This window comes from Catellatospora bangladeshensis (genome assembly GCF_016862575.1).
GTDB classification, from domain to species: Bacteria; Actinomycetota; Actinomycetes; order Mycobacteriales; family Micromonosporaceae; genus Catellatospora; species Catellatospora bangladeshensis.
In genome coordinates, this window is sequence record NZ_BONF01000008.1 from 341724 (window position 1) to 456034 (window position 114311).

At 72.3% G+C, this 114311-nt stretch carries 104 protein-coding genes and 1 pseudogene (2 of these 105 cut by a window edge); 52 read left to right on the plus strand and 53 right to left on the minus strand.

Features of this window, described 5'->3' with window-relative positions; genetic code table 11:
* The 3 genes from Cba03nite_RS06595 to Cba03nite_RS06605 all read left to right on the plus strand — a co-directional run.
* On the plus strand, positions 1-1847 hold the 3' portion of the coding sequence (locus Cba03nite_RS06595) for a fumarate reductase/succinate dehydrogenase flavoprotein subunit (RefSeq protein WP_203743044.1). The gene continues 40 nt to the left of window position 1, outside the view; the window shows 1847 of its 1887 coding nt (coding positions 41-1887); its start codon lies beyond the left edge, outside the window; its stop codon occupies positions 1845-1847.
* Entirely contained in the window at positions 1844-2839 is a 996-nt protein-coding gene (locus tag Cba03nite_RS06600) for a succinate dehydrogenase/fumarate reductase iron-sulfur subunit (RefSeq protein ID WP_203743046.1), read from the plus strand. Before Cba03nite_RS06595 ends, Cba03nite_RS06600 begins: the two co-directional genes overlap by 4 nt.
* Positions 2840-3054: 215 nt before the next feature.
* Positions 3055-3891 (plus strand): type IV toxin-antitoxin system AbiEi family antitoxin, encoded by an 837-nt coding sequence (locus Cba03nite_RS06605; protein ID WP_203743048.1) that lies wholly within the window; start codon positions 3055-3057, stop codon positions 3889-3891.
* A gap of 109 nt (positions 3892-4000) precedes the next feature.
* Here Cba03nite_RS06605 and Cba03nite_RS06610 read toward each other — a convergent pair whose 3' ends face one another.
* Positions 4001-4405, minus strand: coding sequence for a (deoxy)nucleoside triphosphate pyrophosphohydrolase (locus Cba03nite_RS06610; protein WP_239125512.1), 405 nt, complete (start codon positions 4403-4405; stop codon positions 4001-4003).
* A gap of 217 nt (positions 4406-4622) precedes the next feature.
* Here Cba03nite_RS06610 and Cba03nite_RS06615 point away from each other — a divergent pair, with 217 nt between their 5' ends.
* From Cba03nite_RS06615 to Cba03nite_RS06625, 3 genes are all read left to right on the plus strand, one after another.
* A complete protein-coding gene (locus Cba03nite_RS06615; RefSeq protein ID WP_203743050.1) occupies positions 4623-4928 on the plus strand; it encodes a 4a-hydroxytetrahydrobiopterin dehydratase in 306 nt (101 codons plus the stop codon).
* A 77-nt stretch (positions 4929-5005) separates the two neighbouring features.
* A complete protein-coding gene (locus tag Cba03nite_RS06620; protein ID WP_203743052.1) occupies positions 5006-5488 on the plus strand; it encodes a hypothetical protein in 483 nt (160 codons plus the stop codon).
* Between the two features lie 25 nt (positions 5489-5513).
* A complete protein-coding gene (locus tag Cba03nite_RS06625; RefSeq protein WP_203743054.1) occupies positions 5514-5972 on the plus strand; it encodes a GNAT family N-acetyltransferase in 459 nt (152 codons plus the stop codon).
* Between the two features lie 2 nt (positions 5973-5974).
* Here the strand turns inward: Cba03nite_RS06625 and Cba03nite_RS06630 are convergent, their stop codons facing one another.
* Entirely contained in the window at positions 5975-6229 is a 255-nt protein-coding gene (locus Cba03nite_RS06630) for a hypothetical protein (RefSeq protein ID WP_203743056.1), read from the minus strand.
* 49 nt (positions 6230-6278) lie between these two features.
* Positions 6279-6875 carry a GNAT family N-acetyltransferase gene (locus tag Cba03nite_RS06635; RefSeq protein ID WP_203743058.1) on the minus strand — a complete coding sequence of 199 codons (597 nt, stop codon included), beginning with the start codon at positions 6873-6875 and terminating at the stop codon, positions 6279-6281.
* A gap of 167 nt (positions 6876-7042) precedes the next feature.
* On the opposite strand from Cba03nite_RS06635, the gene Cba03nite_RS06640 reads away from it, so the two are divergent.
* Positions 7043-7417 (plus strand): YciI family protein, encoded by a 375-nt coding sequence (locus Cba03nite_RS06640; RefSeq protein WP_203743060.1) that lies wholly within the window; start codon positions 7043-7045, stop codon positions 7415-7417.
* A 105-nt stretch (positions 7418-7522) separates the two neighbouring features.
* Here the strand turns inward: Cba03nite_RS06640 and ychF are convergent, their stop codons facing one another.
* Positions 7523-8608 (minus strand): redox-regulated ATPase YchF, encoded by a 1086-nt coding sequence (gene ychF, locus Cba03nite_RS06645; protein WP_203743062.1) that lies wholly within the window; start codon positions 8606-8608, stop codon positions 7523-7525.
* A gap of 214 nt (positions 8609-8822) precedes the next feature.
* Between ychF and Cba03nite_RS06650 the strand changes: the two genes are divergently transcribed.
* The 6 genes from Cba03nite_RS06650 to Cba03nite_RS06675 all read left to right on the plus strand — a co-directional run bounded on the left by Cba03nite_RS06650 (position 8823) and on the right by Cba03nite_RS06675 (position 15153).
* Positions 8823-10382, plus strand: a complete 1560-nt coding sequence (locus tag Cba03nite_RS06650) for a DNA-3-methyladenine glycosylase 2 family protein (RefSeq protein WP_239125513.1) — start codon at positions 8823-8825, stop codon at positions 10380-10382.
* Positions 10379-10831 (plus strand): methylated-DNA--[protein]-cysteine S-methyltransferase, encoded by a 453-nt coding sequence (locus Cba03nite_RS06655; protein WP_203743066.1) that lies wholly within the window; start codon positions 10379-10381, stop codon positions 10829-10831. Before Cba03nite_RS06650 ends, Cba03nite_RS06655 begins: the two co-directional genes overlap by 4 nt.
* Before the next feature lie 254 nt (positions 10832-11085).
* Entirely contained in the window at positions 11086-11658 is a 573-nt protein-coding gene (locus Cba03nite_RS40210; protein WP_203743068.1) for a winged helix-turn-helix domain-containing protein, read from the plus strand.
* 26 nt (positions 11659-11684) lie between these two features.
* Positions 11685-13130 (plus strand): S10 family peptidase, encoded by a 1446-nt coding sequence (locus Cba03nite_RS06665; protein WP_203743070.1) that lies wholly within the window; start codon positions 11685-11687, stop codon positions 13128-13130.
* 45 nt (positions 13131-13175) lie between these two features.
* Positions 13176-14324: a DNA recombination protein RmuC gene (locus tag Cba03nite_RS06670; protein WP_203743323.1), complete on the plus strand. Its 1149-nt coding sequence runs from the start codon at positions 13176-13178 to the stop codon at positions 14322-14324.
* A 139-nt stretch (positions 14325-14463) separates the two neighbouring features.
* Positions 14464-15153, plus strand: coding sequence for a hypothetical protein (locus Cba03nite_RS06675; RefSeq protein ID WP_203743072.1), 690 nt, complete (start codon positions 14464-14466; stop codon positions 15151-15153).
* Between the two features lie 75 nt (positions 15154-15228).
* Here the strand turns inward: Cba03nite_RS06675 and Cba03nite_RS06680 are convergent, their stop codons facing one another.
* Positions 15229-16215: a 4-hydroxy-3-methylbut-2-enyl diphosphate reductase gene (locus Cba03nite_RS06680; protein ID WP_373315734.1), complete on the minus strand. Its 987-nt coding sequence runs from the start codon at positions 16213-16215 to the stop codon at positions 15229-15231.
* 10 nt (positions 16216-16225) lie between these two features.
* Here Cba03nite_RS06680 and xseA point away from each other — a divergent pair, with 10 nt between their 5' ends.
* A complete protein-coding gene (xseA, locus tag Cba03nite_RS06685) occupies positions 16226-17443 on the plus strand; it encodes an exodeoxyribonuclease VII large subunit (protein ID WP_239125514.1) in 1218 nt (405 codons plus the stop codon).
* Positions 17444-17445: 2 nt separating this feature from the next.
* Complete coding sequence (locus Cba03nite_RS06690) at positions 17446-17643, plus strand: exodeoxyribonuclease VII small subunit (protein WP_203743076.1); 198 nt, start codon at positions 17446-17448, stop codon at positions 17641-17643.
* Positions 17644-17784: 141 nt separating this feature from the next.
* Here the strand turns inward: Cba03nite_RS06690 and Cba03nite_RS06695 are convergent, their stop codons facing one another.
* Entirely contained in the window at positions 17785-18705 is a 921-nt protein-coding gene (locus tag Cba03nite_RS06695; RefSeq protein ID WP_239125515.1) for a DMT family transporter, read from the minus strand.
* Between the two features lie 190 nt (positions 18706-18895).
* On the minus strand, positions 18896-19894 hold the full coding sequence (gene glpX, locus Cba03nite_RS06700) for a class II fructose-bisphosphatase (protein ID WP_203743078.1): 999 nt from the start codon (positions 19892-19894) through the stop codon (positions 18896-18898).
* 139 nt (positions 19895-20033) lie between these two features.
* On the opposite strand from glpX, the gene Cba03nite_RS06705 reads away from it, so the two are divergent.
* Together Cba03nite_RS06705 and Cba03nite_RS06710 are read left to right on the plus strand one after the other, a co-directional pair.
* The gene (locus tag Cba03nite_RS06705) at positions 20034-20558 is read left to right on the plus strand and encodes a DUF4245 family protein (protein ID WP_203743080.1); all 525 of its coding nucleotides are present in this window, start codon (positions 20034-20036) and stop codon (positions 20556-20558) included.
* A gap of 282 nt (positions 20559-20840) precedes the next feature.
* Positions 20841-21797 (plus strand): hypothetical protein, encoded by a 957-nt coding sequence (locus Cba03nite_RS06710; RefSeq protein WP_203743082.1) that lies wholly within the window; start codon positions 20841-20843, stop codon positions 21795-21797.
* Between the two features lie 45 nt (positions 21798-21842).
* On the opposite strand, the gene Cba03nite_RS06715 is transcribed toward Cba03nite_RS06710, so the two are convergent.
* Positions 21843-22760: an NAD-dependent epimerase/dehydratase family protein gene (locus Cba03nite_RS06715; protein ID WP_203743084.1), complete on the minus strand. Its 918-nt coding sequence runs from the start codon at positions 22758-22760 to the stop codon at positions 21843-21845.
* A gap of 121 nt (positions 22761-22881) precedes the next feature.
* Between Cba03nite_RS06715 and Cba03nite_RS06720 the strand changes: the two genes are divergently transcribed.
* Together Cba03nite_RS06720 and Cba03nite_RS06725 are read left to right on the plus strand one after the other, a co-directional pair.
* Positions 22882-23583, plus strand: coding sequence for a TetR/AcrR family transcriptional regulator (locus Cba03nite_RS06720; RefSeq protein ID WP_203743086.1), 702 nt, complete (start codon positions 22882-22884; stop codon positions 23581-23583).
* Positions 23584-23629: 46 nt separating this feature from the next.
* Complete coding sequence (locus Cba03nite_RS06725; protein ID WP_203743088.1) at positions 23630-24553, plus strand: carbohydrate kinase family protein; 924 nt, start codon at positions 23630-23632, stop codon at positions 24551-24553.
* 139 nt (positions 24554-24692) lie between these two features.
* Here the strand turns inward: Cba03nite_RS06725 and Cba03nite_RS06730 are convergent, their stop codons facing one another.
* From Cba03nite_RS06730 to Cba03nite_RS06740, 3 genes are read right to left on the minus strand one after another with little or no spacing between them, the layout of a single operon-like run.
* Positions 24693-25652 (minus strand): NAD(P)/FAD-dependent oxidoreductase, encoded by a 960-nt coding sequence (locus Cba03nite_RS06730; protein ID WP_203743090.1) that lies wholly within the window; start codon positions 25650-25652, stop codon positions 24693-24695.
* A 9-nt stretch (positions 25653-25661) separates the two neighbouring features.
* Positions 25662-26456, minus strand: a complete 795-nt coding sequence (locus Cba03nite_RS06735) for a serine protease (RefSeq protein ID WP_203743092.1) — start codon at positions 26454-26456, stop codon at positions 25662-25664.
* A gap of 58 nt (positions 26457-26514) precedes the next feature.
* Positions 26515-26997 (minus strand): DUF4188 domain-containing protein, encoded by a 483-nt coding sequence (locus tag Cba03nite_RS06740; protein ID WP_203743094.1) that lies wholly within the window; start codon positions 26995-26997, stop codon positions 26515-26517.
* 65 nt (positions 26998-27062) lie between these two features.
* Between Cba03nite_RS06740 and Cba03nite_RS06745 the strand changes: the two genes are divergently transcribed.
* Complete coding sequence (locus Cba03nite_RS06745) at positions 27063-27689, plus strand: MerR family transcriptional regulator (RefSeq protein ID WP_203743096.1); 627 nt, start codon at positions 27063-27065, stop codon at positions 27687-27689.
* A 6-nt stretch (positions 27690-27695) separates the two neighbouring features.
* Here Cba03nite_RS06745 and Cba03nite_RS06750 read toward each other — a convergent pair whose 3' ends face one another.
* The 6 genes from Cba03nite_RS06750 to Cba03nite_RS06775 form a co-directional block, all read right to left on the minus strand.
* On the minus strand, positions 27696-28355 hold the full coding sequence (locus tag Cba03nite_RS06750) for an aggregation-promoting factor C-terminal-like domain-containing protein (protein ID WP_346110935.1): 660 nt from the start codon (positions 28353-28355) through the stop codon (positions 27696-27698).
* Positions 28356-28635: 280 nt separating this feature from the next.
* Positions 28636-29928 carry an RNA 5'-3' helicase PhoH2 gene (gene phoH2 / locus Cba03nite_RS06755; protein ID WP_203743097.1) on the minus strand — a complete coding sequence of 431 codons (1293 nt, stop codon included), beginning with the start codon at positions 29926-29928 and terminating at the stop codon, positions 28636-28638.
* Between the two features lie 121 nt (positions 29929-30049).
* A complete protein-coding gene (locus Cba03nite_RS39555) occupies positions 30050-30718 on the minus strand; it encodes an aggregation-promoting factor C-terminal-like domain-containing protein (RefSeq protein ID WP_239125516.1) in 669 nt (222 codons plus the stop codon).
* 177 nt (positions 30719-30895) lie between these two features.
* Positions 30896-31666: an isoprenyl transferase gene (locus Cba03nite_RS06765; protein ID WP_203743099.1), complete on the minus strand. Its 771-nt coding sequence runs from the start codon at positions 31664-31666 to the stop codon at positions 30896-30898.
* A 29-nt stretch (positions 31667-31695) separates the two neighbouring features.
* Complete coding sequence (locus tag Cba03nite_RS06770; protein WP_203743101.1) at positions 31696-32151, minus strand: RrF2 family transcriptional regulator; 456 nt, start codon at positions 32149-32151, stop codon at positions 31696-31698.
* 155 nt (positions 32152-32306) lie between these two features.
* Complete coding sequence (locus Cba03nite_RS06775) at positions 32307-34142, minus strand: phosphoenolpyruvate carboxykinase (GTP) (RefSeq protein ID WP_203743103.1); 1836 nt, start codon at positions 34140-34142, stop codon at positions 32307-32309.
* A gap of 477 nt (positions 34143-34619) precedes the next feature.
* On the opposite strand from Cba03nite_RS06775, the gene Cba03nite_RS06780 reads away from it, so the two are divergent.
* From Cba03nite_RS06780 to Cba03nite_RS06790, 3 genes are all read left to right on the plus strand, one after another.
* On the plus strand, positions 34620-37463 hold the full coding sequence (locus Cba03nite_RS06780) for a sigma-70 family RNA polymerase sigma factor (RefSeq protein ID WP_239125517.1): 2844 nt from the start codon (positions 34620-34622) through the stop codon (positions 37461-37463).
* Between the two features lie 9 nt (positions 37464-37472).
* Entirely contained in the window at positions 37473-37985 is a 513-nt protein-coding gene (locus Cba03nite_RS06785; RefSeq protein WP_239125518.1) for a GtrA family protein, read from the plus strand.
* A gap of 62 nt (positions 37986-38047) precedes the next feature.
* A complete protein-coding gene (locus Cba03nite_RS06790) occupies positions 38048-38788 on the plus strand; it encodes a GtrA family protein (RefSeq protein ID WP_239125519.1) in 741 nt (246 codons plus the stop codon).
* A 3-nt stretch (positions 38789-38791) separates the two neighbouring features.
* Here the strand turns inward: Cba03nite_RS06790 and Cba03nite_RS06795 are convergent, their stop codons facing one another.
* The 3 genes from Cba03nite_RS06795 to Cba03nite_RS06805 all read right to left on the minus strand — a co-directional run bounded on the left by Cba03nite_RS06795 (position 38792) and on the right by Cba03nite_RS06805 (position 40785).
* Positions 38792-39340 carry a PH domain-containing protein gene (locus tag Cba03nite_RS06795; protein WP_203743107.1) on the minus strand — a complete coding sequence of 183 codons (549 nt, stop codon included), beginning with the start codon at positions 39338-39340 and terminating at the stop codon, positions 38792-38794.
* Between the two features lie 257 nt (positions 39341-39597).
* On the minus strand, positions 39598-40392 hold the full coding sequence (locus Cba03nite_RS06800) for a biotin--[acetyl-CoA-carboxylase] ligase (RefSeq protein ID WP_203743109.1): 795 nt from the start codon (positions 40390-40392) through the stop codon (positions 39598-39600).
* Between the two features lie 147 nt (positions 40393-40539).
* Complete coding sequence (locus Cba03nite_RS06805; protein ID WP_203743111.1) at positions 40540-40785, minus strand: hypothetical protein; 246 nt, start codon at positions 40783-40785, stop codon at positions 40540-40542.
* A 631-nt stretch (positions 40786-41416) separates the two neighbouring features.
* On the opposite strand from Cba03nite_RS06805, the gene Cba03nite_RS06810 reads away from it, so the two are divergent.
* The 8 genes from Cba03nite_RS06810 to Cba03nite_RS06845 all read left to right on the plus strand — a co-directional run bounded on the left by Cba03nite_RS06810 (position 41417) and on the right by Cba03nite_RS06845 (position 48687).
* Complete coding sequence (locus Cba03nite_RS06810) at positions 41417-42982, plus strand: acyl-CoA carboxylase subunit beta (protein ID WP_203743113.1); 1566 nt, start codon at positions 41417-41419, stop codon at positions 42980-42982.
* 81 nt (positions 42983-43063) lie between these two features.
* The gene (locus Cba03nite_RS06815; RefSeq protein WP_203743115.1) at positions 43064-44026 is read left to right on the plus strand and encodes an NYN domain-containing protein; all 963 of its coding nucleotides are present in this window, start codon (positions 43064-43066) and stop codon (positions 44024-44026) included.
* 16 nt (positions 44027-44042) lie between these two features.
* Positions 44043-44228 carry an acyl-CoA carboxylase subunit epsilon gene (locus Cba03nite_RS06820; protein ID WP_203743338.1) on the plus strand — a complete coding sequence of 62 codons (186 nt, stop codon included), beginning with the start codon at positions 44043-44045 and terminating at the stop codon, positions 44226-44228.
* 136 nt (positions 44229-44364) lie between these two features.
* Positions 44365-44925 (plus strand): hypothetical protein, encoded by a 561-nt coding sequence (locus Cba03nite_RS06825; RefSeq protein ID WP_203743117.1) that lies wholly within the window; start codon positions 44365-44367, stop codon positions 44923-44925.
* Entirely contained in the window at positions 44925-46205 is a 1281-nt protein-coding gene (locus Cba03nite_RS40215; RefSeq protein WP_203743119.1) for a hypothetical protein, read from the plus strand. The genes Cba03nite_RS06825 and Cba03nite_RS40215 overlap by 1 nt, the downstream gene beginning before the upstream one ends.
* On the plus strand, positions 46202-47365 hold the full coding sequence (locus tag Cba03nite_RS06835; RefSeq protein WP_203743121.1) for a S8 family serine peptidase: 1164 nt from the start codon (positions 46202-46204) through the stop codon (positions 47363-47365). Before Cba03nite_RS40215 ends, Cba03nite_RS06835 begins: the two co-directional genes overlap by 4 nt.
* 10 nt (positions 47366-47375) lie before the next feature.
* On the plus strand, positions 47376-47999 hold the full coding sequence (locus Cba03nite_RS06840; RefSeq protein ID WP_203743123.1) for a Maf family protein: 624 nt from the start codon (positions 47376-47378) through the stop codon (positions 47997-47999).
* 28 nt (positions 48000-48027) lie between these two features.
* On the plus strand, positions 48028-48687 hold the full coding sequence (locus Cba03nite_RS06845; RefSeq protein ID WP_203743125.1) for an O-methyltransferase: 660 nt from the start codon (positions 48028-48030) through the stop codon (positions 48685-48687).
* Positions 48688-48802: 115 nt separating this feature from the next.
* Here Cba03nite_RS06845 and Cba03nite_RS06850 read toward each other — a convergent pair whose 3' ends face one another.
* The 4 genes from Cba03nite_RS06850 to Cba03nite_RS06865 all read right to left on the minus strand — a co-directional run bounded on the left by Cba03nite_RS06850 (position 48803) and on the right by Cba03nite_RS06865 (position 52501).
* Positions 48803-50047: an MFS transporter gene (locus Cba03nite_RS06850; RefSeq protein ID WP_203743127.1), complete on the minus strand. Its 1245-nt coding sequence runs from the start codon at positions 50045-50047 to the stop codon at positions 48803-48805.
* Between the two features lie 51 nt (positions 50048-50098).
* Positions 50099-50860: an ABC transporter permease gene (locus tag Cba03nite_RS06855; protein ID WP_203743129.1), complete on the minus strand. Its 762-nt coding sequence runs from the start codon at positions 50858-50860 to the stop codon at positions 50099-50101.
* Between the two features lie 3 nt (positions 50861-50863).
* Positions 50864-51817 (minus strand): ATP-binding cassette domain-containing protein, encoded by a 954-nt coding sequence (locus tag Cba03nite_RS06860; protein WP_203743340.1) that lies wholly within the window; start codon positions 51815-51817, stop codon positions 50864-50866.
* A 69-nt stretch (positions 51818-51886) separates the two neighbouring features.
* Positions 51887-52501 carry a PadR family transcriptional regulator gene (locus Cba03nite_RS06865; RefSeq protein WP_239125520.1) on the minus strand — a complete coding sequence of 205 codons (615 nt, stop codon included), beginning with the start codon at positions 52499-52501 and terminating at the stop codon, positions 51887-51889.
* Between the two features lie 170 nt (positions 52502-52671).
* Here Cba03nite_RS06865 and Cba03nite_RS06870 point away from each other — a divergent pair, with 170 nt between their 5' ends.
* The gene (locus Cba03nite_RS06870; protein WP_203743345.1) at positions 52672-54423 is read left to right on the plus strand and encodes an acetyl/propionyl/methylcrotonyl-CoA carboxylase subunit alpha; all 1752 of its coding nucleotides are present in this window, start codon (positions 52672-52674) and stop codon (positions 54421-54423) included.
* Positions 54424-54514: 91 nt separating this feature from the next.
* Here Cba03nite_RS06870 and Cba03nite_RS06875 read toward each other — a convergent pair whose 3' ends face one another.
* From Cba03nite_RS06875 to Cba03nite_RS06895, 5 genes are all read right to left on the minus strand, one after another.
* Positions 54515-55954, minus strand: a complete 1440-nt coding sequence (locus Cba03nite_RS06875) for a GuaB1 family IMP dehydrogenase-related protein (protein ID WP_203743131.1) — start codon at positions 55952-55954, stop codon at positions 54515-54517.
* A 151-nt stretch (positions 55955-56105) separates the two neighbouring features.
* The gene (locus Cba03nite_RS06880) at positions 56106-56969 is read right to left on the minus strand and encodes a transglutaminase family protein (protein WP_203743133.1); all 864 of its coding nucleotides are present in this window, start codon (positions 56967-56969) and stop codon (positions 56106-56108) included.
* Between the two features lie 10 nt (positions 56970-56979).
* Positions 56980-57933, minus strand: coding sequence for an alpha-E domain-containing protein (locus Cba03nite_RS06885; RefSeq protein WP_203743135.1), 954 nt, complete (start codon positions 57931-57933; stop codon positions 56980-56982).
* Positions 57927-59522 (minus strand): circularly permuted type 2 ATP-grasp protein, encoded by a 1596-nt coding sequence (locus Cba03nite_RS06890; protein ID WP_203743137.1) that lies wholly within the window; start codon positions 59520-59522, stop codon positions 57927-57929. Before Cba03nite_RS06890 ends, Cba03nite_RS06885 begins: the two co-directional genes overlap by 7 nt.
* Before the next feature lie 92 nt (positions 59523-59614).
* Positions 59615-61018, minus strand: a complete 1404-nt coding sequence (locus Cba03nite_RS06895) for an NAD(P)H-quinone dehydrogenase (RefSeq protein WP_203743139.1) — start codon at positions 61016-61018, stop codon at positions 59615-59617.
* 146 nt (positions 61019-61164) lie between these two features.
* Between Cba03nite_RS06895 and Cba03nite_RS06900 the strand changes: the two genes are divergently transcribed.
* Positions 61165-61620 carry a gamma-glutamylcyclotransferase family protein gene (locus Cba03nite_RS06900; protein ID WP_203743141.1) on the plus strand — a complete coding sequence of 152 codons (456 nt, stop codon included), beginning with the start codon at positions 61165-61167 and terminating at the stop codon, positions 61618-61620.
* Here Cba03nite_RS06900 and Cba03nite_RS06905 read toward each other — a convergent pair.
* Together Cba03nite_RS06905 and Cba03nite_RS06910 are read right to left on the minus strand one after the other, a co-directional pair.
* Positions 61617-62543 (minus strand): GNAT family N-acetyltransferase, encoded by a 927-nt coding sequence (locus Cba03nite_RS06905; protein WP_239125521.1) that lies wholly within the window; start codon positions 62541-62543, stop codon positions 61617-61619. The genes Cba03nite_RS06900 and Cba03nite_RS06905 overlap by 4 nt on opposite strands.
* A 57-nt stretch (positions 62544-62600) precedes the next feature.
* Positions 62601-63323, minus strand: a complete 723-nt coding sequence (locus Cba03nite_RS06910; RefSeq protein WP_203743349.1) for an SCO6745 family protein — start codon at positions 63321-63323, stop codon at positions 62601-62603.
* 127 nt (positions 63324-63450) lie between these two features.
* Here Cba03nite_RS06910 and Cba03nite_RS06915 point away from each other — a divergent pair, with 127 nt between their 5' ends.
* A complete protein-coding gene (locus Cba03nite_RS06915; RefSeq protein ID WP_203743143.1) occupies positions 63451-64023 on the plus strand; it encodes a 3'-5' exonuclease family protein in 573 nt (190 codons plus the stop codon).
* Here Cba03nite_RS06915 and Cba03nite_RS06920 read toward each other — a convergent pair.
* The gene (locus Cba03nite_RS06920; protein WP_203743145.1) at positions 64020-64658 is read right to left on the minus strand and encodes an MBL fold metallo-hydrolase; all 639 of its coding nucleotides are present in this window, start codon (positions 64656-64658) and stop codon (positions 64020-64022) included. The genes Cba03nite_RS06915 and Cba03nite_RS06920 overlap by 4 nt on opposite strands.
* Positions 64659-64741: 83 nt before the next feature.
* Here Cba03nite_RS06920 and Cba03nite_RS06925 point away from each other — a divergent pair, with 83 nt between their 5' ends.
* Positions 64742-65710 (plus strand): DUF4349 domain-containing protein, encoded by a 969-nt coding sequence (locus Cba03nite_RS06925; RefSeq protein ID WP_203743147.1) that lies wholly within the window; start codon positions 64742-64744, stop codon positions 65708-65710.
* Between the two features lie 80 nt (positions 65711-65790).
* Here the strand turns inward: Cba03nite_RS06925 and Cba03nite_RS06930 are convergent, their stop codons facing one another.
* Both Cba03nite_RS06930 and Cba03nite_RS06935 read right to left on the minus strand, forming a co-directional pair.
* Complete coding sequence (locus Cba03nite_RS06930; protein WP_203743149.1) at positions 65791-67056, minus strand: amidohydrolase; 1266 nt, start codon at positions 67054-67056, stop codon at positions 65791-65793.
* A 335-nt stretch (positions 67057-67391) separates the two neighbouring features.
* Positions 67392-68957, minus strand: coding sequence for an acyl-CoA mutase large subunit family protein (locus tag Cba03nite_RS06935; RefSeq protein WP_203743151.1), 1566 nt, complete (start codon positions 68955-68957; stop codon positions 67392-67394).
* Between the two features lie 196 nt (positions 68958-69153).
* Here Cba03nite_RS06935 and Cba03nite_RS06940 point away from each other — a divergent pair, with 196 nt between their 5' ends.
* The gene (locus tag Cba03nite_RS06940; protein ID WP_203743153.1) at positions 69154-70968 is read left to right on the plus strand and encodes a serine/threonine-protein kinase; all 1815 of its coding nucleotides are present in this window, start codon (positions 69154-69156) and stop codon (positions 70966-70968) included.
* A gap of 45 nt (positions 70969-71013) precedes the next feature.
* Positions 71014-72693 carry a phospho-sugar mutase gene (locus tag Cba03nite_RS06945; RefSeq protein ID WP_203743155.1) on the plus strand — a complete coding sequence of 560 codons (1680 nt, stop codon included), beginning with the start codon at positions 71014-71016 and terminating at the stop codon, positions 72691-72693.
* 64 nt (positions 72694-72757) lie between these two features.
* Here Cba03nite_RS06945 and Cba03nite_RS06950 read toward each other — a convergent pair whose 3' ends face one another.
* The gene (locus tag Cba03nite_RS06950) at positions 72758-74662 is read right to left on the minus strand and encodes a hypothetical protein (RefSeq protein ID WP_203743157.1); all 1905 of its coding nucleotides are present in this window, start codon (positions 74660-74662) and stop codon (positions 72758-72760) included.
* Positions 74663-74767: 105 nt separating this feature from the next.
* Between Cba03nite_RS06950 and Cba03nite_RS06955 the strand changes: the two genes are divergently transcribed.
* A complete protein-coding gene (locus Cba03nite_RS06955; protein WP_203743159.1) occupies positions 74768-75499 on the plus strand; it encodes a class I SAM-dependent methyltransferase in 732 nt (243 codons plus the stop codon).
* 183 nt (positions 75500-75682) lie between these two features.
* Here the strand turns inward: Cba03nite_RS06955 and upp are convergent, their stop codons facing one another.
* Together upp and Cba03nite_RS06965 are read right to left on the minus strand one after the other, a co-directional pair.
* A complete protein-coding gene (gene upp, locus Cba03nite_RS06960) occupies positions 75683-76315 on the minus strand; it encodes a uracil phosphoribosyltransferase (protein ID WP_203743161.1) in 633 nt (210 codons plus the stop codon).
* A 9-nt stretch (positions 76316-76324) separates the two neighbouring features.
* Positions 76325-77572: a glycosyltransferase gene (locus tag Cba03nite_RS06965; RefSeq protein WP_239125532.1), complete on the minus strand. Its 1248-nt coding sequence runs from the start codon at positions 77570-77572 to the stop codon at positions 76325-76327.
* A 315-nt stretch (positions 77573-77887) separates the two neighbouring features.
* On the opposite strand from Cba03nite_RS06965, the gene deoC reads away from it, so the two are divergent.
* From deoC to Cba03nite_RS07020, 11 genes are all read left to right on the plus strand, one after another.
* On the plus strand, positions 77888-78835 hold the full coding sequence (gene deoC, locus Cba03nite_RS06970; protein ID WP_203743165.1) for a deoxyribose-phosphate aldolase: 948 nt from the start codon (positions 77888-77890) through the stop codon (positions 78833-78835).
* Between the two features lie 2 nt (positions 78836-78837).
* Positions 78838-80268, plus strand: coding sequence for an aldehyde dehydrogenase family protein (locus Cba03nite_RS06975; RefSeq protein WP_203743167.1), 1431 nt, complete (start codon positions 78838-78840; stop codon positions 80266-80268).
* A complete protein-coding gene (locus Cba03nite_RS06980) occupies positions 80258-81139 on the plus strand; it encodes an aldehyde dehydrogenase family protein (RefSeq protein WP_203743169.1) in 882 nt (293 codons plus the stop codon). Before Cba03nite_RS06975 ends, Cba03nite_RS06980 begins: the two co-directional genes overlap by 11 nt.
* 98 nt (positions 81140-81237) lie before the next feature.
* The gene (locus tag Cba03nite_RS06985; RefSeq protein ID WP_203743170.1) at positions 81238-82479 is read left to right on the plus strand and encodes a hypothetical protein; all 1242 of its coding nucleotides are present in this window, start codon (positions 81238-81240) and stop codon (positions 82477-82479) included.
* Positions 82480-82564: 85 nt separating this feature from the next.
* Entirely contained in the window at positions 82565-83551 is a 987-nt protein-coding gene (locus Cba03nite_RS06990; protein WP_203743173.1) for an acyl-CoA dehydrogenase family protein, read from the plus strand.
* Between the two features lie 98 nt (positions 83552-83649).
* Positions 83650-85116: a SigE family RNA polymerase sigma factor gene (locus tag Cba03nite_RS40485; protein ID WP_308442747.1), complete on the plus strand. Its 1467-nt coding sequence runs from the start codon at positions 83650-83652 to the stop codon at positions 85114-85116.
* 18 nt (positions 85117-85134) lie between these two features.
* Positions 85135-86793: a thiol reductant ABC exporter subunit CydD gene (gene cydD / locus Cba03nite_RS07000; protein ID WP_203743175.1), complete on the plus strand. Its 1659-nt coding sequence runs from the start codon at positions 85135-85137 to the stop codon at positions 86791-86793.
* A 118-nt stretch (positions 86794-86911) separates the two neighbouring features.
* Positions 86912-88678 (plus strand): thiol reductant ABC exporter subunit CydC, encoded by a 1767-nt coding sequence (gene cydC, locus Cba03nite_RS07005; RefSeq protein ID WP_203743177.1) that lies wholly within the window; start codon positions 86912-86914, stop codon positions 88676-88678.
* A gap of 71 nt (positions 88679-88749) precedes the next feature.
* Positions 88750-89574: a SatS C-terminal domain-containing protein gene (locus Cba03nite_RS07010; protein WP_203743180.1), complete on the plus strand. Its 825-nt coding sequence runs from the start codon at positions 88750-88752 to the stop codon at positions 89572-89574.
* A 58-nt stretch (positions 89575-89632) separates the two neighbouring features.
* On the plus strand, positions 89633-92272 hold the full coding sequence (locus Cba03nite_RS07015) for a transposase (protein WP_203743182.1): 2640 nt from the start codon (positions 89633-89635) through the stop codon (positions 92270-92272).
* Positions 92273-92451: 179 nt separating this feature from the next.
* Positions 92452-93603 (plus strand): ABC transporter substrate-binding protein, encoded by a 1152-nt coding sequence (locus Cba03nite_RS07020; protein WP_203743184.1) that lies wholly within the window; start codon positions 92452-92454, stop codon positions 93601-93603.
* Positions 93604-93849: 246 nt separating this feature from the next.
* Here Cba03nite_RS07020 and Cba03nite_RS07025 read toward each other — a convergent pair whose 3' ends face one another.
* The 4 genes from Cba03nite_RS07025 to Cba03nite_RS07040 are packed head-to-tail and all read right to left on the minus strand — an operon-like array spanning position 93850 to position 98614.
* The gene (locus Cba03nite_RS07025) at positions 93850-94446 is read right to left on the minus strand and encodes a GTP-binding protein (protein ID WP_203743186.1); all 597 of its coding nucleotides are present in this window, start codon (positions 94444-94446) and stop codon (positions 93850-93852) included.
* A gap of 1 nt (position 94447) precedes the next feature.
* On the minus strand, positions 94448-94825 hold the full coding sequence (locus Cba03nite_RS07030; RefSeq protein ID WP_203743188.1) for a DUF742 domain-containing protein: 378 nt from the start codon (positions 94823-94825) through the stop codon (positions 94448-94450).
* A gap of 58 nt (positions 94826-94883) precedes the next feature.
* The gene (locus tag Cba03nite_RS07035) at positions 94884-95288 is read right to left on the minus strand and encodes a roadblock/LC7 domain-containing protein (protein ID WP_203743190.1); all 405 of its coding nucleotides are present in this window, start codon (positions 95286-95288) and stop codon (positions 94884-94886) included.
* The gene (locus Cba03nite_RS07040; protein ID WP_203743192.1) at positions 95285-98614 is read right to left on the minus strand and encodes a sensor histidine kinase; all 3330 of its coding nucleotides are present in this window, start codon (positions 98612-98614) and stop codon (positions 95285-95287) included. Before Cba03nite_RS07040 ends, Cba03nite_RS07035 begins: the two co-directional genes overlap by 4 nt.
* A 183-nt stretch (positions 98615-98797) precedes the next feature.
* On the opposite strand from Cba03nite_RS07040, the gene Cba03nite_RS07045 reads away from it, so the two are divergent.
* Positions 98798-99460 (plus strand): uridine kinase family protein, encoded by a 663-nt coding sequence (locus Cba03nite_RS07045; RefSeq protein ID WP_203743351.1) that lies wholly within the window; start codon positions 98798-98800, stop codon positions 99458-99460.
* Here Cba03nite_RS07045 and Cba03nite_RS07050 read toward each other — a convergent pair.
* Positions 99432-100499 (minus strand): adenosine deaminase, encoded by a 1068-nt coding sequence (locus tag Cba03nite_RS07050; RefSeq protein ID WP_239125523.1) that lies wholly within the window; start codon positions 100497-100499, stop codon positions 99432-99434. The two genes, Cba03nite_RS07045 and Cba03nite_RS07050, sit on opposite strands and share 29 nt — an antisense overlap.
* Before the next feature lie 34 nt (positions 100500-100533).
* Here Cba03nite_RS07050 and Cba03nite_RS07055 point away from each other — a divergent pair, with 34 nt between their 5' ends.
* Positions 100534-101388: a putative RNA methyltransferase gene (locus Cba03nite_RS07055; RefSeq protein WP_203743196.1), complete on the plus strand. Its 855-nt coding sequence runs from the start codon at positions 100534-100536 to the stop codon at positions 101386-101388.
* Between the two features lie 12 nt (positions 101389-101400).
* On the opposite strand, the gene Cba03nite_RS07060 is transcribed toward Cba03nite_RS07055, so the two are convergent.
* The 7 genes and pseudogenes from Cba03nite_RS07060 to Cba03nite_RS07090 form a co-directional block, all read right to left on the minus strand.
* Positions 101401-102078 (minus strand): DUF4272 domain-containing protein, encoded by a 678-nt coding sequence (locus tag Cba03nite_RS07060; protein ID WP_203743198.1) that lies wholly within the window; start codon positions 102076-102078, stop codon positions 101401-101403.
* A 5-nt stretch (positions 102079-102083) separates the two neighbouring features.
* Complete coding sequence (locus Cba03nite_RS07065) at positions 102084-103361, minus strand: thymidine phosphorylase (RefSeq protein ID WP_203743200.1); 1278 nt, start codon at positions 103359-103361, stop codon at positions 102084-102086.
* Between the two features lie 61 nt (positions 103362-103422).
* Positions 103423-103818, minus strand: a pseudogene (locus Cba03nite_RS07070) (cytidine deaminase); the annotation flags it as partial.
* Positions 103819-103912: 94 nt separating this feature from the next.
* A complete protein-coding gene (locus Cba03nite_RS07075) occupies positions 103913-105190 on the minus strand; it encodes an ABC transporter permease (RefSeq protein WP_203743204.1) in 1278 nt (425 codons plus the stop codon).
* Positions 105187-106581 carry an ABC transporter permease gene (locus Cba03nite_RS07080; protein ID WP_203743206.1) on the minus strand — a complete coding sequence of 465 codons (1395 nt, stop codon included), beginning with the start codon at positions 106579-106581 and terminating at the stop codon, positions 105187-105189. The genes Cba03nite_RS07075 and Cba03nite_RS07080 overlap by 4 nt, the downstream gene beginning before the upstream one ends.
* Entirely contained in the window at positions 106578-108182 is a 1605-nt protein-coding gene (locus Cba03nite_RS07085) for an ABC transporter ATP-binding protein (protein ID WP_203743353.1), read from the minus strand. The genes Cba03nite_RS07080 and Cba03nite_RS07085 overlap by 4 nt, the downstream gene beginning before the upstream one ends.
* Before the next feature lie 196 nt (positions 108183-108378).
* Positions 108379-109440 carry a BMP family lipoprotein gene (locus Cba03nite_RS07090; RefSeq protein WP_203743355.1) on the minus strand — a complete coding sequence of 354 codons (1062 nt, stop codon included), beginning with the start codon at positions 109438-109440 and terminating at the stop codon, positions 108379-108381.
* 302 nt (positions 109441-109742) lie between these two features.
* On the opposite strand from Cba03nite_RS07090, the gene Cba03nite_RS07095 reads away from it, so the two are divergent.
* Positions 109743-110090 carry a hypothetical protein gene (locus tag Cba03nite_RS07095; protein WP_203743208.1) on the plus strand — a complete coding sequence of 116 codons (348 nt, stop codon included), beginning with the start codon at positions 109743-109745 and terminating at the stop codon, positions 110088-110090.
* Positions 110091-110232: 142 nt separating this feature from the next.
* Here Cba03nite_RS07095 and Cba03nite_RS07100 read toward each other — a convergent pair whose 3' ends face one another.
* The 4 genes from Cba03nite_RS07100 to Cba03nite_RS07115 all read right to left on the minus strand — a co-directional run.
* Positions 110233-111081, minus strand: a complete 849-nt coding sequence (locus Cba03nite_RS07100) for a hypothetical protein (protein WP_203743210.1) — start codon at positions 111079-111081, stop codon at positions 110233-110235.
* A gap of 130 nt (positions 111082-111211) precedes the next feature.
* Positions 111212-112948 (minus strand): glycoside hydrolase family 13 protein, encoded by a 1737-nt coding sequence (locus Cba03nite_RS07105; RefSeq protein WP_308442748.1) that lies wholly within the window; start codon positions 112946-112948, stop codon positions 111212-111214.
* A 265-nt stretch (positions 112949-113213) separates the two neighbouring features.
* On the minus strand, positions 113214-114059 hold the full coding sequence (locus Cba03nite_RS07110; RefSeq protein WP_239125524.1) for a sugar ABC transporter permease: 846 nt from the start codon (positions 114057-114059) through the stop codon (positions 113214-113216).
* A protein-coding gene (locus Cba03nite_RS07115) for an ABC transporter permease subunit (protein WP_203743215.1) crosses the window boundary here: on the minus strand, positions 114056-114311 show its 3' end. It continues 1385 nt past the right edge of the window; the window shows 256 of its 1641 coding nt (coding positions 1386-1641); its start codon lies off the right edge, out of view — the gene reads right to left on this strand; it ends in the stop codon at positions 114056-114058. Before Cba03nite_RS07115 ends, Cba03nite_RS07110 begins: the two co-directional genes overlap by 4 nt.

Genomic DNA, 114311 nt, shown 5'->3' on the forward strand with positions numbered 1-114311 from the left:
TCGGCGCCGGCGGCGCGGGTCTGCGCGCCGCGATCGAGGCGCGGCTGGCCGGCAAGAAGGTCGCCATCATCTCGAAGTCGCTGTTCGGCAAGGCGCACACGGTCATGGCCGAGGGCGGCGCGGCCGCCGCCATGGGCAACGTGAACTCGAACGACAACTGGATGGTCCACTTCCGCGACACCATGCGCGGTGGCAAGTTCCTGAACAACTACCGGATGGCCGAGCTGCACGCCAAGGAGGCGCCGGACCGGATCTGGGAGCTGGAGACCTACGGCGCCCTGTTCGACCGGACCAAGGACGGCAAGATCTCGCAGCGCAACTTCGGCGGCCACGAGTACCCGCGCCTGGCCCACGTCGGCGACCGCACCGGCCTGGAGCTGATCCGCACCCTGCAGCAGAAGATCGTCTCGCTGCAGCAGGAGGACAAGGCCAAGTACGGCGACTACCAGGCCCGCCTGCGCGTCTTCGCCGAGTGCACCATCACCGAGCTGCTGCTCGACTCGTCCACCGGCGAGAAGCGGATCGCGGGCGCCTTCGGCTACTACCGCGAGTCCGGCGAGTTCGTGCTGTTCGAGGCCCCCGCGGTGGTGCTCGCGACGGGCGGCGTGGGCCGCTCGTACAAGGTCACCTCGAACTCGTGGGAGTACACCGGCGACGGTCACGCGCTGGCGCTGCGCGCCGGGGCGAAGCTGATCAACATGGAGTTCCTGCAGTTCCACCCGACCGGCATGGTGTGGCCGCCGTCGGTGCGGGGCATCCTGGTCACCGAGTCGGTCCGCGGCGACGGCGGCGTCCTCAAGAACACCGAGGGCAAGCGGTTCATGTTCGACTACGTCCCCGACGTCTTCCGCAAGCAGTACGCGGAGACGCCCGAGGAGGGCGACCGCTGGTACACCGACCCCGACAACAACCGGCGCCCCCCGGAGCTGCTGCCCCGCGACGAGGTGGCCCGCGCCATCAACTCCGAGGTCAAGGCCGGTCGCGGCACCAAGGCCGGCGGCGTCTACCTGGACATCGCCTCGCGCCGCCCCGCCGCGGAGATCCTCAAGAAGCTGCCCTCCATGTACCACCAGTTCAAGGAGCTGGCGGACGTGGACATCACCTCGCAGCCGATGGAGGTCGGCCCGACCTGCCACTACGTCATGGGCGGCGTCGAGGTCGACCCCGACTCGGCGGCCACGCCGGGCGTGCTCGGCCTCTACGCGGCCGGCGAGGTCTCCGGCGGCATGCACGGCTCCAACCGCCTCGGCGGCAACTCCCTGTCCGACCTGCTGGTCTTCGGCAAGCGCGCGGGCGAGTACGCCGCCGCGTACACCGACGGGCTGGGCAAGCGGCCCAAGGTGGACGACACCCAGGTCGCCGCGGCGGTCGAGGAGGCGCTCACCCCGCTGGCCCGCGACGGCGGCGAGAACCCGTACACCCTGCAGAGCGACCTGCAGGACGTGATGGGCACCCTGGTCGGCATCATCCGCCGCAAGGGCGAGCTGGAGGAGTCGCTGAACCGCCTCGCCGAGCTGCGCGAGCGCATCCGCAAGGTCGGCGCGGCCGGCGGCCGCCGCTACAACCCGGGCTGGCACCTGGCCCTGGACCTGCGCAACATGCTCGTCGTCTCCGAGTGCACCGCCAAGGCGGCGCTGGAGCGCGAGGAGTCGCGCGGCGGCCACACCCGCGAGGACTTCCCGAAGATGAGCTCGAAGTGGCGCCAGGTCAACCTGATCTGCTCGCTCACCCCCGACGGCGACGTGGACCTGACCCACCAGCCGATCCCGACGATGACCCCCGACCTGCTCGCCCTGTTCGAGAAGTCCGAGCTGGCCAAGTACATGACGGAAGAGGAGCTGTCGTGACCCTGCGTCAATTCAAGGTCTGGCGGGGCGACGGGTCCGGCGGCCAGCTGAACGACTACCAGGTCGAGGTCAACGAGGGTGAGGTCGTGCTCGACGTCATCCACCGGCTGCAGGCCACCCAGGAACCCGACCTGGCCTGCCGCTGGAACTGCAAGGCGGGCAAGTGCGGCTCATGCTCGATGGAGATCAACGGCATGCCCCGGCTGGGGTGCATGACCCGGATGTCGACCTTCGAGGACGACGAGACCATCACGGTCACCCCGCTGCGCACCTTCCCGGTCATCCGCGACCTGGTCACCGACGTGTCCTTCAACTACCAGAAGGCCGTCGAGATGCCGGCGTTCGCGCCCCCGCCGGGCGTCGAGCCGGGCGAGTACCGGATGCAGCAGGTCGACGTCGACCGCTCGCAGGAGTTCCGCAAGTGCATCGAGTGCTTCCTGTGCCAGAACACCTGCCACGTGGTCCGCGACCACGAGGAGAACAAGCCGCCCTTCTCCGGGCCGCGCCTGTTCATCCGCGCCGCCGAGCTGGACATGCACCCGCTGGACGCCCGGCACGACCGCAAGGAGATCGCCCAGCAGTCCCAGGGCCTCGGCTACTGCAACATCACCAAGTGCTGCACCGAGGTCTGCCCCGAGCACATCAAGATCACCGACAACGCCATCATCCCCATGAAGGAACGGGTCGTGGATCGCCGCTATGATCCGCTCGTGGTATTCGGACGCAAGATTCTCCGCCGTGACCAGCTGGCCACCACCGTGCCGGCCGGCCCGACCGTGCACGCCGGCCCCGTCACCGTGGCCGACGACAAGGCCCCCGTCGACTTCGGCCGCGAGACCCGCGCCCCCCAGGGCCCCGAGGTCAACGCCCAGGGACACGTGAACCTCAACGAAATGCTCTCCGACCGCTCCGCGGCCGCGAGCCCCTTCGGCGACAACATCACGTTCCCCGTAGACCCCAAGTCCCTCAACTACTACCACCCCGACCGCTGACCCCTCTTGTTGCGCCGATCTTGCGCGAACTGTGGGTACGACACGCATAAACCGGTCATATCCCTAACACTTCGCGCAAGATCAACGCGATCTTGAGCCGACCCCATAGCACAGGGGCGGCTTGATCAGGGGGTTGTGCACAAGGGTGGGGTTGTCCACAGGAGAGGGTGCGGTGCGGGTGGAGCTTTGCTCCATCGGCCCGCACCCTCTCCCTCATGTCTGTTCCCGCCACGTTCCGGCAGCTCAGCGCTGAGGGCATCTCGGTTCAGAACCTGCGGACGGCGCACCGCCGCGGTGACCTGCGGCGACCCTGGCGCGGCGTCTACGCGCTCGACACCGACGAGATCAGCCGGGTGCAGGCGCTGTTCACGCTGCTGCCGGCGGAGGCCAGGCTGTCCGGGCCCACCGCGGCGACCTGGTACGGCTTCGGCGTCTCGCCCTCCCCGCTGATCCACGTCACGATCCCGCAGGGGTACGCCCACCCCAGGCTGACCGGCGTCCGGGCGGGCGAGTCCGTGCTCCCGCTCCCGGAGCCGATCTGGCTGCACGGCGTCCCGCTGCTACCGCCCGAGCGGGTAGCGGTGACCCTGACCCGCACGGTGCGCCGCATCGACGCCCTGCCCATCCTCGACGCCGCATTGCGCGCCGACGCGGTCTCCCTCGATCTGCTGGCCGCCGAACTCGTCACGCACGGCGGCCTGCGCGGCGTGTGCCAGGCCCGCGAGCTGGTGCCCCTGGCCGACGGCCGCGCCGAGTGCCGCCAGGAGAGCCAGCTCAGGCTGGTCATCATCGACGGCGGCCTGCCCCGCCCCGAGCCACAGCTCGAAGTCGGCCGCTTCCGCCTCGACCTCGGCTACGAGGAACTCAAGGTCGGCGCCGAATACGACGGCCAGACCCACCTGACCCACGACCGCCTCCGCCACGACCGCTACCGCGGCAACTGGCTCGCCGCCCAGGGCTGGCGCATGCGCCACTTCACCGACCGCGACCTCTACGCCCACCCCACCCGCATCCTCACCACCCTGCGCCCCCTCCTCACCCCCTGGCGCTAGCCCGAAGATCACGACGATCTTGCGCGAAGTGTTAGGGATATGACCGTTTTATGCGTGTCATACCCACACTTCACGCAAGATCGGCGCGGGAGAGAGGGTGGGGGGGTGGTTAGGGGAGGTATTTGGGGAGGGCGGCGACTATGGGGGCGTCGGCGGGGAGCCAGGGGACGGTGTGGAGTTCGTCGGCGGCGAGCCAGCGGAGCTGGGCGTGTTCGATGAGCTGGGGGACGCCCTTGATGAGGGTTGCGGTGTAGACCTTGAGGACGGCGCGGCCGTGGCCGAGGAGGACGTCGTCGCCTACGCGCTCGCCGACTTCGACGAGGACACCCAGCTCCTCCTCGCACTCTCGGACCAGCGCGTCGTGCTCCGTCTCGCCCGGCTCCACCTTTCCGCCAGGAAACTCCCACCGTCCGGCCACCTCGGCCGGTTCGGAACGCTCACAGGCCAGCACGCGCCCGTCGGAGATGATGGCAGCACCGACGATGATTCGGATCTCGGAGGAGAAGTTAGGCACGGCGGACAGCGTGCCAGACAAACGGCCGTCATGGTGAACGCGGTGTCACCGGACGAGTCCGCGCTGCACACACCGTCCCGTGAAGTGCAGGAAGTCGGTTTTGTGCGCGTGGACACGCGCCGAGATTGCAGGCAGGATAGGTCTCACCGAAGTGTCGGCGCGGACAAGATTCGGCCACAAGCCGGTATCAGCCGCCTGGGAGGTATCGGAGGTGCGGATGGGCGCGGTCTGGAGACGGGGCCAGCGACGCGACTACATCAGCGACGCACTTTCGCAGCTCAAGGGCTGGGTCCACGAGGGCGACTGCCTGAAGCGCACCCTTCCCCTGGACGACACCCAGCACGCGGTGATGACCGAGCGCATCTCGGTCGCCGCGGACACCTTCGGGATCCGCCCCCACATCCGCCGCCTCGACGGCCGCACCCAGATCCAGCTCTGCGCCGGGGACAACGGCGCCCTCACCGACGCCGAGATCGGCATGGCCGCCCGCGTCGAAGCCGCCTACCGGTCCCTCAGCGAGTGAACCGTCCCCCGCCGGCAGGGTAGCGGAAGCCGGCGCCGTAGCTCACCATGATCCGGTCATCCCCGACCGGAGGTTCCATGAGCGCGCTCCGCTCCCCGCACACCATGCCCGGCCGGGTCGCCCGGCACACGGCCGCCCTGGTCCTGCTCGGGCTGCCGCTGCTCGTGCTGGTCCGCAGCGGCTACCCGGAGACCCCGTGGTGGCTCGCCACGGCGGCGGTCGTGAGCGTGGCGCAGGTCGCGGCACTGTTCGCGATCGACCTCGAGGAGCGTGCCCTCGCTCGCCGACAGGCGCGGATCACCGGTGTCCCGGTCGCGCCGGACGAACAGCCGCAGGGCATCTACGGGCTGCCGCGGCCGTGGCGCATCGCCTCCGAGATCATCACCGTCCTACTCTGGTGCCCCGCCGTCGCGCTGTGCCTAGCCTGGAGCGACACGTTTCCCGGCACGCCGTCCTGGGTCGTCATGCTCGCGCCCGCCACCGTGCTGGGGTACGCGGGCCGCGCCGCCGACGCGGGCCTGGTCGCGCTCGCCGGGCGGCTCGGGGCCGACCGGCGCTGACCGGAGGCGCGTACCATCCTCATCCATGATCAACGTGGTGATCCGGCCCGTGACCGCCCTTGACGAGCCCCGCTGGCGCGAGCTGTGGGACGCCTACACCCGTTTCTACGAGCGCGAACCTGTCGAGGAGATCACCCGGCACACCTGGGCGCGGATCATGGACGAGCACGCGCCGGTGTACGCGATCGTCGCGGAGAGCGGCGGGGAGGTCGTCGGCATCGCCAACTACCTGCTGCACGAGAGCACGTCCGCCCTCGCCCCGGTCTGCTACCTGCAGGACCTCTTCGTAGACCCGGCGGCGCGTACCCGGGGCGTCGGCGGCCTGCTGATCGACCGGCTGTGGGAGCTGACCCGCGCCAACGGCTGGTCCCGGCTCTACTGGCAGACCCGGGAGAACAACTACCGGGCCCGCGCCCTGTACGACCGCTACACCCCGCACAGCGGCTTCCTGCGCTACGTCCTGAGCAACCCGGACGCCGCCTGATCTCACTCCTCGGTCTCGGTGACCTCGACGAAGTGGCTGTTGCGCCACATCTCGTGGCGGCGCAGCAGCACCGCGACCGCGTGGACCGCGAAGTTGATCACGCCGAGGACGAGCAGCACGTTGGCGAGCACCGAGTAGAACGCGGACTCGGTGGACTGGGGATCGTCGAGGGCGAGAGCCGTGCAGAACAGCCCCGCGGCCGTGAGCAGGATCGCGGGGACCAGGAACCTGAGGGTCTGCGCCGGGTGGTGGCTCACGTCGTCTCTTCTCGCCGAGGGGCTTCGCAGCCTATGACATCGCCGCTCGTCAGTGACGGCCCGCGACGTCGCTCCTGATGCGGGCATGCAGGTGCATGTCGTGGCGGCCGTCGGCGTGTACGGCGTCGCTGCGCTTGGTGCCCTCCAGGACGAACCCCGCCTTGACGGCGACCCGGCAGGAGGCGTGGTTGCGGGTCGAGTGGTCCAGGTGCAGCCGGTGGAACCGGGCCTCGGCCAGCGCCCATACGCTCAGCGCGTTCAGCGCCCGGGAGGCCACCCCGGCACCGCGCGCGGCGGGGAGCACCCAGTACGCGCAGCCCGCGACGCCGTCGTCCAGGTTCACGCTGCCCAGCGCGAGGCGGCCGAGCACTTCGCCGCCGCCACGGGTCACCGCCCAGCTCGCCCCGGTCTCCTGCGCCCACGCCTGGCGGTACTGCGCGAACCAGTCGAGGACCTGCTGCTGCGACGACGGCTGGCGGGTGTGCCACTGCCGGATGGCCGGATCCTGGTACGCGGCCAGGAAGACCGGCGCGTCGGCCGCCTCCCACGGGCGCAGGAGCAGGTCACCCGGCGCGGCCAGCATCGGCTGGGGACCGGCGGAGAGAACACCGGCGGAGATCGCGGGAGGCGTCGTGATCGCGCGCATGCCTGATCCTCTCCCGGCCCCGCGATGCACCGTCACCCGGCCGCGGGCCGCTCGTGTACGGCGCGCCTTCAATAAATCTTCGGGTATAGCGTCGGATCTCAGGCGAGCCGTTCGTAGCAGAGGTGAACGGCGGCCGGAGGAAGCCGCCCGGACCAGGGAGTCACGTGATGACGCGATACTTGATCTCGTTCAATGACGGCGCGATGGACCACATCCCCGCCGAGGAGATGGCCGACGTGGGCAAGGCCTCGCACGCGGTGGTCCAGGAGGCCGTGAACGCCGGGGTGTGGGTGTACGGCGCGGGGCTGGAACGGCAGCGGGCGAGCATCGTGGCCACGGACGGGATGGTCACCGACGGCCCCTACCCGGAGACCAAGGAGGTCGTCGGCGGGTTCTCCGTGGTCGAGGTGGCCACCCGCGAAGAAGCGCTGGAGTGGGCCGCCAAGATGGCCGTCGCCTGCCGCTGCGCGCAGGAGGTCCGGGAGCTGCTGCCCGACCCCGAGACAGACGAGATGCTCCGCCAGGCCGACCGGCGCGGTTGACCTTCCAGGGGAAACGGGGGCCGGCTGGATCCGGTGACCGGGCATTGAAGTAAAGCCCGGTCACCGGATCCAGCCGGATCGCGCGAGAAGCGCTGTCTTCGGTGCTCAGACGTTGAAGCGGAACTCCACCACGTCGCCGTCGGCCATGACGTACTCCTTGCCCTCCATGCGGACCCGCCCGGCGGCCTTCGCCGCCGCCATGGAGCCCGCCGCGACGAGGTCGTCGTACGCCACGATCTCGGCCTTGATGAAGCCGCGCTGGAAGTCGCTGTGGATGACACCGGCGGCCTCGGGGGCGGTCGCGCCGACCGGGATGGTCCAGGCGCGCGCCTCCTTCGGGCCCGCGGTGAGGTAGGTCTGCAGGCCGAGGGTGCCGAAGCCGACCCGGATCAGCTGGTTGAGGCCGGGCTCGGACTGGCCGATGGCCTCCAGCATCTCGGCCGCCTCCTCGGGCGACAGGTCGATCAGCTCGGACTCGATCTTCGCGTCCATGAACACGGCCTCGGCCGGGGCGACCAGCGCGCGCAGCTCGTTCAGGAACTCCTCGTTGCCCAGCTCGGCCTCGTCGACGTTGAAGACGTACAGGAACGGCTTCGCGGTCATCAGGTGCAGCTCGCGCAGCTCGGCGAGGTCGATGCCGGCCTTGGCGGCGCCGGCGAACAGGGTGGTGCCGCTGTCGAGCAGGTCACGGGCGGCCTTCGCGGCGGCGAGGATGCCTGCGCGGTCCTTGCGGAGCTTGGCCTCCTTCTCCAGCCGGGGCAGCGCCTTCTCGACGGTCTGCAGGTCGGCGAGCATCAGCTCGGTGTTGATGGTCTCGATGTCGTCCTTCGGCGAGACCTTGCCGTCGACGTGCACCACGTTCGGGTCGCTGAAGGCGCGGACGACCTGGCAGATCGCATCGACGTCGCGAATGTTGGCGAGGAACGCGTTGCCCTTGCCCTGCCCCTTCGAGGCGCCCTTGACCAGGCCCGCGATGTCGGTGAAGCTCACCGGCGCGGGCAGGATGCGCTGCGAGCTGAAGATCTCGGCGAGCTTGTCCAGCCGCGCGTCGGGCAGCCCCACCACGCCCACGTTGGGCTCGATCGTGGCGAACGGGTAGTTCGCCGCGAGCACGTTGTTGCGGGTCAACGCGTTGAACAGGGTGCTCTTGCCGACGTTGGGCAGGCCGACGATCCCGATGCTGAGGCTCACGACAGAACAGCTTACGTCCCACCCCGTCTATCCCCACCCCTTGCCCGCCCCGCGCGTGACCAGCCCCTCAAGATCACGTCGATCTTGCGCGAAGTGTTGCCCTTTTGCCCGGTTAGCGCGTGTCGTACCCACAGCTCACGCAAGATCGGCGCGGGAGAGGGGTGAGGTCCGATTTCCGCTAGCGGTGGGGGTGGGGGCGGGGGAGGGTGGGGGGGTGGATAGGTATTACCGGGCGGTGAGCAGTCGGGACTCGCGGTTTGACGGGGTGTTTTGGACCGGGGTTACGTCGACGGGGATTTACTGTCGGCCGTCGTGTCCGGCGAAGACGCCGAAGGTGGAGAACTGCCGGTTCTTTCCGAGTGCGGCGGCGGCGGCGCGGAGCGGGTTCCGGGCGTGCAAGCGGTGTGCGCCGGATGCGGTGCCGGGGTCGGCGCAGTGGGACAGCCGGGCCGATGTGACGGCGCGGGCGGTGCGGCTGATCGGGGACGGAGTGGTGGATCGGGGCGGGGTGCCGGAGCTGGCGTCGCGGCTCGGGTACACCGAGCGGCATCTGCATCGGCTGCTGACCGAGGAGCTGGGGGCGGGGCCGCTGGCGCTGGCCCGGACCCAGCGGGCGCAGACGGCCAAGACGCTGATCGGCAAGACGGGGCTGAGCCTGTCGGAGATCGCGTTCGCGGCGGGGTTCGGCAGCATCCGGCAGTTCAACGACACTTTCCGCGAGGTGTACGGGTGTGCGCCGTCGGCGCTGCGGCGCGAGGACGCGCCGGTGGACGGCACGGTGTCGCTCAAGCTGAGCTACCGGGCGCCGCTGCACGCGGCATCGCTGTTCGGGTTCCTCGCCATGCGCACGATCGCGGGGGTCGACGACTTCCGGGACGGGCGCTACACGCGGGCGCTGCGGCTGCCGCACGGCCCGGCGACGGCCACCCTGTGGCCCGAGGACGGGCACGTGGCGGCGCTGCTGCACCTGAGCGACGTGCGCGATCTGACCCCGGCGGTGGCGCGCTGCCGGCGGCTGCTGGACCTGGACGCCGACCCGGCGGCGGTCGACGCGGTGCTGGGCGCCGATCCCGCGCTGAGCGCGGCGGTCACCGCCGAGCCGGGGGTACGCCTGCCCCGCAGCGTGGACGGGTTCGAGATGGCCGTCCGCGCCGTGGTCGGCCAGCAGATCAGCGTCTCCGGCGCCCGCACCGTCCTCGCCCGCCTCTGCGCCGCCGCAGCCGCCCTCGACGACGCCGAGCTCGGGCGGCCCGCACCAACCCGGCACCCCGCCACCGGCCTGGACGACCGTCCAGGAACCCGCACGGCCGCCGAACGGAGCGGCAGTTTCGGGGAAACTGCGGGAATGTCAGCCCGCCTGGCTGCAGTTTCCCCGAAACTGCAGCCGGGTCAGGGCACGATGCCCGGGTTCCCGACGCCGGAGCAGGTGCTGGCGCTGCCGGATGAGGTGTTCGCGATGCCGGGGGCGCGGCGGCGGACGGTGCGGGCGCTGGCCGAGGCGGTGCGGGACGGGCTGCGGCTGGACGCGGGCAGCGACCGGGCCGCGACCCGGGAGGCGCTGCTGGCGCTGCCGGGAGTGGGCCCCTGGACCGCCGACTACGTGGCGCTGCGGGCGCTCGGCGACCCGGACGTCCTGCTGACCACCGACCTGGGCACCCGGCGCGGCGCGAAGGCGCTGGGCCTGCCCGACGACCCCGCGGCGCTCGCCCGGCATGCCGAACGCTGGCGGCCGTGGCGCTCGTACGCACAGATCCGACTCTGGAGAGCAGCATGATCACGATAGAGACTCCCGCCGGTCCGTTCACCATGACCGGCGACGGCGCCGCCGTCACCGCCGCGGTCTTCGGCACCGAGCTGCCCGAGGGCTGGGCCGCCCCGGGCGAGGTGCCGGAGAAGGCGGTGGACGCGGTGCGCGCCTACTTCGGCGGCGATCTGGCGGCGCTGGACGCCGTCCCGGTCGCGCAGCACGGCACGGCGTACCTGGAGCAGTGCTGGGACATGCTGCGCACGCTGGACGGGCCGATCACGTACACCCGGCTGGCCGAGCTGACCGGGCGCCCGGCGGCGGTCCGCGCGGCGGCGCAGGGCTGCGCCCGCAACCAGGTCGCGCTGATCGTGCCGTGCCACCGGGTGCTGCGTACCGACGGCTCGCTCGGCGGCTATCGCTGGGGACTGGACGTGAAGCGCTGGCTGCTCGCCCACGAGGCCGCCCACCGCGCCTGAGCGCCACCCGGTTCGCAAAGCTCCCACCAGGCTGTACTCACGGCATGGTGGGAGCTTTCCGCACGAAGTGGCGGCGCGTCGTCGACCGGGTCGAGGGGATTTAATTTCCTACTAGACCGATAGGAGTTGAGGAGTTAAGCTGGCCGGGTATTGCTGAGTCGCTCGTGGAGGGTCACGTGCAGCGCACATTCCGATGTCGCCGGTCGCTCGCACCGCAGCCCACCCGCGATCCCGCAACGACCAGGAGTTTCGACATGACGACGACCCTGCTGCCCGAGTCCGCGTACACCGACGCGGCACTCCCCACCCTGCTCGGCCAGTCCCCCGCCGCCCACATCCCGGACGGCGCGGACGAGCCGCTCACCGTCACGCTCACCCTCAAGCTGACCGGCCCGGACGCGGCGAGCGCCGCCACCCGGCTGGTGCACGCGCTGGCCGACGCCGAGCCGCTGCGTGACACGATCTGGGACGGCGAGATCGCCACCCCGGCACCCGCGCCCGCCGCCGTGGCGACGGTGACCCCGGTGGTCATCGACACGGTCAGCCGCACCGTCGACGTCGACGGCGCTCCGGTGCGCTTCACCCGCCGCGAGTTCGAGCTGCTGTTCTTCCTGGTCCGGCACACCGGGGCGGCGTTCACCCGGCTGCAGCTGATGCGGGCGGTGTGGGGGCACGAGTTCAGCGGCGAGCGCACCGTCGACGTGCACGTGCGCCGGGTGCGGGCCAAGCTCGGCGAGCACGGCGCGGCGCTGTCGACCGTGCACGGCTTCGGCTACCGGCTGGAGACCGGGAGCAGCATCGGCCTGCGCCGGGGAGCGGCGGCCTAGCCGCCTGCGCAGTAGGGTCTGTCGCCATGGCAGACGAGCAGAGCAAGAACGGTGCGGCGACCCCCGACACCGAGCCGGCCGACGACCTCAGCGTCACCCATCACCAGGTCGCCGGCCTGCGCTACACCGCCACCGCGGGCCGGATCGTGCTGCGCGGGGAGTCGCACACCGAGGACGCGTTCGACGGGCACAAGGCCAAGGCCGAGATGTTCGTCGTCGCGTACACGCTGGACGGGGCCGACCCGGGGACGCGGCCGGTGACGTTCGCCTTCAACGGCGGCCCCGGGTCGTCCAGCGTATGGCTGCACCTGGGCCTGCTCGGCCCGCGCCGGGTGGTGATGGGCGACGCGGGGGCGCTCACCGGCCCGCCGTACGGGCTGACCGACAACACCGAGACCCTGTTGCAGCACTCCGACCTGGTCTTCATCGACCCGGTGTCGACCGGCTACTCCCGGGCGGTCAAGGGCGGCAAGAGCAAGGACTACCACGGCTTCACCGGCGACGTGGAGAGCGTCGGCGAGCTGATCCGGCTGTGGACCTCCCGGCACGGGCGCTGGACCTCGCCGAAGTTCCTGTGCGGCGAGTCCTACGGCACGCTGCGCGCCGCGGCGCTGGCCCACCACCTGCAGGACCGGCACGGCATGTGGCTCAACGGCCTGATGCTGGTCTCCAGCGTGCTCAACATCGGCACCCTGGAGTTCCACCCCCACCTGGACCTGGCGTACCCGCTGTTCCTGCCCACCTACGCGGCCATCGCGCACTACCACGGCCTGCACGGCGACCGCCCGCTGCCCGAGGTGCTGGCCGAGGCGGAGGAGTTCGCCGAGCGCGACTACCCCTGGGCGCTGGACCGGGGCGCCCGGCTGAGCGGGGAGCAGCGTGCCGACACCGTCTCCCGCCTGGCCCGGCTCACCGGCCTGAGCGAGGACTACGTGGACCGGGTGGATCTGCGCCCGGAGCACGTGCGCTACTTCACCGAGCTGCTGCGCTCGCGGCGGCGCACGGTCGGGCGGCTGGACGGGCGGTTCACCGGCTGGGACGCCGACTACGGCCGGGAGCACTGGACCAGCGACCCGTCCTTCGACGCGATCATGGGCCCGTACACCGCGGCGATCAACCACTACCTGCGCGGCGAGCTGGGCTTCCACAACGACCTGCCGTACCGGGCGATCAGCAGCGACGTGCACCCGTGGTCGTTCAAGGAGTTCGAGGGGCAGCACATCAACGTGGCTGACAAGCTGGCCGCCGCGATGCGCGCCAACCCGCACCTGCGGGTGCAGGTGGCCTGCGGCTACCACGACGGCGCGACGCCGTACTACGCCTCGGAGCACACGTTCGCGCACCTGGAGATCCCCGCCGAGCTGCGCGGCAACGTCGAGTTCAAGTACTACGAGGCCGGGCACATGATGTACGTGCACGAGCCCAGCCGGCTGGCCCAGTCGCAGCACCTGGCGGACTTCGTCACGGCTTGACATCGGGCGTGGTGTCGCCACGGCACGGGTGATCGCGGATGGCACATTGGAGCCGTGGAGACTCTCGCGATCGTGGTCGTGTGCCTTCTCGCGGGCGGTGGGCTGGGCTGGCTCGCCGCCCGCGCGAGCACCGCGACCGAGACGGCCCGGCTGCAGGCGACCCTCGACGCCACCCAGGCCGGGGAGGCGCGGCTGGAGCAGGCGATGCGCGCGCTGTCGTTCGAGGCGACCGCGCAGTCGCAGGAGGCCGTGGCCCGCGCCGTGGCCCCGCTGCACGACACGCTGCGGCGCTACGAGCAGCGCGTCAACGAGATGGAGCACGATCGCGTCGACGCGTACGCCCAGCTGCGCGAGCAGGTGCGCGCCTCGGCCGAGGTGTCGGCGTCGCTGCGGATGGAGACGAGCCAGCTCGTCGCGGCGCTGCGCACCTCGCACGTGCGCGGCCGGTGGGGCGAGCACCAGCTGCGCCGCATCGTCGAGGCGGCCGGGATGCTGCGCCACTGCGACTTCGACGAGCAGGTCACCGCGCTGCGCGACGTGAGCGCCGACATCGCCGTGGTGCGCCCCGACCTGGTGGTCCGCCTGCACGGCGGGCGCAGCGTGGTGGTGGACGCGAAGGTGCCGCTCGACGCGTACCTGACCGCGCTGGAGTCCCGCGACGAGCGCCAGCGCGACACGTACCTCGACGCGCACGCGCGTGCTCTGAAGTCGCACGTGGACATCCTGGCCGGGCGGGCGTACTGGCAGGCGTTCGAGGCGACGCCAGAGTTCGTGGTGCTGTTCGTGCCCGCCGACCCGTTCCTGGACGCCGCGCTGCAGCGCGATCCGGCGCTGCTGGAGCACGCGTTCGCCCGCAACGTGGTGCTGGCCACCCCGTCGACGCTGGTGGCGCTGCTGCGTACGGTCGCCTACACCTGGCGCCAGGAGGCCCTGTCCCGCAACGCCCTGCAGATCCACGAACTCGCCAAGCAGCTATACGCCCGCCTGGGCACGGTCAGCGGCCACCTCACCAAGCTCGGCTCGTCATTGAGCGGGTCGGTCACGGCCTACAACGCCGCCATCGGCTCCCTCGAACAGCGCGTCCTGGTCACCGCCCGCCGCATGACCGAACTCGGCGTCACCGGCGACGACCTCCCCGAGCAGAAGCCCCTCGACATAGCCCCCCGCCAGCCCCAAGCCCCCGAACTCCTCTGAAAGGAAGGGCACCTTCTTAACGCTATGCGTAGATGAAGGTGCCCTTCTTAACGCTCGCGGGTTCGGCCGGACAGGCGATCTGCGGAAAAGCGGTGCGGCCTAGGCTCCAGGAGTCGCCCGAGCCCGATGTGGAGAGCCGATGAGCGAGACCGGCCCGGTCGCCCGCCCGCGCCACCTGTACCGCAACCTGGTCCTGTGGTCCGCCGTCGCCGCGGTCGCCAGTGTGCTGCTGGGCGGGGTGCTGATGCGGACCTCGGACGGCGATCCGGCGACCGTCCCGGCGGCGGCCGCGCCGAGCGCCGGCCCCGGCGAGGCGGATCTGTCCGCCGCGGCGCAGCTCGCCGCCATCCCGAGCCCCGGCGCGAGCACCCTGCCCAGCCCGGCAGCCTCGGCGGCGCCGAAGCCGAGCGCGAAGCCGTCGCCCCCGCCGCCGCGCAGCCCCGCTCCGGCGCCGAAACCAGCCTGTACGCCCTTCGGCACCGTCTCGGCGAACGTGCCCAAGGCCGACGGCTCTTTCACCTTCCGGGTGAGCGGGATGGAGGAGAAGCCCGTGAAGTGGTGCCCGGGGCAGCGGCGGCGAGTGCTCTGGGCCAGCTACGTCTACCAGGCGGACGGTTCGTCGAAGCTGTTCGCCTCGAAGGTGGGCTATCTGACCCAGGCGCAGCCGACGCTCGACATGAAGCTGGTCACGGACCAGCCGGACTGCAGGGTGTCGTGGTACATCGTGGCCACCGACGCGGCCATCCCGAAGACGGTCCCGCCCGGCGGCCGCGCGTTCCACCGCGCGATCGGCTACAAGTGGGAGGACGAGCCTGAGCGCTGCCCCTGAGCGGGCACGCCAGACCGGCAGACGTTAAGAAGGGCACCTTCTTCTACGCATAGCGTTAAGAAGGTGCCCTTCCTTTTAGCGGGCGGCTTTCATGTCGCGCTTCAGTTCCTGGGGGAGGGAGAAGGTCAGGCGCTCCTGGACCGTGACGACCTCCTCGACGTCGGCGAAGCCGAACTCGGCGAGGCGGGCCAGCACCTGGATGACCAGCTCCTCGGGGACGCTCGCGCCGGAGGAGAGGCCGACCGTGGTGGCGCCCTCCAGCCAGGCCGGGTCGATCTCGTGGGCGAAGTCGATCAGGTGGCCCTGGCGGGCGCCGGCGTTGACGGCGACCTCGACCATGCGGACCGAGTTCGACGAGTTGCGGGAGCCGACGACCAGGATCACGTCGCAGTCGGGGGCGATCTGCTTCATCACCTGCTGACGGTTCTGCGTGGCGTAGCAGATGTCGTCGCTGGGCGGCGACTGGAGCAGCGGGAGCTTCTCCTTGAGCCGGGCCACGGTCTCCATGGTCTCGTCCACGCTGAGCGTGGTCTGCGACAGCCAGACGACCTTGTTCGGGTCGCGGACGGTGACGTTGGCCACGCCCTCCGGGCCGTCGACGAGCTGGATGTGCTCGGGGGCCTCGCCGGAGGTGCCGATGACCTCCTCGTGGCCCTCGTGGCCGATCAGCAGGATGTCGTAGTCGTCGGCGGCGAAGCGGCGGGCCTCCTGGTGCACCTTGGTCACCAGCGGGCAGGTGGCGTCGATCGCCTTGAGGTTGCGCTCGCGCGCCTGGTCGTGCACCACCGGCGCCACGCCGTGCGCCGAGAAGATCACGGTCGAGCCCTCGGGGACCTCCTCGTTCTCCTCGACGAAGATCGCGCCCTTGGCCTGCAACGTGCTCACCACGTGCTTGTTGTGCACGATCTCCTTGCGCACGTAGATCGGGGCGCCGTACAGCTTCAGCGCCTCTTCGACGGTCTGCACGGCGCGGTCGACGCCGGCACAGTAACCACGGGGCTTGGCCAGCAGAACACGCTTGCGAGGAGTCTCAACCACCAGACCATCGTACCGGCGGCCTATGGTGAGCCCTGTGACGGAGCAGAGCTCGGCGGAGCAGCCGTGGCCCGTAAGAGTGGTCAGCCAGAAGATCAGTGCCTGGATCGGGCGACTCGGGTGGATCTGGGTCGACGGACAGGTGGCGCAGCTCTCCCGGCGGCCCGGCTCGCAGACGGTGTTCCTCACCCTGCGTGACCCGTCCGCCGACCTCAGCCTGACCGTCACCACCGGGCGCGAGGTGCTGGACCGGGGCGCGCCGGAGCTGAACGAGGGCGCCCGGGTGATCGTGCACGCCAAGCCGGAGTGGTTCGCCCAGCGCGGCACGCTCAGCCTGCGCGCCGACGAGATCCGCCAGGTCGGCCTGGGCGAGCTGCTCGCCCGGCTGGAGCAGCTGAAGAAGCTGCTGCAGGCCGAGGGCCTGTTCGACCCGCGCCGCAAGCGGCGGCTGCCGTTCCTGCCGCAGCGCATCGGGCTGATCACGGCGCGGGCCAGCGCGGCCGAGCGGGACGTGCTCACCAACGCGCGGCGCCGCTGGCCGTCCGTCGACTTCCGGGTGGTGCCGGTGACCGTGCAGGGGCCGACCGCGGTGCCGTCGATCATCGGAGCGCTGCAGCTGCTCGACGCCGACGAGAGCGTCGACGTGATCATCATGGCGCGCGGCGGCGGCTCGGTGGAGGACCTGCTGCCCTTCTCCGACGAGGCGCTGTGCCGGGCGGTGTTCGCCTGCCGTACGCCGGTGATCTCCGCGATCGGGCACGAACCGGATACGCCGCTGGTGGACTGGGTGGCCGACGTACGCGCGTCCACGCCGACCGACGCGGCCAAGCGGGTGGTCCCCGATCTGGGTGACGAGATCCGCCTGATCGAGCAGGCCAGAGGGCGGCTGACGCGAGCGGTGCGCCATCGCGTCGAGCGCGAGCAGCAGCGCCTCGACAGCCTGCGCAGCAGGCCGGCGCTGGCCAAGCCGTACCAGATGATCGAGACCCGGGCGACCGAGGTCACCGCCCTGCGTGACCGCGCCGCCCGCGCCCTCACCCACCGCCTGCACCGCGCCGAGGGCGACCTCACCCACACCCTGGCCCGCCTGCGGGCTCTCTCCCCCGCCGCCACCCTTTCCCGGGGGTACGCCATCGTGCAGCGCCCCGACGGCCACGTGGCCCGCGCCGCCACCGACGTCACCCCCGGCGACCCCCTGCGCATCAGACTCGCAGAGGGCGAACTCACCGCCACCGTCACCGAGACCAAGGAGTGACCATGCCCGCCAAGCAGCCCGAGCCCCTCTCCTACGAGCAGGCCCGCGCCGAACTAGCCGAGGTGGTCCAGAAACTCGAATCCGGCGGCGGCACCCTCGAAGAATCCCTCGCCCTCTGGGAACGAGGCGAAAAGCTGGCCCAGATCTGCCAGCACTGGCTCGACGGCGCCAAAGCCAAACTCGACGCCGCTGGTTCCTGACCCCACCCACCCCTCCACCGCGGCGATCTTGCGTGAACTGTGGGTGCGACACGCCCATAACGGTCATATCCCTAACATTTCGTGCAAGATCGACATGATCTTGGCGAGGGTGCCGCGAGGGTGCCGCGAGGTTGAGCCGGGTCAGCCGCGGGCGGCGATGCGGACGGCGAGGAGGGTGAGCAGGGCGCCGGTGATGGTGAGGAGGTCGGGGCGGCCTGCCGGGCCGGGGATGAGGGCATCGATGCCCAGGGCGCTGAGGATCTGGCCCGCGATCATGCCCAGGCCGAGCAGGAGTACGCCGATCCGGTGCACCACCGCCGCGGAGATCGCGATGAACACGATGCCGAGCGGGCCGCCGACGTAGAGCCAGGGCTCGGCGGGGAACGCGCCGGGCGGGCCGCCGCCGCGCAGTAGGGACTCGATCGCGAGCGCGACCAGCAGCGCGGCGCTGCCGACCGCGAAGTTGAGCAGCGTGGCCGGCCACGGCGAGCCCGCCGCGCGGGCCACCCGCCCGTTGACGCCCTGCTGCCAGGCCACCGCGACCCCGGCGAGCAGCGGCAGCGCCGCGAACCCGAGGGCGCGCGGATCGCCGAAGCTGTCCCCGACCGCGATCACCACCGCGACCACGCAGAGCACTGCGCCGATCAGGCGGTTGCGCGTCACCGGGTGCACCCCGCCCGGTCCCACCCCGAACCGGTCCACGGCCAGGCTCGACGCCGACTGCCCCGCGACCACCGCCACGATGAACACCGACACCCCGAGCAGCGGCACGGTCAGCCCTTGCGTCGTGACCAGGAACGCCCCGCAGGCCCCGCCGACGCACTGCCACCAGCGCAGCTCGCCGGAGCGCAGCGCGGCCAGGATGCGCCGCGCGTTGCGGTGCATCCACGGCAGCGCCAGCAGCAGCACCACGAGCCCGACCCCGAACGACACGGTCGCCGCCGCGATGCCGTCACCCAGCTGCCGCCCCAGCTCCCCGTTGATCCGCGACTGCAGCGCCAGGCACGCCCCGCCGAGCACGGCCAGCCCCACCCCGACGGCCTTACCGGCGTCCGCGCTCACACCGGCCCCGCCAAGAAGATCTTCACGCGCTCACTCTGCCGCCCCACCCGCCCCGGCCCCGCGCCACCCCGTCAAGATCCCGTCGATCTTGCGCGAACTGTTAGGGATTTGCCCGAATGGCGCGTGTCGCACCCACAGTTCACGCAAGATCGCCGCGGGAGAGGGGCGGCGGGCGGCGGGCGGCGGGGTCTCAGGCGAAGTCGACCTTGGAGTAGCTGGCGAGTTTTTCGAGGCGGTGGTAGGAGTCGATGACGCGGATGGTGCCGGATTTGGAGCGCATCACGATGGATTGGGTGTAGGCGCCGTTGTCGCGGTAGCGGACGCCGCGGAGGAGGTCGCCGGAGGTTACGCCGGTGGCTACGAAGAAGACGTTCTCGCCGGTGACGAGGTCGTCGGTGGTGAGGACGCGGTCCAGGTCGTGGCCGGCGGCGAGGGCTTTTTCGCGTTCTGCCTCGTCACGGGGCCAGAGGCGGCCCTGCATGACGCCGCCGATGCACTTGAGGGCGCAGGCGGCGGTGATGCCCTCGGGGGTGCCGCCGATGCCCATGAGGACGTCTACGTCGGATTGTTCCCGGGCGGCGGAGATGGCGCCGGCGATGTCGCCGTCGGAGATGAAGTTGATGCGGGCGCCCGCCTCGCGGACCTCGCGGACCAGGTCGGCGTGGCGGGGGCGGTCGAGGATGCAGATGGTCAGGTCGGAGACGCGTACGCGCTTGGCCTTGGCGATGCGGCGCAGGTTCTCGGTCCAGCCGGCGGTGATGTCGACGACGTCGGCCGCCTCGGGGCCGACGACCAGCTTCTCCATGTAGAAGACGGCGCTCGGGTCGAACATCGCGCCACGCTCGGCGACCGCGAGCACGGCCAGCGCGTTGGGCATGCCCTTGCTCATCAGGGTGGTGCCGTCGATCGGGTCGACGGCCACGTCGACCTCGGGGCCGCTGCCGTCGCCGACGCGCTCGCCGTTGAACAGCATCGGCGCGTTGTCCTTCTCGCCCTCGCCGATGACCACGGTGCCGGCCATGGGCAGCGAGTTGATCAGCTTGCGCATGGCGTCGACCGCCGCGCCGTCGCCGCCCTCCTTGTCGCCGCGCCCCACCCAGCGGCCCGCGGCCATGGCCGCCGCCTCGGTCACGCGGACGAGGTCCAGCGCGAGGTTCCGGTCGAGATCCTGTGGAGTACGGGTCGCCATGCTGCTCCTCCTGCGAATCGGCCTGTTGGCATCCTGTCATGCCGCGGCCTGAACGTACGTTCGGGTCACCGATTGCCGATATCGTTCGCCCTGCTCCCCCGGTGTGATGTGACCTGTGACATCGGTCAAGATGGTGTACGTGAGCGCAGTGGAGAGCGAGCAGACGCAGGTGCCGCAGTCGGGTGGGCGTACCCCGAAGGACATGGCGCTGTCCCTCGGCGTCCTGCTCATCCCCGTGCTGCTGCTGGTGCTGGGCTACCGCCTGTTCTACGGCTGGGACGCCGCGGTGACCGTGGACCCGGCGAACGCGATCGAGAGTGCGGGCCGGGCGTCGCTGGCGCCGCTGCCGGGCGTCGCACCCGACGGCTGGCAGACGGTGACCGCCAAGTACGCCGACGGCGTGCTGCGCATCGGCTACCTCGACCCGGACGGCGCGGGGGCGCAACTGGTGCAGTCCCGCGCCGGGGCGCAGGCGCTGCTCGGCGCCGAGCTGGACGGCAAGGCGCAGGCCGACGGCGAGACCGTCGTGGGCGGGGTCACCTGGCAGCGCTACCTCGGGCCGGAGGGCCGGACCGCGCTGCTGCGCACCGCCGGCAACACCGCGACGCTGCTGGTCGGCGAGAACGCGGACCTGACCGCGCTGGCCGCCGCGGTCACCCGCTGAGCCCTGGCCGCACCTGACCGCGCCGGCCGCGTCGGTCACCCGCAGCGGCCCGGCCCCACCGGCGGACAGGCCCCGCCGGGGTCACCCGCCGGACCGGTCCGGCGCAACCGGAGTGTCAGGTATCCGCACCACTTCTGCCTCGGCGGGCGAGCCGGAACCGGATGATCCGGCCGGACCCTCGGCCGTACAGGACGACGCTCGGCGGCTGGGGCACGGGCTACGGTGAGACCCGCCGCGCGGTCGTGAATGGAGCCCCGGCACATCTGCGTACCGAGGACTTCGATGACTTCTCCCGCCGCCCAGGACGCGCCGCGCCCGGGTTCCACCCGCAGGCGCAGGGACGCGGCCGTGGCCGCCGGGCTCGCGCTGCTGGCCCTGCTCACCTGTGCGGCGGCGACGCGGCGCGCGTCACTGACCACCGCGCAGGCCACGGTCGTCGCCGGGGACCTGCGCGCGATGTACGAGCGCATCCAGGGCTCGGTCGAGCAGCGCACCGCGGCCCTGCTGCTGGCGCACGTGGCCCGGCAGGAGCCGATCCGCGCGTGTATGGCCTCCTCCGGTTTCGACTACGCGTTCGCGCCGTTCGCGGACCCGTTCGGGGGCCGGACCCGGCTGCTGCTGCCGGCCGAGGTGTCCGCGGTCGTCGACCCGGGCGCGGAGGAGGCGCTCAAGCTCGTCCCGCAGACGATCGAGCCGGTGGAGGCCGCGCCCGTCGCGCACCCCGCCTCCTACGAGAAGCTGTCCGCGGCCAAGCGCCGCCTCTACGACGACACCGTGCTGATGTGCGAGCCGCCGATCGAGGACCAGCCCACCGACACGATCGCGCCCACGATCAGCGGTGACCTGGACGCCGACTTCCTGGCCATGCTGCGCCGGGTCGGTGACGACCAGGAGGTCGCCGCCCGGATGGAGTTCTACGCCTCCTGCATGGACCAGCGCGGGTACCCGGTGCACACGGTCGGCGAGCTGTACGCCGCGGTCACCGCGAAGTTCCACGACGACTCCGGGGTGCCGCTGCGGCCCGAGTCCTCGCTGCTGCCGCTGGCGAAGGCGTACCAGCAGGACGCGGTGCGGGCCGACGGCGAGTGCCGGACCCCGGCCTGGACCGGCGCGATGACGCTGGCCCGGGGCGAGCTGGCCGCGTTCGCGCAGGAGCACGCGGCGCAGCTGGCGGCGCTGGACGCCGAGTGGGCGGGTCTGGCGGGCCGCGCCGCCGAGGCCCGCGCCAAGCTGGCCTGACCCCCTCGCTCACGACGCCGCCTCGCCACCCGATCCCGACACTGCTCAGGCGTCGCGGTACTTCGCGGCGGCGTCGGCGAGGGTCGTGTCCAGCGGGGTCGGCGCCAGCCCGAAGGTGCGCTCGGTGACCGAGGAGTCGAGCGTGAACGGCTTCGCGAACTGGTAGTACGTCGAGCGCAGCTCCTTGACCAGCGGCGAGAACAGGCCCATCGCCCACAGCAGCGGGTACGGGATGCGGCTGAGCCGGGGCCGGGGCAGCCCGATCAGCTCGTTGGCGCGCTCGGCCGCCGCCCGCGCGGACATCGCCGGCGGGGTCGGCACCAGCCAGGCCCGTCCCCAGGCCCGCTCGTCGGCGGCGAGCACGACCAGGGTGCGGGCCAGGTCGCCGATGGCGGTCCAGCTGTGCGGCGCGTCGGGGTCGCCGACCACGTACGCCGTGCTGCCCTTGGCGGTGCGGGAGAGCACGGTCTGGCCGAGGATCCCGTTGACCTCGTAGCCGACGTAGTCCGAGGCGCGGGCCTCGGCGGTGCGGATCCGGCCGGCCCGGTGCGCGGCCAGCGCGTCCTCCCACATCTGGGCGCGTACCCGCAGCTTGGGGTTGGTGGCGGCGAGTGGGGTGGTCTCCGTGATCGGGCCGTCGACGGGGCCGTAGCCGTACAGGTTGCCCGCGGTGACCAGCACCGCGCCGGAGACCTCGGCGGCGTGCAGCAGCGACGCGGCCAGCGGCGGCCAGTCGGTGAGCCAGCGGTGGTACGCCGGGTTGGCGCAGTTGTAGAGGGCGGTCGCGCCGGTGCACAGCTCGGCGAGCCGGGCGGCGTCGGTGGCGTCCGCGGCGACGAGTTCGATCCCCGGCGCCTGCGGGCCGGTGCCGCGGCGGGTCACGATCCTGACCCGCTCGCCCCGCTCGGCCAGCAGCAGTGCGGTGGCGGTGCCGACGGGGCCGGCGCCCACGATGACGTGCATTCGAGTCTCCCCAGATCTCCGATGCGATTCGAGAGCAGCGCTCTCTGTTGGGAACAGTGAACACGCACGGGCCGAACACTGTCAAGAGCAGTGCTCTCGTTTTGTTGCTACGCTCTCCGTCATGACCGCCAAGAGCATCCGCGCTCGCGTACGCGACGAGCTGACCAGCGAGATCAAGGCCATCGCCCGGCGCCAGCTCGCCACCGAGGGAGCCAACCTGTCGCTGCGCGCCGTCGCCCGCGAGCTGGGCATGGTCTCGTCGGCGGTCTACCGCTACTTCCCCAGCCGCGACGACCTGCTCACCGCGCTGATCATCGACTGCTACGACGAGCTTGGCGCGGCGGCAGAGACCGCGGAGTCCGCCGTGGACCGCGCGGACCTGCTGGGACGCTGGCTCGCCGCCGGGCACGGCATCCGCGACTGGGCGCTGGCCAACCCCGCCGAGTACGCGCTGATCTACGGCTCGCCGGTGCCCGGCTACCAGGCGCCGAGGACCACGATCGGCCCGGCCGCACGCACCACCGATCTGATCCTCACCCTGCTCGCCGATGGCGTGGCCGCGGGCACCGTGGCCGTCCCGGCCGCGGGGACCGACCCGCCGTTGTCCCCGCTGCTCGCCGCCGAGCTGGACCGCATCGCCGCGCTGGCATGCCCGACCGTGCCACGTGAGCTGCTGTCCCGGGGCACCACGGCCTGGATCCAGCTCTTCGGCGTGGTCACCTTCGAGCTGTTCGGGCGGTTCCAGAACATGATCGAGGAGGGCCGCCGCGACTTCTTCGACCGCCAGCTGCGGGTGATGGCGGCGTACGTCGGGCTGCGGTGACGGGTGCCGCATTGCCCGGCCGCCGCGCGCCCGCCACACTATGCGGGTGATCGTCGTAGCCGGAGAGAACGTCGTGGACCTAGTCCCCGCCGGGGAGGGTCTGCTGCGCGCCGCGCTGGGCGGCGGGCCGGCCAACACCGCCATCGCGGCGGCCCGCCTCGGCGCGCCGGTGGCGATGGCCGCCCGGCTGGGGCGCGACTCGTTCGGCACCGCGTTCCGCAACCGGCTCACCTCGTCCGGCGTGGACACGCGCTACCTGGTGGACACCGCGCAGCCGTCGGCGCTGGCGCTGGCCACCGTGGGCGCGGACGGCGAGGCGCTGTACGACTTCTGGCTGGCCGGGGCGGCCGACTTCGGCTGGCGGGAGCGGGAGCTGCCCGACCTGCCGGACGGCAGCACCATCCACATCGGCTCGCTGGCCGCGTTCCTGCCGCCCGGCGCAGACACGCTGGAGCGCTGGGCGCTGCGCCACCGCGACCGGTGCACCATCGCCTTCGACCCCAACGTGCGCGGCGTCGCGCTTGCCCGGCCCGATTCGCTGGTGCGGCTGGAGCGCCTGGTGGAGCTGTCGCATCTGGTACGCGCCAGCGAGGGCGACCTGGCCCACGCGTACCCCCACGTGCCCCCCATGGAGACCGCGCGCCGCTGGCTGAAGGCCGGCCCCCGCCTGCTGGTGCTGACCCACGGCGACGCCGGCGCGACCGCGATGACCGCGGACACCGAGGTGAACGTGGCCGCCCCCGCCATCTCGATGATCGACACCATCGGCGCGGGCGACACCGCGATGGGCGCCCTGCTGGCCTGGCTGCACGACGCGGGCCGCCTGCGCGACCAGCTCAGCCGCGAGCTGGCCCCCGAGACGCTGCGCCTCATGCTGCGCCACCTCTGCGACGCGGCCGCCCTCACCTGCACCCGCCCCGGCGCCGACCCGCCCACCCTCGACGAACTCCGCGCCTTCCAGCTCGTCTGACCCCCACCCCGCCACCCGCGGCCCGGCCCCGCGCGACCCCGCGCGGCGTCAAGATCGCTCAACTTGCCTGGCACATGGGCGAAAGCGCGCTCAAGATACGCCCGGGTGCCAGGCAAGTCGGATGATCAAGGATGGCGGATCAGGGCACGTCCTCGGAGGAGTGGCCGGGGAAGAGGTGGGCGGACGGGTCGATGGCGATGGCGGCGTTGTTGACGGCGGTCGCGGCCTCGCCGAAGCCGGTGGCGATCAGGCGGACCTTGCCGGGGTACTCCACGATGTCGCCGGCCGCGAAGACGCGCGGCAGGTTGGTGAGCATCGTCGAGTCGACGGTGATGTGCCGCTTGTCCAGGGCCAGGCCCCACAGTGCGAGCGGGCCGAGGTCGGCGGTGAAGCCGAGCGCGGCGACCACCACGTCGGCCGGGATCTCCTCGGTGCCGTTCAGCTCGACCGACTCGACCCGGTCGCTGCCCAGGATCTTGGTGACCTGGCTGTTGATCTCGATACGCACCGGCAGCGACTGGACCCGGGCCACGGTGGACGCGTGCGCCCGGAACTTGTCCCGCCGGTGTACCAGGGTGACGCTCGCGGCGAGCCCGGCCAGCGCCAGCGCCCAGTCGAACGCGGAGTCGCCGCCGCCCACGATGACCACGTGCTTGCCGGCCAGCACGGTCGGGTCGGGCACGAAGAACATGATGCCGCTGCCGGTGAAGCCGTTCGCGGCGGGCAGCGGGCGCGGTGAGAACGAGCCCAGGCCGCCGGTGATGATGACCGCGCCGCAGCGCACCTCGGTGCCGTCGCCGAGGCCGAGCACCGGCTTGCCGTCGTCGTACGCCAGCGTCGCGGCCTGCACGCCGAGCCGGTAGTCCGGGCTGAAGGCCCCGGCCTGGGCGACCAGGTTCGCGATCAGCTCGCGGCCCCGGATCGCCGGGAACCCGGCCACGTCGAAGATCATCTTCTCCGGGTACATGGCGGTCACCTGACCGCCCGCCTCGGGCAACGCGTCCACGACCATGGTGCGCAGCCCGCGGAACCCGGCGTAGTACGCGGCGAACAGACCCGTCGGGCCCGCTCCGATGATCGCCACATCGACATCGCTCATGTGGTGAACCTAGCCGCGAGGGCCGGTCTCCTCAATGGCCGCGCGAATATCGGGAACGAAGTGCGACACCTGCGTGTAGACACCCGGGTACGCCGCGCGGCCGCAGCCCACTCCCCAGCTCACGATGCCCACCTGCACCCAGCGCCCGCCGTCGCGGCGCAGCAGCGGCCCGCCCGAGTCGCCCTGACAGCTGTCCTTGCCGCCGCCGCGCAGGTCGCCCGCGCAGATCATGTCGGCGTCGGTGAAGCCGTAACCGCGCGAGCGGTAGATCTGCCCGCAGGTGCCGTCGCTCACGAAGGGGACCTGCACCTTGCGCAGGTGGCGCTGCTGCGCCCGGGAGCCCTCACGGGTGGCGCCCCAGCCGACCGCGGTCAGCGTGCCGCCGTCCAGGCCGCCGTTCACGGGCAGCGCGACCGTCTGCAGGTCCAGCGCGCGGGACAGCCGGATCACAGCCCAGTCGTCGCCCTCGGTGACGTCCGAGAAGCCGCGCGCCCGCCACACCCGGCTGCTGCGCACCTCGTAGGTGCGGTCGGAGCCGAGATCCGCCGAGCCGGCGGTGACCGTGATGGACGAGGTCGCCCCGCTGCGGCCGACGCAGTGCGCGGCGGTGAGCACGTACTGCGGCCGGATCAGGGAGCCCGCGCAGCCGTTGTCCAGGCGCACCATCCATGGGAACTCCCCGGCGGCGGCGCGCACTCCCCCGACGACCTCGGCCCGCGGCGGCTCCGGCTCCACGGCGGCGGCAGGCGACACCGCGGACAGTGCCGCCACCGCCGCACCCAGCACCAGCATGATCGCCCGCATCAGCACCCTCCCCGTCGACCGGTGCTGCCGATACTATCCGTTCTGGGTGGTTTGTCCGTTAACTTCCGGAAGCGCCCCGTCGCGCTGCGGCGGTCTCGCCCTTGCGGGCCACCGGCACGTGCTCACCGGCCTGCGCCAGGCCGAAGCGCGGCATGTTGCCGTAGAGCGTCTCGTAACGGCCCGCGCTGACCAGGTAGGTCTCGTGCCAGATGCCGACGTCGCCGTTGCCGCCGACGAGCTTGTTGAACGCGCGCCACGCCGGGTGGTGCGGCAGCGACGCGTCCTTCGCGAACGCCTCCAGCTGCTCGACGCTGCGCCAGTACTGGATGGTGACCGGGCCGCTCGGCGTGATGGCGTACTGCGCCGCGAGCAGGCCCAGCTCCGGGCGCTGGAACAGCACCTTCAGCATGCGCGGCATGGCGGTGAACGCGCCCCACCACTTGTGGATCTTCCACGGCTTGTTGAAGCGCATGCCGATCAGGAAGACCACGAAATCGCCCTCGATGTGCGCCGACATGCGGCCCGGGATCACGGTTGCCACGACTTCCCCCTCATCGTCTCTGGATAGCATCACTATCCACTATCTAGTGGGTATCGTCAACGGCGATGAAGATTTCAGAGCTGAGCCGGGTGAGCGGCGTGCCGCTGCCGACGGTCAAGTACTACCTGCGTGAGGGCCTGCTCCCGGCGGGCCGCCCGCTGGGCCGCAACCAGGCCGACTATCACGAGGCACACCTGCGGCGGCTGCGCCTGATCCGTGCGCTGATCGACGTCGGCGGCCTCAGCGTGGCGGGCGTACGGCAGGTGCTGGGCGCGGTCGACGACGACGTCGTGCCGGGCCACCATCTGCTGGGGACCGCGCACGAGGCGATCGCGGGGGTGTCCCGCGCGGACCGGAGCACCGCGGGCTGGCTGGCGGCGCGCGCCGAGGCGGCCCGGGTCGTCGCCGCGCGCGGCTGGCGGGTGCACGAGCGGGCGCACGCGCTCGACCAGCTCGCCGACGCCATCGCCGCATTGCGCGAGCTGGGTCAGGAGGACATGCTGACGCTGCTCGACGGGTACGCCGAGGCGACCGAGCGGCTCGCCCGGCAGGAGGTCGGCCTGGTGCTGGCCCGGGGCGACCGGGCCGGGATGGTCGAGGGCGTGGTGACCGGCACCGTGCTCGGCGAGGCCATGCTCACCGCGCTGCGGCGGCTGGCGCAGGAGCACACCAGCGCCACCATGGCGCCCTGACCGGCGTCAGTACCAGCCCTTGGCCTCGGAGTGCGCCCAGGCGCCGCACGGGGTCTTGTGGCGGTTCTTGATGTAGCCGAGACCCCACTTGATCTGGGTGACCGGGTTCGTGCGCCAGTCGTCGGCGATGCTCGCCATCTTGTCGCCGGGCAGCGCCTGCGGGATGCCGTACGCGCCGGAGCCCTTGTTCTCGGCCTTGTGGTTCCACCCGGACTCGCGGGTCCACAGCTTGTTCAGGCACGCCATCTGGGTGAGGTCCATGCCGGCCTCCAGCACCAGCGCGCAGCCGATGGCCCGGTTGCCGCTGAACTCGCTGCAGCTCTTGGGGATGGGCCCGAAGTTGACGGTGCGGTTGGCGCCGCGGCGGCTGGCCTCGCGGTCCACGGCGGCGGCGCGGGCGGCGGCGGCCTTGGCCTCGATCGCGGCCCGGTCCTGCGCCTCCTTGAGCAGCCCCTGCTGCTGCAGGGTGAGCGCGGCCGACTCGGCGTGGGCGACGATCTGGGCCTGGTGCCCGGCGGCGATGCTGTCCTGCTGCCACCGCGCGCTGTCGTCCAGGCGGAACGCGCCGGCCACCCCGCCGACGAGCGTCAGGACGGCGACGGCGCGGATGGCGTAGCGCGTGGTCGCGGGGCGGGCGCGACGGGGCGCGCGGCGTTGCCGGGACACGGGGGATCCTCTCGGCGGTGGGGTTCCGGCCGGAGCACCCGCGATCCTCGCGCGCGCCATCAGGGGCTGCGCACCTACGGGTCCTGCTCCGTTCGCCCGCCCGGGGGTCGGGGATGGACGGTCCGGGAGCGCTCATGCCGGGCGCCGCAGCGGTCCGGTCCAGGAAGCCGCGGCGCGGAGCGCTCGATCCCACCTTTACGCAGTGGACCGGGGCTTGTCGTCGTCCGGACGGGCGACTGTGGCCCCGATCACACCGCAAACACCGACCAATTAGGCTATTTCACTCCTCCAGGAGATCGGTCACCACTTCGGCGATGGCAGAACGCTCGGAACGGGTGAGCGTCACGTGCGCGAACAGCGGATGCCCCTTCAGCGTCTCGATGACCGCGGTGATGCCGTCGTGCTTGCCCACCCGCAGGTTGTCCCGCTGCGCCACGTCGTGGGTGAGCACCACCCGCGAGCCCGCGCCGATGCGCGACAGCACGGTGAGCAGCACGCCGCGCTCCAGCGACTGCGCCTCGTCCACGATCACGAACGCGTCGTGCAGGCTGCGGCCGCGGATGTGGGTCAGCGGCAGCACCTCGAGCATGCCGCGGTGCAGCACCTCGTCGCGTACGTTGTCGTGCACCAGGGCGCCCAGCGTGTCGAACACCGCCTGCGCCCAGGGCGACATCTTCTCCGCCTCGGAGCCGGGCAGGTAGCCCAGCTCCTGGCCGCCGACGGCGTAGAGCGGGCGGAACACGATGACCTTCTTGTGCTTGCCGCGCTCCATCACCTGCTCCAGGCCCGCGCACAGGGCCAGCGCCGACTTGCCGGTGCCGGCCCGGCCACCCAGCGAGACGATGCCGATGCTGTCGTCCAGCAGCAGGTCGAGCGCGATGCGCTGCTCCGCCGAGCGCCCGCGCAGGCCGAACGCCTCGCGGTCGCCGCGGACCAGCTTCACCGTCTTGTCGGTGTGCACCCGCCCCAGCGCCGAGCCGCGGCCCGCATGCAGGATGAGTCCGGTGTGGACGGGCAGCCCCGCCGCCTCGTCCAGGTCGATGCCCTCGCCGGCGTACAGCGCGGACATGTCGGCGTCCGGCAGGTCCACCTCGGCCAGGCCGGACCACGTCGGGTCCACCGCCTGGTCATGGCGGTACTCGTCGGCGGCCAGACCCACCGCGGCGGCCTTCACCCGCAGCGGCATGTCCTTGCTGACCAGGGTCACCAGCTGACCGTCGGCCGCCAGACCCAGCGCCACGGACAGGATCCGCGCGTCGTTGGTGTCGTTGCGGAAACCGCTGGGCAGCAGCTGCGGGTCGGTGTGGTTCAGCTCCACCCGCAGCGTTCCGCCGGAGTCGTTCACCGGCAGTGGTACGTCCAGCCTTCCGTGCCGTACCCGCAGGTCGTCGAGCAGCCGCAGGGACTGCCTGGCGAACCAGCCGAGTTCCGGGTGATGCCGCTTGCCCTCCAGCTCGGAGATGACCACGAGCGGCAGCACGACGTTGTGCTCGGAGAACCGGCGGATCGCAGCAGGATCGGCCAGCAGCACGGAGGTGTCGAGTACGTACGTTCGTATCGGGACATCGACCATGACTCACGCTAACCGCAGAAAACCCGTTTGGCCAGCATGTCTTTAGCACGCGCCGGACGATCCGCCGATACCGCCCTCACCCGGAAGGATGAGGTGAACCACTCACGCTGCGTAGAGCAGGTCAGTACCAGTTGTTGTCCTGGAAGTGATTCCAGGCGCCGGCGGGGGTGTCGTAGCGGTTCTTGATGTAGTCCAGGCCCCACTTGATCTGGGTGGCCGGATTGGTCCGCCAGTCGTCGCCGAACTTCGCCATCTTGTCGCCGGGCAGCGCCTGCGGGATGCCGTACGCGCCGGAGCCGGAGTTCTCGGCCTTGTGGTTCCAGCCGCTCTCGTGCTCCCACAGCTTCACCAGCGGGCTCATCTGGCTGTACGCGAACCCGAAGCTCGGCAGCAGCTTGCAGGCGACGAGCTGGTTGCCCGAGTAGCTCTTGCACGAGGTCGGCGTCGGCGTGGAGGCCGTGCGCTTCACGGTCGGCTTCGCCGAGGGCGTGGCCTTCTCGGCGCGGCGGGCGACCGTGGCGCTCGGGCTCGGGCTCGCCGTCGGCGACGCGCTGGCGCTCGGCGACGGCGTGGCGCGGTCGTAGGCGCGGTTGGCGGCGGCCGCGGCGGCCTCGCGGGCGGCCAGGTCGGTGGCCGGGGTCTGCGGTCCGGCGGTGTCCGCGACGGCGTACGCCGCGGTGCCGAGCACGCCGGCGCACAGCACGCCGAGGGCGATCTTTCGGGAGTGGACGGCCAGCAGGCGCGCCAGCGGGTGACGGCGGCGCGGCAGGGCATGACGGGGTGTCGACACGAGTCGGTCCCTTCGTTGGGGGTGCAGCACCTTGGGGGGAGCAAAGGTGCTGTTCAGGGACCCTGCCGTTTATTCCGGCGCGGTGCCAACTCCATCACTTGGATCGTGAAACAGCTCACATTCTCAACGTGAGCGGAGGTCAGAAGGCGGGAAAATCGGACCCCGGCGATCGAGGAGTCAGGCGCCGAACCGGCGCTGGCGTCCCGCGTACGCCCGCAGCGCGCGCAGGAAGTCGACGTGCCGGAAGTCCGGCCAGTTCAGCTCACAGAAGTAGAACTCCGAGTGGGCCGACTGCCACAGCAGGAAGCCGGACAGCCGCTGCTCGCCGCTGGTCCGGATGATCAGGTCCGGGTCCGGCTGGCCGCGCGTGTAGAGGTGCTCGGCGATGTGCTCGACATCCAGCCGCTCGGCCACCTCCTCCAGCGTGGAGCCCGCCTTGACGTGCTCCTGGAGCAGCGACCGGACCGCGTCGGCGATCTCCCGGCGGCCGGTGTAGCCGACCGCGAAGTTGACGTTCGCGCCGCCGTGGCGGCCGGCGGTGCGCTCCTGCGCGGCCTTCAGCGCCGCGGCCGGCTCGGCGGGCAGCAGGTCCAGCGCGCCGACCATACGCAGCTGCCAGGGATTGCCGTCCTCGGCCAGCTCGGTGGCCAGGTCCACGATGATCTGCACCAGCGGGTCCAGCTCCACGGCCGGGCGGCGCAGGTTGTCGGTGGCGAGCAGGTACAGCGTGACGTGCTCGATGCCCGCCTCGTCGCACCAGCTGAGCAGCTCCTTGATGCGCGCCGCGCCGACCCGGTGACCGTCGTTGGGGTCGACGTAGCCCATCTCGCGGGCCCAGCGCCGGTTGCCGTCGGTGACCACGCCGACATGACGTGGACGCGGCTGATCGGCCAGCAACGCCTTCAGGCGGCGTTCGTACACGGAGTAGACGAGGTCGCGGAGTTTCATCACGGGCAGCCTAACCCCGCTCGCGCGGATCAGCGCGGCTGCCAGGCATCCGGGATCGTGGTCAGCTCCCGGACCGCCTCGGGCAGCTGCCCGGTGACCGCCTGGGCGAGGGTCACCTCGTCGACGACGTTGCGCACCGCCGAGCGCACGGCGACCCAGACCAGGGGCAGGTGGCTGGCGGTGCCGGTGTAGCTGGTCTGCTCGGGCCGGTGCCCGCGTACGCCCGCCAGCGGCCCGTCGACGGCGCGCAGCACCATGCCGACGGTGACCTCGGAGGGCGGCAGGCTGAGGCTGTAGCCGCCGTCGGCGCCGCGCACGGCGTGGATGACGCCGCTGCGCCGCAGGTCGGCCAGCACCGCCTCCAGGAACTTGCGCGGCAGCCCCTGCGCGTCCGCCAGCGCCTGCGCCGAGATGGTGTTCGGGTACGCGTTCGCCAGCTCCAGGGACGCCCGGACCGCGTAGTCGCCTCTAGCCGAGATCTGCACACCCCCATGATGCCCGCAGCCCCGCCCCCCGTGTTAACGGGTGGCGGGGCTGCTTCACGACCGAGCGTCAAGATCGAGTCGATCTTGCGCGAACTGTTAGGGATTTGCCCGGTTCAGGCGTGTCGTCCCCACAGTTCACGCAAGATCGGCGGCAGTCAGTCGCGGACGCCGAGGCGGGTCTTGAGGGCGTCGAGTTCGGCCCAGAGGACTGCCGGGAGCTTGTCGCCGAACTTGTCGAACCACTCGGTGATCTGCGGGATCTCGGCGGCCCACTCGTCGTTGCGGACCTCGAGGGCCAGCTCGACGTCCGAGGCGGGCTGCTCCAGGCCGGACAGGTCCAGGTCCTCGGCGCGGGGCACGAAGCCGACGGGGGTCTCGACCGCGCCGGCCTCGCCCTCCAGCCGCTCCACGACCCACTTCAGGACGCGGGAGTTCTCGCCGAATCCGGGCCACAGGAAGCGGCCGTCGTCGCCACGGCGGAACCAGTTGACGTAGAAGATGGCGGGCAGCTTGTCGGCGTTGCCGTCGGCGCCCTTGCCCATCGCGATCCAGTGCCGGAAGTAGTCGCCGGCGTGGTAGCCGATGAACGGCAGCATCGCCATCGGGTCGCGGCGCACCACGCCGACCTGGCCGACCGCGGCGGCCGTGGTCTCGCTGGACAGCGTCGCGCCCTGGAACACGCCGTGCACCCAGTCGCGGGCCTGGCTGACCAGCGGGATCGTGGTCTTGCGGCGCCCGCCGAACAGGATCGCCGAGATCGGCACACCCTTCGGGTCCTCGTACTCCGGCGCGAGGATCGGGCACTGCGTGATCGGGGTGCAGAAGCGCGAGTTCGGGTGGCTGGAGACCTGGTCGGAGTCCGGGGTCCAGTCGTTGCCGTGCCAGTCGGTCAGGTGGGCCGGGGGCTCGCCCATGCCCTCCCACCAGATGTCGCCGTCGTCGGTGCGCGCCACGTTGGTGAACAGCGAGTTGCCCGCGGCGAGCGTGCGCATCGCGTTCGGGTTGGTCTTCCAGTCGGTGCCGGGCGCGACGCCGAACAGGCCGTACTCCGGGTTGACCGCGTACAGGCGGCCGTCCTCGCCGAAGCGCATCCAGGCGATGTCGTCGCCGAGGGTCTCGACCTTCCAGCCCGGGATGGTCGGCTCCAGCATGGCCAGGTTGGTCTTGCCGCAGGCCGACGGGAACGCGGCCGCGATGTAGTGCACCTTGCCGGCCGGGCTGGTCAGCTTGAGGATCAGCATGTGCTCGGCGAGCCAGCCCTCGTCGCGGCCCATCACGCTGGCGATGCGCAGCGAGTAGCACTTCTTGCCCAGCAGCGAGTTGCCGCCGTAGCCGGAGCCGAACGACCAGATCTCCCGGGTCTCCGGGAAGTGGGAGATGTACTTGGTGGTCGAGCACGGCCACGGCACGTCCGCCTGGCCCGGCTCCAGCGGCGCGCCGACCGAGTGCAGCGCCGGCACGAACTCGGCGTCCTCGCCCATCGCCGCGAGCACCTTGGCGCCCATCCGGGTCATGATCCGCATGCTGGCCACGACGTACGCCGAGTCGGTGATCTCGACGCCGAACATCGGGTTCTCCGCGTCGAGCGGGCCCATGCAGAAGGGGATGACGTACATGGTCCGGCCGCGCATGCAGCCCCGGTACAGCTCGGTCATGAGCTGCTTCATCTCGGCCGGGGCCATCCAGTTGTTGGTCGGGCCGGCGTCGGCCTCGTCCACGGAGCAGATGAAGGTGCGCTCCTCGACGCGGGCCACGTCCGACGGATCGGTGCGGGCCCAGAAGGAGTTCGGCCGCTTCACCGGGTCCAGCCGGACCAGGCTGCCCGCGGTAACGAGCTCCGCGGTGAGGCGCTGCCACTCGTCCTCGGAGCCGTCGCACCACACGATGCTGTCCGGCGTGGTGAGCTCGGCGACTTGGCGCACCCACGCGAGCAGCTTCGGGTGCGAGGTCGGATGCTGGTCAAGCCCTGCGGTGACTGCCGGCGCGGTCATGGGTTCTCCTCGTGGTCGTCTTTGACCGACGGATACGACTGACGACGGCCGGGTGGCCGCGAGTCGTCCGGGATGTGGCCTCAGACTAAGCCCGGTTTGTTGCCTGAGACCCCTCCCGCCTTGTGAATAAGTGCACAAGCGTCGGTCCGACTGCGTCTTCGCGCACGATTCTTCGGTCGTTCGCGCACGATTCCGCAAATCTGGTTTTGGATCTTGCAGCGTTCGCGTCGCGCGACGGCCCTGACGCGTGCGAGCCCGATCACTCCCATCCCCATACCCGCTGCGGGCTCTGGCGAACGCGGCTATCGCGACTTCATCACGGATTGGGCATATTCCGCAAATCGGGCGATTGGGCTAACGTCGCTAGCAGCCGGCGAAACCGTGATGTTCCCCCCGGAGGCCGCAGTGACCAGTGGGTTCGACCCTGCCCAGGATCAGTTCAGCGAACCGCAGAGCGATCCACAACTCATCTCACTCGTGCGAGGCGGTGACACCGACGCGTTCGGGCTGCTCTACGAACGGCACCTGGAGTCCGCGCGGCGGCTGGCCCGCGTGCTCAGCGACGGGCACGCCGACGCCGACGACCTCATCGCCGACAGCTTCGCCAAGGTCTTCGCGGTGCTGCGCAGCGGCGGCGGCCCGGACACCGCGTTCCGGGCGTACCTGCTGACCACCATGCGGCACACCCGCTACGACCGGGCCCGGCAGGACCGCCGCGTCGAGCTGACCGACGACCTCACCCGCTACGAGATCCCCGAGCCCGCCGACGACCCGACCATCACCAGGCTGGAGACGTCGTACGCGGCACGCGCCTTCGCGCGGCTGCCCGAGCGCTGGCGGGCCGTGCTCTGGCACACCGAGGTCGAGGGCGAGAGCCCCGCCCAGATCGCGCCGCTGCTCGGCCTCACCCCGAACGGCGTCGCCGCGCTGGCGTACCGGGCCCGGGAGCGGCTGCGCCAGATGTACCTGCAGGAGCACATCGCGCTCACCGGCAACCCGCGCTGCCACTGGACCGGGGCGCACCTGGCCGGATACGTCCGCGCCGCGCTGGCCCGGCGCGACCGCGGCAAGGTCGACGAGCACCTGTCCACCTGCGCCGAGTGCCGCCGGCTGCACCGCGAGCTGACCGAGGAGAACTCGGGCCTGCGGGGTGTCGTCGCACCCCTGTTACTCGGGGCCGCCGCACCGGCGTACCTGGCCGGTAGCGGCCGGCTCGCGTTCGGCGGCCGCCTCGCCACCGCCTGGGGCGCGCTGGTGCTGTGGTGGCCGCAGCTGAAAGAGCACGTCGGCGCCTGGGCGGACGCGCTCGTGGGACTCGCCGCGCTCGCCGGGCGCTGGCTGGTGGCCGCGCCACGCCGGCTGCTGGGCCGCTTCGGGCTGGCCAACCTGGTCGCGGGCACCGGCGCGGGCTTCGCCGCCGTGGCCGGGGTGGTGCTGTTCGTGAGCCTGACCGCCGGACCGCCGACCGCCCGGCCGCGCGCCATTCCCGTCCCGGCGCCGGCCGCGCCGCCGCTGTACGCCCCCGCACCGCAGGCACAGGCGTCGCCCTCGCCCTCGCCGCAGCCGACCGCCGCTTCGGCGCCCGCGTTCCCTGCTGTTCCGGACCCCATGCGGCAACCCGCTGTGGTGCCCCCGGCAGCGCCGCCCCCGGTGCCGCCACCTGCTGTCGCGCCGCCCGCCGCACCTGCCCCGGCGCTCGCCCCGGTCCCCGTGGCCGAGCCCGCCCCGGAGGTCGCCGCGCCCGAGTACAAGGAGGTCGACCTGGTCGCGGGCAAGGCGGGCACGCTGCCCATCCCGGTCCGCGCTCCGGCGGATGCCCCAGCCACGACCCGCGACCACGCCGGCACCCGAGCGGCTGAGCACATGGCAGTGCCTGCCGGCTGGCCGGGCACCCCGGGCGAAGCAGCCACGGGGAATGCCCCGGAGCGACTTTGCTCTGCACACAAATACGCGACTGTTGCGTATTTGTGTGCAGAGCAAAGCGAGCCGGCCGGGGAGACCGGTACTGCCGCATCGCCGCCGAGTTCCGCGACCGGGAGCGACGGCTCGCCCGCAGCCACCGCGATCACCGGGCCTGACGTCACCCCCGCGGCGGCCCGAGCGCCCGGCGCGGTGCGCATCGAGGTGACGCTGCCGGACGGGATGCGGCTGGCCGGGAGCGGCGCCGGGGACGGCTGGCAGTGCGAGGCGACGCCCACCGGCGCCGTCTGCGACCGGATCGGCTGGGGCCGGGGCGCGCGTTCGGTGGCGCGGCTGCCCGTGCTCGCCGACCCCGAGGTCAGTGGCTTCCAGCAGGTCACCGTCGCGGCGACGTACGGGCGGCAGCGCTCGGAGTCGGCGTTCCGGGTGCCGGTCGCACCGGCCGGGCTGCGCCTGGGGCACGCGGCGACCGGGCGGGTGGACGTGGCGCTGGCCGGCAACGTGCTGCTCTCCTGCGCGCCCCGGCCGCTGTGCCTGGTCGCCGGGGACAACAACCTGATGCAGATGACGCCCCTGCGGCCCACGCCGGGCGAGCCCGCCGCGCCCGGCGGCCTGGACGGCCCGGACGGGCCCGCCGGGCCGAAGGGCCCGATCGAGGAGCTGGCCGGGGAGAAGGCCGCCAGCGGCGCCCGGCTCGCGCTGCCCGAGGGCGCCGACGTGCGCTGGGCGGGCCTGATCGTGGCCTCGTCCGGCGCACGGCTGCCGGAGCTGGTGGCATTGCACGGTCCCGGCGGTGTGTGGCAGCCGGTGCGGGTGGAGACGGGGCATGCCGAGTCCGGCGCCGTGTTCAGCCAGGGCCACGCCGAGGTCACCGAGCTGCTGCGGGGCGGCGGCGCGGGCGACTGGTGGCTGGCCGCCCCCGCGGGTCCGCTGCCCCGCGGCCGGAGCCAGTTCGCGGGCTGGACCCTGGCCGTGGTGTACGCGCACCGCAGCGCCCCTCGCGGCGAGGCCGCCGTCTACCTGGGCCCGGGTGGCGGGCGCGGCGACGTACCGGCGACGGTGGGGCTGGGCGGCGGTGGAAAGGTCCGGGTCGGGCTGGCGCTGTGGGACGGCGACCTGGCGCTGACCGGCGACGAGCTGCTGATCGGCGGCGCCGTCGCGGGCGAGCCGGGCAACCTCGCCGCGGGACGCAACGCCGGGGCTGCCACGCTCGCCTGCGGGTCCGCCCCCGGACGCTGCGTATGGCGTACCCCCGGCCTGGATGTGCTCTGGGCGGGCGCGAAAGCCGACGCCGGCGCGGTGGCCCAGCTGCGCACGGGGGGCGATCCGCTGGAGGTCGGGCTGGTCGCGGTGGTCTCCGGGCCGCCGCGCGAACCGGGCACGGCGGCCGCGACACGGTAGGCTCGCCTGGTGACCCCCACGCCACCGGCTCCGAAGACCTCCGCGGCAATGCCGCTGCGGCTGGTCGAGCGGTTCCGGCACCTGCTCGCTGAACTCAGCAAGTTCGGCGTGGTCGGCGGCGCCGCGTACGTCGTCGACCTCGTCGTCTTCAACCTGCTGCTGTCGCCCGTCGGCACGCTGTCCGCCTCGGCGATCTCGACGGTGGTCGCGGCGACCGGCGCCTTCGTCGGCAACCGCTACTGGACCTGGCGTGACCGGGAACGCTCCAGCCTCACCCGGGAGTACTCGCTGTACTTCCTCTTCAACCTGATCGGCCTCGGCATCACGCTCGCCGTGGTGTGGCTGAGCCACGACGTGCTCGGCAGCGTGTGGCCGGAGGTCTTTCACACCCGGCTCGCGGACAACGTGGCGAAGATGCTGTTCGGCACCGGGATCGCGAGTGTGTTCCGGTTCTGGGCATACCGCCGTTTCGTCTTCTCCGGTGCGGTGGTCGGCGAGCCCGCCCGGGTACAGGCGGGGTGAGTTCGCTTGCATTCGGAGTTGCGTTGCAGAACTCTCCCAGCCGTCTCACGTAAGGTGACCCAGTGCACCCAGACCTGACGCTGCTCGATCGACTGCTGCCCAAACGGCTCCGTGACCTCGGCCCGGAGGCGCTGAAGTTCGCCATCGTGGGCGGCGTCAACACCGTCGTCAACTTCGTGGTGCTCAATGCCCTCGTGCTGACGATCTTCCCCACCGGTCAGCTCAAGGCCAACGTGGTCGCCACCATCGTGGCGATGATCGCGTCCTACCTGATGAACCGGCACTGGACCTACAAGGGCCGCTCCAGCCAGGCCATGGGCCGCGAGTTCCTGCTGTTCGTGCTGTTCAACGTCGCGGGCCTGGCCATCGAGCTGGCCATCATGGGCGCCACCAAGTACGCCCTCGGCCTGCACGGCCTGCTCGCCCTCAACGCGGCGAAGCTGCTGGGCCTGGTCCTCGGCACGATCTTCCGCTTCTACACGTACCGCACCTTCGTGTTCGCCCCCGCGAACGCGATCGCGGTGCCCGCGGGCGGCGTCGACGCCGACTTCGGCCCGGCGCACGTGCACGTGGACGACGTCGACGAGCTGGTCGACGCCGAGGCCGCCGCCAGCGCGCTGGCCGGCGTGCCGGTGCCCGCGCAGCTGCGCAGCGACGACTTCACCCGGCTTACCGCCCCGCTGGAGGCCGAGTTCGCCGCCGAGCGGGCCGAGGCCGAGCAGCTGGCCGCCCTGGACGCGGAGTTCACCGACCGGGAGCTCGCTCAGGAGCTCACGCAGGCGAAGCCGCGCCCAGAGCGGTAGCCGTCACTGCTTCTCTTCGACCCGAGCGGTCTGCGCCGGCGGCGCGGACCGCTCGTTGTCGTTGTAGGAGTGCGCGTCGCGGTCGGCCTCGACCAGCTCGTACAGCGTGGTCTGCACCTTCTCCACGTGCGGGATGTCGTTGAGCACCGACTGGCCGCGCTCGCCGGCCGACTCGATGGTCAGCGTGCCGCAGCCGAGCATGCGCTCGATGAACTTCTGGTTCATCGAGTGGTCGTTGACCCGCGACAGCGGGATGTCGCGGCGGTCCCGCGAGAACACACCCGTCTGCAGCAGCACCCGCTCGTTGGTCAGCACGTAGTGCGTGGTGCGCCAGACCAGCCAGGGCCAGAACGACAGCCACCCCACGGCGATCAGCGCGAGCCCGGCCACGATGTAGACCAGCACCTCGTTGTCGAGCATGATCAGTGCGGTCACCACCGCGGCCACCGCGAGCACCAGCACCGCCACCGGGCGGATCATGGCCTTCCAGTGGGGGTGCAGATCGAGCACCACGTGCTCGTCCGCCGTCAACACGTCCTCGGGGAACGCCATCCGTGCCTCCTCGTACTCGCCTGCGATCAAACCGCACCATTGTCCGCGAGCAGGGTAGTTCCACGAGACGACCCCGGACCATCCGCCATCGGCCCCGCGTCGCCTATCGGTCTGTCCCACGCCGGAGATCATCCGATTTGCCTGGCACCCGGGCGTATCTTGAGCGCGCTTTCACCCAAGTGCCAGGCAAGTCGCGCGATCTTCGCGGGGCTCGGCGGGGCGGCGACGCAGGCCCCGCGCGCGGGCGCGGTGGGTGGTCAGCGGAGGTGGATGATGTCGCCGGCGGCGACGGGGTGGTCGCCCGTGGCGGTGCGGACGACGAGCCGGCCGTCGGCGTCGACCGTGACGGCCTCACCGGTGAGGTCGGCGTCGCCGCCCGGCAGCAGGACCGACACCTGGCGGCCGAGGGTGGCGCAGATGCGCAGGTACGCGTCGCGCAGACCGCTCTTGTCCGGGTCTCCCCCGGCCTGCTCCCAGGCCGCGTAGTGCTCGCCCAGCCGCGCCAGCAGGGCGGCGGTCAGCCCGGTCCGGTCCGGCGCGGACGCCCCGGCGACCAGCAGCGAGGTCGCGGGCAGGCCGGTGGGGGTGAGCGGCAGCTCGTCGCCGGCCAGGGTGACGTTCAGGCCGATGCCGAGCACGACGGCCCCGGGCTCGGGCACCTCGGCCAGCAGCCCGGCGCACTTGCGCCCGCCGAGCAGCAGGTCGTTGGGCCACTTGAGCTCGGGCTCCAGCCCGGTCTCACCGCGTACCGCCTCCGCCAGGGCGACGCCCGCCAGCAGCGGGAGCCAGCCCCACCGCGAGACGTCGACCGTGGGCCTGAGCAGCACCGACAGGGCGAGCCCGGCGCGCGGCGGGGACTGCCAGTCGCGGCCCAGCCGGCCCCGGCCCGCGGTCTGCGACTCGGCCGCCACGACCAGGCCCGCCGCCGCGCCGTCCCGCGCCGCGGCGGCCACGTCCGCATTGGTCGAGCCGGTCTCGTCGCGTACCTCGACCTGCCAGCCCGGCAGCGCCGCGAGCCGGTCCCGGTCCAGCGGGGGCCTGTTCGTCTCCACGGCTGGAGACTATCGGCCGGGCGGCCCGGCGGGCGGCGAGACGGACACACCGACCCATCCAGTCGGAATGCTCACGGCGGGTCTTGTGCGGTTGGGTGTCGTTCCCGCAGCACGAAGTGCACAAGATCTCCGGCGGCGCGCCGAGGTTCAGCCGGCCTGGCGGGCGCGCAGCGGGGCGGCGTCGGTGTCCGGCTCGGACAGCGGGCCGAGCCAGTCCGGCAGGATGATCTCGGTGTCGCCGGGCTCCGCCGCCACCCGCCGTCCGCGCTGGATCGTCTCGACGCGGTGGTGGCGCACCGGCTCGTCCCGCTCCTCGGCGTGGCGCGCCGCGGGCCGCGGCTTGAGCGCGATCACCGGCGCGGCCAGCCTCTCCGCGTCACCCCGGCCGGCCATCGCGGCGGCCGGGCCTGCGGCTGTGTTCTCCGCCGCGGCCGAGCCCGTGGCTGAGCCCTTCGCCGCGGCTGAACCCTTCGCTGCGGCTGAACCCCGCGCGAGGGCTGTGTTCTTCGTGGGCGCCGAGCCCGTTGCGGTGCGGGCCGCCCGTCCCGTACCCGGCGCGGGCCGAGAACGACCCGCCGAAGGGCTGGATGACGCCCCCGCCTCGGCGCCGACGCGAGCCCGTCCCGGACCGGGGCGCGGGCGCGACGGCGCGGCGGGCGACCCGCCACGCTTCGCCCGGCGGCCCTGGCTCCGTTCCCCCGACTGCCACGGCCGCACCACGGCGAGCACCGTAAAGCCACCCACCAGCAGCAACACCCCGAACAACGTCGTCACATGAAATTCAACGATTCGCCCGAACCGGACGAAACGTCGAGCCGCTCGGCCACCTCCCAGCGCCGATCTTGCACGAACTGTTGCCCATTCGCCCGACTTATGCGTGTCGCACCCACAACCCATACAAGATCGCCCGCAGAGAAGGGGTGGGGGTGGGGCGGGGTGGTGTGGTGTAGGTGACTGAACGGGGGTTCAGGGGGGATATAGAGTCCGGGGCGTGACTACTACGGTGCCGGGGAAGAGTGGCCAGGTGAGTGGGCGGAGTACGGCGGGCAAGCTTGCCGACTTCGAGCGGCGGGTTGAGGAGGCTGTGCACGCGGGGTCGGCGCGGGCGGTCGAGAAGCAGCACGCGCGGGGGAAGAAGACCGCGCGGGAGCGGATCGGGATGCTGCTCGACGAGGGCTCGTTCGTGGAGCTGGACGAGCTGGCGCGGCACCGGTCGACGACGTTCGGGCAGGAGCGCAACCGGCCCTACGGCGACGGCGTGGTCACCGGGTACGGGACCGTGGACGGGCGCCAGGTGTGCGTGTTCGCGCAGGACTTCACGGTGTTCGGCGGGTCGCTGGGCGAGGTGTTCGGCGAGAAGATCGTCAAGGTGATGGACCTGGCGATGAAGATCGGGTGCCCGGTCATCGGGATCAACGACTCGGGCGGGGCGCGGATCCAGGAGGGTGTCGTCTCGCTGGGGCTGTACGGGGAGATCTTCTTCCGCAACGTGCGCGCCTCGGGGGTCATCCCGCAGATCTCGCTGGTCATGGGGCCGTGCGCGGGCGGGGCGGTGTACTCCCCCGCCGTCACCGACTTCACCGTGATGGTCGATCAGACCTCGCACATGTTCATCACGGGACCGGACGTGATCAAGACGGTCACCGGGGAGGACGTGGGCTTCGAGGAGCTGGGCGGGGCGCGCACGCACAACACGAAGAGCGGCAACGCGCACTACCTGGCGACCGACGAGCAGGACGCGGTCGACTACGTGAAGGCGCTGCTGTCGTACCTGCCGAGCAACAACCTGGACGCGCCGCCCGCCTGGCCGGCCGCGGCGGACCTGGCGCTCGCCGGCGCCGACGAGGCGCTGGACACGCTGATCCCGGACTCGGCGAACCAGCCGTACGACATGCACGCGGTGCTGGAGGCGATCCTCGACGACGGCGAGTTCCTCGAGGTGCAGCCGCTGTACGCGCAGAACATCGTCACGGGGTTCGGGCGGGTCGAGGGCAAGCCGGTGGGCGTGGTCGCCAACCAGCCGATGCACTTCGCGGGCTGCCTGGACATCGCCGCGTCGGAGAAGGCGGCGCGCTTCGTGCGCACCTGCGACGCGTTCAACATCCCGGTGCTGACGTTCGTGGACGTGCCCGGCTTCCTGCCCGGCACCAGCCAGGAGTGGGACGGCATCATCCGGCGCGGGGCGAAGCTCATCTACGCGTACGCCGAGGCCACCGTCCCGAAGATCACCGTGATCACGCGTAAGGCGTACGGCGGCGCGTACGACGTCATGGGGTCCAAGCACCTGGGCGCCGACCTCAACTTCGCGTGGCCGACGGCGCAGATCGCGGTGATGGGCGCGCAGGGCGCGGTCAACATCCTGCACCGCGCCGAGCTGGCCGCGGCCGACGACCCGGTGGCCCGGCGCGCCGAGCTGATCGACGAGTACGAGGACACCCTGTGCAACCCGTACGTCGCGGCCGAGCGCGGCTACGTGGACGCGGTGATCCGGCCGTCGGCGACCCGCGCGCACATCGTCCGGGGCCTGCGCACGCTGGCCACCAAGCGGGAGACGCTGCCGCCGAAGAAGCACGGCAACATCCCGCTCTGAGCGGGACGCGCCTGAATCCGTTGAGTGACGGCCATGTGGCAGAACGTTCACGCTGAGCGATCGCTGTGCGACGATGGCGGGATGACCGAACAGGAGCCCGCCGATCGCCGCCTGCCCGCGCGCCGGTACACGGTGCTGGTGGACGTGGGTTACCTGTACGCGGCCTCGGGCGAGCTGCTGCTCGGCACCTCCAACCGGTCCGAGTTCAAAGTGGACGCCGAACACATGATTCACGCGCTGCTCGCGCAGGCGGCGCGCAGCTTCGGCGGCGACCTGCTCCGGCTGTACTGGTTCGACGCCGCGCGGGACCGGGTGCCCACCATCGACCAGCGCGTCATCGCGCAGATGGCGCAGGTCAAGCTGCGGCTGGGCAACCTCAACCTGCGCGGGCAGCAGAAGGGCGTGGACGCGCAGATCCGCAGCGACCTGGAGACGCTGGCCCGGCATCGCGCGGTCACCGACGCGGTGCTGGTCGCCGGCGACGAGGACATGCTGTCGGCGGTCGAGGCGGCGCAGAGCTACGGCGTGCGCGTGCACCTGTGGGGCGTCGAGCCGCCGTACGGCACCAACCAGGCCGAGCGGCTGGTCTGGGAGAGCGACACGGTGCACACGCTGGACGCGGACTTCGTCCGGCCGTACTTCGCCGCCACCGGCCGGATCCGCACGCCCACCCCGGCCGAGGTGTTCTCCGGCCGCCCCGCGATCGCGCTGCCGGTGGCGCAGGTGTCGGCGCCGCCGGAGCCGCGCCCGGTGCCCGCGGCGCGCCGCGCCGGGCCGCAGCTGCCCGACCGCATCGACATCGTCGAGATCGGCGAGTACGTGGCCCAGAAGTGGATCCTCACCCGGGGCCGGGACAACATCGGCGACCTGCTGCCGGGTCCGCTGCTGCCCACGGTCATCGACAAGGAGCTGCTGGTGGAAGCGGAGAAGGAGCTGGGCATCTCGCTGCGCTCCTTCGAGAAGGCACGGCTGTGGGTCCGCGACGGCTTCTGGTCGCGGGTGTATCGAGAGTTCGGCCTGGCCAGGCCGGCCGGGGAGGGATGAGACGGTGTCGGAGCAGATGGTGATCCGGTTCGAGCGCGGCACGCCCACCGCTGAAGAGGTCGCGGCCCTGGTGGCGGTGCTGTCGACGCGTCCGGTCGCGACCGCCGCACCGGCGCCGGTTTCGGACTGGTGGCGCAGCGGCCTGCCGGCCGCGCCGGGCGCCGGCCCGGGGGCGTGGCGCGCCTCCGGCCTGCCCCGTTGAGGGTGATGAATTCCGCCCGGTAGCCCGGTGGGCAAGGGTTGCCCGATTTCGGTAGTCTGCAAGCGCTGGAACGCCTTGGTCATTGACCGCGGCGACACCGATCGCGGACGAGAAACCCCTGGGGAGGGCGTGCGAGATGGGTCTGCCCGAAGAGGACAGAGGGCCCGCCTGGCTGCGTGACTACGGTCGCGGCAGCGGGTACACCAAGTCTGATGCGATGACGGGGTACGACGAGGGTGCGCTCGCGGTCGACCTCGCCAGTCTCGTCGACTTCGCCGATGCGCTGGAGAAGGAGCACACGCTCGACTACCAGCCGCACGTCGACGTGGTCTTCAAGGACATGTCGGCCAAGCCTGCCGATCCGCAGGCGACCTTCGTCGAGCTGGTGCAGAGCATGTCGTGGCAGCGCGAGCTGCTCGTGCAGACCTCCGACGCGCTCGTCAAGCACGACAAGGCGGTGCAGGCGTTCATCGCCGCCGCCCGCAACATCAGCAAGCAGTACGGCGAGGCCGACGCGCTCAGCTCGGCGCGGGCGCAGGACGTCAACCGCACCCTCGCCCCGACGCTGCCGGCGCAGACGGTGGTGGCGCCCGACGGCACGACCGGCGGGACGACCGGCGCGCCGTCCAGCACCATCCCGGTGGTGACGCCCACCGACGAAAGCGGCAACCCCGTCGACACCGGAGGGGACTACTGATGATCCCACGCGAGGACACCGGTTCCGCCGGCACGAACTGGTACGGCATGTCCATGCAGGACATGTGGGAGATGGTGGCGGGCCGCCAGCTGACGCCGCACTACACGCAGGCCTCCGGCTGGAAGCGCGCCGGCGAGCTGGCGTACCTGCACAAGAGCCGGCTGGAGACGTACAAGGAGCGCCTGTCGCAGGCGTGGCCGCCGGAGAAGAGCGAGGCCGCCAAGGCGTACCTCGCCAAGCTGGACGAGCTGATCCTGGCGGTCGAGGACGTGGCCAAGACCGCCACCCAGAACCACCAGTACTCCAGCGACATCCCCGCCGCGATCAGCGAGGCGCAGTGGAAGCTGAAGCCGATCCGCGAGGACTACAACCGGATCGACCAGGCCGTGCGCAACGGCGAGCCGGTGGCGCTGCCCAGCGGCATGACGCCGGAGAAGTACCTGCAGGGCAAGCTGAACGACGCCCGCCAGGTGATGTACGGCCTGTCCGCGGACCTGTCGCTGGTGCGCGTGAACATGGCCCCGCCGAAGCCGTACCTGCCGCCGGACAGCCGCCGGGTGGACAGCGGCGGCGACTACGGCAACAACGGTGGCGGCGGCGTGGTGCCGCCGTTCATCCCGCCGGTGGTCCCGATCGGTTCGCAGGCCGTGCCACCGCCCAACGTCGGCACGGGCGTGCTCGCGCCGGTCCCGGTGGCGACCGGCCCGGACCTGACCGGGCTGGCACCGACCGTGCCCACCCCGACCACCACTCTGCCCGGCACGCCGCCCACCATCGGCACGCCGCCGACGATCGGCACGCCGCCGCCCACCGGCCTGATCGGCGCTCCGCCGCCTACCACGCCCACGGTGACCGGCCTGCCGCCGGGCGGGCGTCCGGCGGGTCCCGTCATCGGCGCGCCGCCCACCGGCGGCGGGGCGGTGCCGCGCGGCGCCATGCCCGCGGGCGGTGTCATCGGCGGCGCTCCCGGTGCGGGCGCGGCCGGGCGCGGCGCGGGTGCGGGCGGCGTTCGCACCAACCCGGTCGGCGGCATGATCGGCGGCGGTGGCGGTGCGGCCGGACGCGGTGCGGGCGGCGTGGTCAGCGGCCGTGGCGGCCAGGCCGGCATGGGCCCGATGGGCGGCATGGGCGGGCGGCCGGGACAGCGCCGGGACGGCGACGACCCCGACTTCGACCCGGACACCCAGTGGAGCGTCGACCAGGGCGTGGCCCCGGTGCTGGACGCGCCCGACACGCCGGGACCGGTCGATCCGGGTCCCGCGATCGGACTGACTCGATGAGATTCACCGCACGTCTGACGGCGGCGAGCCTGCTCGCCGCCGTCGCCACGGTCGCCGTGGGCGCCCCCGCCCACGCCGACCGCTACCGCGACGACCAGTGGTATCTGCCCTTCCTCAAGATCGCCGAAGCGCACGCGATCAGCCAGGGGGAGGGCGTCACCGTCGCGGTGATCGACACCGGGGTCGAGGGCAAGCACCCCGATCTGAACGGCAACGTGCTGCGCGGCTTCGACACGGTGATCGGCGGCAACGGCGACGGCTGGGGCGACCACGACGGCCACGGCACCGGCATGGCCGGCCTGGTCGCGGCGCACGGCCACGGCACGGGCGCGCGCGACGGCGTGCTCGGCATCGCGCCGAAGGCCAAGGTGCTGCCGATCCGCACGGTCTCGCCGAAGGGCGACGGCGGCGGCGACGCCATCGCCATCGCCATCGACGAGGCGGTCAAGCGCAACGTGAAGATCATCTCAGTGTCGCAGTCGGCCCACTCGGCGGACTCGGCCACCGAGATCCAGGCGGTCGCCCGCGCCCACGCCGCCGGCGTGCTGGTCTTCGCCGCCGCCGGCAACCAGCCGAACGACCGCTACGTGGCCCCGCCCGGCCGCTACCCGGGCGCGGTGGCCGTGGGCGCGGTGGACAAGCAGGGCAACATCGCCGCGGTCTCGACCCGCGGGCCGGAGGTGCAGCTGGTCGCGCCGGGCGTCGACATCACCAGCACCAGCCGGATCAACAAGGACAAGGGCACGCAGTATCGGCGCGGCACCGGCACCAGCCCGGCGACCGCCATCACGGCAGGCGTCGCGGCGCTCGTCTGGTCGAAGTACCCGCAGCTCACCGCCGACGAGGTGCTGGAGCGGCTGACCCGCACCGCGGTGGACAAGGGCACGCCTGGCCGGGACGAGGACTACGGCTTCGGCCTGATCGACCCGGTCGCGGCGCTGACCGCCCCGGCGGCCCAGCCCTCGCCCAGCGCGGCGGCGGGCACGCCGGAGCCCGGCGACAGCCCGGCGCGCAAGAGCGACCGCGACGCCAATGCCGGGAGTTTCAGCCTGCTGCTCCTGGTCATCGGCGGGGTGGTGCTGGCGCTCATGGTGCTCGCCGTGGTCATCGGCCTGCGCGTGGCACGCCGCCGCGGCGGCGGCGAACCGCCCGCCCGGTAGTCTGCCCAGCATGACGGCTCGACCGACCCTCGTCCTCGCCTCTGCGAGCCCCGCCCGGCGCACCCTGCTCGACGCGGCGGGCATCGACGCCGAGGTGATCGTCAGCGGCGTGGACGAGGACGCCGTCGAGGCGACCACCGCCGAGGCGCTCAGCGGCGTGCTGGCCCGGATGAAGGCCCACGCCGTGGCCGAGCGGATGCGGCACAGCTCGGCCGCGCCGAGCCCGGCGCTGGTGCTCGGCTGCGACTCGGTGCTCGCCTTCGACGGGCAGATCCTGGGCAAGCCCGCCGACGCCGAGGACGCGCTCAAGCGCTGGCAGGCGATGCGCGGACGCAGCGGCGTGCTGCACACCGGGCACTGCCTGCTGGAGCTGCCCGGCGGCCGGGTCGCCGAGCGGGTCGCCTCGACCGTGGTCCACTTCGCCGACCTGAGCGACGCCGAGATCGAGGCGTACGTCGCCTCCGGCGAGCCGCTGTGGGTGGCCGGCGCGTTCACCATCGACGGCCTGGGCGGGCCGTTCGTCGAGCGCATCGAGGGCGACCACACCAACGTGGTGGGCCTGTCCCTGCCCGTGCTGCGCCACCTGCTGGCCGAGCTGGACCTCCAGCTCACCGACTTCTGGCGCGCGCGCTGACCCCTCGCCGGTGGCATAGGGTCGATTCATGAGTCGATCCTTCATCACGGTCACCGAGGAACTGCACGACTATGTGGTGGCGCACGGCACCCCGCCCGGCGAGCTGGAGCTGGACCTCGCCGCCGAGACGCAGCGGGCCACCGGCCGCGCCGCCGGGATGCAGATCGAGCCCGAGTACGCCGCGCTGCTGACCATGCTCACCCGCCTGGTACACGCCCGGCACGCGGTCGAGGTGGGCACCTTCACCGGCATGTCCTCGCTGGCCATCGGCCGGGGGCTGGCCGAGGGCGGCCGCCTGGTCTGCTTCGACATCTCCGACGAGTACACCTCGATCGCGCGCCGGTTCTGGCAGCGCGCGGGCCTGGCCGACAAGATCGAGCTGCGCCTGGGCCCGGCGGTGGAGGGGCTGGCCGCGCTGCCCGACGAGCCTTATCTGGACCTGGCCTTCATCGACGCCGACAAGGAGAGCTACGGCGCCTACTGGGACGCCCTGGTCCCCCGGATGCGCTCCGGCGGCATGCTCGTCGTCGACAACGTGCTCTGGTCCGGCCGCGTCCTGGACGAGCACCCGAAGGACGCCTCGACCGCCTCGCTGATCGACTTCAACGCCAAGGCCGCCGCCGACCCGCGCGTCGACGTCGTGATGCTCCCCTTCTCCGACGGCGTCACCCTCGCCCGCAAACGCTAGAAAGGAAGGGCACCTTCTTATCGTTCTACGTAGAGGAAGGGCACCTTCTTAACGCATAGGGCCCGCCCGGCAGCAAGTCTCGGCCGTCGCCGGTCGGCAGCGATCCGAGGCGTGGTCAGGCCGCCTCGGTGACCAGGACCGGCGTGACCCGGCTGCCGGTGGTGTGGCCGAACCGCCACGCCAGGTACGCCGCACCAGCGATGAGCACCGGGATCAGCAGGAACGCGGTGTGGGCGCCGACCTGGTCGGCGACGAGGCCGAGCAGCAGCGGGCCCGCGCCGAAACTGACCGCCATCGAGTACGCCGCCACGCCCGCCGCCCGGTCCGCCTGCCCCGGCGCGGCGGCCACGGCCAGCGAGATCGCCACGGGGTAGTGCATGGCGTTGCCGAGCCCGACCACGATCAGCCCGGTGACCGCGGCGGCGGCGCTGCCCGCCGTCCAGAACACGGCGAACCCGGCCAGGCTGACCGCCAGCGCGCCGAAGTACAGCGGGATCGACGGCACCCGAAGCGCGATCCGCGCGCCCGCCAGGCGGCCCACGAACATGCCCCCGACCACGGCGGACATCACCGCCGTCGCGGCACCCGCGGACAGTCCGACCTGATCGCGCAGCACGGACGCGGCCCACATCGACAGCACGACCTCCACCGCGCCGGTGACCGTCATCATGCCCCAGGCCAGCCAGTACGCCCCGGGCAGCGACGGCCGCGCCCCGGCCCCGCCCAGCACGGCGCTGGTCGCCGGGACGTCCACGGACGCGGCGGCCTCGGCCGGGACGCCGACCGTGAGACCAGACGGGATGCGCACCCGCTTGACGAAGGCGAGGGCCGCGACCAGGGCGATGAGCAGGACCAGCACGCCCATGCCGGTGCGCCAGCCCAGCCCCGCGCGCATCGTCGCGCCGATGACCAGGGGTGCGATCAGACCTGCGGCGCAGGCAGCGGCGTTGGCCTCGCTGATGGCGGCTGGGCCGGCCGGGCCGTGCTGCTCGGACAGGGCGGAGACGATGCCGCCGATCGCGGCGATGCCCGCGACCGCGATCAGCGCGGTGAGCGCGATGGTCACCGGGAACAGCGCGGGCAGGAACACGAACCCGAGCACCCCGGCGGCGATGACGGCCTGGCAGACCCAGAGCACCGGCCCCCGGCCGTACCGCCGCGAAAGGACCGGGTAGAGCGCCCCACCGGCGACCGCACCGGCCGCGATGGCGGTGCTGTGCAGGCCCGCCATGGCGGCCGAGGTGCCCTGCTCGTCGCGCAGCAGCGGCACCACGGGGCCGAAGCCGTAGTTGAAGTAACCCCAGAGCGCGAGCATCAGGTAGATGAGCCAGGTGGGGAGGTCGCGAACAAGCCGGGGCACCCGTTGAAGCTACGCTCCTTACAGGTGCCCCGGCGCCGGGTTGAGACGGAGCTAACGCACGCTCTTCGCGAACACGCGCGACGAGAGGTAGAGCGCGAGCACGGTCAGCGGGGTGAGGATCGCCAGCGCCTGCCAGACGGCGTCGTCGCCGGGGTTGCCCGCGAACAGCGCCCGCACCCCGTCGGTGGTCCATTTGAACGGGTTGAAGTCGGCCACGTTCTTCAGCCACTGCGGCGCGAAGGTCAGCGGCAGGAAGATGCCCGCCAGCAGCATGATCGGCTGGGTGACCGTGTTCAGCACCGGCGCCATCGCGTCCTCGCTGCGCAGGGTCAGGCCCAGCGCGTAGCCGGTGGACGACAGCAGCAGCGTCATCAGTCCGACGAGCAGGAACGCCAGCAGCGCGTCGCCGACGCCGACCCGCAGCCCGAACGGCACCGCCAGCAGCGTTACCAACACCGCCTGGAACAGCAGCTGTACGACGTCGCGCAGCGACCGGCCGAGCAGCAGCGCGACCCGGCTGACCGGGGTGACCCGGTTGCGCTCGATCACGCCGGCGCGCAGCTCGGCGATGATGCCGAAGCCGGAGAACGCGCTGAACAGCGCGACCATGACCAGCATGCCGGGCACGAAGATCTGGTACGCCCGCGCGTCGGTCATCGTGCCGTCGACGTTCAGCGCCTGCTTCATCAGGGGCGCGAACAGCAGCAGGAAGAACATCGGCTGGATGATGCCGACGATGACCCAGACCGGGTTGCGCAGCAGCAGCTGCATCTGGCGCTGGAAGACCAGCCAGGTGTCACGAAGGAACTTCACTGCTCAGCTCTCCCTCAGGCTGCGGCCGGTCTTGGCCAGGAACACGTCGTCGAGGCTGGGCCGGTGCAGCTCGATGCCGTCGATGACGACGCCGTCGGCGTCCAGGGTGCGCAGCACGTGCGGGATGGCGGTCGCGCCGTCCTCGACGTACAGGCGCAGCGCCTGCTCGGTGGTCTCCAGCTTGCGCACGTACTCGGCGTTGTCGAACAGGTCGGCGGCCTTGCCCACCTCGCCCCGGACGTTGACGGAGACGACGTCGCCGAGCACCTCCTGCTTGAGGTCGGCGGGCGTGCCCTCGGCCACGATCTGGCCGTGGTCCATGATCGCCAGCCGGTCGCAGAGCGCGTCGGCCTCGTCCAGGTAGTGCGTGGTGAGGAAGACGGTCATGCCCATCTCGCGCAGCTTGCGCACCTCGCCCCACATGTGGGCGCGGGACTGCGGGTCAAGGCCGGTGGTGGGCTCGTCGAGGAAGACGACCTTCGGCGAGTGGATGATGCCGAGCGCGATGTCGACCCGGCGGCGCTGGCCGCCCGAGTAGGTCTTGCAGCGGCGGTCGGCGTACTCGGCCAGCTCGAACGTCTCCAGCGCCTTCGCCGCCCGCTCCCGCGCCTCGGCCTTGCCGATGCCGTACATGCGGGCGTGCAGCACCAGCTCCTCGCGGCCGGTGGAGTCGTCCCAGGTGCTGCCGCCCTGGGCGACGTACCCGATGCGGCGGCGCACCTCGCCGGGGTTCTTGCGCAGGTCGGCGCCGGCGATGACGGCCGTGCCGCCGTCCGGCTCCAGCAGGGTCGCGAGCATCCGCAGGGTGGTGGTCTTGCCTGCGCCGTTCGGGCCGAGGAAGCCGAAGATCTCGCCCTCGGCGACGTTCAGGTCGACGCCGCGTACCGCCTCCACGGTCTTGGTCTCGCGACCGGCACGGGAGCGGAAGGACTTCCGCAGCGCGGAGGTCTCGATGATCATTTGCGCTCCAAAGTCGGGGGAATCGACAGGAGCGTAGGACCGGGGTCCGACAGTAGTCAAGTTTGATTAATCGGTTGCGGACTCCGTCGCGGTCTGCGCGTCGCGCCAGCGGGCCAGGAGCGCCTCCGAGAAGTACGGCTCGCCCGCCTCGATCTGCTCCGCCACCCGCTCGCACCAGCCGATCTCGCCCTCGCTGCGGGCGATGCCCAGCTCCAGCATCCAGCGCACATGGGTCGGCTTGTTGTCCGGCACCGCCCAGCCGGACTCGATCGCGGCCCGCGCGCCCTCGTTCTCGGTGCGCAGCTGGCGGGCCCGGTGCCGCAGCGCCGCCGACACCTCCTCCCGGGGCAGCTCGGTCATCAGCGAGAGCCCGGCCAGGAACGGGTCCTCCACCGCGTGCTGCTCCCACAGGGCCGCGGTGAGCAGGTCGCGGAACTGCTCGGCACCCTTGTCGGTCATCTCGTACCGGGTCCGCGCGGGGCGGCCGCCCACCTGCTCGCTGCCGACCTCGCGCAGCGCGCCCTCGTCGGCGAGCTTCTTCAGCGCGTGGTACACCGAGCCCGGCTGCACGTTGGCCCATTTGTCGGCATGCCAGCTGAGCAGCTCCCGGCGCACGTCATAACCGTGCACCGGCTGCAACATGCGCACCACACCGAGGATCATCATCCGGGTCGTCGACACGGTTAAGAGTGTGCGGCCGTGGGACGATCTTGGGTATACGCACCCCGTGCCATGTGACGGGTTAACGGCCGTTCATGACTCACCTCACAGTGCGCCTTAGCGCTCGTTAATGATCAACTCCACCGATAGACTCCGCGCAGGCCCGTTCGGGGAGGACGATGATGACGATGCTGTCCAAAGTGTTGATCGCGAACCGAGGCGAGATCGCCGTACGCGTCGCGCGCGCCTGCCGTGACGCGGGCCTGGCCAGCGTCGCCGTCTACGCCGACGGCGACCGCGACGCCCTGCACGTGACCATTGCCGACGAGGCGTACGCGCTGGGCGGCGAGACCAGCGCCGACACCTACCTGCGCATCGACAAGCTGATCGACGTCGCGCGGCGCTCCGGCGCCGACGCGGTGCACCCCGGCTACGGCTTCCTCTCCGAGAACGCCGACTTCGCCCAGGCCGTCCTCGACGCCGGGCTCACCTGGATCGGGCCCTCCCCGCAGGCCATCCGCGACCTCGGCGACAAGGTGACCGCGCGCCACATCGCGCAGCGCGCCGGTGCGCCGCTGGTGCCCGGCACGCCCGACCCGGTCAAGAACGCCGACGAGATCGTCGCCTTCGCCCGGGAGAACGGCCTGCCCGTCGCCATCAAGGCGGCGTTCGGCGGCGGCGGCCGCGGCCTCAAGGTCGCCCGCACGCTCGAAGAGATCCCCGACCTGTTCGACTCGGCCACCCGCGAGGCGGTCGCCGCGTTCGGCCGGGGCGAGTGCTTCGTCGAGCGCTACCTGGACAAGCCCCGCCACGTCGAGGCCCAGGTGCTGGCCGACCAGCACGGCAACGTGATCGTCGTCGGCACCCGCGACTGCTCGCTGCAGCGCCGCCACCAGAAGCTGGTCGAGGAGGCCCCCGCGCCGTTCCTCACCGACACCCAGCGCGCCGCCATCCACGACTCCGCCAAGGCGATCTGCCGCGAGGCCGGCTACCACGGCGCGGGCACCGTCGAATACCTGGTCGGCGTGGACGGCACCATCTCCTTCCTGGAGGTCAACACCCGGCTACAGGTCGAGCACCCGGTCACCGAGGAGACCTCCGGCATCGACCTGGTCCGCGAGCAGTTCCGCATCGCCGCGGGCGACAAGCTGCGCTTCGACGCCGACCCGGCCCCGCGCGGCCACTCCGTCGAGTTCCGCATCAACGGCGAGGACCCGGGCCGCAACTTCCTGCCCGCCCCCGGCGCCATCACGAAGATGCACCTTCCCTCCGGTCCGGGGGTACGCGTCGACACCGGCTTCGACACCGGCAGCGTCATCAGCGGCAACTTCGACTCGCTGCTCGCCAAGGTGATCATCACCGGCGAGACGCGCACCGAGGCCCTGGAGCGCGCCCGCCGCGCCCTGGACGAGATGGTCGTCGAGGGCATGGCCACCGCGCTGCCGTTCCACCGCGCCATCGTGCGCGACCCCGCGTTCGTCGAGTTCACCGTGCACACCCGGTGGATCGAGACCGAGTGGGACAACACCGTGCCGCCCTTCGGCGCCGGTGCCATGGCCGACGCCGAGGCCGGTGAGCGCCAGACGGTCGTGGTCGAGGTCGGCGGCAAGCGCCTGGAGGTCTCCCTCCCGGCATCCTTCGGCGGGGGTACGGCGGCCGCCGCGCCCGCCGCGTCCGGCCGTCCCGCCAAGCGAGCCGCTGGCAAGCGCGGCGCCGGAGTCGCGGCCAGCGGGGACGCGCTCACCGCCCCCATGCAGGGCACCATCGTCAAGCTCGCGGTCGCCGACGGCGACACCGTGGCCGAGGGCGACACCGTCGTGGTCCTGGAGGCCATGAAGATGGAGCAGCCCCTCACCGCCCACAAGTCCGGCGTCATCACCGGCCTGACGGCCTCGGTCGGCGAGGTCGTCCAGTCCGGCACCACCCTCTGTGAGATCAAGTAACCCGCTCGATCATCGGACTTGCCTGGCACCTGGGCGTATCTTGAACGCGCATTCGCCCATGTGCCAGGCAAGTCGAGTGATCTAGGACCGTTCACCACGACGTGGGCAGGGGCATGCCTTCCGTGTAGCCGGCGGTGGACTGGACGCCGATGAGGGCGCGGGCGTGGAACTCCTCCAGGGTGGTGGCGCCGGCGTAGGTGCAGGCGCTGCGGACGCCGGCCACGATCTCGTCGATCACGTCCTCGACGCCGGGCCGGACCGGGTCCAGGTACATCTTGGCCGTGGAGATGCCCTCCTCGAAGACCGCCTTGCGCGCCCGGTCGAACGCCGAGTCGTCGGCCGTGCGCGCGCTGACCGCGCGCGCCGAAGCCATCCCGAAGTTCTCCTTGTAGCGCCGCCCGTCGGGGTCGGTGTAGAGGTCCCCGGGCGACTCGTACGTCCCGGCCAGCCAGGAGCCGATCATCACGTTCGCCGCGCCCGCAGCAAGGGCCAGCGCCACGTCGCGCGGGTGGCGTACCCCGCCGTCGGCCCACACCTGCCTGCCCAGCTCGCGGGCGGCCGCCGCGCACTCCAGCACGGCGGAGAACTGGGGACGCCCGACGCCGGTCATCATCCGCGTCGTGCACATCGCGCCGGGGCCCACGCCGACCTTGACGACGTCGGCGCCCGCGGCGACGAGATCGCGTACCCCCTCGGCCGTGACCACGTTGCCCGCCACGATCGGGACCGCGGGGTCCAGGGACCGCACCGCGCGCAGCGCATTGATCATGCGGGACTGGTGGCCGTGCGCGGTGTCCACCACCAGCACGTCCACCCCGCCCTCCAGCAGCTCGGCGGCCTTGCCGGCGACGTCGCCGTTGATGCCGATCGCGGCCGCGACCCGCAGCCGCCCCTTCTCGTCCAGCGCCGGCCTGTAGAGAGTCGCCCGCAGCGCGCCCTGCCGGGTGGTGATGCCCGCCAGCCGCCCCTCGTGGTCCACCACCGGGGCGACCTTGCGCCGCCCCTGGGTGAGGATGTCGAACGTCTCGCGCGGGCTGGCCGTGGACGGCACGGTGAGCAGCTCCGTCGACATCACGTCGCGCAGCTGCGAGAAGCGGTCCACGCCCGTCGTGTCCGACTCGGTGACCAGGCCGACCGGGCGGCCCTGCTCGTCCACCACGACCACGGCCCCGTGCGCCCGCTTGGGCAGCAGGTGGATGGCGTCGCCGACGGTGTCGTGCGGGCTCAGCGTGATCGGCGTGTCGTGCACCAGGTGGCGCTGCTTCACCCAGCCGACCACCTCGGTGACCACGCCGCTCGGGATGTCCTGCGGGATGACCGCGAGGCCGCCGCGCCGGGACACCGTCTCGGCCATGCGCCGCCCGGCGATCGCGGTCATGTTCGCCACCACGATGGGGATGGTGCACCCCGTGCCGTCGGCGGTGGACAGGTCCACCTCCATGCGCGAGCCGACCTCGGAGCGGCTCGGCGCCATGAACACGTCGTTGTAGGTCAGATCGTGCGCGGGCTGCGCACCGGACAGGAACCGCATGAGGCCATCTTCGCCCATGATGCGGACCGACCCAGCGCCGACCGGGATATCGACACAAGCCCGGCAATGCGGCACGCCTAATGCGCTAATGAACTACATAAACTACATAAGATGATCTTCGGATTATGTAGTTTAGCCATTTCTTAGCTCATTACCGGATCCGTGTGAGAGTGACCTCCACCGACTGGCCGGTGTTGGAGGGGCCTGCGTAGACGCCCTTGAGCGGGGGCACGTCGCCGTAGTCGCGGCCGCGGCCGACGACCACGTGCCGCTCCCCGACGGGTACGCCGTTCGTCGGGTCGTACGCGCGCCAGTCCCCCGCCCACCACTCCACCCAGGCGTGGCTCTCGCCCGTCACCGGCTTGCCGAGGGGCGCGTTCGGGGTCGGGTGCAGGTAGCCGGAGACGTACCGGGCGGGCACGCCCATGGCCCGCAGCAGCGCCACCGACAGGTGCGACAGGTCCTGGCAGACGCCCTGCTTCTGCCGCCACACCTGCACCACCCCGGTGAGCACCCCGGTCGCGCCCGGCGTGTACGACACCTCCCGCCGCACCAGCTCGAACACGGCGAGCGCCGCCTCGTCCGGCCGGGCATGCCCGGCCCGCAGCGCCGCCGCCAGCCCGCCCAGCTCCTCGTCCAGCGCCGTACGCGGCGTCGGCAGCAGCAGCTCCTGCCACCGGTCGACGACGGCCGGCTCGGTCAGCTCCGCCCAGCCCGGCCCGTCGGCGCCGAGCGCGGCCGGTCCGGAGGTCTCCACGGTGCTGTCGGCGATCACCTCCAGCACCTCGTGCGGCACCTGCACGTCGAACGACGTCACCGTGGTGCCCCAGTAGTCCTGGTAGCGGTGGGTGCGCGCGGCCGGCCACACGGTGATCCTGTCGTCGAGCACGGTCTGCCGCGGCTCGGTGCTGGGCGACATCCGCGCCTCGTTGTACGACGACGCCACCGGCCCCCCGTACTGGAACCCCGTCCGGTGCCGGATCTGCACCCGCCACCCCGGCCCCGCGACGCTCATGACTCCTCCTTCATGCGACGGCTCCGGCCTGCCAGTGCACGGCGGCGGTCTGGCGGAAGTAGCGGGCCGAGACCGCGTCGTTGACCTGGGAGCAGGTGCGCTCCAGGCCGGACAGCACCGGGCCGAGATCGGCCAGCAGCTCGTCCGAGGAGCGGTACGCCAGGTCGGTGCGGGCGCGGCCGAGGATGCGCTGCGCGTCGGTGCCGACGCCGACCCGCCCGGCGCGCCCCGCGCCCGCGGCGGGCTCCAGCTCGGCCAGGCACGACTCGGCGATGACCAGCGCGGCCAGGATCGACCTGGGGAAAAGCCGGTCGAGCAGCAGGAACTCGGCGGCGTGCCGGTCGCTGAGCGAGCCGCGGTAGGTGCGCAGGTAGGTCTCCCAGGCCCCGCACGAGCGCAGCAGGGTGAGCCAGCTCGGGATGCTGCCCCCGGCGCGGCTGTGCGTGGACAGCAGCCGGGCCGTCATGTCGACCCGTTCCACGCTGCGCCCGAGCACCAGGAACAGCCAGCCCTCGTCGCGGCTCATGGTGGCGTCGGCGAGCCCGGCCAGCACCGAGCAGCGCTCACGCACCCAGGTGAAGAAGCGGTGCACGCCACCCTCCTCGATGCGGCGGCGGGATCCGGCCAGGCCGAGCCAGGTGGTGTTGAGGCACTCCCACATCTCCGCGCTGACCGTCTCGCGCGCGCCGCGGGCGTTCTCCCGGGCGGCGGCCAGCGCGCCCAGCACCGAGCTGGTGCTGGTCAGGTCGAGGCCGAGCCGTTCGACGACGCCGGGCAGGCTGGCCCCCTCCTCGCTCACGGGCAGGCCCATGACGCCGAGCAGGGAGCGGCAGGCCTGCTCCTCGTCGGTCCACGGGTCCTGCAGCATCCGGTGCAGGTGCACGTCGAGGATGCGCGCGGTGTCCTCGGCGCGCTCGACGTAGCGGCCGATCCAGTAGAGCGACTCGGCGATGCGGCTCAGCATGCCGTCCTCCCGTCTGCTCGTGCCTGCTGCTGCTGTTGCTGCTGCTGGTTGCCGGACTGGCCGGGACCGGGGTCGGGGCGGCGCGGCGACGGGATCACGGCGACCCCGTCCGGCCCGTCCCAGGCGGCGGGGTCGTACCAGTCCTCGGCGGGTGCGCCGGGTTCGGTGAGCACCCAGGTGTCCTTGGAGCCGCCGCCCTGGCTGGAGTTGACGACCAGGGCGCCCTCCGGCAGCGCGACCCGGGTGAGCCCGCCGGGCAGCACCCGCACCTGGCTGCCGTCGTTGACCGCGAACGGCCGCAGGTCGACGTGCCGGGGGCGGAGCCGGTCCTCGATCAGGGTGGGCACCATGGACAGCTTCACCTCGCGCTGGGCGATCCAGCCGCGCGGGTCGAGCACGATGCGCTGGCGTACGTGTTCCAGCTGCTCGTCGGTGGCCTGCGAGCCGATGACGATGCCCGCCCCGCCAGAGCCGTCCACCGGCTTGAGCACCAGCTCGTCCAGGCGGCCCAGCACGTGGGTGCGCACGTCGGGGTCGTCGAGGCGGTAGGTCTCCACGTTGGGCAGGATCGGCTCCTCGCCCAGGTAGTAGCGGATCAGGTCGGGCACGTACGTGTAGAGCAGCTTGTCGTCGGCGACGCCGTTGCCGACCGCGTTGGCGATGGTGACGCTGCCCGCGCGGGCGGCGTTGAGCAGGCCCGCGCAGCCGAGCATCGAGTCGGCCCGGAAGTGCACGGGGTCGAGGAACTCGTCGTCGATGCGCCGGTAGATGACGTCGACCCGCTGCTCCCCGGCGGTGGTGCGCATGGCCACCTCGTTGCCCGCGCACACCAGGTCGCGCCCCTCGACCAGCTCGACGCCCATCTCCCGGGCCAGCAGCGCGTGCTCGAAGTAAGCGGCGTTGTGCACTCCAGGTGTCAGTACCACGATGGTGGGGTCGTCCACTCCGGCCGGGGCCGCGGCCCGCAGGGCCTGCAGGAGCATGCCGGGGTACGACTCGACGGGGCGCACCCGGGTCGCGGTGAACGCCTCGGGCAGCGCGTGGGCCATGGCGCGCCGGTTCTCCATCACGTAGCTCACCCCGGACGGGGTGCGCACGTTGTCCTCCAGCACCCGGAACTCGCCCGCCTCGTCGCGGATCAGGTCGACCCCGGCGACGTGCACGCGCACCCCGTTCGGCGGCACGATGCCGGCCGCCTCGCGGTGGAAGTGGGCGCTGGTCACGATGAGCCGCCGGGGCACGATCCCGTCGGCGAGCACCGCGCCCTCGCCGTAGACGTCGGCCAGGAACGCCTCCAGCGCGCGTACCCGCTGCCCGACCCCGGCCTCGACGTGCCGCCACTGGTCGGCGGCGATGATGCGGGGCACGATGTCCAGCGGGAACGGCCGCTCCACGCCCTTGAGCGCGAAGGTGATGCCCTGGTCGAGGAAGGCTCTGGCCAGCACGTCGGCGCGGACCCGCAGCTCGCCGCCGGCCAGCGGCCACAGCGTCGCGTGCAGCGCCTCGTAGGTGGACCGGGGCTGGTCGGGCACGCCGAACATCTCGTCCCAGCCGGGACCGAGCGGGTAGTCCTCGAAAAGGTCCGCCATGTCCCGAAGCTACGCGTAAAGCGTTGCGGGCGCGTAAACGATGTGAGATGTGGGACGCCCGTCCCATGTGGAGAGACGGGCGTCCCGCGCGGCTACTCCAGCTCGTGCTGCATCAGCTGGCGGGCGGCCTCGGCGAGGCTGCCGGTCAGCGACGGGTAGATGGTGATGGTGTGGGCGAGCTGGTTCACCGTCATGTGGTTCTCCACCGCCATGGTGATCGGCATGATCAGCTCGCTGGCGCGCGGCGCGACGACCACGCCGCCGACCACGATGCCGCTGGCGGGGCGGCAGAACAGCTTCACGAAGCCGTCGTCCAGCCCGGCCATCTTGGCGCGCGCGTTGCCGGCCAGCGGCAGCATCACCTGGCGCGCCGGGACCTTGCCGCTGTCCACGTCGGCCTGGGACACGCCGACCGTGGCCAGCTCGGGGTCGGTGAACACGTTCGCGGCGACGGTGCGCAGCCGCAGCGGCGCCACCGCCTCGCCCAGCGCGTGCCACATCGCGATCCGGCCCTGCATCGCCGCGACGCTGGCCAGCGGCAGCACGCCGGTGCAGTCGCCCGCCGCGTAGACGCCGGGCACGTTGGTGCGCGAGACCCGGTCCACGGTGACGTAGCCGCCGGGGCCGACGGCCACGCCGTACTCGGTCAGGCCGAGGTCGGCGGTGTTCGGGATGGAGCCGACCGCCATCAGCGCGTGCGAGCCGGTGACGACCCGGCCGTCGGCGAGGGTGACCTCGACGCCGTCGCCGATCCGCTTGACCGCGTCGGCGCGGGAGTTGTTCAGGATGGTCATGCCGCGGGCCCGGAAGACCCGCTCGATCGCCATCGCGGCGTCGGCGTCCTCGTGCGGCATGACCCGGTCGCGGGACGAGACCAGCGTCACCGGGATGCCCATCGCCAGGTACGCCGAGGCGAACTCGGCGCCGGTGACGCCGGAGCCGATCACGATCAGGTGCTCGGGCAGCTTGGGCAGGTCGTACACCTGGCGCCAGGTCAGGATGCGCTCGCCGTCGGGGACGGCGGTGGGCAGCCGCCGGGGCGTGGCGCCGGTGGCGATCAGGACCGTGCCGGCGTCGATGGCGTACTCGCCGTCGCCCTCGTCGGGGCGCACGCGCACCCGGTGGGTGTGCCCGAGCGTGTCCTCGCCCAGCCGGGCCGTGCCCTTGACCAGGGTCACCCCGGCCTTGACCAGCTTGGCGTGGATGTCGCCCGACTGGGCCAGGGCCAGCCGCTTCACCCGGCTGTGCACGGCGGGGCCGTCCACGGTGATGGCCTCCAGCCCGTCGGAGTGGATCCCGAACTCCTCGGTGTCGCGGTAGTTCGTCACCACGTCCGAGCTGGCGATGAAGGTCTTGGACGGGACGCAGTCGTGCAGAACGCAGGCGCCGCCGGCGCCGTCTGCCTCGACGACCGTGACGTCCGCGTCGAGCTGCGCGGCGACCAGCGCCGCCTCGTATCCGGCGGGTCCGCCACCGATGATCACAATCCGGCTCACGGTGCCATTCTTCCCTACGCGGCAAGTCACGCAGCGTCGGATGCGAGCGCGATCACGCTCACGCTGCGTGCCGATAAAGACACCGAGTGGTCCGACACGCACGGGCGTATTCTCAGCAAGCGGTCCGGGCGGCTATCGTCATCGCCGTGCGTCATTACGCAGCGTACGGCTCGAACCTGGACCCTGCCCGCATGCGGGCATACTGTCCGCACTCGCCCATGGTCGGGACCGGCTGGCTCGAAGACTGGCGGCTGACCTTCGCGGGCGAAGACGAGGTCGGCTGGGAGGGTGCCGTCACCACGATCGTCGAATCGCCGGGCGACCGGGTCTTCGTCGCGCTGTACGACGTGCACCCGTGGGACGAGGCGGCGCTCGACGAGGTCGAGGGCGCCAACGCGGGCACCTACACCAAGCTGCACCTGCGCGTCGCCACGCTCGACGGCAGCGCGCTGGCCTGGGTGTACGTCTTCCACGGGTACGAGGGCGGCCTGCCGACCGCGTGGTACCTGTCGGAGATCGCGAACGCGGCGGAGAAGGCGGGCGCCCCCGACGACTACGTCGCGGCCCTGCGCGCCCGCCCCACCCGCACGGTGCGTCCCTAGCCCAGCGCGGGCCGCTCGTAGATGTTCGCCCGGTACGCCGGGCGCATCCCCACGCCCGTGTACAGCTTGATCGCCTCGGTCGGGTTGGCCAGGTCCACGCCCAGCCCCACCGAGGTCCGGCCGTTGGCGGCGTAGCGGTCGAACGCGGCGGCCAGCAGCGCCCGGCCCACCCCGCGCTTGCGGAACTCCGAGCGCACCGCGAGGTGCTTCACCCAGCCCTCGCCGTGCACGTCGCTCTGCTCCGATGACTGCAGGATGCCCGCCAGGACGCCGTCCACCTCGGCGACGAACCACTCGTCCAGCCGCACCCGGTGCCCCTCCAGGAAGCGCTCGCGCCACCGCTCGTAGCTGGTCGGCTGGTAGTCCGGCGTGTCCCGGAACGCGGTGTCGAGCACCGCGAAGAACTCCGGCATCTCCTCCTCGCGGACCGGCCGCACCGTCACGTCCGGCACCGGCGCGGTCGCCGGCGCGGGCAGGTCCAGCTGCATGCGGGCGTACTGCTTCACGAACGTGAAGCCCGCCGCGGTCAGCGAGTCGATCCAGTACTGCTCGGCGGGGATCGCGCCCGCGCGCACGGTGCCCTCGCCCCGCTCCTCCGCGCGCCGCTGCGCCGCAGCCAGGATCCGGGCCAGCAGTGGCCGCATCGCCGGGCGGCCGCCCTCCGGGTGTACGTACACCTCCAGGAACTCGCGCGGGCCGCCCGCGCCGTCCTCCAGGTACGCCCAGCCCGCGATCGCGCCCGTAGCGTCCACCGCGACCTCGGTGTACGGCCCTGCCAGCGCCTCGGCCACGTCCTCCGGCGCGAAGTCGGCGAACCCGACCGCGCTCATGTCACTGGCGTGCACCAGCGCCAGCAGGTCGTCGGCATCCGCCGGGCTCGTGGCCCGGAACGCCCATCCAGCGGGCAGCTCATCGTTCGTCACGCCGCCATCCTGGCAACCGCCCCGCCGATCGGCAGCCCATTTACCCGCCCGCGCAGGTCAGGAGCGGCGGGGGAAGACCGTGCGGGCGGTGTCCTTGAGGAGGGTGACCAGCTCGCCGCGTTCGGCGGGGGTGAAGCGCTGGACCGCCTGGCCGCCGACCCGGTCGGCGACGGCGTCCGCCCAGGCCCGGCGGCGCAGCAGCGGGGCGACCGGCGGGTACGGCGGCTGCCAGCCGAACGCGACCGCGGCCGCCTCCCCCTCCGGCCCGGCGACCAGCGCCTGCACCGGGCTCAGCCCGCAGGCCCGGACGCCGAGCAGCAGCGCCCCGGCCCGGTGCTCGCGCAGCAGGTGCAGCGCGACCGCGGCGCGGGCGCCGGGGCCGTCGCCGGGCACCGGCATGGCCCGCCAGGCGGCGAACAGCGGCAGGCCGGACCCGTCGGCGGCGAGCACCGCCTTCTCGGTCAGCTCGACCAGCCGGTCCACGCGCGGGACGTCGTCCAGGTGCTCGGTGCCCCAGCGGCAGCACTCGGCCAGCATGTGCGCGGCGACCTCGCGCGGGGACAGGGCGCGGCGCGCGGCGTCCCAGCCGTCGCGTACGGCGTCCGGCGCGATGAGGCCCAGGGCGGCGGCGACGGTGTCGGGGCGTACGTCGCCCAGCGCGCCGCCCCGGCCGGCCACGTAGCAGGCCCAGCCGGTCAGGCCGAGTTCGCGGGCGCGGCGCAGGGTGCGGGGGCATTCCAGGAACGCGCCGCCGAGCCGGTTCACCGCGCTCGCCGCCATCGCCGCGGTCTGCGTGGCGGTCGCCGTCAACGGGGGTGTCACATGTGGATTGTGCCGGTGCCGAGCGCCCGGCGGCAGCCCCGGAAAACGCGTGCGCGTCCGGGCGGGTCATCCCTACCCTTGCCGCATGCGTGCGGACATGTACTTCTCGGTGGACGTCGAAGCCGACGGGCCCATCCCGGGGCCGTACTCGATGCTCAGTTTCGGGGCGGTGGCCGCGGGGACCATGGCCGGCTCGTTCACCCCGGCGGGGCCGCGTCCCGCGACGTTCTATCGGGAGCTGCGGCCCATCAGCGACGAGTTCGTGCCGGCCGCGCTGGCGGTGTCCGGGCTGGACCGCGACGTGCTGGCCCGGGAGGGGACCGACCCGGCGGTCGCGATGCGCGAGTTCAGCCGGTGGGTGGCCGAGACCGCGGGCGACGCGCGGCCGGTGTTCGTGGCGTACCCGGCGAGCTTCGACTGGATGTTCGTGTACTGGTACCTGATCCGCTTCACCGGCGCGAGCGTGTTCGGGCACTCCGGCTGCCTGGACGTGAAGACGGCGTACGCGATCCGGGCGGGGGTGCCGTTCGGCCGGGCGCACAAGCGGGCGATGCCGAGGCACCTGCTGTCCACCCGGCCGCACACCCACCACGCCCTGGACGACGCGGCCGAGCAGGCCGACCTGTTCGCGAACCTGATGACCTGGGACGGCAGCTAGACCTCCACGGTGGACCCGGCGGCCAGACGCGCGTACTCGGCGCCGGAGCGGGCCGTCATGTGCGCGTCGGTCAGCGCCAGGCCCTGCTCGTTGAACAGGCAGTCGTGCAGGGCGTACGCCCGCTGCGGCCGGACCGCCCGGACGAAGTCGATCGACTCGGCCAGCTTCAGCCACGGCCCGGAGACCGGCACGAACAGCGTCTCCACCCGCGCCCCCTCGGGCACGTCGAACGAGTCGCCGGGGTGGTAGAGCGTCTCGTTGATCAGGAACCCCAGGTTCGCCACCCGCGGGATGTCCGGGTGGATCACGGCGTGCAGCCCGCCATACGCCTTGACCAGCAGGTTCGCGGCGGTGAACGCGTGCCCGGAGGTGACCGGCACCGCGGCGCCCGCCCACTGCGCGGAGAACTTGTCCACCACGTCGGGGTGGGCGTAGATCTGGATCGACGGGCGCTTGGCCAGCGCGTCTACCAGCTGGTCGGCGTCCACATGGTCGGCGTGCTCGTGGGTGAGCAGCACCGCGTCGGCTCCGTCGAGGGCACGCTCGGACTCGCTCCACACCCCGGGATCGATCACCACCACCGCGTCGTCGTGCTCGATCCGCAGGCACGAGTGGGAGTACTTCGTCACCCGCATCGGGAGGCCCCCTTTTCACGTCGCTCGATTTCGTGGCCCGAATGTCGTCCTTCCGTGACCAGTCTGCCGGAACCTGAGGTGTCATGAGACGCGTCCGCAAAGGCATGAAGAAGACGTTCGTAGTGGCGGCCCTGACCGGCCTGATGCTGCTGGCGGGATGCGCGTCGTCCGACGATGCGGCCTCGCCCACCGCGGGCAAGCCGGCGCCCGGCGCCGGGGACACGGGCCGCGACCCGCTGGCGTACGGCGAGCAGAACAAGGGTGAGGGCGACGGCGCCGTCGCCCCGCAGGGGGTCGAGGCCACGGCCGGGCCGGTCACCGGCCGCTCGCTGATCTACCGCGGCGAGCTGACCGTGCGCGTGGACGACGTGGCGGCCGCCGCCGACCGGCTCACCAGCCTGGTCACCACGGCGGGCGGGCACATCGGGGCGGAGAAGCGGGTCTCGGGCGGCACCCAGGCCGAGGCTTCGGTCACCGTACGCGTGCCCGCCAAGCAGTTCCACGGCGTGCTGGAGCAGATCGCGAAGCTGGGCGAGGAGGTCTCCCGCGGCTCGAACACCGAGGACGTGACCGAGGCCGTCGTCGACCTGGACACCCGGATCGCCGCGCAGCGGGCCAGCGTCGAGTCGGTGCGCCGCATGTTCACGCAGGCCAAGCAGCTCAGCGAGGTGGTGATGCTGGAGCGTGAGCTGAACCAGCGCCAGGCCGAGCTGGCCTCGCTGGAGCGCAAGAAGGCGACCCTGGACGACCTGGTGGCACTGTCGACCATCACCGTGTCGCTGGTCGGCCCGGACACCCCGCTGCCCGAGCCGGAGGAGGAGCCCATGCCGGGCTTCCTGGGCGGCCTGAAGGCGGGCTGGGACGCCTTCGTCGGCACGGTCCAGGTGGCACTGGCGGTGTTCGGCTTCGTGCTGCCGTTCCTGATCGCGCTGGCCATCCCGGTCGGCCTGCTCATCGCCCTGCGCCGCCGCCGTCGCCCGGCCACGGTCGCCACCGCGCCCGCTCCGCCCGCTCCCCCTTCCGCGCCTGCCGGTCCGCCGACCGCAGGCTGACCCGCCGCCGGTCCGCGGCGGGTGACATGACGAAGCCCCCGCCCTGCCCGTGAGGGGCGAGGCGGGGGCTTCGGCGTGGTTCAGAAGGAGGGGGAGGCGAGGGCGGCCAGGGCGGTGTGCACCATGGTGCGGACGCCGTAGCCGATGGCGCGCTCGTCGACGTCGAAGGCCGACTGGTGGATGTCCATGCCCGCGGCCGCGCCGGGGATGCCGGTGCCCAGTCTGATCATGGCGCCGGGGACGTGCTCCAGGTAGAACGCGAAGTCCTCGCCGCCCATGCTGATCTCGGCCTCGACCACGCGCTCGGCGCCCAGCGCCGCGCCGGCCGCGCCGGCGATGACCGCCGACGCCATCCGGTCGTTGATCACCGGCGGGACGCCGCGGGTGTAGCGCACGTCGGCCTTGGCGCCGGTGCCGTCCACCACATCCTTGATCAGCTGGGTGACCAGGTCGGGCGCCTCGCGCCAGGCGTCGCGGTTGAGCACCCGGATGGTGCCCTTGGCGCTGCCCTCGCTCGGGATCGCGTTGGAGGCCTCGCCCGCGTGGATCGCGCCGAAGACCATCGAAAGGCCCGCGCGCGGGTCGACCCGGCGGCCCAGCAGCGCGGGCACCTCGGTCACCACCCGGCCCAGGGCGTACACCAGGTCGGCGGTCAGGTGCGGGCGGGCGGTGTGGCCGCCCTTGCCGCTCAGCCGGACCTCGACGGCGTCGCAGGCGGCCGTGATGGCGCCCGAGCGCACCCCGACGATGCCGACCGGCAGCTGCGGCGCGCAGTGCAGGGCGTAGATCGCGGCGACGTCCTTCAGCGCGCCCGCGGAGATCATCTCCGGGGCGCCCGAGTTGATCGACTCCTCGGCCGGCTGGAAGATCAGCCGCACCCGGCCGCCGATGCCGCCCTGCTGCTCCAGCTGGGCCAGCGCCAGGCCGACCCCCAGCAGCACGGTGGTGTGCACGTCGTGGCCGCAGGCGTGGGTCACGTTCGGCACGGTCGAGCGGTACGCCACGTCCTTGGTGTCGGGCAGCGGCAGCGCGTCGAGGTCCGCGCGCAGCGCGATGACGCGGTCACCGGTGCCGATGTCACACATCACGCCATTGCCCCGGGGCAGGAAACGCGGCTGCAGCCCGGCCGCGGCGAGCTCGCGGGCGACCAGTGCGGCGGTTTCGAACTCCTGGTGCGAGAGTTCCGGGTGCGCGTGAATGTGACGTCGTACGGCTACCAGGTCGGCGCCCCGCGCGGCGAGCCAGCGGTCGAGCCGGCCAGGCAGCGGATCGGTGTCCGACATGATCTCGGACACCATGGACGACGTCAGCAAGCTGCTCTTGGGCAGCGCCAGCGCACTCGTCACGGCAGATTCTCGATCTCGGTCGATGGGATAAAACGCGTCAAGCCTAGCCCCGGAACGGTGACTCTGCGCAACTACGTTCTTGTAGCCCCCGGGTTGCGGAGAGTCACATTCGAGCAGGTAGGAGCGTTCCAAAGCTAGCGGGACCGTCGATTGCACGTGTCCTCACCTCCTACAACGGGTGACGACGTGCCGGGTCACGCATGACGGGAGACTGGTATCACGGAGTTCAATTCAGTCGTACAGATGGTGCGCTGCAACAACCTGCCAACGCGAAAACGGCTCCGAAGACACGAAACCACCCGGGCGGGGTCGCCCGGGTGGTTGATCGAGAAATGTCAGAAGGTCTCGCGCGGCTGGTACGTGCCCCACACCGAACGCAGCGCGTGACACACCTCACCGACGGTCGCCCGCAGCCGCAGCGCCTCGCGCATCGGGTAGAGCACGTTCTCGGTGCCCGCCGCGGCCTCGCGCAGCTTGCCCAGGGCCGCCTCGACGGCGTCCGCGTCACGCTCGGCGCGCAGCCTCGCCAGGCGCGCGGCCTGCTCCTTCTCGATCGCCGGGTCGACGCGCAGCGGCTCGTACGGCTCCTCGACGTCGATCGTGAACCGGTTGAGGCCGACCACCACCCGCTCGCCGGAGTCCACCTCCAGCGCGGTGCGGTACGCCGAGGACTCGATCTCGCGCTTCTGGAAGCCCGCCTCGATCGCGCCGACCGCCGAGCCGTGCTCGAACACCCGCCCGATCAGCGCCGTGGCCTCGGCCTCGATCTCGTCGGTCATCGCCTCCACCACGTAGGAGCCCGCGAACGGGTCCACGGTGGCGGTCAGGTCGGTCTCGTACGCGAGCACCTGCTGCGTACGCAGCGCGAGCCGGGCCGCCTTCTCGGTGGGCAGCGCGATGGCCTCGTCGTAGGAGTTGGTGTGCAGCGACTGGGTGCCGCCCATGATCGCGCCGAGCGCCTGCGCGGTGACCCGCACCAGGTTCACCTCCGGCTGCTGGGCGGTGAGCTGAACGCCCGCGGTCTGGGTGTGGAAGCGCAGCATCCACGACTTCGGGTCCTTGGCGCCGAACTCCTCGCGCATCACCTTCGCCCAGATGCGGCGGGCGGCGCGGAACTTCGCCACCTCCTCCAGCAGCGTGGTGCGCGCGACGAAGAAGAACGACAGGCGCGGCGCGAACGCGTCCACATCGAGCCCGGCGGCGACCGCGGCGCGCACGTACTCGATGCCGTCGGCCAGCGTGAACGCGATCTCCTGCACGGGCGTCGCGCCCGCCTCGGCCATGTGGTAGCCGGAGATCGAGATGGTGTTCCACTTGGGAACCTCGGCCCGGCAGTAGGCGAACGTGTCGGCGACCAGGCGCAGCGACGGCTTGGGCGGGAAGATGTACGTCCCGCGCGCGATGTACTCCTTGAGGATGTCGTTCTGGATGGTCCCGTTGAGCTTGTCGCCCGGCACGCCCTGCTCCTCGGCGACGAGCTGGTAGAGCAGCAGCAGCACGCTGCCCGGCGCGTTGATCGTCATCGAGGTGGACACCCTGTCCAGCGGGATGTCGCGGAACAGCACCCGCATGTCCTCGATGGAGTCGATGGCGACCCCGACCTTGCCGACCTCGCCGTGCGCGATCGGCTCGTCCGAGTCGTACCCCATCTGGGTGGGCAGGTCGAACGCGACGGACAGGCCCATGGTGCCCGCGTTCAGCAGCTGGTGGTAGCGCGCGTTCGACTCGGCCGCGGTGCCGAAGCCGGCGTACTGGCGCATGGTCCACGGCCGGGAGGTGTACATCGTCGGGTACACACCCCGGGTGAACGGGTACTCGCCGGGCCGTTCGCCGTCGGCCGGTCCGTAGACGGGCTCGATGGGGAAGCCGGATTCGCTGCGCCGCGCTGAACGCTCGTTCATACCCCGGATGTTAGGCGTATCGGTCGCCCGCCGGGGTGAGGGATAACGCACATCACGTACACCCAGGGTGATGACAGCGGGACGGAACGGTGAAATTGGGCGTTGATGCCCGCCCACGGCTTTCGCTGCGCGGCGGAGTCGTACAGGATAGGGAATTGCGCGTCCCCTCGTCCCCTCCCACTTGGCGGCATCAGCAGTGACCACCCATGCATCCACCTGGAGCGGCAGCCCCACCCCCGGCCGAGCCGCTCCGGGCACCGTCATCGGCGGACGCTACTCGCTACGCACCGCGATCGGGCACGGCGGCATGGGCACCGTCTGGCGTGCCGCCGACACCGTGCTGCGCCGCGAGGTCGCCGTCAAGGAGGTCGTGCTGCCGCCGGGCCTTGCCGCCAGCGACGCCGCCTCCATGTACGAGCGCACCCTGCGCGAGGCCCGCGCCGCGGCCAGCCTGTCCCACCCGAGCGTGGTCCAGGTCTTCGACGTGGTCACCGAGGCCGGCCGCCCCTGGATCGTGATGGAGCTGCTGGACGCCCGCGGCCTGGCCGACATGGTGATCGAGGACGGCCCGCTGGCCCCGCGCGCGGTCGCCAAGATCGGCATCGCGCTGCTCGGCGCGCTGGAGGTCGCGCACGCCGCGGGCGTGCTGCACCGCGACGTCAAGCCGGCCAACGTGCTGATCACCACCGACGGCCGCTGCGTGCTCACCGACTTCGGCGTGGCCAAGCTGCCGACCGACGTCCAGCTGACCACCCCCGGCATGGTGCTGGGCTCGCCCCACTTCATCTCCCCCGAGCGCGCGCTCGGCCACGCCTTCGGCCCGCCCAGCGACCTGTTCTCCCTCGGCGTGACCATGTACACCGCCGTCGAGGGCCGCCCGCCGTTCGACAAGGGCGACCCGCTGGCCACCATGCACGCCGTGGTCGAGGAGGAGCCCGTCCCGCCGCAGCGCTGCGGCCCGCTGCGCGACGTGCTCTACGGCCTCATGGAGAAGAACCCGGACCGCCGCTGGGACGTCGGCCGCGCCCGCGCCACCCTGCGCGAGCTGCTGGCCGGGCCGCTGGCCCAGAACGCCACCCCGCAGCACGTCACCGACCCGTGGGCGGTCGTCGCCCCGCAGCCGAGCACCACCGCCTGGGTCACCCCGGCGGCACCGGCGCAGGCCGAGCGCCCCGCCAAGGAGATCGGCGGCCGGGCCCTGCTGCACACCGGCGAGACCCCGTCCACCCGCGCGACCGGCGGCGGCCGCCGCAGCGCGCCGGACCCGCTCGACATGCCCACCGGCGCCCACCCCGCACCCACCGGCGCGCTGCAGACCGTGCAGGCCGCCGGCCCGCGCCCGGCCGCGGCGGCTGGGCCGAAGCCCCTGGACAACCTGGTCGGCCAGGTCAAGGCGTGGCCGAAGAAGATCCGTCTGGCCGCCGCGGCCGGCCTGGCCGGTGTCGTGCTGATCACCGGCGTGGCCTGGGCGGTCATGGGCGACGACGAGCAGCAGCCGCCCGGCTCCGCCGCCCCCGGCAACACCCTGAGCCCGGCCTCCTCGGCCGCGCCCCAGGTGCCCGAGGGCATGCAGAAGGTCACCTTCAAGGGCGTCACCGTGCTCGTCCCCGCCAACTGGAAGGCGGTCAAGGCGGGCAGCTACGTCGACTACCGCGACCCCGCCGACAGCGAGCGCTGGCTGCGCATCAACGTCTACAAGTCCTCCGGCGCCCCGACCAAGGAGCTGGAAGGCGCCGAGCGGAACTTCAAGAAGGACGCCAAGCGCTGCCAGAAGGACACCTACCAGCGCGTCGACCTGTCCGACCAGAAGCTCGGCACCCTGGAGACGGCCGCGCAGCTGGAGTACCTGTGCACCCCGCCGGAGAAGGGCGCCCGGCACGCCATCTGGCGCATCGGCGCGGCCGACGGCATGGCGTACCACATCTACCTCTCGACCTGGGACGACTCCTTCGCGGCGGACAAGCCGGTCTTCGACGCGGCGATCGACTCCTTCGCGCTCGTCACCACCTGAGGGGTTTGCTGCGCATAAGCACGGTCTACGTGTTATGAAACACCGATGACCGACAACCTTGCCGATCGCGTACGCCACTGGATCGCCCAGGACCCCGACCCCGACGCGCGCAAGGAGCTGCAGCAGCTGCTCGACGCCCTACCGGGCACCGAAGCCGAGCTGACCGACCGGTTCAGCGGGCCGCTCACCTTCGGCACCGCCGGGCTGCGCGGCCCGCTGCGCGCCGGGCCCAACGGCATGAACCTGGCCGTGGTCCGGCAGGCCGCGGCCGGCCTGGTCAACTGGCTCACCAAGCACGAGCCCGGCGGCCTGCTAATCATCGGGTACGACGCACGCCGCGGCTCGCACGAGTTCGCGCAGGAGACCGCCCGGGTCGCGACCGGCGCCGGGATGCGCGCCGCGCTGATGCCCCGCCCGCTGCCCACCCCCGTGCTCGCGTACGCGGTGCGCGCGATGGACGCCGTGGCCGGTGTCATGGTCACCGCCTCGCACAACCCGCCGCAGGACAACGGGTACAAGGTGTACCTCGGCGAGCACCTGGGCGGCCCGCTGGGCGCCGGGGCGCAGATCGTGCCGCCCGCCGACCTCGAGATCGAGGCCGAGATCCGCGACGTGAAGCTGCTCTCGCAGGTGCCGCTCGGGCACCCGGGCACCGTGCTCGACGACGAGATCGTGACGTCCTACCTGGCCGCCGCCGCCGCGATCGTGCAGGACGACCAGCCCAAGGACCTGGCGGTGGCGTACACGCCGCTGCACGGGGTCGGCGGCAGGGTGCTCGGCGACGCGTTCCTGCGGGCCGGGTTCCCGGTGCCCGCGGCCGTGCCCGCGCAGGCCGAGCCGGACGGCGCGTTCCCGACCGTGTCCTTTCCCAACCCGGAGGAGCCGGGCGCGATGGACCTGGTCCTCGCGCTGGCCGCCGAGCGCCGGGCCGACATCGCCATCGCCAACGACCCGGACGCGGACCGCTGCGCGGTGGCCGTGCCCGCGCCGAACGGCAACGGCAACGGCTGGCGCATGCTGCGCGGCGACGAGGTCGGCGTGCTGCTCGCCGACCACCTGATGCGGCTGGGCCGCACCGGCACGTACGCCACCACCATCGTCTCGTCCTCGCTGCTGCGGGCCATGTGCGCCAAGCGCGGGTTCGGCTACGCCGAGACGCTCACCGGGTTCAAGTGGCTCTCCCGGGCGGCGCCGGACCTGGTCTACGGCTACGAGGAGGCGCTGGGCATCTGCGTCGCCCCCGGCATGGTACGCGACAAGGACGGCATCACCGCGGCCCTGCTCGTCGCCGAGCTGGCCGCGGGCCTGAAGGCGGAGCTGCGCACCCTCACCGACCGCCTCGACGACCTCGCCAACGAGTTCGGCCTGCACGTCACCGACCAGCTCTCGGTGCGCGTCGACGACCTGGCCGAGATCGAGCGCATGATGGCGCACCTGCGCGCCAAGCTGCCCGGCTCGCTGCTCGACGAGCCGGTCACGTCCACCGAGGACCTGCTCGACCGCCCCGGCGAGCTGAACGCCGACGTGGTCATCCTGCGCACCGAGACGGCCCGGGTGGTGGTCCGGCCGTCCGGCACCGAGCCCAAGCTCAAGGCATACCTCGAGGTGGTCGAACCGGTCTCCGAGGGCGACGTCGCCGCCGCCCGCGAACGCGCCGCCGCGACCGTCCGCGCCCTGCGCACCGAGGTAGCCGCCGCCCTCGGCATCTGGTCCGTCAGCCCCTAAAGCGAAAGGAAGGGCACCTTCTTATCGTTTTCCGATGTAGAAGGTGCCCTTCCTAACGTCTGGCTCAGCCGACGGGCGGGTCCTCGCGGCCGCCCGGCGGCGTGCCGGTGCCGGGCTCCTCGGCCGACGCCGGCACCGGTGCCGGGGCGTCCACCTCGGCCAGCTCGCTCACCGGCCAGACCGTCACGCCGCCGGTGCGCACGCCGTCGCCGACCAGGTCGTCGACCAGCTCGCGCAGGACGTCCGCGCGGGGCGCGCCGTCGGGCAGCACCAGCGCGCCCGCCCGCCAGAAGCGCAGGTCGGCGAGCAGACCGTCGCGCATGCGGCCGGTCACCTTGGGCACCTTCGCGCCCTTGACGATCGAGGCGAACAGCAGATCGGTCGGGCGTGGCGGCGGACCGAACGTGGCGGTGCCCGGCTGGCGGCCGGGGCCGATGAAGTACCCCCCGGGGAAGCTGAACCCCGCTCCCGACTGCGCCCACCAGCGCATGCCCTCGCTGTGCTCGTTGCTGGTCAGTGGCACGGTGACCAGGGTGCGGCCCGCCGGGACGTACGCCCGCCAGGTCCCCTCGGTCACGAACCGCGGCACCGCCGGGCCGCGGTGCGTCGGCAGCGGCAGCGGCAGCAGCGGCACCAGCGCCAGCCCGACCAGGGCGTACGCCAGCCGCCGCAGCGGCAGCCCCTGCGCCGACTGCCGGGGCAGCCGGGCCACCACCTCGACGGTCAGCGCCACCAGCGCCCCCACCACCGGCAGCAGCACCAGCCCGAACCGGACCGGCACCACCGACTCCAGCAGCGGCAGGTGGTTGAACGGCCGCCACAGCCCCGGCAGCGCGGTGCGCTCGCCGCCCGCGAACACCTGCCGCCCCATCGCGAACAGCGCGAACACCGCACCGGTGACGACCAGCGTGCGGACCAGCGCCTGCCGCCACAGCCAGCCCGCCACGGCCAGCCCGAGCAGTGCCAGCAGCGGCCAGCCCAGGAACGTGTTCTCCTCGGCCGCGTTCGGCGCGAGCAGCCGGGTGACGTCGACGTTGCCGCCCAGCGACAGCCGCGGGAAGGCCGCGAAGCTGGCCAGGTCCGCCCCGTAGGCGGACGCCCCGGGTGGCAGCCCGCGGAAACTCTGCGGCCCGAAGAACTGCGTCCAGAGGGGGTACGCGAGCAGCGCTCCCCCGAGCACGGCCGCCACGCCGGCGGTGGCCAGCACGGGGCGGATCGCCGCCCGCTGCGCGGGCCAGGTCAGCGCGGCGTACGCGGTGAGGAAGACGGCGCAGGCCAGCGCGGTGTAGAGCAGCACCTCCTCGTTCACGAACGCCTGCACGACGACCAGCAGGCCGAGCACCGCGCCGTTGCGCAGGGCGCGGCCGGGCTCGGCCATCCGCAGCGCCCAGTGCACCAGGAACGGCACCAGGAACTGCGCGGTCCAGTTCGGATGCCCGTTGGCCTGGCTGATCATGCCGGGGCCGAACCCGCACAGCGCCGCGCCGACGGCCGCCGCCGCCCGCGAGCTCACCACGTGGCGCAGCAGGAACCAGTACCAGGCCGCCGCGGTGCCGGCCAGGCCCAGCACCAGCAGCACGGTGAAGCTGAGCTGCGGGCCGCCGAGCACGGTCAGCGGGGCGAGCGGGATGCCCAGGCCCAGGACGACCGTGTTGGCCATCAGGTTGACCCCGAGCGGGGCGTTCATCTGCGAGGTGAAGAACGGGGTCGCGTCACCGGCCAGCACGTCCACCGCGTGCCGCAGCACGAACTGGAAGAACACCTGGTCCGGCACGTTCGCCGAGAGCATGGCGCGCGAGCCTTCGCGCCACAGCCCCCACGTCACCAGCACCGCGCCGACCAGGAACGTTGCCAGCACCAGCGCTGTCGCGTTGATACGTCGTGGCTGGTCAGCGGGGTTGCGAGCGCGCCGGGAGCGGTCGGCCGAGGTGGTCCGTACCCGGTGCCACTCCTGAATTTCGGTCTTCACGAGCGTCGAATGTACGGCATTTAGGTAGTCTGTCCTGATTAGCCCTGAATTATCGGGTCAAATCGGAAACAGATTCTCGTTGCAGCTACCGGACGGATGCAGTCGATGACGTCGTACGCCACAGAGCCCGGCCTCCTCACCGGCGACCAGAAGATCCAGGCCGCGGTGCTGGAGAGCCTGGCTGAGGCGGCCAACCACCGCCGCTGGTTCGCCGGAATGGCCACGCCCTACCTGGGTACGCACCCGATCGAGATCGGCAGCGGGCTCGGCGACTACGCGATCGAGTGGCTGCCGTACGTCGAGCGCTACACGGCCACCGAGGCCGACCCGGAGCGCCTGGTCGACCTCAAGCAGCGCTTCGCCGACGACCCCCGGGTGGAGACCCGCGAGATGCTGCTGCCCACCGACGAGTACGGCGAGCACACCGCCCTGGTCAGCTACAACGTCCTGGAGCACATCGAGGACGACGTCGCCGCCCTGCGCAGCATGGCCCGCCTGGTCCGCCCCGGCGCGCCCCTGGTCCTGGTGGTCCCCGCGTTCCCGATCGCGATGAGCCGCGTCGACGTCGCCACCGGCCACTGGCGCCGCTACACCCGCCGTACCCTCACCGACGTCGCCCTCGCCGCGGGCCTGACGGTCGAGCGCATGGAGTACGTCAACTCCCTCGGCTTCATCTGCTACTTCATCACCGCACGCCTACTCGGCATGTCCCCCAAGGGCGGCGCCATGATGCGCGTCTACGACTCCGTGGTAACCCCCGTCACCCGCCGCCTCGAACGCCACCGCCGCCCACCCTTCGGCCAGTCCGTCCTGGCCGTCCTCCGCCGCCCCACCTGACCCAGAGCGTTGATCATGAACCTATGGCACGGCTCAGCGGCGTGTCGTGGCCACAGCTTCCTGATCGACTGACGGCTCGCGCCGGACCGGCAGGGGTACACGCCAGTTGATCATGAACTTATGGCGGCGACACGCCGTCGAACCGTGCCATAAGTTCATGATCAACGCGTAGAGGCGGGCGGGTTAGAAGCGGGGCATGCCGCCGAATTGGCGGTCGCCGGCGTCGCCGAGGCCGGGGACGATGAACATGTGTTCGTTGAGGTGGTCGTCGATCGCTGCGGTGACCAGGCGGAGGGGGAGGTTGGAGGCGCGGAGGCGGTCGATGCCGGCGGGGGCCGCGAGGACGCAGAGCACGGTGATGTCGGTGCAGCCGCGGTCGGCGAGCAGGCGGCAGCAGTGCTCCAGGGAGCCGCCGGTGGCGAGCATGGGGTCCAGGACCAGGACGGGCTTGCCGGTGAGGTCGCCGGGCAGGGACTCCATGTAGGCGCGGGGCTCGAAGGTGTGCTCGTCGCGGGCCAGGCCGACGAAGCCCATCGAGGACTCGGGCAGCAGGCTCAGCGCGGCGTCGGCCATGCCGAGACCGGCGCGCAGCACCGGCACCAGCAGCGGCGGGTTGGCCAGGCGGGTGCCGACGGCGGTCGCCACCGGGGTCTCGACCGGGAACGTGTCGGCCTTGAAGGTACGCGTGGCCTCGTAGGCCAGCATGGTGGTGAGCTCGTGCAGCGCGGCCCGGAAGCTGGCCGAGTCGGTGCGAGCGTCGCGCATGGCGGTGAGGCGGGCCTGGGCCAGCGGGTGATCTACGACGAGTACGTCCACGACGTGAAACTACCCGGCCGCCACCGCCCGCGTCGTGCCAACCGCTGCCGTGGTGTCCGCCGCCATGGTGTACACCGCGTGCATGGCCGCGGCGTACCGCTGCGGGGTGTGCGCGGCGGCGCGGGTGCGGGCGGCGGCGCCGAGGCGGCGCGCGGCGCGGCGGTCGCCCAGCAGGCCGAGCACGGCGGCGGCGAACGCCTCCGGCTCGGGGGCGGCGAGCGCGGCGTGGCCGTCGAGGGCGCCGTGGCGGTGCAGGGACGGGTCGGCGAGCACCGCGGGCAGCCCGGCCAGGGCCGCCTCCTGCAGCACGAGGGCCTGGGTGTCGGTACGCGACGGGAACGCGAACACGTCCGCGGCGGCGTACGCGGCGGCGACGACGTGCGGCGGCTGCTGCCCGGTGCACACGACCCGATCGGCGATCCCCGCTCCGGCGTCCCGGAGCAGCCGGGCCAGCCAGCGCGGCTCGTAGACGGCGCCGACCAGCACCAGCCAGGCGTCGGGCCGGTCCGCCAGGATCCGGGCGAACGCGCGTACCAGCAGGTCGACGCCTTTCTCGCGGTTGACCCGGCCGACGAACAGCACCAGCGGGTCGCGGGGCCCGATGCCGTGCCCGGCGCGGAACGCACCCGCCTCGGCCCGCGACGCGGGGCGCTCGCCCACCCCCGTGGGGACCAGCGCGAGCCGCTGCGCGGGCACCGGCAGGGCGACCCGGTCGAGCACGGCCCGGGTGGGCACCACCACGGCCGTCGCGGGGCCGAGCAGCAGCCGGTTGCCCTCGGTCAGCACGGCCGCGCGGTCGCCCGCGGCGGGCGCGGGCACGCCGAGCCGCCGGGTGTAGAGGCGCAGCAGCAGCCGCAGCGCCCAGCCGGGCACCTTGTACGCGTCGGCGTAGGCGTGCAGGTCGGTGTGGTACGTCTGGACGAGCCGCGCGCCGGTCCGGTCGGCGAGCAGCACCCCGAGCAGCCCGGCCGGGCCGGGGGTGTGCACGTGGACCACGTCGGGGCGGTACGCGGCGAGGTCGGCGACCAGGCGCTCGCGGGAGCGGCGGGTGGCCAGCGGCCAGCGGGCCAGCCGCAGGTCGGCCACGCCGCAGGCGAGCGCGGGCACCCGGAGCAGCCCCGGCTCGTCCTCCTGGTCCCCGTGGGCCGGGACGACGCAGTGCACGTCGTGCCCGGCGGCGGCCTGGGCCGCGCGCAGCGTACGCAGCGAGGTGACGACACCGTCGCGGCGCGGGAGATACGTGTCGGTGAAGTGCATGATGCGCACGCCATGACGGTCGGCGACCGGCGTTGACGCCACGTGAACCCGGTATGTCGCCCGCGTGGAACCCCGACGGCGACCACCCCCACCAGCCCGGCCTAGGGCCGTGGCCGAGCCAGGTCGTGGCCGAGCCAGGTCGTGGCGGGCCGGGAAGTCATGATCGCCATTTCGTGTCCGAACACGCGGTCAGACCGCACTTTCTGACACGAACTAGCGATCATCGCCACCGAGCGCGGTGACCGCCGCCACCGGAGCGCCGGATCCCACGACGTGGACAAGATCGATACCCGTGAGGCCGCGTAGACTTCGCGTATGACGGCCACCATCTCACCGTTGTCCGAGGTCACGCGCTCTGACGCGGCGCTGCGGACCTTCCTGCACGGCCTGCCCGGCGTGGACCGGGTCGGCGCCGACGCGCGCGCCGCGGGCCTGGGCACCCGATCGATCAAGACCACTGCGAAGGCATGGGCGATCGACCTCGCCATCCGGATGGTGGACCTGACCACGCTGGAGGGCGCGGACACCCCCGGCAAGGTGCGGGCGCTGTGCGCGAAGGCGCGCCGCCCCGACCCGGCCGACCCGAGCTGCCCCCCGGTCGCCGCGATCTGCGTGTACCCGTCGATGGTGCCGACCGCCGCCGAGGCGCTGCGGGGCTCCGGCATCCACCTGGCCAGCGTCGCGACCGCGTTCCCGTCGGGGCAGGCGCCGCTGAAGGTGAAGCTGGACGACACCCGCGCGGCCGTCGCCGCGGGCGCCGACGAGATCGACATGGTGATCAGCCGGGGCGCCTTCCTGGCCGGCCGCTACCTGGAGGTCTTCGAGGAGATCACGGCGATCAAGGAGGCGTGCGGCAAGGCGCACCTCAAGGTCATCCTGGAGACCGGCGAGCTGGTCACCTACGACAACGTGCGGCGTGCGTCCTGGCTGGCCATGCTGGCGGGCGGCGACTTCATCAAGACCTCCACCGGCAAGGTGTCCCCCGCGGCGACCCTGCCGGTCACGCTGATCATGCTGGAGGCGGTGCGCGACTTCCTCGACACCACCGGCCGCAAGGTCGGCGTGAAGCCCGCGGGCGGCATCCGCACCACCAAGGACGCGATCAAGTACCTGGTCATGGTCAACGAGATCGCCGGCGACGGCTGGCTGGACCCGGACTGGTTCCGGTTCGGCGCGTCCACGCTGCTCAACGACCTGCTGATGCAGCGCACCAAGCTTGCCACCGGCCACTACTCCGGCCCCGACTACTTCACCCTGGACTGATCATGAGCAGATTCGAATACGCGCCCGCCCCGGAGTCGCGCTCGATCGTGAAGCTGCAGCCGTCCTACGGGCTGTTCATCAACGGCGAGTTCACCGACGGCGCGGGCAGCTTCAAGACCATCTCCCCCGCCTCCGAGGAGGTGCTGGCCGAGGTCGCCGAGGCGTCGTCCGCCGACGTGGACCGGGCCGTACAGGCGGCGCGGCGCGCGTACGAGGACGTGTGGGGCCCGATGCCTGGCCGCGAGCGGGCCAAGTACCTGTTCCGCATCGCCCGCATCATCGCCGAGCGCAGCCGTGAGTTGGCCGTGCTGGAGTCGCTGAACAACGGCAAGCCGATCAAGGAGTCGCGGGACGTCGACGTGCCCCTGTCGGCCGCGCACTTCTTCTACTACGCGGGCTGGGCCGACAAGCTGCCGTACGCCGGCTTCGGCGCGGACCCGCGCCCGCTGGGCGTGGCCGGTCAGGTCATCCCGTGGAACTTCCCGCTGCTCATGCTCGCCTGGAAGATCGCCCCGGCGCTGGCGGCGGGCAACACGGTGGTGCTCAAGCCGGCCGAGACGACGCCGCTGAGCGCGCTGCTGTTCGCCGAGATCTGCCAGCAGGCCGAGCTGCCGCCGGGCGTGGTCAACATCGTCACCGGCGCGGGCGAGACCGGCGCGGCCCTGGTGAACCACCCCGACGTGGACAAGGTCGCGTTCACCGGCTCGACCGAGGTCGGGCGGATCATCGCGCGGGCCGTCGCGGGCACGAAGAAGAAGGTCACCCTGGAGCTGGGCGGCAAGGCGGCGAACATCGTCTTCGACGACGCCGCGATCGACCAGGCGGTCGAGGGCATCGTCAACGGTATCTTCTTCAACCAGGGCCACGTCTGCTGCGCGGGCTCCCGGCTGCTGGTGCAGGAGTCCGTCGCCGACCAGCTGCTGGAGTCGCTGAAGCGGCGCATGGCCACCCTGCGCGTGGGCGACCCGCTGGACAAGAACACCGACATCGGCGCGATCAACTCCGCGGAGCAGCTGTCCCGGATCAAGGCGCTGGCCGAGATCGGGGCGAGCGAGGGCGCGGAGCGCTGGTCGCCCGCGTGCGAGCTGCCCGAGCGCGGGTTCTGGTTCGCGCCGACCATCTTCACCGGCGTGTCCCAGGCGCACCGCATCGCCCGCGAGGAGATCTTCGGGCCGGTGCTGTCGGTGCTGACGTTCCGCACCCCGGCCGAGGCGGTCGAGAAGGCCAACAACACGCCGTACGGCCTGTCGGCGGGCATCTGGTCGGAGAAGGGCTCGCGCATCCTCGCCATCGCCGACCAGCTGCGGGCCGGTGTGGTCTGGGCGAACACGTTCAACAAGTTCGACCCCACCTCGCCGTTCGGCGGTTACAAGGAGTCCGGATACGGCCGCGAGGGCGGCCGCCACGGCCTGGAGGCCTACCTTGCCCAGTAAGAAGGACGCCGCCGCCGCGCGCACCACGACGGGCGCCGCCGCACCGGCGCGGCTCGCCGTGCGCAAGACGTACAAGCTGTTCATCGGTGGTGCGTTCCCGCGCAGCGAGTCGGGCCGCACCTACGTCGTCGCCGACAGCAAGGGGCAGTTCGTGGCCAACGCCGCCCAGGCATCCCGCAAGGACGCCCGCGACGCCGTGCTCGCCGCGCGGGCGGCGTTCGGCAAGTGGTCGGGCGCGACCGCGTACAACAAGGGCCAGGTCATCTACCGCGTCGCGGAGATGCTGGAGGGCCGCCGCGGCGAGTTCGCCGCGCTGGAGGTCCCCGAGTCCGAGCTGGACGAGGCGATCGACCGCCTGGTCTGGTACGCGGGCTGGACCGACAAGATCGCGCAGGTGGCGGGCGGGGCGAACCCGGTGGCCGGGCCGTACTTCAACATCTCCTCGCCGGAGCCGAGCGGGGTCGTCGCGGTGGTCGCGCCGTCCAGCCCGGCGTTGCTCGGCCTGGTCAGCGTCATCGCCCCGGTGATCGCCACCGGCAACACGGTGATCGTGATCTCCGACGCCCCGCGCGTGGCGATCACGCTGGCCGAGGTGCTGGCCACCTCCGACGTGCCGGGCGGCGTGGTGAACATCCTCACCGGCTCCGCCGCCGAGATGGGCCCCTGGCTCGCCTCGCACAGCGACGTCAACGGCCTGGACCTGACCGGCGTGGCCGACGCCAAGCTGGCCCTTGAGCTGGAGCAGGCCGCCGCCGAGACTCTCAAGCGCGTCCGCCGCCCGGCGGCCGTCGACTGGTCCGCCGACCCCGGCCTCGCCCCCATGACGGCATACCTCGAAACCAAGACCGTCTGGCACCCCAAGGGCCTGTAAAGACAAGGAAGGGCACCTTCTTAACGCTGTGCGTATAGGAAGGTGCCCTTCTTAACGCCTGGCCGCGGGCGTGCGCGGCTCCGCTAGGGTGACCGGTCGTGAGCAGCCCCTCCCGTGACACCGGCCCGATCGAGTTCGTCAGCAAGGCCGACCGCCGCGCCGCCAAGGCCGCGGCCAGGAACGCGGCAAGAGCCGCGGCGCACGCCTCGCCGGCGGACGGCACGCCCGCGTCAGGCCCGGACACCGCTGCGGGCGCGACCGGGTCAGGTCCGGCCAGCCCCGCGAGCAAGCCCGGTTCGGGTCGGCGAGACCGCGCGGGCAAGCCCGCCTCCCGGTGGTCGCCGCTGTTCGGCGGGCTGTCGGTCATCGGCGTCATCGCCCTGTTCGTGGGCTGGCTCCTGATCGCACCGACCCTGCGCGGCCTGCTCATCGGCTTCGCCTGCGACGTCACCGCCTGCTCCGCCGCGGGTATGACCACCGCCGGCTGGCTGGTCGTCGCCGCCCCGGCCGCCGCGATGCTCCTCATCGGCGTGAGCTGGCAGCGGGCCGGGCGGACCGCCCGCCGCGTGATGATCGGCTTCGCCGCGCTGACCTGGCTGGTCGCCAGCCTGGTCATCCCCGGCCGCGGCAAGGACCTGTCCGACATCCTGACCGGACCCGGCAGCGCCCAGCTCGGCAGCGGGATCCTGTGGGCCCTCGGCGGCGCGGGCGCCGCACTGGCGTTCCTGTTCCTCCTGGTCTTCGTGGGCCGCGCCGTCCCGGCGGTCGACCGGCACTACAACACCGTGGCGGTCGCCGGCATCACCGCGATCATCGTGGGCGCGCTGCCGCTCGCGATCGACGCCGCCGAGCCGACGTACACCCGCGCCGCCGAGATCTTCCCCGCCGTGCTGACGATGAACGGCGACACGCTGACCCGCACCGAGCTGGGCGACGAGCGCGGCTGCGCCAGTGTGCTGCCCGACGACACGCTGCTGGACCGGCACGGCTGCATCGTGACGGTGCGGGCGTCGTACATGACCGACGACAGTGACGCGGTCGCCGTGTTCCGGGCCGTGCTCTACCGCGACGACGAGACCGCCGACGAGGCCCGCGCCGGGCTGCCCGCCGGGCTCGCCCCGGTCGGCGCACCAGGCGGCGCGGTCGCGATCTTCTCCACGACCGGACCGTGGGTGCTGGTCAGCGCGGGCGCGCACGACAACGGCCGGGACGTCACCGCCGCCGACCGCCCGTGGGTGCTCTGGCCGCTGCGGCAGGTCAGCTACCACTTCATCGGTACGCAGGTCGGCCTGCTCATCGACCCCGACCCCACCGACGCCATCCGCCCCCGCAACCCCTGACCGAGCCACGCGGCAGATCTTGTGCACTTCGTGCTGCTGAAGCGACACGAAACGCACAAGATCTCGCCGCGCCTAGGATCGGGACATGGTCGACGCGAGCAGACTGCGGCTGCGCGCCGCCGAGATCGCCGAAGAGGTGCTGTTCCCGGCCGCGCTCGCGGTGGATGCCGCCGACCGGGTGCCCGCGTCCCACCTGGACCTGCTCGCCGCGGAGGGTCTCTACGGCGCGGCCGTGCCGGAGGACGGGGACGGCAGGGACTTCCCGCTGCTCGCGTCGCTGGTGGAGAGCCTGGCGAGCGGCTGCCTGACCACGGCGTTCGTCTGGCTCCAACACCATGGGCCGGTGTCGGCCGCCGCGTACAGCGAGCAGCCCGGAATCCGCGACGCCTGGCTGGGCGCGCTGTCCACGGGCGAGCGGCGGGCCGGGATCGCGCTGGCCGGGCTGCGCAGCCGCACCGCCCCGATGCGGGTGCGCGCGGTCGGCGGCGGCTTCCTCCTCGACGGCGAGGCACCCTGGGTGACCGGCTGGGACATGATCGACGTGTTGTACACCGCCGCCCGCGACGAGCACGACGACGTGCACTTCCTGCTGGTGGACGCGATCGCCGGGCCGACCCTGGGCGTCACCCCGCTGGAACTGGTCGCGGTGCAGGCGAGCCGGACCGTCAACGTGCGATTCGAGAGCCACTTCGTGCCCGCCGACCGGCTCGCCGACGTGCGTCCGTACGCGGCCTGGTCGTCATCGGACGCGAGCGGCTCGGCGCTCAACGGCTTCCTCGCCCTCGGCACGGCGGCGCGATGCTGCCGCCTGATCGGGCCGAGCCCGCTGGACGCCGAGCTGGCCGCCACCCGGGCGAGCCTGCTGGCGGCGGACCCGGCGGCGACTCCCGCGGCCCGCGCCGCCGCGTCGGACCTGGCGCTGCGGGCGACCGCGACGCTGGCCGTGCGGACCGGCGCGCGGGCGGTGCTGCGCGGCGAGCACGCCCAGCGGCTGCTGCGGGAGGCGGCGTTCCTGCTGGTCTTCGGCAACCGCCCGGCCATCCGGGACGAGCTGCTGGCCCGGCTGCGGTAGCGGCGGTCGCGGAGATCATCGACGCGGCGGTAAACACACGGGGCTCGCAGCGGCGTCCTTCCCGCGAGACGATGTCCGTCCCGCGCCGAGGAGTGGTTGTGCACCCGGATTTCGACCAGTACGTACGCGCCCGTTCCGGGTCGCTGGTGGGCTTCGCGTACCTGCTCTGCCGCGACCGGCACCTCGCCGAGGACCTCGTGCAGGAGGTGCTGGCGCGGGCGTACCACCGCTGGGACCGGATCGAGGCCGACAACCCCGACCTCTACCTGCGCCGGGCCCTGGTCTGGGCGAACTCGTCCTGGTGGCGGCGGCTGTCGCATCGCGAGCGGCCGCACTGGTCCACCCCGGACGGCGCGGGCGACGAGGACTTCGTACAGCGGCACGCGGTGCGGGACGAGCTGTGGGCGCTGCTCGGCGGGCTGCCCCGCCGCCAGCGCACGGTGCTGGTGCTGCGCTACTTCGAGGACCTGGACGACGAGCGCATCGCCGAGCTGCTGGACTGCTCGCCCGCGACGGTTCGGGTGCACGCGCACCGGGGCCTGGGCGCGCTGCGGAGCAGGCTCGGCGAGCCGGTGCCCGCGCCTGCCGCCGAGCGCGCCTTCCCGCCGGTCACGCTGGACGACGTGCGCCGCCGGGCGACGGGTGTCCAGCGGCGCCGGCGCACCACGCTGGCCGCGGCGGCGGCCGCCGTGATCACCACGGTGCTGGTGCTGCTGCCGGTGTGGCGCGCCCCGCAGCCACCGCCGGTGCTGACGCCGAGCCCGAGCGGCGTGCCCGGCTCGGCCGGCCCGGTGCCGCCGACCCTGAACCCGTCGCCGTCCGGCACGGTGGCGCTGGTGCCCCGGCCCGCCGCGTGGGCGCTGCCGGAGTTCCCGTACCAGCCGGGCTACGTGCCCGCGAAGGCCGGGAAGCTGACCGTCGTCTCGGCGCTGGACATGACCGGCCTGGAGAGCGCGGGCAATCCCGCGAAGCTGCTCGTGTACGCCGGGCCGACCCCCTACGACTGGGACTGGGAGGCGGCGCTGACCCGGTCCGTGCAGGTCGACGGGGTTCCCGCCACCCTGCGCACCGGCACCGACGAGAACGGCAAGGCGCAGATCGGGCTGACCTGGCAACGCGACGGCCGATGGGTGACCGTGCAGAGCTTCGGCGGCCTGCTCACCCTGGCGGAGGTCCAGCGGTTCGCCCGCGAGCTGAGGCCGGGTCGGATGACCGCCACCCCGGCCATCGGCTACGGCCTCATCCCCGAGGGCTATGAGGTGAGCAGCATGGACCGGGAGCACGTCTGCCTCAGCGCCGAGCCGCGGCTGACCCACGAGAACCCGGAGGGCATCTGCGTGAGCGTCGGCTCGGACACCAGCCTGGTGCCCGTGACCAGCTCGTTCAGCGTCCGGGGGCAGCTCGCCGTGCTGGAGCCGGTGGCGGGCGAGCGACCCACCGCGCTGCGGGTGCTGCTGGACGGGAAACGGGTGCTGCTGATCGAACAGAGCCGGGGTGACCTGAGCCGGGAGGATCTGGTCCGGTTCGCCGAGAGCATCACGGTGAGCGGGCCTGCCGGGCAGTGACCCACGTCATCGGGCACGATGGAGGTCGTGGCGCGTCCGTTCGATCCCCGTCTGCTCCGGCAGGTCCCGTCCACCCGCCGGGACGTGGTCCTGCTCGGGCTGCTCGGGTCGGCCGTCGCGATCGCCGTGGTCACCGCGGCGGTCGCGCTCGCCCGTGCGCTGTCCGCCGCGGTCGAGCTGCGGCTGGACGCGCCAGCGGTGACCCTGTTCCTGGCCGCGCTGGCCGCCCGTGCCGCGCTCACCAGCGGGCTCGGGGTGGTGTCGGCGCGGATGGCGGCCACGGTGAAGGCCGGGCTGCGGGCCGACCTGCTGGCCGCCGTGGGGCGGCGCGGGCCGGGCTGGCTGGCCGGGCAGCGGGCCGGTGAGCTGGCCACGCTCACCGGGCGCGGGCTCGACGCGCTGGACGGCTACTTCACCGGCTACCTGCCGCAGCTGGTGCTCGGCGTGACCGTCCCGGTCGGCGTACTGGCCGCGCTGGCCTTCGCCGACCTCACCTCGGCGGTGATCGTGCTGGTCACCCTGCCGCTCATCCCGGTCTTCGGCATCCTGGTCGGCTGGCAGACCCGCACCGCCACCGAGCGGCAGTGGCACCGGCTGCAGCTGCTCGGCGGCCACTTCCTGGACATGGTGGCCGGCCTGCCCACGCTGAAGGCGTTCGGTCGGGCCCGCGCCCAGGTGGCCGCGGTCCGCGAGATGGCCGACCGGCACCGCGTCGCCACCATGCGCACGCTGCGCATCGCGTTCCTGTCCGCGCTGGTGCTGGAGCTGGTCGGCACCATCTCGGTCGCGCTGGTCGCGGTGCCGGTGGGCCTGCGCCTGCTGGGCGGCGGGATGACGCTGGCGGCCGCGTTCACGGTGCTGCTGCTGACCCCGGAGGCGTACGCCCCGCTGCGCGCCGCGGGCACGAAGTTCCACGCCAGCATGGAGGGCCTGACCGCACTCGACCAGGCGTTCACCCTGCTGGCGGCGGCGCAGGGCGCTCCCGCCGGCGGCGCCCGCACCGCGCCCCGCGAGAGCCAGATCGAGCTGCGCGGGGTCACCGTGACCTACGACCGCACCACCGCGCTGCGCGACGCCGACCTGGTCATCCGGCCCGGCGAGCGCCTCGCGCTGGTCGGGCCCAGCGGCGGCGGCAAGAGCACCCTGCTGAACCTGCTGCTCGGCTTCACCGTGCCGGACGCCGGGCGGGTGCTCGTGGATGGTGCCGACCTGGCCGAGCTGGACCTCGACGCGTGGCGCCGCCGGCTGGGCTGGGTGCCGCAACGGGCGCACCTGTTCGCCGACACGGTCGCCGCGAACATCGCCCTCGGCGACCCGGACGCGTCCCGCGAGCGGATCGAGCGGGCGGCCCGCGCCGCGGCGTTCGGGCCGGTGCTCGACGCGCTCCCGCAGGGCCTGGACACGCTGCTGGGCGAGCGCGGGCACGGCCTGTCCAGCGGCGAGCGCCAGCGGCTCGCGCTGGCCCGCGCGTTCCTGCGCGACGCGCCGATGCTGCTGCTCGACGAGCCGACCGCACGGCTGGACGCCGCCAGCGAGCAGGCCGTCGTCGACGCCACCCTGACCCTGGTGCAGGGCCGCACCGCCCTGCTCGTCGCCCACCGCCCCGCCCTGCTCGCCGCGGCGACCCGCGTCGTGCGCATCGAGCACGGCACCCTCCACGAGCTGGTGACCGTATGAGCCGCCGTCGCGCTCGCGCCTGGGCCGCGGTTTCGGGGAAACTGCAGCTTCCCGAGCGTCCTTTCCCGCACTTTCCCCGAAACCGCGCGGCGTCCGCCGTGGGCGGCGGGGTGGCGGTATGAGGGGGCGGGCAGGGTCTGTGTGGCGGGTGCTGGAGTTCGCGTACCCGTTGCGGTGGCGGTTCGTCGGGGCGGGGGTGCTCGCGGCCGGGACCGAGGCGGCGGGGCTGGGGCTGATGGCGGCGGCGACGTGGCTGCTGGCCACGGCGGCGGGGCAGCCGCCGCTGATCGCGCTGTCGGTGGCGATCGTGCTGGTGCGGGCGCTGGCCATCGGGCGCGGCGTGCTGCGCTACGTCGAGCGGCTGGCGAGCCACGACGCGGTGCTGCGCATGGTGTCCGACGTGCGCGCCCGGATCTTCGCCGCGCTGGTCGACCGGCCCCCGGCCCGGCGCGGCGACGCGCTCAGCCGCATGGTGTCGGACGTGGACGCGGTGCAGGACCTGCTGATCCGGGTGCTGCTGCCGATGGCGGCGGCCGGGACGGTCGCGCTCGCGGCCGTGGTGACCGCGTTCGCCGCCGATCCGCTGGTCGCGCTGGTGCTGCTGGCGGGCCTGGCGGCGACCGGCGTGGCGCTGCCCCTGCTCGCGGCAAGGCTGGCCCGGCACGGCGGCGCCCGGCTCGCGCCGCTGCGCGCGGCGTACGCCGTGGACACCGTGGACCTGGTGCACGGCGCGGCGGACCTGGCCGCGTTCGGTGCTCGCACGGAGTACGAGGCCCGGGGCGCGGCGCACGCCGCCGAGCTGGCCCGGGTGGAACGCTCGCTGGCCCGGCGCTCGTTCGCGGTGGACGCCGCCGCGACGATGCTGGGCGGCGTCACCGCGATGGCCGTGCTCGCCACGGCGCTGCACCGCGGCCTGCCCGGGGTCTGGCTCGCCGTGCTCGCCGTGGCCACCCTGGCCGCCGGGGAGATCGCGCAGTCCCTGCTGGCCGCCGCCCGCAAGGGCGCCGAGATCCGCGGCAGCCTCGACCGCGTGGCCGAGCTGCTCGACCACCCCGCACCGGCCACCGCCGACCGGCCCGATGCCGCAGGCACGACCGCGGCACGCGCCGCAGGAACGCCCGCTGCCGGCACGGCGGATTCCCTGCGCGGGCTGCCCGTGCCCCATGGACCGGTACATCTGCGGCTGCGCGGGGCCGGGGTCCGCTACCGGGCCGACGGACCGCCCGCACTGCACGGGGTCGACCTCGACCTGCCGCCCGGAAAGCGGGTCGCGATCGTCGGCCCGTCCGGCGCGGGCAAGAGCACACTGCTCGCACTGCTGACCGGCGTGGTCGTCCCCGACATGGGCAGCGCCGAGGTGGTCGCCGCAGCGCCGGGCCCGCGCCCGGAGGCGACCCCGATCGGCGCGTACGACCGCGAGCGCTGGCCTGCCGCGGTGACCGGCCTGCTGGCCGACGCCCACCTGTTCCACGCCTCGGTGCGCGACAACCTGCTGCTGGCCCGTCCGGAGGCGGACGACGCCGAGCTGGTGGCCGCGTGCCGCACGGCGGGGCTGGGCGACTGGGTCGGCGAGCACGGGCTCGACGTACGGGTGGGCGAGGACGGGGCCGCGCTCTCCGGCGGGCAGCGGCAGCGGCTCGCGCTGGCCCGCGCGGTGCTGGCCGATCCCGAGCTGCTGCTGCTCGACGAGCCGACCGAGGGCCTCGACCCCGGGCAGGCCGACGAGGTGCTCGCAGCCGTGCTCGCCCACCGCGGCGACCGCGCGACGGTGCTGGTGACCCACCGGCTCACCGGTCTCGACGCGTTCGACGAGGTCCTGGTGCTGGACGGCGGCAGCGTGAAGGAGCGGGGAACGCAAGGCTGGGTGCGGGCGCACGGCGGCTGACACGAACCACTAGGGTGTGCGGAGAGTCACCGACCCGGCAGAGGTCGGCAGCCTTTTGGCGGAGGTCAGCTGTGGCAAGCACGCTCTGGGACGATTACCAGGTCACGCCGGTCGAGGTAGCCCTGCCCGGCGGCAAGGTCGGGCTGACGCTGCGGGCCTACCGCCCAGCGAGCGAGCTGACCCCGACCGACGTCTCCGACCGTGAGGACGACGACGACGTCTTCGCCGCCAAGGACTCGCGCCGCCCCATCCCCGGTCTGGCCGACGACGAGGAGATGCCGGAGTTCGTCTGGACCAAGGAGGCCCTCGACGAGGTCGCCGCCGGCCCGGCCGAGGACGAGGTCGCCGAGCGCAGGGTCGAGGCCGAGGAGGCCGCGGACGACGACGATGACGAGGCCGCCGTCTCCGACGAGGAGGTCCCGGCGTTCCTGTCGCACAAGGGCAAGTTGTTGCTGTTCGCGAGCGCGAAGGGCCTGGCCGACTTCGTCCGCTCCAGCGCCCCGCACGACCTCAAGCAGCTCGAAGGCTGGTCGAAACTGGCGAAGTCGGTCAAGGCCGACGACGTGGTCGCCGGCGAGGACGACGCGTACGAACTGGACCTGGTCGTGGAGAACCTCCGCGGCGGCCCGGACGCGTGGGACCCCGAGCTGGTGCTGCGCGCCGGTGAGTTCGCCCGTGACGTGAGCTACGCTCTTCGCCTTAAGCCGGTCATGGTGGCGCTCTCCCCGGGTTCCCCCCTCGACGACCTGGACGAGGCGCTGCGCGCTTCGGCCGACGGTGGTCTGGGCGGCTTCTTCGCCAAGAGGAAGCTGCGCAAAATCGGGGCAGAGCAGGCATCCATCGGCTGGCGCTCGATTATTGGCAAGATCTCTGCCGCTGTGGACTGGCGCGACTGACCCTCACCGGGCAACATCAGTCTTTGGCACACGAGGAGTCCGGGAGGAGGACGAGTCCGTGGCGCTCGTGCGGGTGTACTGCGGTATGACGTCGACGGCTCCGGCAGTCGAGGTGGGAGACACGCTCGCGGCGGCCGTGAACCGGCTGACCGTCGCCGTCGTCGACGACTCCGGCCGGCTGCTGGAGTTCTGCGTCATCAACGACGACCCCGCGGGATACGCGCTGGTGACGTCGCTGCTGGCGGAACGGTTCGGCGGCTCGACGATGGTCACGGTGGCCGCGGACAGCGATGACCACCAGGTCATCTCGCTGCTCGCCGCCGGCGGCCGCGCGATCGCGTACACCGACGACGAGACCGCCGACGACTTCGCCGACCGGTTCGCCGACGACGAGTCCATGGACGAGGTCGACTCCACCCCCGACGAGCGCCGGGCCGTGGGCCTGGCCCGCGCCCTGCAGGCCGGTGCCCTCTCCGCCGTGGTCGGCCCCGCCCCGCGTGAGTTCGTGGCGTTCAAGCCCGTGCTGGCCGCGCACGCGGCGCTGGCCGTCGGCCGGCACGCCGCCGCCGTCGCCCTGCGCGAGGTGCTGCGCGAGCTCTACCCCGCCGCGCTGCGCGCGTACCCCGATCCCGCCGCGCCGGTGGCGCTGGCCGTGCTGGAGGCGCTGCCCGAGCCGGGCATGCTGGCCGGCCAGGCCGGCTCCCGGGGCCGGGACAACGGCGCGACCGCCGAGGCCGTCGCGGCCCGGCTGGTGGCCGACGGCATCTGCGACAGCGCCACCGCCCTGGAGGCGGTCACCGCGCTGCGCGTCGCGATCGCCGAGACGCCCCGCCGCAACGGCATCGGCAAGCAGCTGACCGCCGCGGTGGCCGACTCGGTCCGCTACAGCGTGGCCGCGGTGCGTTCGGTGGACGCCGCCGGTGGCGCCCTGATCGACACCCTGGCCGAGCGCATGGCTCCGCTGCCCGCGGCGGCTCCCGCCCCGGCCCAGGCCGCCACCCGCCGCACCGGCGTGCCTGTGACCTCCGCGCCGCCCGCCGCCCCGGCCGCGACCGGCGGCCGCCGCCGCCAGCCGACGCCGGTGAGCGCCGCTCCGGCGCAGCCGCGCCCCGTGCACACCCCGCCGGTCGCCCCCGAGCCGGTCGTCGCGGCGCCCTCCGCCCCGCCGCCGGTCGAGCGACCCGCGTGGGCGCCCGCCATGCCGCCCGTGCCGCCCGGCTTCGAGCCGACCCCCATCACGGGTACCCCACTGGTCGCCGGCCCCGCAGCGGCGCAACCGGCGGCTCCCGCGGCCACCCGGCAGCTGCCCACCCCGATCCCGCCGCGGCAGGCGCCGATCCCCGCGCAGCGCAGCACGCGCTCGCCGGTGGACGAGAACCAGCCGTTCGTGCCGAAGCTGACCAACGCGGCCATCAACAGCGAGCGCGCCGCCCGCGGGTTCAACCCGGCCCCGGCCGCGCCCGAGCAGGCGGACGAGCCCGCGAGCCGCGGTTACCAGGACGAGCCCGCGCCGCGCGGTTACCAGGACGAGCCCGCGCCGCGTGGTTTCCAGGACGAGCCCGCCGGCCGCGGCTACCGGGACGAGCCCGTGGCCCGTGGTTTCCAGGACGAGCCCGCACCTCGCGGTTACCAGTCGGCCGCGGATCTCGCCAGCGAGATGGCAGAGCGTGCGGCGCGCGGTTTCCAGTCGTCGCCCGCACCCCGGGACGAGGCCCCCGCCCGCTCGCAGCGCGGCGGCTACCAGCAGCCCGCGCAGCGGGACGAGCCCGCCGAGCGCGCGCCGCGCGGCGGCCACCCGCAGCAGCCCGCCGCCGATCTGACGAGTGAGCTGGGGCAGCGGGCACGCCGGTTCCAGCGTGAGGACAGCCAGCACGATCTCGACGAGCGGATGCCGCGCGGGTACAACCCGCCGTCCGCCACCGACGTGCCGACCGACATCACCCGGATGCCGTCACGCCGCGACGAGGACCCGCTGAACGTGGCCCCGCCCGGCTCGCGGGCCAACTGGCCGCTGAACCCGGAGCCGGAGGAGCCGGCCCGCGGCGGCGACCAGCGCGTCACCCCGCCGTGGCTCGACGACGACCTGGTGCTGCCGGACTCCCCGGGCCTGCGCCTGGTCGACGAGCCCGACGGGCGCCGCGGCGGCCGTGGCGGACGCGGCGGCGAGCCGCCGCTGCGGCTGGTGGACGACAGCGCGCTGACCGGCGCCCGGCCCAAGCCGCGCCGCACCGAGCGGGCGTCCTCCCCGGCCGAGGGCGAGGACGACGACCTGCTGATCTTCGCCTCGGTCTCGTCCGCGTGGTTCAGCGGCCCCGGCACCGACGAGGACGAGGTCACCTGGAACTCGACCATGGACAGCGGCTGGCGCGCCGCCGAGCAGGCCTCCCGCCCCTCGGTCGGCAACGACACCACGGCCGGCCTGCCGCGCCGCGTCCCGCAGGCCAACCTGGTGCCCGGCTCGACGCCGGAGCGCGAGGAGCGGCCGCTGCGCATCGTCCGCGACGCCGCCGGCATCGCCGCGCACACCAGCAACTACTTCCGCGGCTGGCGGCGCGGCAACCAGGAGATCGGCGGCAGCGGCTTCTCCGTCGGCGGGCGGCCGGGCCGCGAGTCGGCCAACGGCTGGGACTTCAGCCGGGAGCACGACACCCGCGACGACCGGGACGACTACAACTACCGGGCGGCGAACTACCGCTGAGCTGCGGTAAGTGTGTTCCTGGCCATAGTCCCCGAGCTTGACCCCCGCCTCGGCGGGCCAGCACGATACGTGTGCGGCAGTGGCTCACGCCACTGCCCATGCACCCCTGCACCGCGGAAAGGCACGTCATGAACAGCGCCACAGGTGGACTTACCCGACGCAACGCTCTCACCGGCGGGTTGGGTCTGATCGCCGGAGCGCTGCTGGCGGCCTGTTCCGAGCCGGACGCCACGGAGGCGGGCGCGACCAGCGAGATCGTGCTCGGGGCCAGTCTGGAGCTGACCGGCGTCGGCTCCACCCTCGGCAAGCTGCAGGAGCAGGCACTGAAGGTCGGCGCTGAGGAGATCAACTCGATCGGCGTGCCGTTCGGCGAGGGCCGCCTCTACATCCGCGTGGTCGTCAAGGACAACGGCGGCAACCCCGCCACCGCGGCGCAGCAGGCCAAGGACCTCATCGAGCAGGACAAGGTCAGCGCGCTGATCGGCGGCGTGACCGTGGAGACCGCCCGCACGATGATCGCGGTCGCCGAGGAGCGCAAGGTCCCGCTGCTCTGCCTCAACAGCGGCGACGACATGATCGTGCCCCTGCCGCAGCGCAAGTTCGTCTACCAGCTCGGCCCCAACGCCTCCGACATCGCCGCCCTCATGGGCCGCGAGCTGCGCAAGCTCGGGCTGCAGAAGGTCGCGGTGCTCGCCTCGACGGACGGTCACGGCGACGCCGGTGTCCGGGCGCTGCCCCGCGCCCTGCTCACCGTCGGCCGGGAGCTGGTCACCACGGTGCGCCTGCCCAAGACCGGCCGGGCCTTCGGCGACGCCGCACGCAGCATCGCCGAGGCCGAGCCCGACGCGGTCATCGTGTGGGCGCAGGCGCCGCTGAGCGCCGCCGCGGTCGCCGCGGTCCGCGCAGCCGGCTTCACCGGCCGGTTCATCCTCGACCCCGGCGCGGGCGCCGACGAGACCCTCAGCGGGCCCAACGGCAAGGCGATGGAGGGCGCCTACATCGTGCACCCCGTCGTGCTCGCCGGGGCCCCCACGATGGCCACCACGCCCTCCGGACGCGCCGCCCGCGCGTTCGTGTACCGCTACATCCAGCAGTACGGCTCGTTCAGCGGTTTCGCGCCGTACGCGGCCGACGCGCTGACGCTGCTGGCGACCGCGGCCCGGCGTGCGGTCAGCACCGACCCGCAGCGGCTGCGCGGCCGGCTGGAGGGCGGCCCGATCGAGGGCATCGCCGGAGCGTACGCCTTCCAGCCGATCTCCCACGGCGGCCTGGAGCCCGACGCCCTCATCCCCTTCATCGTCCGCCAGGGCGCCTGGGTCCGCCTCAGCTGACCCGCCCCCGGCGTCGAACAGTCGCGGCCTCCCGGTGTCCCGGGGGGCCGCATTTTCTTGGCAGAGCCGCTGATGATCGGTGTCTCGTGTCGAAAAGTGCCGTGGGAGCCAGGTTGTGACACCAGACAGCGATCTTCGTGGGGCGGTCAGGGTCGGTGGTGGGGCGCTCGGTGGTGGGAGCCCGGGAGATACACGTCAGGCCCGCTGTCCTGTCCGGACGGCGGGCCTTTCCGTGTCTAGGGAATGTCAGGCGGAGACGCCGGTGCGGGTACGCCGCATCGAGAGCACGTACTCCACCAGGGAGATCAGCACCTGCTTGGTCGACTCGCGGTTACGCGCGTCGCAGCTCACCACCGGCACGTCCGACGAGATCGCGAGCGCGTCCCGCACGTCCTGCGCGTTGTGGAACTGCTGACCGTCGAAGCAGTTGATCGCGATCAGGTAGGGCAGCTTGCGGTGTTCGAAGAAGTCGATCGCCGCGAAGCAGTCCGCCAGCCGGCGCGTGTCCACCATGACGACCGCACCGATGGCGCCCCGCACCAGCTCGTCCCACATGAACCAGAACCGGGTCTGGCCGGGGGTGCCGAACAGGTACAGGATCAGGTCACGATCGATGGAGATACGGCCGAAGTCCATGGCCACCGTGGTGGTGGTCTTGTTGGGAATCTGGCGCGTGTCATCCACACCGACACCGGCCGAAGTCATAATCGCTTCAGTGGTCAGCGGCGTGATCTCCGAAACGGAACCTACCAGCGTCGTCTTGCCGACGCCGAAGCCGCCGGCGATGACAATCTTCGCCGATGTCACACGCCCGCCGGGGTTCGCACCCGGGCGGTGTGACATGTCAGAGCCTCCGAAGTCCACTGAGTACCCTCTCCAGCAGTTCAGTGCCTACCGCGTCGTTGCTTTCAAACGACGTCGGCTCGTATACCGCGACCAGGCCGTCTGCCGCCATGTCCGCGATGAGGACACGGGCGACGCCGAGCGGCAGCCGCATCCGTGCCGCGATCTCAGCGAGCGACTGCACCTTGCCGTCGCACAGGGACGCGATGTGTTGATGTTCCCGCCCGTGGCCGCCGCGGTTCGTGGCATTGGCGGAACGGCCGCGTACGGTCGTCTCCACCAGTGCCTCTATCGCGATCTCCAATCGCGGCCGGGTGCGGCCACGGGTAACGGCGTACGGTCGTACCAACGCGCCGGTAGGTTCATCTCTGTCGGGCATCGTCGCCGTTCACCCCCTTCCCCAGTGCCGTCCCCGGACCATCCGGGACGGTTGTGCCTCAGCCCAGCACGCCTGCGGCGCTGCGCGGAGCCGGCGTGAGCGCGTCGCCCACCCGGTCGACCAGCAGTGCCATCTCGTACCCGACCTGGCCCACGTCGCAGCTTCGCGACGCGAGCACCGCGAACGAGGAACCATCCGAGATGGACATCAGGAAAAGGAACCCGTTGTCCATCTCTACGACAGTCTGCAACACCGCACCGCCCTCGAAACAGCGGGCTGCGCCTTGCGTAAGGCTCACCAGACCGGACGCGATGGCGGCCAGCTGGTCGGCCCGGTCCCGGGGAAGATCCCGGGAGGACGCGAGCAGTAGGCCGTCCGCGGACACGGCGACCGCGTGGGCGACGCCCGGCACCCGGTCGGCGAAGTTGGCCAACAGCCAACCAAGATCCTGCGTAGTGGTCATGCCTCCTGCTCCTTGCCAGACTGGCTTCCGGCCTCGGTGGAGCCCGGAATCACATCATCGTCCTTGTGCTGGGTGCGGCCGCGCTGCACGCCGCGGTGGTACGCGGAGAGCAGACCCCGCACACCCTCGGGCGTACGGCGCTGCACCGTGGTGGTGCCCTTCTCGACGCCGCCGGGGACCAGCTGCGCCATCGGCGTCCGCCGGGGCAGACCCGCGGCGGTGGACTCCGACGCGGCCGGGGCGCTGTTGGCCGCGGCGACGGCGCTGGCCGCGGCCCAGCCGTCGTCGGCAGCCGTCTGCCAGCTGGGCCGGTACGGCGCGGGCACCTCATACCCGGCGGGCGTACGACCCGTCTGCGTGCTCCCCATGTCCACGTCCCTGCCCGACGAGTCGGTCGCCCCCGTCGTTGTGCCGACCTTCGGTCCACCGTTGCTCCCGGGGACGTTGCGGTCCACGGCGGGGAACTGTGCGGTGATCGTAGTGTCTTGGGGGACGTTCGCGGGAGGGGCAGTTTTCTCGTCCTGACCAGCCGCATCGACAGCCGTGCGCCGCGTGGAGAACCACGCCGACTCCAGCTCCCGGAAGATCGGCAGCTCCATGGTCTCGTCGGCGACCGGGAAGCGCGTGTCCACGACCGGGTACTCGGCCGGGATGCGCGGCATCTCGGCGGTCATGTCCGGCGTCCGCGGCTCGTCACGGGTGACCGGCGGCCACACCGGCGGCGCGGCCGACGCGGGCACGTCCACCGGCGCCGCCGAGACGGGCGCGGCGGACACGGGCACCGCCGACACCGGCACGGCCGAGATCGGCATGCCAGGGCTGGCGTACGGGCTGCTGGTGGGCGCCTGCGGCGGGTTGGCGGGCGCGGGCACGGTCGGCGTGGCCCAGCTCTGCTGGTTCCACGACGGCGTGGCGCGCTCCTCCGGCGGGGACGACGGCTGCCGCGGGATCTGCGGGCCGCCGAAGCCCTCCGGACGCTCGATCTCACCGTCGACCGGGACGCGCCGCTGCGGCAGCTGCTCGCCGCTGCGCCGGCCCGCCTCGGTGCCGTTGACACCGGTCAGGTCCGACCAGGCGGGCATCCCGGCCCGCGAGGGCGGGGTGTTGACCGGCAGCTCGGGCGCGGGCGGTGCGGGCGGGGCGTCGAACAGACGCCCGCCGCCGCTGCTGCCACTGCCGCCGTTGACCGGGCGGCCGCCGAGACCGGCACCCGAGCCGGACTCCAGCGCCAGCGGGGCGAAGGAGGACGAGCGCTGCGGGGGCGCCGCCGGGGCCTGCTGCTGCCGGACGCCGGCGACGGCGGTCGCGGGCAGCTCCCGGGACTGGGGCGCGGCACCGCCACGGCCACCGGCGAGGGCCCGCGGCACCAGGACCGCGGTGGGCAGGGTGACGTCGGCGATGATGCCCCGGTCGGCCGAGAGCCGCAGCTCCACCTTCACGCCGTGGCGTGCGGCGAGCCGCGCGACCACGACCAGGCCCATCATCCGGGAGACCGCCACGTCCACCTGCGGCGGGCTGGCGAGCTTCTCGTTGATCTCGGCGAGCATGTCCGGCGAGATGCCGATGCCGTGGTCCTCGACGTAGAGCACCGAGCGGTCGCCCACCCGGCGGGCCTCGACCATGACGGTCGAGTCCGGCGGCGAGAACGCCGTGGCGTTGTCGAACAGCTCGGCGATGAGGTGCACCAGGTCGTTGACCGCGTGCGCGGCGACCTCGATGTCACGGTCGATGACGCCGAACTCGATGCGGGTGTAGTGCTCGACCTCGGACTGGGCGGCGCGGAGCACGTCCAGCAGGGCGGCCGGCTCACGCTGCACACGGGTCGAGTCGGCACCGGCGAGCACCAGGAGGTTCTCGTCGTTACGCCGCATTCGGGTGGCGAGGTGGTCCAGCTGGAACAGCTCGGCCAGCCGGTCCGGGTCCTCCTCGCCGCGCTCCAGCCGGTCCAGGTGACCGATGAGGCGGTCGACCAGGATCTGGGAACGGCGGGCGAGGTTGACGAACATCGTCGCGACGGAGGACCGCAGGGCGGCCTGCTCGGCGGCGGTGCGGACGGCCTCCAGGTGGACCGCGTTGAACGCCTCGGTCACCTGGCCGAACTCGTCCTTGCTGCGCACCGGCAGCGGCTCGGCGATCTGGTTGGCCACCTGCACCGGCGACAGCTGCGAGGACAGCGCCGGATCGCGCAGCCGGGCGACCGCCTGGGGCAGGCCGTACTGGGCGATGCTGAGCGCGCCGTGGCGCAGCTCGCGCAGCGACCGGGCCATCGAGCGGGCCACGAGCCAGGCGAAGAGGATCGCCAGCAGCAGCATGCCGAGCAGCAGACCGGTCTGCACGAGCACCTGCTGGGTGACCTCGTCACGCAGGTCGCTCGCGGTGGTCTCGACCTGCGAGTCGAGCTGCTGCTCGACCTTGCGCAGCAGGGCGCCGTGGTCGCGGACCGCCTGGTCCCACTCGCCGATGGAGAAGTTCAGCGCGCCGAGCGAGTCGCTGGTGAGCGCCTCGAGCTCGCCCTGGAACTTGACCGACTTCCGGAGCACCGGGCCGGTGACCTGGCTCTTGTAGAGGTCGACGTCGGCGGGGCTGGCGACCGACTCGAACGCCTGCTGCGCCTGCTGCTGACCGGTCAGGGTGGCGATGAAGTCACGGCGCAGACCGGCGTTCAGCTCGTTGAGCATGTACGCCCGGTGCACGATGACGCGCTCCTCGGACAGGTACTTCTTCGACGTCGCGATGGCGCTGGCCGCGCGCAGGCCGTCACCGAGGTCGCCACTACCGGCGATCTGGGCGGCGCGGTCGCGGATCTGCAGCAGGTTGTCGATCAGCACCTGGTAGCGGATCGCGGCGTCGGACTGCCGGATCTTCTTGTCCTTCACCTGCTCGCGCACGGACGGCAGGCTGGCGAGGCTGGTGTCGATCTGCTCCAGCAGGTCACGCAGGCTGTCGTCGGCGTCGACCAGCGCGCCGCGCTGCTGCGAGTACGGCCGCTTCGCCTCGTCGACCAGCTTGCCGGCCACCTCGTAGGAGGCGGCGGGGGTGTTCGGGGCGCCGAGCAGCATCACCGCCGCGGCCCGCTCGTTCTGCAGGTCGTCGACGAGTGCGCCGGACTCCTTGACGAGTACGGAAAGAATTCGCGTGCGATCGGCGCTCGTGGCCGTATCGAGGTTGTCCAACAGACCGTTGGTACCAACGACGATCGTGGCCAGGGTCGGGACGATCATGATCAGGCCCAGCTTGGACCAGATGGGCATGTCCCGTAGCCGGCTAACCGGCCGCCGGAGACGCGAAAGGACCGCGTTGTTCTGCGTTCCTGGCCGCTTGCTCACGTCACCGCCCTCCTGTCGGTACCACCATCGAATCCCGCCGCGGCGGATTGGCGCGGGGGTCGCGCCGGGCACCGTACACAGTCCGTCCCGGCGAGCTTAGGGGCGGACCCCCGAGATTCCATCACGCCCGGTGAAAAGAGGAAAGCCCAGGCTGCCTGGAATCCGACACCGGATGGGATGCTCATGCAGGCCAACCACACAGTTCAGCCCGCAGTTTCCTTGGAGTCACGCAAGGTGAGCGTCCAGATTGCCCGAGTTGTTCTACTTGCCGGCCCTTCCGGATCCGGCAAATCGTACGTCGCCGGACAGACCGGACTGCCGGTCTTGTGCCTCGACGATTTTTACAAGGAAGGGACCGATCTGACACTCCCCCGAGTGAACGAGATGGTCGACTGGGAGTCCCCTCTTTCGTGGGACTTCGACGCCGCTATGACAGCCGTCACACAGCTGGCCGAGACGGGCCGGACTTCGGTCCCCGTGTACGACATCAGCCTCAGCGCCCGGATCGGCGAGCGGACGTTCGACCTGGCCGGGGCCCCGCTCTTCTTCGCCGAGGGCATCTTCGCCGCCGAGCTCGTCGAGGCCTGCGAGAAGGCCGGCGTGCTGGCCGACGCGCTCGCCCTGCGCCGCCCGCGCACGATCACCTTCGCCCGGCGCCTGGTGCGCGACCTGGCCGAACACCGCAAGCCGCCGATGGTGCTGGTGCGCCGCGGCCTGCGCCTGTGGCGGGAGGACCCGCTGGTGCTGGGCCGGCAGAGCGCCCTCGGCTGCCGGCCCACCTCCGCCGCGGCGCTTCAGCGCCGGGCCCGCACGCTGCTCAGAGCAGCTTCGCGTAAGCCGGTTTGATCACCTCGTTGATGATCGAGAGGCGCTCGTCGAACGGGATGAACGCGCTCTTCATCGCGTTGATCGTGAACCACTGCAGCTCGGCCCAGCCCCAGCCGAACGCCTCCACCAGCAGCGCCATCTCCCGCGACATCGAGGTGCCGCTCATCAGCCGGTTGTCGGTGTTCACCGTCACCCGGAAGCGCAGGTCGCGCAGCAGCCCGATCGGGTGCTCGGCGATCGACGCGGCCGCGCCGGTCTGCACGTTCGACGACGGGCACAGCTCCAGGGGGATGCGCTTGTCCCGGACGTAGCCGGCCAGGCGGCCCAGCGCGCCGGTGCCCGGCTCGATGTCGTCCACGATGCGCACGCCGTGGCCGAGCCGGTCGGCCCCGCACCACTGGATCGCCTGCCAGATCGAGGGCAGCCCGAACGCCTCGCCCGCGTGGATGGTGAAGTGGAAGTTCTCCCGCTGGAGGTACTCGAACGCGTCCAGGTGCCGGGTGGGCGGGTAGCCCGCCTCGGCGCCCGCGATGTCGAAGCCGACCACGCCCGCGTCGCGGTACGCCACGGACAGCTCGGCGATCTCCATCGAGCGGGCGGCGTGGCGCATCGCGGTGAGCAGCGTGCCGACCCGGATCGGGGTGCCCGCCTCGGCGGCCAGCGCGCTGCCCTCGGCGAACCCGGCCAGCACCGCCTCCACCACCTCGGGCAGCGTCAGCCCGGCCGTGAGGTGCTGCTCGGGCGCGTAGCGGACCTCGGCGTACACCACGCCGTCGGCGGCCAGGTCCAGCGCGCACTCGCGGGCCACCCGGCGCAGCGCGGGCGCGGTCTGCATGACCGCCACCGTGTGCGCGAACGTCTCCAGGTACCGCTCCAGCGACCCGCTGTCGGCCGCGGAGACGAACCACTCCCCCAGCTCGCCCGGATCGGTGGCGGGCAGCCGGTGCCCGATCTCGGCCGCCAGCTCCACGATCGTCGCCGGGCGCAGGCCCCCGTCAAGGTGGTCGTGCAGCAGCGCCTTCGGCGCCTTCACGATCTCGTCATAGGTCGGAGTCACATGCACCAAGATATTCCGTGTGCTCACCGCCGCCATGATTGACGCACTGCGCTGCCCCCTCTGCGCGTCGCCCCTCACCCGAGCCGACGCCACCCTCCGCTGCCCCCAGAACCACACCTTCGACCTGAACAAACACGGCTACCTGCACCTAGGCACCGGCCGCCGCCTCCCCGAAGGCGACACCCCCGCCATGGTCGAAGCCCGCACCCGCTTCCTCACCACCGCCCACTACCACCCCCTAGCCACCGCCCTGGCCACCATCTGCGTTGATCATGAACTTAAGGACGTGGCCGACGGCGTGTCGCCGCCCCGGGACCGTGATCAACAGGCCGGAGGCGGCCCGCTGGTGGTGGACCTGGGGGCGGGGACGGGGTATTACCTGGCGGGGGTGCTGGAGGCGGTGCCCTCGGCGGAGGGGCTGGCGTTCGATGTGAGCAAGGCGGCGCTGCGGCGGGCCGCCAAGGCGCATCCGCGGGCGGGTGCGGTGCTGGCCGACACCTGGAGCACCCTGCCGCTCGCGGACGGGTGTGTGGATCTGCTGCTGAACGTGTTCGCGCCGCGCAACGGCGCGCAGATGCACCGGGTGCTGCGGCCGGACGGGCTGCTGGTCGTGGTCACCCCGACCGGGCGGCACTTGGGCGAGCTGCGCGAACGCCTCGGCCTGCTGTCCGTCGACCCGGCCAAGGCGGACCGGCTCGCGCAGGAGCTGCGTGACTTCGACCCGGCCGGCGAGCGCGTACTGGAATGGCCGCTGGCACTGTCCGAGGCGGAGGCCGAGGACCTGATCGCCATGGGCCCCAACGCGTTCCACGAGAGGGCCCACGCCACCGGGCCGGTCACCTGCACGGCGTCCGTCCGGATCGGCCTGTACCGGCCGCGCCCGGCATAACCGGCGCGGCCGTCACACGGAGAGGTCGACCTCTTCCCAGCCGCCGGGCGGCTCGTGGAACTCGCCGACGAAGACGGTGGCCCACTCCAGCGCCCAGCGCCGCTGGCCGATCGCGTTGGCGTTCAGCTCGCCGGGGCAGGGCAGGCCCTGCCGCTCCAGCTCCTGGAACGACCAGTCCAGGCAGTAGTGCAGGTCGAGCGCCGCGGCGACGACCGTGGGGTCGCGCGGAGCCGCCAGGATGCGGGCCCGCCAGGCCTCGAAGCTCTCGCCGCCGAGCAGGTCGGGCATCTGCTCCAGCACCCGCGGCGGGGCCGCCAGCGGGTCGAGGGTCTTGCTGATGCCCAGCACCCAGGCCAGCCCGGACAGCGCGTCCAGGTGCAGGATGAACGACTGCCGGTCGCCGACCTCCTCGGAGATGAAGGCCCACTCCGGCTCGGTGACGTCGGGGATGAGCCGGTTGCCGTCGAGCCACTTCTCGGCCGCCTCGGGCGGCATGCCGAAGCAGCGTTCCAGCAGCACGTGCAGGATGGCCACGCGGGCCTCCAGCTCCCCGGTCGGGCGCAGCTCCACCGCGTCCGAGGGCTCCCAGACCAGGGGGTACGTGTCGGGAGGCAGCGGTACGCCCAGCCGCGTCAGCTCCTGGAAGCTGGCCGCGCGCACGGCGAGGGGGTCCGGTGCGGGCACGGCCACGCCGGTCACCCGATCCGGTCGATGATCAGCGGACGCACCGGCGCGGGGCCGTCGGCGATGGTCACCGCGGACGCGGCGTCCACCTTGGCCACCGCCATCCGGGACGTGTCGTCGGCGCGCAGCTCGTAGAGCACGTCGCCCGCGCTGACCCGGTCGCCGGGGCGCTTGTGCAGCACCACGCCCGCGGCGGCGCTGACCGGGTCCTCCTTGCGGGCCCGGCCGGCGCCGAGCCGCCAGGCGGCCAGCCCGATGCCGAGCGCGTCGACCGCGGCGACCGTGCCGGTGCGCTCGGCCCGCACCTGCTCGATCTCGTTGGCGACGGGCAGCGGGGCGTCGGGGTCGCCGCCCTGGGCGCGGATCATCGCCCGCCACGAGTCCATGGCGCGGCCGTCGTGCAGCGCGTCGGCGGGGTCGACGTCGTCGAGCCCCGCCGCCGACAGCATCTCGCGGGCCAGCGCCAGGGTCAGCTCGACCACGTCGGCGGGGCCGCCGCCGGACAGCACGTCCAGCGACTCCTGGACCTCGACCGCGTTGCCGATCGCCAGGCCGAGCGGGGTGTTCATGTCGGTGAGCAGCGCGACCGTGTCGACGCCGTGCGCCCGGCCCAGCTCCACCATGGTGCGGGCCAGCTCACGGGCGTCGTCGACGGACTTCATGAAGGCACCCGTGCCGACCTTCACGTCGAGCACCAGCGCACCGGTGCCCTCCGCGATCTTCTTGCTCATGATCGAGCTGGCGATCAGCGGGATGGCCTCGACGGTGCCGGTGACGTCGCGCAGCGCGTACAGCTTGCGGTCGGCCGGGGCGAGACCCTCGCCGGCCTGGCAGATCACCGCGCCGACGTCGCGCAGCTGCGCGATGAACTCCTCGTTGCTGAGCGCGGCGCGCCAGCCCGGGATCGACTCCAGCTTGTCCAGCGTGCCGCCGGTGTGGCCGAGGCCCCGGCCGGACAGCTGCGGCACCGCCGCGCCGCAGGCGGCCACCAGCGGGGTCAGCGGCAGCGTGATCTTGTCGCCGACGCCGCCGGTGGAGTGCTTGTCCACGGTCGGCCGGGAGACCTTCGACAGGTCCAGCCGCTCCCCGGAGGAGATCATCGCGGCGGTCCAGCGGGCGATCTCGGCGTCGGTCATGCCGCGGATCAGGATCGCCATGGCCAGCGCCGACATCTGCTCGTCGGCGACGTGCCCGCGGGTGTACGCGTCGACCACCCAGTCGATCTGCTCGTCCGACAGCACCGCGCCGTCGCGCTTGGCCCGGATCACGTCGACAGCCGCGAAACTCATGCCCTCGCCCTATTCCGCCCGGCAGCGCCGGGTCCGCTCAACTTCGATCTCAAGCTACGGCTCCGTTGACCGCTTCCAGCTCGGCCAGGCCGAAACCGTGCGGCAGCAGCTCGGCCATCGTCAGCACGCCGCCGGGCGCGTCGATCTGCATGCGCGGCCCGCCCTGCTCCCACAGGAGCTGGCGGCACCGGCCGCACGGCAGCAGCGGGTCGCCGTCGGCGTTCACGCAGGCCATCGCGACCAGCCGGCCGCCGCCGGTGGCGTGCAGCTGGGACACCATGCCGCACTCGGCGCACAGCACGACGCCGTACGCCGCGTTCTCGACGTTGCAGCCGACCACGATGCGGCCGTCGTCGACCAGGCCCGCGGCCCCGACCGGGAACTTCGAGTACGGCGCGTACGCCCGGTGCATCACCCGCACCGCCTCTTCGCGCAGCTTCTCCCAGTCGACGTCCATGACGGCCTCTCCTTCTGTTCCGCCCGGCCTCGCAGGGGGCACCGGTGACCGGCGCCCCCGCAAGATCGGACCATTCACATTACGCGCCCGCAGGTCAGCCCTTGATGTACGGCTTGCCGTCGGCCGCGGGGGCGCGCACGCGTCCCACCAGGCCCGCCACCGCGAAGATGGTCGCGACGTACGGCAGCATGCTCAGGAACTGGCTCGGGATGGGGCTGCTGATGCTGTTCAGGAAGCCGGTCAGCGCGCCGAAGAAGCCGAAGAACAGCGACGCGAAGAACGCCCCGACCGGGTGCCACCGGCCGAAGATCATGGCCGCCAGCGCGATGAAGCCCGCGCCGCTGACCATGTACTTGCTGAACCCGGTGGTGGACAGCATCGAGAAGTACGCGCCGCCGAAGCCGGCCACCAGGCCCGCGAGCAGCACGTTCAGGTAGCGCAGCCCGAGCACCCGGATGCCGACCGTGTCCGCCGCGGCCGGGTGCTCGCCGACCGCCCGGGTCCGCAGGCCCCAGCGGGTGCGGAACAGCGCGATGGTCACCACCGCGACCGCGATCAGCGAGCCGTAGCTGAAGATGTTGCCGTTGAACAGCGCCGGGCCCAGGATCGGGATCTCCGAGAGGACCGGGATCGGCCAGCTCGGCACCTTGCCCGGGAAGTTGTACGCGTCCGTGTCCGGCCGCATCACCTGCTCGTAGAAGAAGGCCGTCAGGCCGCCCGCGAACACGTTCAGCACGATGCCGACCACGACCTGGTCCACCAGGTAGCGGATGGCGAAGACGGCCAGGATGGCCGACAGCAGCAGGCCGCCCACGGCCGCGGCCAGCAGGCCGAGCCAGAAGCTGCCGGTGACCGTGCCGAACAGCGCGCCGAAGAACGCGCCGGTGAGCAGCTGGCCCTCGATCGCGACGTTGACCACGCCGCTGCGCTCGCACAGCACGCCGCCGAGCGAGCCGAAGATGAGCGGGATCGCCGCGGTGAAGGTGGCCGCGGCGATGAAGCCGAGCGGCATGGTGTGCGACACCGGCGACACCGACATCTGCCAGCACAGCGCGGAGATGATGAAGCCCATCAGCGCGACGCCGGTCAGGATGCCGAAGTGGCGCCCGGTGAACAGCAGCACCAGGCCCGCGACCAGCGCGACCAGGCCGAAGAAGATCGCGCCGACGTTGCCCGGGATGTCGAACCCGGCGCCCTGCACCGTCTCGCCGAGCGCGAACCGCGCGTTCTCCGACGAGGCCAGCGCCCCGAACAGGATCGTGGCGAGCAGGCCCAGGCCGGTCATCACCGCGCCGGTCTTGCGGGCCCGGGTCCAGTACGCCTCCGGCACCGCCAGCTCGGCATCCATGGTGGAGGTGGTCACGGCGCTCATCCCTTCGCCAGTCCGGCCTGCGCGGCGGCCGCCGGCGACCTGCGCAGCCTGTAGATCGACTTCACCAGCGCCGGGGCGGCGACGAAGAGCACGATCAGGGCCTGGATCACGACGACCAGCTCGACGGAGACGCCGGAGAAGGTCTGCATCGCGTTGCCGCCCGCCTGCAGGGCGCCGAACAGCAGCCCCGCGCCGACCACGCCCCACGGCCGGACCCGGCCGAGCAGCGCCACCAGGATGCCGTTGAAGCCGACCTGACCGAGCATGTCGACGGTCAGCGCCGGGGCGGTGCCCAGCGCGACGCTGGTGCCGCCGAGGCCGGCCAGCGCACCCGCCAGCGCCATGGTCAGCGCGATGGTGGTGCCGACCTTGATGCCCGCGGTCGCCGCGGCGTGCGGGTTGTGCCCGACCGCGCGCAGCTCGAAGCCGAACCGGCCGCGCTTGAGCAGCCAGGCCACCCCGGCCGCGGCCAGCAGCGCCAGCACGATGCCGTAGTGCGCCCGCAGCAGCGGGTCCGGGATAAGTTGCGGCAGGTCGCCGCTCTCCTCGATGGGCTGGCTGATCGCGTCCGAGCGGTTCGGGTCCTTGATGAAGGACTGCAGGATGTACCAGCCCAGGAACAGGAACGCGATGTTGTTCAGCATGATCGTGAGGATGACCTCGTGCGCGCCGGTGCGCGCCTTGAGGACGCCGACCAGGTAGCCCCAGAGGCCGCCGAGCAGCGCGCCCGCCAGCACGCCGAGCGGCACCTGGATGACCTCGGGCAGCGACAGGGCGAGGCCGATCGTGCCGCCGCCGATGGCGCCCATGATCGCCTGACCCTGGCCGCCGATGTTGAACAGGCCGGCCCGGAACGGCACCGCCACGGCCAGACCGGTGAAGATCAGCGGCGCGGCGTTGGTCAGCGTCTCCGAGATCGGGTAGAGGACCTGCTGCCAGGTCGTCATGTTCCAGTACCAGCGGTTCACCGTGTCCGGGTTCACGATCGAGCCCTTGAACATGTCGGCGTACGCGGTGCTGACGAACTCCCAGGTGTCACCGAGCGTCTTGCCCGGCTGGTAGAACAGGTACTGCCACTGGTCGCGGACGTCGGCGTTGCCGACCACCATCAGGATCGCGCCGCAGATCAGCGCCAGCACGATCGCCAGCAGGGTGACCGTGAAGCTGTTGTCGGCCCACAGCTCCTCGCGGAAGGTGCGCGCGAACGAGCGCTTCGGCTCGTCCGGGGTGCGGTGCCTGGCCGGCTTCTCCTCGACCTTGACGGCCGCGCCCGGGTACTGGTCGGCCGCGACGGTCGGCACCGCGGGGGCGGCGGCGGGCAGCGCCGGGCTCTTGTCGGCGGAGGCGGCGGTGGCCGCGGGCTCCTGCTCGATCGGCTCGTGCGACGTCATGACGCGGCCTCACCGTGGGACATACCCTCACCTCGGGGTTCCTGCTCGCCTGCGCCGGACCCGGCGGGGGTGGACGAGCTGCTGTTCGGGTCGATGCCGGCCATCAGCAGGCCCAGCGTCTCGCGCGGCGTGTCGGGCGCGACGATCGCCAGCACCCGGCCGCGGTACATCACCGCGACCCGGTCGGCCAGCGCCACGACCTCGTCCAGCTCGCTGGAGACGACGAGCACGGCCGCGCCGCGGTCGCGCTCGGCGACGATGCGCGAGTGGATGAACTCGATGGAGCCGACGTCCACGCCGCGGGTGGGCTGCGCGGCGATCAGCAGCTGCAGCGGCCGGGACATCTCCCGGGCCACGATGACCTTCTGCTGGTTGCCGCCGGACAGCGCGCCCACCGGCTGGTGCGCCGACTGGGTGCGTACGTCGAACTCGGCGATCTTCTGTTCGGCCTGCGCGTCGATGGCGTCCAGGTCGAGCGAGAACCGGCCGCCGAACGGCGCGCTCCGGTACAGGTCCAGGACCAGGTTCTCGGCGATGGAGAACTCCTTGACCAGGCCGTCCACGCTGCGGTCCTCGGGCACGTAGCCCACGCCCGCGCGCAGCACGTCCCGGGTGTGCCAGGTGGTGATCGGCTCGCCGTTCAGGTGCACGCTGCCCGCGCGCGAGGGGCGCAGCCCCATGATCGATTCGACCAGCTCGGTCTGCCCGTTGCCCTGCACACCCGCGATGCCGAGCACCTCGCCGCCGCGTACCACCAGGTCCACGCCGTCGACCGCACGGTGCTCGCGGTCGTCCGCGACGACCAGGCCCGACACCTCCAGCACGGGCGCGCCCGGCGCGGCCTCGTCCTTCGGCACCTCCAGCACCACGCTGCGGCCGACCATCAGCTCGGCCAGCTCCGACTCGGGGGCGGTCGGGTCGGCGGTGCCCACGGTGCGGCCGCGGCGGATCACGGTGATCCGGTCCGCGACGGCCTTGACCTCGCGCAGCTTGTGCGTGATGAAGACGATGGACTTGCCGGCCGCCTTCAGCCCGCGCATGACCTGGAGCAGCTCGTCGGTCTCCTGCGGGGTGAGCACGGCGGTCGGCTCGTCGAGGATGAGCAGGTCGACCTCGCGGGTGAGCGCCTTGACGATCTCGACCCGCTGCTGGATGCCGATGGGCAGGTCCTCGATGATCGCGTTCGGGTCCAGCGGCAGGCCGTACCGCTCGGACACCTCGCGGACCAGCTTGACCGCACCGGCGTGGTCGATGAAGCCGCCCCGGGCCGGCTCGGCCCCGAGCATGACGTTCTCGGCCACGGAGAAGACCGGCACGAGCATGAAGTGCTGGTGCACCATGCCGATGCCGACCTTGATGGCGTCGCCGGGGCCCTTGATGCGCACGGGCGCGCCGTCGACGAGGATCTCGCCCTCGTCCGGCTGCAGCAGGCCGTACAGCACGTTCATCAGAGTGGACTTGCCCGCACCGTTCTCGCCGAGCAGCGCGTGGATCTCGCCCGGCTCCACGGTGAGGTGGATGTCATCGTTCGCGACGAGGTCACCGAAGCGCTTGGTGATGCCGCGCAGTTCGAGTCTCAGCTCAGACCTCCGTTGGTCCAGTCCACCCGTGAGGGGCGAGTGTCGCGCTCATTATGTGGGCGGCGGGGGGAGAAACATACGTCCCGGTCGCCCTGGCGATCGAACCGGGTCCGGCCGCCACCTCGGCCACGGAATCACGTGGCGGAGACGACGGCCGGCAGAGAAAAGCGAGGCCGCCCCCTCCGGTGATGATCTCACCGGAGGGGGCGGCCGTTCGTCACTTCGGCTGGGCCGGGGACTCGACCGTGATCTTGCCGGAGATGATGTCCTGCTTCAGCGCCTCGACCTCGGCCTTGAGGGCCGGGTCGATCTTGCTGTCGAAGTCGTGGTACGGGGCCAGCGAGACGCCGTTGTTGGCCAGCGTGCCCATGAAGCCGCCGGTCAGCAGGGTGCCCGGGGTGCCGGCGGCCTTGGTCACGGCCTCCTTCACACCGTCGGTCGAGTTCTTCACGACGGTGGTCAGCATGACCTTGCCGTACTGGGTGGTCTCGAAGCCGTCGGCGTCGACCCAGATCACGACGTACTTGTCACCGGCGTTGGCGGCGGTGCCGAGGCCCGCGCCACCCGCGACCGGGAAGATCACGTCAGCGCCCTGCGCGGCCAGGGTGTCCGACTTCTGCTTGCCCTTCTCCTGCGAGCCGAAGTCGTCGGTGAACAGACCGTCCTGCTTGGCCTTGTCCCAGCCCAGCACCTGAACGTTCTTGCTCTTGGCCTTGTTGTACGCGGCCACACCGTCGGCGAAGCCGTCCATGAAGATGGTCACCGGCGGGATCTTCATGCCGCCGTAGGTGCCGACCTTGCCGGTCTTCGAGTAGCCCGCGGCCAGGTAGCCGGCGAGGTAAGCCGCCTGCTGGGTCTGGAACTGGATCGGGTACACGTTCGCCTGGCCGAGGTTGTCGGCGTCCACGATCGAGAACTGCACCTTGGGGTTGGCGGTGGCAGCCTTCTTGGTGGCGTCGCCCATCAGACCGCCCACGGCCTGGATGTACTGGCAACCCTTGGTGACGGAGTTGGCCAGGTTCGGGTCGTAGTCGCTCATCGCGGTCGACGCGGTGTAGCTCGGCTTGATGGCCGGGTTACCCGCCTCGGCGGCCTTGAGGCCCGCCCAGGACGACGCGTTGAACGAGTGGTCGTCGATGCCGCCGGTGTCGGTCACCATGCACGCGCTGAACGCGGCAGCGGCGCTGGAGCCGGTGCCCGGCGTCTCCTCAGTCGGCTTGGCACACGCGGCCGCGGCGAACGCGAGGCCCGCGGCGGCAGCCAGCGCGACAATCTTCATCCCACGCACAGGGCGCAAGACGGTCTCCTCTCCCATAAAGACACCGCGCAAGGACTACCACCCGATCAGATGGCGGCACGGTGAACCTCGCCCAGCAACATATCCTTCACGTCGCCGTTCGAACGACAATCGTGCAGGGTTGTTGAACGGTCGTTACCCCCGCGTGACCACGGCGTGTAATGGGTCACGAAGGAGCCTCGACCAGGGCCACCGTAACCCGTCAATGGGGCACGAAGTGGGCATTTGCGCAGGCCCATGCCTTGCTGCGCGGGTAGCATGCGGTTTCGCGTACCCTTCGCGCCATGGAAGCAGTTCGACTCATCCTGCGGTACGCGCACCTCGTCGGCTTCGCCCTGCTCCTGGGCGGCGCGCTGGTGCAGTACTACTCGGGCCGGATCTACGTCAACGCCGTCATGCTGTGGGGCGCGACCATCCAGGTGGTCACCGGCGTCGCGCTGGCCGCCCCGCTCGGCCGCGAGGTCCAGCCAGATCCCGCCAAGCTGGCGGTCAAGGGCGTGCTCGCCATCCTGATCTTCATCATGGTGCTGATCCCGTACCTGAAGAAGCGCGAGACGGTCAACAAGGGCCACTTCCTCGCCATCATCGGCCTGACCCTGGTCAACGCGGCGGTCGCCGTCTTCTGGCGCTGACCTGACCCGCCAGCCTCGGTGCAGTTTCGGGGAAACTGCACCGAGGCCGCAGCACTGCAGTTTCGCGGAAACTGCACCGAGGCCGGGCAGCAGCACTGCGGTTTCCCTGAAAGTGCAGCCCGTGCCGCGCACCGCCGGAAGTTCAGCCCCTGGACCGGCGCGGGCGCAGGGCCGCCTTGAGGTCGCGGACGAGGAGGTCGAAGCCCGCGGCGACCTGATCGGGACCGGCGTGCAGCATCCGCCAGCCCTCCGGAGCCGGGCCGGGCTCGGCCGCGCAGGACACCGCCACGCAACGATCCGGCCAGGCGAGGTCGAGCCGCGTCGCGGGCTCCCCGTCCCGGGCCAGCACGTACTTGACCACCGGCGCGGGCACTCCGGCCAGGGTCAGCCGCACCCGCACCCGGCTCTCGTGCGGGGTGCGCGTCGCCGGGTCGACCAGCTTCACGGCCTTCAGCAGCCGCGCCCAGCCGGGCTGCCCGATCCGGGCCTGGGCGTACTCGGTCAGCGCCCCCACGCTCACCGCGCCGCGCGCCACCATCGCGTCCAGCAGCGCCACCGCCTCCACCACGTCCAGCCAGCGGGCCAGGTCCCAGCCGGTGCGCTGCGGCGTGGTGACCCGGATGCCGTCGACGCGGCGGTTCACGTCCTTCTCCGGCACCGGTCCCCGGTGCACCAGGACCCCCGACATGGGCCCGAACCGGCCCGGGGTGAGCACCTCGACCGGCTCGTCCGCGCCGTAGGGCGCGCCGTAGAGGCAGGCGGCGGAGCGGCCCGCGATGACGCCGTCCTCGGGGAGCAGGAAGTCGCTCACGGCCAGGCAGCGCAGCCGGTGGGTGATGGTCAGGTCGCGGTCGGCGTACACCCCGCGGAACAGCGGCCGCCACGCGGAACTGCGCAGCTGAGCACGAGTGAGCAGGCCCGACTCCAGCACGTCGGCGCCTCGGAAGATCCTCCGGGCGAGCGCGTCGGGACGATGCGGCGGCTTGGGCACGGCCGTAGCGTATGACCCCGCTTCACGCGATCTTGCGTGAGCCGGGTGAGCGACACGCCCGACTCTTTTATGGAGCGGTTGTACGGCAAGTGGCGGCACACGGGGTCGAACCGCGTGCCGCCACCGCCTGTCAGCGGGGTGGGCCGAGCCGCCAGACGCGCAGGCTCGGGCCGTCGCCGGGCAGGGTAACCGTGCCCGAGTCGTCCGGTTCGAGGTCCGTGGCGTTGCAGACGCCGGTCAGCCGCGCATCGAGCGGAAGCCGCACTGCTTCACCGCCCGCGCGCCGGGCTGCCACCAAGATGGCATTCTGCTCGACTTCGCGCAGGTAGACCATGGTATCGCTGGTCACATGCAGCCAGCGCAGCCCCCCGTGGCGCAGCGCGGGCTCCGCCGCCCGCAACCGCAGCAGCCGCTGGTACGCCGCGAGCATGTCCTCGTCGCGGTCGGCCGGGCGGTCCCACGGCATCGGGGTGCGCGCGTTCTCGCCGTTCCAGCCGGTCAGGCCGAACTCGCTGCCCGCGTACACCATCGGGGTGCCCGGCAGGGTCACCTGCAGGCCGAGCGCGACCAGGTGCCGCCCCGCGTCGCCGGTGACGGTGCGGACGCGGGCCGAGTCGTGCGAGTCCAGGATGTTCCACGAGTGCGTGAGCGTGCGCCAGGAGACCCGCGAGGCGAACGCCCGCATGGTGGCGTACGCGGCCCGCCCGTCCCGGCGGGGCACACCCGGCGGCGTACCGAAGAACTGGTCGAGGTGGCCGTCGCCGCGCAGCCACGCCCAGACCGGCCGGGTGAAGCCCAGGTAGTTCATGGTCCCGTGCCAGCCGTCCCGGTCCAGGTCGCCGGTCGGGTCGTGCATGTGCTCGCCGACCAGCATCACCTCGCCCGGCAGCCCGCGCCGGATCAGCGCGGCGACCTCGTGGGTGTCGTCCTGCGCGCCGCGGCGGCCGGTCATGTTGGCCACGTCCACCCGCCAGCCGTCGAAGTGCACCAGCCACCGCCGCAGCACCGCGCCCATCCGCTCGCGCAGCAGCGGGCTGGCCCAGTTCAGCTTCGGCAGGCTCTTCACCCCGCACCACGACTCGTACTCGCCGGTCGTGTCGTCGAAGTAGAACATCTCCCGCTCGGGCGCGTGCACATCGGACACGGCCCGGGTGAACCACTCGTGCGCGTCGCCGCAGTGGTTCGAGGTGATGTCCCCGATCAGCCGCATCCCGCGCGCGTGCACGGCCTCGGCCAGCCTGGCCAGCGCCGCGTCCCCGCCCAGCAGCGGATCGACCTCGTCGAAGGTCGACGCGTCGTAGCGGTGGTTCGACCTGGCCGGGAAGACCGGCGTCAGGTACACCGTGTTCACGCCCAGCGCTTGGAGGTGGTCCAGGCGCTCGGTGATCCCGTCCAGGTCACCGCCGAAGAACTGCTCCGACGTGCCCGGCCCCTGCCCGATCACCTCGTCCCGGTCCCACTCGCGCGGCAGCGCCCAGCTCGGCAGCTCGGCCAGCGGCTTCGCGCCCGCCGCCCGCGCGAACCGGTCCGGGAAGATCTGGTAGATCACGGCGTCGGCGGACCAGGCCGGCGGCGCGTCGTAAGCCACCACCCGGAAGTCCATGTCATCCGGGATCTCGTGCTCGACGATCCCGCCGGCCGTCAGCCAGTAGGGCTCGACGCCATCGGCCTCGACCAGGAACCGGTAGTTGGTGACCGGATTGCGCACGAGCAGCTCGCCACGCCACCACACGTCCCCGGCCCCGTAACCGGCGACGGCCGCTCCGGTCCGATCCGGATCGACGGCCGTAGCCGTGAACCGCGGCTCCCCATCCGGCGTGCTGCGCAGGTGCACCGCCGTGACCCCGGCCGCCGCGGGCACGCGCACCCACACGGTGACGAGATCGCCCAGCGAAGGCGCACCGTCCGATACATACAATCCCGAGCCGTCATGATGCGGCTGCTCGTGAAGACGCACTGTCGCGCCATCCTTCCGTTTTCCGAGGATGTCGACGTTTCATCCCGCAGCCCTGTCGGCCCGGGGTCGCGACACTGCTGTTCGGCCGCCACCGCCACTGCGTTGATCATGAAGTTGTGGACACGACACGCCGTCGAGCCGTGCCATAAGTTCATGATCAACGCAGTGGGCGGGGTCAGCCCTTGACCGCGCCGGCGGTTAGGCCGGAGACGATGTATTTCTGGAGCCAGAGGAACAGGCTGACGGTGGGGATGGCCGTCAGGAGGGTTGCCGCGGCGAAGGGGCCGAAGTTGGCGTCGCGTTTGTCGGTGAGCATGCCGTACATGCCTACCGCCAGGGTTTTGGCCTCGGTGTCGCGGAGGAAGACGTTGGCGATGAGGAACTCGTTGATGGTGCCGATGAAGGACAGCATGGCCGTCACGGCGAGGACCGGGCCGACCAGCGGGAGGATGATGCGGAAGAAGGTCTGCACGTGCGAGGCGCCGTCCATGGTGGCGGACTCGTCGATCTCCTTCGGGACCGTGTCCAGGAAGCCCTTCATCAGGTACGTGTTCACGCCCAGCGCGCCGCCGAGGTAGAGCACCAGCAGGCCCCACGGCTGGTTGAAGCCGAAGGTGGGGTACAGCTCGGTGATCTCGGTGAACACGATGAAGATGGCCACGATCGCCAGGAACTGCGGGAACATCTGGATGAGCAGGATGCTCAGCAGGCCCACCCGGCGCCCGGCGAAGCGCATGCGGCTGAACGCGTACGCCGCCGCCACGCTGATCAGCAGGCCCGCGAAGGCCGAGAACAGCGCGATGATCACCGAGTTCAGGAACCAGTGGACGAACGGCTGCTGCCCGTTGAACAGCACCGCGAAGTTGTCCAGGCTCGCGCCGGTGGGCAGCAGCTCGGTGGAGCCGAGCGTGCCCAGCGGGTTGAGCGCAGCGGACACCACGTACATGATCGGGAACAGGGCGAAGGCGGTGACCAGCACGGCGACCGCGTGCCGCCAGGCGACCTCCTTGAGGTACCTCACGAGTACACCTCCTCCTGCCGGCGGCTGCGCCAGAACGCCACGGTGGACACCGTCGCCACGATCGCGAAGATGAACACCGAGATCGCCGCGGCGAAGCCGAAGTCGGCCACCCCGCTGTCGAAGCCCGCGACCCGGTACGTGTAGCTGATCAGCAGGTCCGTGGAGCCCACGGTCGCGTTGTCGATCGCGTACGGGCCGCCGTTGGTGACCAGCCGGATGTTGTTGAAGTTGTTGAAGTTGAAGCCGAACGAC

What these genes read in the sequence shown, in the direction of transcription:
- Cba03nite_RS07075 (WP_203743204.1), bottom strand. Translation starts at nt 105,190, where the DNA reads ATGAGCGCCGTGACCACCTCCACCATGGATGCCGAGCTGGCGGTGCCG.
- Cba03nite_RS06835 (WP_203743121.1), top strand. Translation starts at nt 46,202, where the DNA reads ATGAGATTCACCGCACGTCTGACGGCGGCGAGCCTGCTCGCCGCCGTC.
- Cba03nite_RS06840 (WP_203743123.1), top strand. Translation starts at nt 47,376, where the DNA reads ATGACGGCTCGACCGACCCTCGTCCTCGCCTCTGCGAGCCCCGCCCGG.
- Cba03nite_RS07035 (WP_203743190.1), bottom strand. Translation starts at nt 95,288, where the DNA reads ATGACCACTACGCAGGATCTTGGTTGGCTGTTGGCCAACTTCGCCGAC.
- Cba03nite_RS06690 (WP_203743076.1), top strand. Translation starts at nt 17,446, where the DNA reads ATGCCCGCCAAGCAGCCCGAGCCCCTCTCCTACGAGCAGGCCCGCGCC.
- Cba03nite_RS06920 (WP_203743145.1), bottom strand. Translation starts at nt 64,658, where the DNA reads ATGCGGGTGACGAAGTACTCCCACTCGTGCCTGCGGATCGAGCACGAC.
- Cba03nite_RS06640 (WP_203743060.1), top strand. Translation starts at nt 7,043, where the DNA reads ATGACGCGATACTTGATCTCGTTCAATGACGGCGCGATGGACCACATC.
- Cba03nite_RS07030 (WP_203743188.1), bottom strand. Translation starts at nt 94,825, where the DNA reads ATGCCCGACAGAGATGAACCTACCGGCGCGTTGGTACGACCGTACGCC.
- Cba03nite_RS06805 (WP_203743111.1), bottom strand. Translation starts at nt 40,785, where the DNA reads ATGGCCGGCCGGGGTGACGCGGAGAGGCTGGCCGCGCCGGTGATCGCG.
- Cba03nite_RS06910 (WP_203743349.1), bottom strand. Translation starts at nt 63,323, where the DNA reads ATGGCGGCGAGCGCGGTGAACCGGCTCGGCGGCGCGTTCCTGGAATGC.
- Cba03nite_RS06635 (WP_203743058.1), bottom strand. Translation starts at nt 6,875, where the DNA reads ATGCGCGCGATCACGACGCCTCCCGCGATCTCCGCCGGTGTTCTCTCC.
- Cba03nite_RS06915 (WP_203743143.1), top strand. Translation starts at nt 63,451, where the DNA reads ATGCGTGCGGACATGTACTTCTCGGTGGACGTCGAAGCCGACGGGCCC.
- Cba03nite_RS06935 (WP_203743151.1), bottom strand. Translation starts at nt 68,957, where the DNA reads ATGAACGAGCGTTCAGCGCGGCGCAGCGAATCCGGCTTCCCCATCGAG.
- Cba03nite_RS06885 (WP_203743135.1), bottom strand. Translation starts at nt 57,933, where the DNA reads ATGCTGAGCCGCATCGCCGAGTCGCTCTACTGGATCGGCCGCTACGTC.
- Cba03nite_RS06945 (WP_203743155.1), top strand. Translation starts at nt 71,014, where the DNA reads ATGACCGACAACCTTGCCGATCGCGTACGCCACTGGATCGCCCAGGAC.
- Cba03nite_RS06655 (WP_203743066.1), top strand. Translation starts at nt 10,379, where the DNA reads ATGATCACGATAGAGACTCCCGCCGGTCCGTTCACCATGACCGGCGAC.
- Cba03nite_RS07095 (WP_203743208.1), top strand. Translation starts at nt 109,743, where the DNA reads ATGGAAGCAGTTCGACTCATCCTGCGGTACGCGCACCTCGTCGGCTTC.
- Cba03nite_RS40215 (WP_203743119.1), top strand. Translation starts at nt 44,925, where the DNA reads ATGATCCCACGCGAGGACACCGGTTCCGCCGGCACGAACTGGTACGGC.
- Cba03nite_RS07065 (WP_203743200.1), bottom strand. Translation starts at nt 103,361, where the DNA reads ATGAGTTTCGCGGCTGTCGACGTGATCCGGGCCAAGCGCGACGGCGCG.
- Cba03nite_RS06955 (WP_203743159.1), top strand. Translation starts at nt 74,768, where the DNA reads ATGACGTCGTACGCCACAGAGCCCGGCCTCCTCACCGGCGACCAGAAG.
- Cba03nite_RS06845 (WP_203743125.1), top strand. Translation starts at nt 48,028, where the DNA reads ATGAGTCGATCCTTCATCACGGTCACCGAGGAACTGCACGACTATGTG.
- phoH2 (WP_203743097.1), bottom strand. Translation starts at nt 29,928, where the DNA reads ATGGTCGATGTCCCGATACGAACGTACGTACTCGACACCTCCGTGCTG.
- Cba03nite_RS06715 (WP_203743084.1), bottom strand. Translation starts at nt 22,760, where the DNA reads ATGCACGTCATCGTGGGCGCCGGCCCCGTCGGCACCGCCACCGCACTG.
- Cba03nite_RS06975 (WP_203743167.1), top strand. Translation starts at nt 78,838, where the DNA reads ATGAGCAGATTCGAATACGCGCCCGCCCCGGAGTCGCGCTCGATCGTG.
- Cba03nite_RS06710 (WP_203743082.1), top strand. Translation starts at nt 20,841, where the DNA reads ATGACTTCTCCCGCCGCCCAGGACGCGCCGCGCCCGGGTTCCACCCGC.
- Cba03nite_RS06890 (WP_203743137.1), bottom strand. Translation starts at nt 59,522, where the DNA reads ATGGCGGACCTTTTCGAGGACTACCCGCTCGGTCCCGGCTGGGACGAG.
- Cba03nite_RS06735 (WP_203743092.1), bottom strand. Translation starts at nt 26,456, where the DNA reads ATGCGGGCGATCATGCTGGTGCTGGGTGCGGCGGTGGCGGCACTGTCC.
- Cba03nite_RS06730 (WP_203743090.1), bottom strand. Translation starts at nt 25,652, where the DNA reads ATGAGCGATGTCGATGTGGCGATCATCGGAGCGGGCCCGACGGGTCTG.
- cydD (WP_203743175.1), top strand. Translation starts at nt 85,135, where the DNA reads ATGGAGGTCGTGGCGCGTCCGTTCGATCCCCGTCTGCTCCGGCAGGTC.
- Cba03nite_RS06965 (WP_239125532.1), bottom strand. Translation starts at nt 77,572, where the DNA reads ATGCACTTCACCGACACGTATCTCCCGCGCCGCGACGGTGTCGTCACC.
- Cba03nite_RS06665 (WP_203743070.1), top strand. Translation starts at nt 11,685, where the DNA reads ATGGCAGACGAGCAGAGCAAGAACGGTGCGGCGACCCCCGACACCGAG.
- Cba03nite_RS06815 (WP_203743115.1), top strand. Translation starts at nt 43,064, where the DNA reads ATGACCGAACAGGAGCCCGCCGATCGCCGCCTGCCCGCGCGCCGGTAC.
- Cba03nite_RS06620 (WP_203743052.1), top strand. Translation starts at nt 5,006, where the DNA reads ATGAGCGCGCTCCGCTCCCCGCACACCATGCCCGGCCGGGTCGCCCGG.
- Cba03nite_RS06605 (WP_203743048.1), top strand. Translation starts at nt 3,055, where the DNA reads ATGTCTGTTCCCGCCACGTTCCGGCAGCTCAGCGCTGAGGGCATCTCG.
- Cba03nite_RS06990 (WP_203743173.1), top strand. Translation starts at nt 82,565, where the DNA reads ATGGTCGACGCGAGCAGACTGCGGCTGCGCGCCGCCGAGATCGCCGAA.
- Cba03nite_RS06875 (WP_203743131.1), bottom strand. Translation starts at nt 55,954, where the DNA reads ATGCGGTTCCTGTCCGGTGCGCAGCCCGCGCACGATCTGACCTACAAC.
- Cba03nite_RS06675 (WP_203743072.1), top strand. Translation starts at nt 14,464, where the DNA reads ATGAGCGAGACCGGCCCGGTCGCCCGCCCGCGCCACCTGTACCGCAAC.
- glpX (WP_203743078.1), bottom strand. Translation starts at nt 19,894, where the DNA reads ATGGCGACCCGTACTCCACAGGATCTCGACCGGAACCTCGCGCTGGAC.
- Cba03nite_RS40210 (WP_203743068.1), top strand. Translation starts at nt 11,086, where the DNA reads ATGACGACGACCCTGCTGCCCGAGTCCGCGTACACCGACGCGGCACTC.
- Cba03nite_RS06925 (WP_203743147.1), top strand. Translation starts at nt 64,742, where the DNA reads ATGAGACGCGTCCGCAAAGGCATGAAGAAGACGTTCGTAGTGGCGGCC.
- Cba03nite_RS06615 (WP_203743050.1), top strand. Translation starts at nt 4,623, where the DNA reads ATGGGCGCGGTCTGGAGACGGGGCCAGCGACGCGACTACATCAGCGAC.
- Cba03nite_RS06720 (WP_203743086.1), top strand. Translation starts at nt 22,882, where the DNA reads ATGACCGCCAAGAGCATCCGCGCTCGCGTACGCGACGAGCTGACCAGC.
- Cba03nite_RS07090 (WP_203743355.1), bottom strand. Translation starts at nt 109,440, where the DNA reads ATGAAGATTGTCGCGCTGGCTGCCGCCGCGGGCCTCGCGTTCGCCGCG.
- Cba03nite_RS07045 (WP_203743351.1), top strand. Translation starts at nt 98,798, where the DNA reads ATGCAGGCCAACCACACAGTTCAGCCCGCAGTTTCCTTGGAGTCACGC.
- Cba03nite_RS07055 (WP_203743196.1), top strand. Translation starts at nt 100,534, where the DNA reads ATGATTGACGCACTGCGCTGCCCCCTCTGCGCGTCGCCCCTCACCCGA.
- cydC (WP_203743177.1), top strand. Translation starts at nt 86,912, where the DNA reads ATGAGGGGGCGGGCAGGGTCTGTGTGGCGGGTGCTGGAGTTCGCGTAC.
- Cba03nite_RS06745 (WP_203743096.1), top strand. Translation starts at nt 27,063, where the DNA reads ATGAAGATTTCAGAGCTGAGCCGGGTGAGCGGCGTGCCGCTGCCGACG.
- Cba03nite_RS06795 (WP_203743107.1), bottom strand. Translation starts at nt 39,340, where the DNA reads ATGGCGTTCCCCGAGGACGTGTTGACGGCGGACGAGCACGTGGTGCTC.
- deoC (WP_203743165.1), top strand. Translation starts at nt 77,888, where the DNA reads ATGACGGCCACCATCTCACCGTTGTCCGAGGTCACGCGCTCTGACGCG.
- Cba03nite_RS06625 (WP_203743054.1), top strand. Translation starts at nt 5,514, where the DNA reads ATGATCAACGTGGTGATCCGGCCCGTGACCGCCCTTGACGAGCCCCGC.
- Cba03nite_RS06820 (WP_203743338.1), top strand. Translation starts at nt 44,043, where the DNA reads ATGGTGATCCGGTTCGAGCGCGGCACGCCCACCGCTGAAGAGGTCGCG.
- Cba03nite_RS06765 (WP_203743099.1), bottom strand. Translation starts at nt 31,666, where the DNA reads ATGAAACTCCGCGACCTCGTCTACTCCGTGTACGAACGCCGCCTGAAG.
- Cba03nite_RS06880 (WP_203743133.1), bottom strand. Translation starts at nt 56,969, where the DNA reads ATGAGCGTCGCGGGGCCGGGGTGGCGGGTGCAGATCCGGCACCGGACG.
- Cba03nite_RS07080 (WP_203743206.1), bottom strand. Translation starts at nt 106,581, where the DNA reads ATGACGTCGCACGAGCCGATCGAGCAGGAGCCCGCGGCCACCGCCGCC.
- Cba03nite_RS07025 (WP_203743186.1), bottom strand. Translation starts at nt 94,446, where the DNA reads ATGTCACACCGCCCGGGTGCGAACCCCGGCGGGCGTGTGACATCGGCG.
- Cba03nite_RS06825 (WP_203743117.1), top strand. Translation starts at nt 44,365, where the DNA reads ATGGGTCTGCCCGAAGAGGACAGAGGGCCCGCCTGGCTGCGTGACTAC.
- Cba03nite_RS06775 (WP_203743103.1), bottom strand. Translation starts at nt 34,142, where the DNA reads ATGACCGCGCCGGCAGTCACCGCAGGGCTTGACCAGCATCCGACCTCG.